Origin of the sequence: Campylobacter gastrosuis (genome assembly GCF_030249845.1) — a bacterium.
GTDB lineage: Bacteria > Campylobacterota > Campylobacteria > Campylobacterales > Campylobacteraceae > Campylobacter_A > Campylobacter_A gastrosuis.
Window position 1 is genome coordinate 57,672 of record NZ_JANURM010000004.1, and the last position, 112,426, is coordinate 170,097.

Consider the following 112,426-nt stretch of genomic DNA (forward strand, 5'->3'; position numbering starts at 1 on the left):
TTTAAAAACGCCAAAAATAGCCACTTTAAAACCTCAATCCTAGCCAAAACTGCCCACAAACCGGGCGGACTTGCTGATTTGCTTAGAATTTTTAAAGATGAAAACATAAACCTAACAAAACTAGAAAGTCGCCCAGTAAAACAGCGTAAATTTGACTTTATGTTTTTTATAGATTTTGACGGACACATTGATGATGAGAGCGTGCAAAACGCCATAAATTTAGCCACAGACCAAGGCATAGAGATTAAGTGGCTTGGCAGTTATCTTGACGGAGATTTATAATGGTTTTTAACGAAGTTTTAAAAAATTTAAAAAATTACGAAGCTGGCAAGCCAATTGAGCTTGTCGTGCGAGAATACGGCATAAAAGATGTCATCAAACTAGCAAGTAACGAAAACCCATTTGGCACAAGCCCACTTGTAAAAAACGCCCTAAAAAACGCTTCAAACAAGGCTCATCTTTATCCAGATGATAGCTATTTTGAGCTAAAAGAGGCGCTATCTGCTAAATTTAGCGTCACGCCAAAAAACCTAATCATCGGCTCTGGGAGCGATCAGATCATTGAGTTTATCGCTCACGTCGTTTTAAACGAAAAAAATGCGATTTTAACGGCTGGCATAACCTTTGCAATGTATGAAATTTACGCCTCTCATCTAGGTGCAAAAACGATAAAAACGCCATCTCAAACGCACGATTTAAACCAAATGCTTGAAATTTACAAGCAAAACAAAGACAAAATCGCAGCCATATTTTTGTGTTTGCCAAACAACCCGCTTGGCGAGTGCTTAGATGTTAGCGATGTTTATGCTTTTATGCGTGAAATTTCGCCAGATACATTGATTGTAATTGACGGCGCTTACAATGATTTTGCAAAATTTAAGGACGCAAAAAAGGCGATAGATCCTAGCGATTTGATTAAAAATTTTAAAAACGCAATATTTTTAGGCACGTTTTCTAAATCTTACGGACTTGGCGGTATGCGCGTTGGATACGGCATTGCCGATGAGTTTATCATAAATGAACTAGCCAAACTTCGCGCTCCGTTTAATATCACCACGCTTAGCCTAAAATCGGCAATTGTGGCGTTGGGCGATGATGATTTTGTTAAAAAAACATTTGAAAATAACTTTGAGCAAATGGGCGTTTATGAGCGTTTTTGCGATGAAATTGGCGTTTCGTTTATACCTAGTTTTACGAATTTTATCACGATAAAATTTGCTAATAGCACACAAATTTGCGACAAACTTTTAAAACAGGGCGTGATTTTACGAAATTTAGCAAGTTATGGGCTAGACGCCGTTCGTATCACGATTGGCACACCAGAACAAAATGAGATAGTTTTAAACAAGTTGCGTGAAATTTTAAAGTAAAAATATGGATTTTAAGGCTCTACTTAATCAAATCAGTCAGCTTTACCAAAAGCTATCGCTAAAACAAAAAATTGTCATAGCTAGCTCAATAGTCGTAGTCGTGGGTTTTTTGGTATTTCTTACGATGTTTAAGTCAAAAAGCGACAGCTACGCTGGTTATAGCGTGCTTTTTGAAAACATTAGCCCAAACGACACAGCGTTAATAATTGACCAGCTAAACAAGGATGGCGTAAGTTATAAACTTGCAAACGAAGGCACGATTTTAGTGCCAAATGCTGATGTTTATAAGGAGCGAATCGCCGTTGCCACGCTTGGAATTCCAAAAGAGAGCAAAATCGGCTTTGAAATTTTTGACAAGCAGGAATTTGGCGCGACTGATGCCGAACAGCGTGTAAAATATCAGCGCGCCTTAGAGGGCGAGCTAGCACGAACGATTGAGAGCCTAGCACCGATTGCCAAGGCTAGCGTGCGTATTGCCCTGCCAAAAGAGAGTGTTTTTACCGAACGCCAAAGTCCGCCTACGGCTTCGGTTGTTGTTGAGCTAAAATCTGGCGGCGCTTTGGGGCAAAAGCAAATTTTTGGCATTAAAAATTTAGTCGCTGCAAGTGTTACAAATTTAAGCCTTGAAAATGTCAAAATCGTAAGCAGTGATGGCATCGCGCTTGGCGAAGAAGGAGAGGGCTTTGATAGCGATCTGATCGCACAACAGATACGATATAAGCGTGAGTTTGAAAACAATTACGAACAAAAAATCATAAATGTCCTAGCCCCGATTGTCGGCGGTGTGGATAAGGTTGTCGCAAAGGTAAATATTGAGTTTGACTTTGATAAAAAGGATAGCCAAAGCGAAGTTTATGACCCAAATAACGTCGTTAGAAGCGAGAGCAATATTGAAGAAAAAAGGCAAGGCAGAAGTGCAAACGACATTCAGGGTGTGCCGGGTGCGGTTAGTAATATTGGCCCAGTTGAAGGGCTTGATGATAACAAACTAACCGAGCAATACAACAAAAGCTCACAGCAAACAAACTACGAAATTTCAAAGAAAATCACAAGCGTAAAGGGGCAGTTTGCCACGATTAATAGGGTTTCAGCAGCTGTTGTGGTTGATGGGGCGTATCAGTTTAAAAAAGATGAGAGCGGCGCTACCACAAAAGAGCTAGAATTCGTGCCTTTAACGGATGCTCAAAAGGCGTCAATTACAAATTTAATCAAGCAAGCAATTGGCTTTAACGCAAATCGTGGCGATGAGGTCACGCTTGATAATTTTGAGTTTAAAGTTACAGATCACACCACGACCACTCAAAAGGTTGATGGCTTTATGCAAGATTATGTAACGCCGTTTATGCCGATATTTAAATACATTTTTGCAGCTATTTTGCTTTACATTTTTTACAAAAAAGTCATCGTTGTATTTATGCAAAAAATGCTTGAAGATGTCAAAGAAGATGAGGAGGATTTAGGCGAACAGCTTGAAGACCTTGAAGTAGATGATGAAGATAGCTTAGAGAAATTTAAAGCGGCTAAGAAAAAGGTTGAGGAGCAGTTAGGACTTACTGGCGAGTTTAACGAGGATGAGCTAAAATACGACGTGCTTTTAGAAAAAATGCGAACCATAATCCAAGAGAGAAACGAGGAGATTGCGATTTTACTGCAAGATATGGTTAAAAACGACAGCGAATTTAATGTCCGCAAGGAGCTTTAATGGCAATAAAATTAACCGAACAGCAAAAGCTAATTTATGATGATCTTTCAATGCCTGAAAAGATTGCGATTTTGCTTATCCAGCTTGGCGAAGAATCAACAAGTTTGCTATTTTCTCATATGGATGTTGATGTCATCACTGATATTTCAGGTTACATAGCCACGGCTAGAAATATTGACAAGCAGGTTGCGGCTGCGATTTTGGAGGAATTTTACGCTCTAATGCAGTCAAATCAATATATGAGAAGTGGCGGTTTAGAGTATGCAAAAGAGATTTTATACCGCACCTTCGGTCCAGAAACGGCACAGAAAATTTTAGATAAATTAGCAAAAAGTATGGAGAACACCAAATCTTTTGGCTATTTAACAAAAATCAAACCACAACAACTTGCCGACTTTATCGTTAAAGAACACCCACAAGCAATCGCCCTAATCCTAGCACATATGGACGCTACTGGGGCTGCTGAAACGCTTAGCTACTTCCCAAATGAGTTACGAAGCGATGTTGTTATAAGAATGGCAAATTTAGGCGATATTAGCCCTTCAATCATCAAGCGTGTTTCAACCGTTTTAGAGGGTAAACTTGAAAGCCTTACTTCGTATAAGGTTGAGGTTGGTGGTCCAAGGGCTGTTGCTGAAATGCTAAATAGGCTCGGTCAAAAGGCATCAAAAGACACAATCTCTTACATTGAACAAGCCGATGAGAAGCTTGCTACTACGATTAAAGAGCTTATGTTTACCTTTGAAGATATCATCAATCTTAACGCCGCTGCTATTCGTGAAATTTTAAAAAATGTGGAGAAAAAAGACCTTATGGTCGCCCTAAAAGGTAGTAACCCAGCTCTAAAAGATAAATTTTTAGCAAATATGTCACAGCGTGCTGCTGATGCGTTTAACGAAGAGATGGGCTATCTTGGTGCTGTTAGGGTTAAGGATGTTGAAGAGGCACAAAGAAAGATTGTTGAAGCCGTTCAAGCCCTAGCAGAACAGGGCGTATTCCAAGTAGGCGAAGCCGATGAGATGATAGAATGAGAAATAGTAGCGTAATTACAAACGAAAGTGTCAGAAAGCACTTTGTTGAAAACTACCGATTTAAGGTTTTAGGCACAGAGATTAGACAAGCAGAGCCTGAAAATGAGCCTTTAAGCGATGATGAGCCGACAAATAAAAGCGAATTTGTAGCCGAGCCACCAGTTTATGCTCAAATGCCAACCCAGCCACCACCGCCACCTCAAAACAGCGGGTTTGACGCTAGTTTTGTTGAGGAGCTTCTTAAAAAAACCGATGAACTTAGCACAAATATCGTAAAACTTCAAATGCAAATAGAAAATCAAGAAGCCGAGTTTAATCGTAGGCTAGAAGCCCAAACTTCACGTGCGTTTGAGGATGGCAAAAGCGAGGGTTTAAACGAAGCAAGTGCAAATTTTGACGCAAAAATTGCCGAGTTAAACGAGCGGTTTAACTCATCTGTGGCTAAAATTTCAGCCAAATTTGACGCCCTTGATGAGTTTGTGGCTAAAAACGAGGATGAGCTTGCTAAAACAGCAATAAATGTCGCAAAACAGGTTATTGAGAGTGAAATTTCGCAGCACTCATCAAAAATCGCCTTTAATCTTGCAAAGACGCTTTTAGGCGAGATTAAGGACGCAAAAGACATCACACTTCGTGTAAATCCAAGCGATAGCGAGTATTTAACTCAAAATTTCAAAGGCAAAAATCACATAAAAATAGAAGCCGATGACGCCATAAGCAAGGGCGGAGTAGTCATTACTAGCGAGGCTGGTAACATTGACGGCACGATTTTATCACGATTTGAGAAGCTAACAAATTTGGTAGGTTAAAATGGACATTAAAAATTACAGCATTGATGAGTTAAAGCTACTTTGCAAGAATATTCGCACGCGAATTTTAGAAGTCGTAAGCAAAAACGGCGGACATCTTAGCTCAAATATTGGGGCAGTTGAGCTAATCGTCGCTATGCACTACGTTTTTGACGTCAGCAAAGACCCATTTATCTTTGATGTCAGCCACCAGTGCTACGCTCACAAACTCTTAACTGACCGCTGGGAGAGTTTTGCTACGCTTAGGCAGTTTGGCGGTATTAGCGGATTTTCAAAGCCAAAAGAAAGCAGTGCTGATTACTTCATAGCAGGGCATAGCTCTACTTCTATATCTCTTGCTGTCGGTGCTGCAAAGGCTATAAATTTAAAGGGCGAAGACCGCTTGCCAGTCGCACTAATTGGCGATGGCTCAATGAGTGCTGGTATGGCGTATGAGGCGTTAAATGAGCTTGGCGACCGCAAATATCCTTGCGTGATTATTTTAAACGACAATGAGATGAGTATAAGTAAGCCAATTGGTGCGTTAAGCAAGTATTTAAGTCATATAATGGCTGGCGAGGCGTATCAGAAATTTAAAAGCGGAGTGGAGAAAATTCTAAGCTATATGCCAGATTCTGCAAACTATATGGCTAGGCGGATGGAGGAGGGCATTAGGCTTATTACGCCCGGAATTTTCTTTGAGGAGCTTGGACTTGAATACATTGGCCCAGTTAATGGGCACGATTTAAGCGACCTAATTGCCACATTTAAGACGGCAAAAACGATGAAAAAGCCAGTAATTATCCACGCTCAAACCCTAAAAGGCAAGGGCTATGAGAAGGCTGAGGGGCATTTTGCTAGTTGGCACGGCGTATCGCCATTTGATTTAGAAAGTGGCGAAGTGATTAAAAAAAGTAGCACCAAAAAATCGCCAACAGCTATTTTTAGCGAGCATCTTTTAAAAATGGCAGGCGAACATAAGGATATCGTTGGCGTAACAGCAGCAATGCCTACTGGCACTGGTATGGACGCACTGATTGAAGCCTATCCAGAGCGTTTTTGGGACGTTGCTATTGCCGAACAGCACGCCGTAACCTCAATGGCAGCAATGGCAAAAGAGGGCTTTAAGCCGTTTGTCGTGATTTATTCAACCTTTCTTCAACGTGCATACGACCAGATTATCCACGATGCTTGTATCTTAAATTTAAATATGACCTTTGCTATGGATAGGGCTGGGATTGTGGGCGAGGACGGCGAAACTCATCAGGGCGTTTTTGATATTAGCTATCTTAATTTAATCCCAAATATTGTGCTTTTTGCCCCAAGGTCTGAAAATTCTCTAAAACTTGCAATGCAGTTTGCCTACGATTACAAGGGCGTGAGTGCATTTAGGTATCCTCGTGGTGCGTTTTTGCTTGATGAGGCGGAGTTTGGTGCTAAAAATTTCACGCTTGGCAGGGGCGAAATTTTAAGCAGCGGTAGCAGTGATGTCGCTTTAATCGGCTATGGCAACGGCGTTGGCAAGGCAAACGAGGTAGGTAAAATTCTGCCATTTAGCACGACTTTGGTTGATTTAGTTTTCATTAAACCGCTTGATGAGGCACTTTTGCTTGATTTAGCCAAAAAGCACAAAAGGTGGTATATCATCAGCGACAGCGTGAAAAAGGGCGGTGTTGGCGAAATTTTGGCTGGATTTTTACAATCCCATAAAATTTTTGATGTCAAAATTGTAAGTTTTGAGTATGATGATAAATTTATCACTCACGGCAGTGCAAATTTGGTTGAGCAAAGTCTTGGAATTTTAGCCGAGCAGATCGCCGATAAGATTACAAACGATAATTTATATTAATTAATAAAGAGCTTTTTAAGCACTATTTTTGTATATTTTGAAAATTTTTTAAAAGGAGTTTGATGCAACACGTTTCGTTGTTAAAACGTTTTGGTCTTAAAGTTACGCCTCAAAGGCTTAGCGTTTTAAAAATTTTAGACAAGCACACGCACCCGACAATTGATGAGCTTTATGACGAGATTAAAAAAGATAGCCCGTCAGTTTCACTTGCCACCGTTTATAAAAATTTAAACACATTAAAAGATGAGGGGCTTGTCATTGAGGTAAATATCGTAAATCAAAAACCACGATATGATATCTATGAATATCCGCATATCCACGTTGTTTGCGAGGGCTGTGGCTGTGTGAGCGACCTATCTTACGATGATGCTGGGCTTAGCGAGTATCAGGAGCGACTTGAAAAGAAGCTGGGTAATATCGTAGAGAGCCTAAACATAGTCGCTAGCGTAAAAACCTGCAAAAATTGTATGTAAATAAGTTAGCTTATTTTGCCATTTAGCACGAATTAAATTTATAATTGTATGTAAAGCCAAACGGCTTTACTCCACGTTTAATCTATCTTTGTAGCTGTTTATGCTGTTTTGCCTGTCTTGCAGGTAGTTGCCAAGTCGCTTTTTATTCTCTTCAAAAAATGTTGCAAAGTCCTCTTCGTTTTGAATTTTATCCTCGCCAAAGCTATCAAGTAAGACATTTGAGGTGCCTACTAAAACTAGGAATTTTCGGTTCTCATAGCTTAAAAGCACGACCTTATTTTGCCTATCAAGGTATCGCTCATAAAGTATATCAACCTTTGCGTTTTGGTTTTTTGTAAGCCAGCTCATTGAGTTTGATTTTTTGCCATTTAGCACGAATTTTTTAAGCACAAAGAGTGCTAAAAGCAGACCAAAAAGCACCAAAAGCACCACAATGTAGCGTGTGTCAATCACGCTCTCATCGCTATTTTGCCTTTGTTGTTCTATTTTTACACTAGCTTGTGGGATATTTGCCAAATCGGCATTTGGTGTGACTCTAATCCTTAAACCAAAGCCGTCAATTGCCTTTGAGGCACTTACGATGATTTGATCGCTTGATTTTAAATTTATAATTAGTGAGCTTTGGGTCGGCTCAATTTCTAACTCCTGCACGATTGGCGAATTTATGGCTTTGTTGATGTTTTGCTCGTAGTTTAGGGAGTTTAGCACGATTGAGGTTCTATCTTTTGTGCGTCTTTGAAAGATATTGCCCTCATAAGGTGCATCAAAACTTAGCATTATATCAACCCTGTCGTTTCGCTCATAGACGTTATAAGTGAGTAAATTTGTAGCAAAAAGTGGTGCGATAAGCATAAAAACGAGTGCGAAAATTCTCATAAAAGCTCTTTTTTGAAGTATTGAATTACTGATTTTGAGTCTAAAATTTCATTGATACGAATCGCCAAATTTCGCTCATAAACCATAACTTCGCCCTTGCCAAAAATTCTGTTATTTATGTATAGCTCCACGCTCTCACCAGCTGGTTTTTCAAGGTCAATGACCGAGCCCGGCTCAAATTTTAAAAGCTCATTTATGCTTATTGTGGTCGTGCCAAGCTCGGCTATAAAATCAACGCTAATGTCCATAAGCTCATCGTAACTCTTAAAAAGTCCGATGTGACCTAGCGTTTCTATCGCTTCTTCTTCGTTCATACCCTTTTAAATCCTATGCTAAATGTGCGGTTTTTCATTTTATAGATTAGTTTTTCATCAAGTTTGACGTTAAAATTTGCCACTTCGCCTAAAAATTCAGGTGTGCCAAGCTTATAATTACTGCCGTCAGTTTCGCTTAAAATAATCTTTGCCTTGCCGACAATTTGATTTGCAATCTCTTTACAAAGGTCGTCTAAATCGGCATCTTGCAAATCTTTTGAGCCAAAAAATGCCCTTGCAAAGTGTTTTAGTGTATCTTTTTTAAAAAATAGATAAAAATGAAACTCCACGCCGTCTTTATAAAGTGGTATGCTTGAACCATAAAAGCCCTTGCCTAGCGTGTTTGCGCTCTCTACTTCAAAGCCTAGCGTCTTGGTGCAAAGAAATTTTACCGCACTATCTACAATAGATTTCATACTCTCCCCTTTGGGTTTCGATTTATTTTTTATTATACTTTTATGTTTATAAATTCACTCTAAATTTAGCCAAAAAGCTCACTTATCTTTTCATTTAGCTCTTTGCCGCTAAAATTTGCTGTTAATTTTACAATCTGTGTGCCTATTATCGCGCCGTTTGCATATGATTTTACGGCTTTAACGTCATCTTTGTTTTTTATACCAAAGCCAACGGCAACTGGCAGGTCGCTTTTTTGCTTTAACTCGCCGACTAACTTAGCCAAACGCTCGTGCCCAGCGGACTTTGAGCCACTTACGCCAATGGCTCCGATAGCATAGATAAAGCCACTGCCACGAGTTAAAATTTCATCAGTCCTGTAAGCTGATGTCACGCTAATTAGTGGCACGAGAGCTAGGTTGTATTTTTTACAAAGCTCAAAAACTTCGCCGTTTTCTTCAAAAGGCAGATCTGGTATGATAAATCCGCTAACACCGCACTCTGCGCTTTTTTTGATGAAATTTTCAGTGCCATAAGCAAAGATAAGGTTAAAATAGACTAAAAATACGATTGGCTTGTGAAATTTACCCTTGCAATCATCTAAAATTTCAAAGATCGTATCGGTATTTACGCCCTTTGCGGCCGTGCTAAAACTAGCCTCGGCAATTAGTTTGCCATCAGCGAGTGGATCAGAGTAGGGAATTCCAAGTTCAAGTAGGTCAAGGCAGCTCTCATCGTAGTTTGCCAAAAACTCTTTTGTATGCTCAACGCTTGGATAACCAGCCACGATATAGCCGATATTTGCCTTTTTGCCGTTAAATGCTTTTGCGATTTTATCCATAAATTTTTCCTTTTTCATAGCTCATAATTGTGTTTATATCCTTATCGCCTCTGCCTGAAATATTTACGATGATTGTCTTTTTTTCGCTTAAATTTGGGCAGAGTTTTTCAAGATAGGCTAGCGCGTGTGAGCTTTCAATGGCTGGGATTATGCCCTCTAAACGGCTTAGAAGTTTTAGGGCGTTTATGCACTCATCATCGGTTATGGCTTCGTATTTTACGCGACCACTCGTGTGTAAATGAGCGTGCTGCGGCCCAACGCCCGGATAGTCAAGCCCAGCTGAAATGCTATGAACCTCATCAATCATACCAAATTTATCCTGCAAAACGATCGTTTTCATTCCGTGGATAATGCCGTCCCTGCCGTTTGTAAGCGTGGCTGCGTGATATGGCGTGTCCGCCCCAAGCCCACCAGCTTCAATGCCTACTAAACGGACGCTAGTGTCAGCTAAAAATTCATTAAAAATTCCAATCGCATTGCTACCACCGCCAACACAAGCGATGATGTAATCGGCTTTGACGCCGTGTTCGTTTAGCTGTGCCTTGGTTTCACGTCCGATCACGTTTTGAAAATCCCTAACGATCATCGGATAAGGGTGCGGACCAACTGCTGAGCCGATGACGTAAAATACGCTCTCAATCTCATTTACCCACGCCTGAATGGCAGCCGTTGTCGCCTCTTTTAGCGTTTTTAAGCCCTCATCTATGCTTACCAAATTTGCGCCAAGAAGCTTCATTCGGTAGGCGTTTAGCTCCTGCCTAGCGATATCAACCGCGCCCATATAAACGTCGCACTCTAAGCCCAAAAGTGCTGCCGCAGTCGCAGTCGCAACGCCGTGCTGACCAGCGCCGGTTTCGGCTAGGATTTTCTTTTTGCCCATTTTTTTTGCCAAAAGTGCTTGTGCTAGGGCGTTGTTTATCTTGTGAGCACCCGTGTGATTTAGGTCTTCACGCTTTAAGTAAATCTCGTGTCCGTAGTGCTTTGAGAGGCGTTTTGCGTGATAAAGTGGGCTTGGGCGACCGACATAATTTTTAAGCAAATCATCAAGCTCGGCTTTAAATTCGCTCGTTTTTGCGATTTTTTCATACGCATTTTCTAACTCATCAAGCGCAAACATCGCAGTTTCAGGCACAAACTGCCCGCCGTAATTTCCGAAGTATGATTTTGGGTTCATTTTTATCCTTTTTGCTTAGCTATTTTATTTGAAATTTTCTTAATTTTTGCACGACTTTGACCACTCTTTTATATTTTCTACTTGTGAATCACTTAGATATTTTTGCAAATGCGTTTTATGTAATAAATATAAAAGCGATAAAACATCCTTTGCAGTTTTTATCTTTTCATCTTGGCTAATGTGTGAGAAAAAATCAAGAGCTTTTGTCCTGTTTTCTGCGTGACTTTCGCCGTGTAGAACCAAACGATACATTAAATTTTCAAAATATTTTTTCTCTTCTGGTTGTAAATTTGATGTAATTAATTCATCTGTTACGATTTTATCTATACCACACTGATAATTAAAAGTCCCAAATGCCTCTAAAACCTTTCTCATAATATTGCCGATACTTATATTACTGGTGTTGTCGGTTGAGTTGTTGGCATAATTATAAATTTCTTGCAAAAGCATTTTGTATTCTGAATATTTTTTATCAAAATCAAACATCTTTTGCTCTTTTAGCTCCTTTTGGCAAAACGGCAAATCCCCAATAATTTTTTGTAAATCAAATGCACTCATTAAATCGTGTGTTAAAACTATCATTTTACTTGTATTGCAACTATTGATGATCTGTTTTATCTGATAGTTTAAAAACGACATAATGCCAACTTTGTTTTCAAAATCAAAACTAGAAATTGGATCATCTATCACTATAAATTTTGGCTTTTTATAAAGCTCACTTTCGCTTTCATTAGAAAAAATTTCAGTAAAAAAGTAGCTAAGTGCAATAGCATTTCGCTCACCAGTAGATACATCTTTTGCTTTTATGCTTTTTTGTTTTGATTTTAAAACATATTGCTCATCTTTTATTTCAAGTTGCAATCTATTTTCATCAAAAAATATATATTTTAGATGTTTGTTAATCTGCTCTTGTGCTATTTTTATCTGTGCTTTTTGTGAGTTTAACTGCTCTTGAAGTTTTTTTATGCACTCTAAGCGTTTGTTGTTGTGAGCATTTTTGCTCTCTAAATCATTTTTATTTCTTAGCTTTTCTTGATAATCTTTAAAGTCTTGCTCTATTTGCAAAAAGGCTAATTGGTTATTTAATATCTCTAATTTGGTTTTTAACTCATTTGACTTTGCTTTTTGCTCTTGAAATTCTTCTCTTTTTTTCTCTAAAATCGCTAATTTTTGATTAATTTCATCTGCAAAATTTTCATCTAAGACTAATGGCACAAATGGTCTTTTAATTTTTTCATCTATTTTTGAATTTAGTTGTTTTTTAAACTCTTCTAGTTTTAACCTTGTGTCACTAAATAGTTTATCGTCTAGTTCATTCGTTTGCTCTGGAATTTGAAAATTATTAAATAAAATTTTTTGATTTTCTAACTCTTGTTTATGATTTTGTATATCTTTGTTAAAGATATTTTCTAAAATAGATAAAATTTCTTGTTTATATTCGTTTGTTAATTTTGAAAAACAATATGGACAAATCTCCCTATTGCTACTCATAATGTTTCGCGTAACCTCTTCATTTTGTATAGCCTGTTTTATTTGTTCTTGCTCCTCATTAAGCGATGTTTGTTTTACTTGATATGACAAAAGCCTTTTAATGTCATTTATATTAATTTGTTCTATTTTATTATCAAAACTTATATCGTTTCTTATTTTTTGATATTCACTTAGTTTGTTATTAAATTCACCTTTTAGTTGCTCTTTGTCTGCTTGTGTGGCGTAATTTTCAAAAATATCTTTTGCAAAATATATTGTTTTATTTTGTAAATTTTTATTTTTGTTTCCTAAAATATCTCTTTCTCTTTCGGCAAATTCGGCTTTTAAAATTTCTATTATTTTATTTTCATATTTTTGTGGGTTATCGGTGTTTTGGATTTCGCTATATATTTTAAGCCTGTTTTCGTATTCGTTTTTTCTATTTGTCTTTAAATCACAGATGTTTTGTAGTTTTTTAAGCTTAGTATCTAGCTCTACGGCATCTCCAATTAACACTATTGTGTCTAATCCATCATCTTTAATTTTGATTTTTTCATCAATATATTTTTCATTAAAGACAAAAATTTGATCTTTTTGATATTGTGTAAGCTCTATTTCTTGGTTGCTATTATCTAAAATTTTGCTTGTTATGAAATTTAGATCATTAGTTTTTAATGCATTAAATGCCTGTGAAATGGTGCTTTTACCACTCCCGTTTTTGCCGTAAATTAAGCAAAATCTATGATGATTTTCTTTAAAAAATTCCAAAATTGTTTCATTTTGAAAACATTTTCCTTGCACGTTTAATTTACAAAAATTTTCAAACATTATAAGCCTTTATAATTTGTAAAATTCTCTCAACTTTCTCTGGGATTTTTTGCAGGTTTTCATCTTCAACTTTGCTGTTTATGTCAATGATTTTTGGGCTAAATTTCAGTGCTTCACTCACGTTTTCTTCGCCAATGCCACCAGCAAGTCCAAAGCTAAAAGGCTTTAAATTTTTAAGCAAATTCCAGTTAAAGCTCTTGCCGTTGCCACCTAAATTTTCGCCCTTGCAGTCATAAAGCGCAAGGTCGGCAAATTTTGTTACATTTGGTAACACTTCGCCAACGCTTAAAGCCTGCCAAATTTCACAACCCAAATCCTTTAAATTTAGATATAAATTCTCACTAATCTGCCCGTGAATTTGTGCTAAATCAAGTCCGCAAAACTCGGCTATCTCCATTATTTCGCAGTCATTTTGGACTTCGCGAACTGGCAGAGCCAGTCCTTGCGACAAGGAGTTACACTCCCTTGACCCACCTAAAGTCCCCACAAGTGGGGTCCCCTTATGGACTTCGCGAACTGGCAGAGCCAGTCCTTGCGACAAGCTATTAAATTCAGGCACTTCATACTCGCCACTCTCATAGCCAAATGTGTAAGAAAGTAACGGCTTTGAGTTGCGATTTTGACTTGAAATGGTGGCTGTGATTTTTGCGTCACAGCTTTGGCTGCCACTGGCAAAAACGCCAACGCATTTTTTGCCATTTTTATGGGCTAAATTTGCGATTTGCCTAGCCGTCATCATATCTACTTGACGCTTACTTTTTGCAAAAATTACACCGATAAAATCAACATTTAAAGCTAAAATTTTAGCCGCCTCATCTGGCGTTTTTATGCCACAAATTTTAAGCTGTGTAGGACTTGAAAAACTCATAAACCTTGCCACTTTCTAACGCCTCTAAAATCAGCTCTTTTGCCTCATTTGGCGTCTTTACAAAATTTGCCGTATAGAGCGCAAACATAGCGTTTAGCACGACTATATCGCGTTTTGCACCTTTTTCTTCGCCACGTAAAATCGCCACCAAATCCCTTGCGTTTTCATCGCTAGTGCCACCCTTTATCTCATCGTGCAGTGCCCTTTTAAAGCCAAACTGCTCTGGGGTTACTGAGTATTCGCTTATCACGCCGTCTTTTAGCTCAACCACGCGAGTTTCATCGCAAATTGAAATTTCATCCATACCATCGTTGCCACGAACGACCAAAGCGTGTTTTCTGCCCAAAATTTTAAGCACCTGCGCATAAAGGTTTAAAACTGGCTTGTGATAAACGCCAACAAGCTGGTATTTTAGCGCTAAATTTGGGTGCAAAAGTGGCCCAAGCACGTTAAAAACCGTGCGAATTCCAAGCCTTTGCCTTACTTCACGAACCTCGCCAACAAGCGGATGAAAAAGCGGAGCGTGAAAAAAGGCTAGGTTTTTCTGTTTTAAAAGCTCACGATTTGCCATTACATCACCACTTAAATTTAGATTTAGACTGCCAAGCACGTCCGAGCTACCGCTCTTGCTTGAAACGGCTTTGTTGCCGTGTTTAGCGACTTTGACGCCAAAACTTGCGACAATAAACGCCACTGCCGTTGAGATATTTATGCTCTTAAAGCCGTCGCCACCGGTGCCACAAACGTCTATCATATCGCTATCATCGCGAAATGTGTTTGAGTAGTAAAGTATGTTTTTAGCAAGTCCTGCAAGGCTTTTTGGATAAAGGCTCTTTTCGCTAATTAGCACAAGCAGGGCGGCAAGTTGTGTAATTTCGTAACTTTTACTGGCGATGATTTTGCAAATTTGCTCAAAATCCCTATCATCAAGCGCCCTGTCTTCTTGAAGCTTTGTTAAATACTCTTTAAAGTCCAAAATTTCAGGCTCTTTTTGATCATTTTTACTCTTTATGTTTAAGAAATTTGCAATGATTTTTTTACCATATTCGCTAAAATAGCTCTCAGGGTGAAACTGAATTCCAAAAATGTTACGATTTTTCACACGTAACGCCATTAAAACGCCGTCACTGCTATAAGCAAGTGGCTCTAAATTTTCTCCTAAATCATCAACATAAAGCGAGTGGTAACGCATAACTTCAAATTCGCTTGGTAGCTCGTTAAATAGGGGGTTTGCGTCTATTATTTTAATGCGTGAGGTCTTGCCGTGAAGTGGCGTATCAAGCTGTTTTATCGCTCCGCCAAAAACAAGTCCAATCGCCTGATGACCTAGGCAAATGCCTAAAATCGGCACGGCGATGTCTGATTTTAAAATTTCAAGGCAAACACCGCTATCTTTTGGGTGCTTTGGTCCCGGGCTAAGCACGATAAAATCGGGGTTTAAACGCTTTATCTCATCAATGCTTATCTCATCGTTTCTAACGCAAACCACCTCATCATCGCTTAGCTCTTCTAGGTATTGCCTGACGTTAAAAACGAAGCTGTCGTAATTGTCTATTAAAAGTATCATTTTTGTCCTTTTTTAATTTAAAATATTATCTTTTTTGATTTTAAATTCAATAAAAGATTTACTATTTTCTTTTTGCGATACAGTGGTTAAATTTTCATCTTTTGGTATATGTGCTTTAAAATAGTATCTATCATCAAATTTTACTTTAACCAAAAGATTGTTTATTGTGGTTTTATTCTCATCGCTTGTTGTTTTGTCTATGCAAGTTGCGTTGTAGTCGTTAAGGCAAACTGGGATTTTTTCTAAAATTTCTTTACTCATAAATTCATTTTTTATAGTGAAGCTGTCTTTGTAGTTGGCGAGTTTTATTATTCTTACAAAGTCGGAACTAAGAACTGGCATCATTGCAAAACCCACAAATACAGAGAACAAAAAAATGTACTTATATTCAAATGTCTTTAAACAGGCAATTGCTTTAATAAAAATCAAAAGAAAAAATGTTAATAGTAAAAATAAAAAGTTGATATCTTGATATCTTTTATAAACAAATAGTATCAATAAAAAATCAAAACACAGACTAAAAAACAAAGTGGGTAGACTTGTGATATCTTTGTATGTTTTATTTTTATAAACACCAAAACCAAAATATATAACAAACAATAAAATGTATATACATATAGCCTGATTAAAATTTTCTAATATAATATTGCAAATCCATTTTAGCTTTTCAAAATCGTAAGCAAATGGCAAAGCACAAATAACTAACATACAAATTTGCATAATCCAAAATATGAAGCTTATAATTTTATTTTCTGTATTATTTTTAAAAATAGCATAGCCATAAGCCATTAAAAAAACAATTGTATATCCAATATATAAAAATGCCAAAATACTAATACCAAAGAGCAGATAAATTATATTACTTAAATCTGTCTGCGGAATTTGACCGATATTAAAAAAATATGGGACACAAAAGCACGCACCAAAAAACACACAAATCCAAAATGATAAAATTATATTTTTTCTTATCCAATTATATGCCTTAAAAACATCAAGTTGTATGGCATTATTTATATGCTCTATATATCTTTTATCAAAATTCGCATACAACTTACCGCTAAAACTCTTGTATATTTCATAGATTATACTTTCGTTTTTTAAAAAGAGCATTTTTAAACTTTTTTGTTCGTCTATACTTTTGCTCTTTATATGCTGTTTTACTAGTTTTTTTTGGTCTTTTAAAACCCTAAGTATCTTTAAGCTTCTTAATACACGATTTTTAAAAATACTTTTTTTTATTGAATATATGCCATTTTCTTTTAAAATATCTAAATCAAATTTTATTTGTAAAATCTGATTTTGCTGTATTTCTAATAGGCGTTTAAAGCTATCTTGTGTTTGATATTTTTCGATAAAATTTTTAGCTTGATTTACATTACCCTCATATTTATCAAGTTTTTCTAAAAAATATTTTATATCATCATTTTCTAAAAAACTTTTTCTTAATTCAATTATTTTTTTATTAATTGAGTAAATATGTTTTCTATGTCTGTAAAAATTTTTAAAATCTTTATTGAGCCCTTTTATCTCTTCATCTATCTGCTCTAAATCATTATGGTCAAAATTCATCCTTTTGCCTTTTTATAAAAAATGGGCATAAAAATTTTACGCCTCCAAAATCGCGCCGTTGCTTGCGTTTGTTACAAGCTTTCGGTATTGGCGTAGCCAACGAGAATTTAGCTCTTTATCAATCGGTTTAAACTCAGCCTTTCGGCGTGAAATTTCATTATCACTCAAAAGCACGTTTATTGAGTAGCTATCCACGTCAATCTCAATGATATCGCCGTCCTTTAAAATCCCTATCATACCGCCCTCGGCTGCTTCTGGGCTTACGTGTCCGATACTTAGCCCCCTTGTTGCACCGCTAAATCTGCCGTCCGTGATTAACGCCACGTCCGCGCCAAGCCCCTTGCCCATTATTAGCGAGGTCGGGCTTAGCATCTCTTGCATACCAGGACCCCCGCGCGGTCCTTCGTAACGGATTACGACCACGTCGCCTTTTGTGACTTTACCGCCTGAAATTCCAGCTATCGCCTCATCTTGGCTATTAAAGCAAACCGCTTTGCCCCTAAATTTGCGCTCTCCGACAATTCCAGCGGTCTTTATCACGCACCCTTGCTCTGCTAAATTCCCAAATAAAATCGCAAGTCCGCCGACCTTTGAGTAGGCGTTTTCTACCTTGTGGATTATGCTCTCATCTTTTATATCACTCGCCCCCACGCGCTCGCCCAAGCTCTCACCACTAATCGTTAGATTAGCTAGCCTTAAAAGCCCATTATCACGGCGTGAAATCTCTTTTATCACGGCATTCATACCGCCAGCTCTGCCGACGTCCTCCATATGTACGTTTGGCAGGCTCGGGCTGATTTTAGCGATGTGAGCGATGTTTTGGCTGATTTTATTTAGGTCGCCAACTTGCAAATTTACCCCAGCTTCACGCGCAATGGCTAACATATGAAGCACGGTGTTACTGCTACCGCCCATCGCCATATCAACGACAAGTGCGTTTTGCACGGCATCAGCGTTTAGGATATTGCGAATTTTAAACCGCTCATCAAGCGCGATCTGGCAAATCCTACGCCCAGCACGGCGCACCAGCTCTTCACGCTCAGGCGTAAGCGCTAAAATCGTGCCGTTACCACTAAGCGCTATGCCCATAGCCTCACAAAGCGTATTCATAGAGTTTGCCGTAAACATACCAGAGCAACTACCGCCACTAGGACAGGCGTTGCACTCTATGTTTTTTAGCTCACTTTCGCTAATTTGTTTGTTTTCAAACTTGCCAACTGCCTCAAACGCCGTGGCTAAATCGATCGGTTCGCCCTTATCTGTGTAACCCTTTTTCATCGGACCTCCACTTACAAAGATTGTCGGCACATTAACACGTAAAGCACCCATTATCATACCAGGCACGATTTTATCGCAGTTTGGCATACAAACGAGCGCGTCAAGCGCGTGTGCGTTCATCACGGTTTCAATGGAATTTGCAATGATCTCGCGACTTGGCAGAGAGTAAAGCATACCGCCGTGCCCCATAGCAATGCCGTCATCAACGCCAATAGCGTTAAACTCAAACGGCACGCAGCCATTTTTGCGGATCTCATCTTTTAAAATTTCAGCGTATTTATTTAAGAAAAAATGCCCGGGGATAATCTCAATAAAACTATTTGCAATGCCGATAAATGGCTTATCAAAGTCAGCGTCGCTTAGTCCAGTCGCCCTTAAAAGCGAGCGGTGCGGAGTGCGTGTGTAGCCCTTTTTTATGATGTCACTTCTCATTTTTATCCTTTTTAAAAATTTCGTGCTATTTTATCTAATCTCATTTTAAATTTAGGCAAAAAGCGTGAATTTTTAATAATTATTTACAAATAATTTAATCTGAATTTTTGTAAAATAGCCAAAAAACACAAAAAGGAGAGATTAATGCTGACAAACCCAGTTTTAATAAGCATTATCGTTATGAGCGTGCTTTGTCTGCTAAGATTTAATATACTCTTAGCGATCCTAGTTTCAGCACTTGTGGCTGGTTTGATGAGTGGCGCAGGTATCGTTGATACGACAAATACGCTAATTAGCGGTATGAAGGGTAATCTTGAAACTTCGCTTAGCTACATTTTGCTTGGTGCATTAGCAGCGGCCATTGCTAATACAAATTTAACTGCGATTTTGATAAACGGCGTTAGTAAAATGCTAAGCGATAAGCGGACGTATTTTGCACTAACTATCGCTGGTATTGCGTGTTTTTCGCAAAATTTAATCCCAGTTCATATCGCATTTATACCGATTTTAATACCGCCACTTTTGCCACTGATGAATAGGCTAAAAATTGACCGCAGAGCCGTTGCTGTCGCACTTACCTTTGGTCTTAAAGCACCTTATGTAAGTCTTAGCGTCGGTTTTGGTCTGATTTTTCACGGAATTTTGCAAAAAGAGATGAAAAATAATGGCATAAATGTTGAAATTTCAGATATTTCAAGCGTAATGTGGATTGGCGGTGTCTCAATGCTAATTGGGCTAATTTTAGCGATTTTTATCTTTTATGCAAAGAGGCGAGAATACGCTCACACCGAGATTGAAAACGATGAGCTAAAACAGGCACAAATGGCAAAAATGCTAACAATGAGTAAAAAAGAGTGGGCAGTTTTAGCTGGTGCTGTGGTCGCTTTTGGGGTGCAAATTTACACTGAAAGTATGCCACTTGGGGCTTTGATTGGGCTTTTGGCGATGATTTTGCTTGGCGGGATTGAGTATAAAAAGATTGATGACATTATGGATAGCGGTTTTGCTATGATGGCATTTATTGCCTTTATTATGCTTGTTGCGGCTGGTTTTGGGGCTGTGCTTCGTGAGAGCGGTGGGATTAATGAGCTTGTTAGCTTTGCTAGTGGCTTAGCTGGTGGTAAGCTTGGAGGCGCGATTTTAATGCTAGTCATCGGACTTTTAATCACAATGGGTATTGGCAGTAGCTTTGGCACGATACCTATAATCGCCGCTATTTACGTGCCTTTATCGCTCTCGCTTGGATTTTCAACACCAGCCATAATCTTACTAATTGGCATAGCAGCCGCACTTGGCGACGCTGGTAGCCCAGCAAGTGATAGCACTCTTGGTCCAACCTCTGGACTAAATGCCGACGGCCAGCACAATCACATTTATGATACCTGCGTGCCGACGTTTTTATTCTTTAATATACCGCTAATTATTGGCGGAGTCATAGGTGCGATGATACTTTAAATTTAGCCCAGTTTGGGCTAAATTTCTATTTTTTATTCTATTTTTACCACTCTTATTTTTGCTTTTTTAAATCTACTTTAAATAAAAAATTAATTTTGCCAATAAAATATTGTTTCAAATATACACATTTTTAAAATTTTAACGTGTAAAATCGTAATATTTATGCAAATTCGTGGCGGAACTTCAAAGGGATATTTTTTAATAGCTCTGACTTGCCAAGCGATGAGAAGATGCGAGATGAGGTGGTTTTAAGCATTGTTGGGCGTGATGAGAGCTAGATTGACGGACTTGGTGGAGCAAATCTGCTAACTTCAAAGGTCGCCATAATCTCTAAATCAAGCAAGGCTGACTGCGATGTGGATTATCTTTTTGCTCAGGTGGTTGTGAGGCAAAATAGGGTTGATACATCGCCAAATTGTGGCAATATTTTAAGTGGGGTTGGCGTTTTTGCCATTAAAAGTGGGCTTGTTAGAGCAGATAGCCCGACTACAAAAGTGCGCGTAAATATGCTAAATACTGGTAAAATTTGCGAGCTAATAATGCAAACGCCAAACGCTAAATTAAGTTTTAGTGGGACTGCTAAAATTGACGGAGTTAGTGGCACGAGCGCACCTATAATTTGCAATTACGAAGACACGATTGGTTCAAGCTGTGGGGCGTTATTTCCAACTGGCAATTTTAAGGATGAGATTAACGGCGTAAGCGTAACTTGCATTGATAATGGTATGCCAGTCGTGCTCGTAAGAGCCGATGAAATTGGTATTAGCGGTTAAAAGTCCAGCAAGAAACCGGACTTGTCGCTATGGCTGGATACACAAGGCGTTTTAATCCATCTCATCAGTTTATCCATAATAAAATTTTAAACGGCGAGCTAAATATCTGGCAAATGGATGTGCAAACTTACTTTTTTAGGCGTTCAAACCTAAACGCACTATGTCAGCCACGAAGCTGGACTGATCATCTTTTATAGCACCACGCTTGTTACTCCGTTAATCTTTTTGCCTATCAAACCCAAAGCGAAATCATTGACTTTAACGCAATTTAAGGTCCAATAAACAAGGATTTAGGCATCGCAATGGATATGAGCATATCGCTAAAAGCAAAGAGCGGTGCGATTTGCACGCTTTCGTTTAATAACAATGGTCCGCTTGGGACATTTTTTAGATATATCTGCGATAACGGCACGTTTATAGCAAGATATGATGATTTAGTTGATGGCTATGATAAACCGATAGATGTTAGCAAGGTCGCTGTTTCAATGAACGGCATTGAGCTTCAAGATAGAGAATTTATATCAGCCATAAAAGAGAAACGAGAGCCAAACGCAAGTGTAGCACAAGCGCTTAGCACAATGGAGATTTTAAACAAGTTAGAGATAATGCTAAATCAAAAGGGCTAAAAAATGAGAGCTTTAAAATTTCTATCTATTTTTATTTTGCTAAATTTCTCTTTTGCGAATGAGAGGCAAACCACGCTTTTATTACACCACTTTATGTCGTCAAAGGCACCAGCTCACACGAAGCTAATTGAGCCTTGGGCTAGGCAGGTTGAGGCGATGTCAAATGGCGAAATTAAGATTGAAATTTTACCAAGTATGAGTTTAGGCGGTAAGCCAAATGAGCTTTACAGGCAGGTAAGAGATCAGGCTGTGGATTTAGTTTGGGTTTTAGCAGCTTTCGCTCCGGGCGTCTTTGCTAGGACTGAAATTTTTGAGCTACCGACTATTTACAGGGGTAATAGCCTTGATACGACTATGGCGATTTATGAGAATTTTGATCTAATCAAAGATGATTACAAAAGGGTAAAACCGCTCTTAATTCACGCCTTTGCAGGTAATGCACTTCATAGCGTAAATAAACGCATTGAAAAAATGAGCGACTTAAAGGGGCTAAAACTCCGCTCGCCATAATCGCACTTAGGCACGTCTGGCACGGTGTGAGATTTTCGTGGTGGATGACTGATATGCTTCACGATTTTGGCTCTGATAAACCAGTTTTTGATAAGAAAATGGAGATTTCAGAGCTTAGCTTTTTTATCAAATCAGACACTGGTAAAAAGGTCATAGCAGAGCAATATGTCGGACTACCTTACGAGGACTTAACCTGAGTTTTAGCTAAATTAAAAGGCAAATTAGCACAAATCTGCCTTTTTGGTTTTAAAAATTTGTGTTGTTTTTTAAGAATTTTTGTGATTTGAAGTAGAACTTCGCTTGAAATTTAAAAAGTGTCGTTTGTTTTTTCTTTAAGGGAGAAGGGGGCTTGAATTGCGTTCTGCTTGCAGCTACGAGCGAAGCGAAGTAGGGTCGCCCCCTTCTCCCTTAACAACCCTTATCCCTGACAACGCTCTATCGTTGCTGTGCTTCGCACAGGTTTTTATTGCCGACAAGTCGGCATCTGCCGATTAAAATCGGTGTTTGCAAGTTTTGATTTTTACTTTTTAATGTTTTTAAGATTTTTTTAACAATATTTTTAGTCATATCGCAATAAAGATTTTTATTGTTTAATACTTCATCTAAAATCAAAGTCTTTCTTGCTTCTATTATTGTTTTTAAAAATGCTTTGTGATTATCTGAAATATAAGGCGTATTGTCAATAATTTCGTTTATTTTAGACAAATCAATTTTTGGCGTGATAGTTTGCAGTGCTTCTAAACAATCCTTATTATTTGTATTTTTTAAAAAATCAAGCATATTTATCTTCACACCGCTAATTTTTATAGCTGAATTTGGAAAAACATATACTCTTTTTTCTATCTCACTTCTATCGTTTAGCATTTTCTTAAAGCCCTCTTCTGATATTTGCGCAAACAGGCAAGAGCCACAATCAAAAATCGGCGAAACTTTGCATTCATTGCTATACGCATTAACCAAAAAGCCCCAGTTTCCATTGTGTCTATCAAAATTTCCAAGCAAGGTATCAGCTATAAACATATTCCAAAAATGTTTTTTTACCTCGTCTGCTTTTATATCAAATTGAGTTTGATTTTCTATGGATTTTAAAATTTCATCTAATTCAGTATCATATCCACCGCTTGAACTATCCATAACGCTATTTTTCAGTGAAGCAAAATCATAAAAATCATACTTTTTGCTTAATAAATCACTTGTAAAATCCTTACAAGCCACCGCTATTTTATTATCAAATTTGCCAAGTAAGGTGTCTTGCGAATTTAAACCCAATGTTTTTAAAATATGACAACTAATATACTCGCTAAAACAGCTATTTATGTAAGAAATTTCATTGTTTTGCTTTGGTTTTGGCGGAAATTTAAGCATATATAGTTCGTTGTTAAATATAATGGCTTTTTTATTGCCATTAGCCCCACCATATGCTTTTGGGTATAGTTTGCAATTTGTAAAATCCAACTCTTTCATCTTATATTCCCAAATATTTATCTCTTAGATAATCAGCCACTTCTTTTGTTATCTCTCTGCCGTGTTGAGATGAATTTATTGAGCCATAAAGCTCCGACCAGTAAATATCAATGTCTTTGTTGTCGTTTTCTTTGCATTTAAGTAAATCTCTTATTCTCTCTTGTAAATCAATAGGGAGTGTCTTTAAATCAACTATTTCGTTCATATTTTTGCAGGTTTATATGAGTTATCTAAATAAATTTTAAAAGCATCATAATGCTAAGTGTAAAAGGTAAGAGTGCGAAAATTTTCTTTACCTTTTGGGCTGGGATTTTATGCGTTATTTTAACTCCAAGTGGCGCAAAAAAGTAGCTTGTAAGTGTGATAAAAAGCACGGCAGATAAATTTACATATCCAAGTGTAAAATTTGATAAATTAGTGTTTGTCCAGCCGTTAAAAATGTAGCCAATCGTGCCAAAAATAGCGATAGGAAAGCCAACTGCTGCTGATGTGCCAATGGCTTTTTTAATATCAATACCCTGAAATGTCAAAAATGGCACCGTTAAAATTCCGCCGCCAATTGAAACGATAGATGAGATTATACCAATGGCTAAGCCAGAGATGATTTGCAGGTATTTTGGTAGAATTTTTTCAGCTTGATTTTCATTTGTTTTTGAAAAAAACATCTTAACTGCTGAGTAAAACATAAAGATTGAAAAAATCACAGCTAGATAAAATGAGTTGATTTTACTAGCTATAAATGAGCCAAAAAATGTCCCGACAGCCACGCCAACGCCGATTTGCCAAAATAAATCCCATTTTACGGCGTTAAATTTTGCGTGAGTTTTAAAGCTAGAAAACGAGGTGATGATAATGCAAGCCATACTTGTCCCAAGTGCGATATGAACGACATTTGCTTCGCTTACGCCATTTGCTAAAAAAAGATACGTAAGGCTAGGCACTAAAACACCGCCGCCACCGATACCAAACATACCAGCGACTAGCCCTACAAAAGCACCCAGGGCAAGAAGCGTAAAAATCATATCAAAACTAATCATTAAAGTCCTTCAAATGAGTAATAGATATTGCCTTTTATTGCTTGTTTTTCATAAGAGTTTAAATTTTGATTTGAGACATTATTTGTATAGCGATAGTTTAGAGCGAGCGATAGTTCTTTATTTATTGACTCAACTAGCGTAAAATCCAAGACATATCTTTTATCTTTTCGGCGTTTTCTAAATTGAATTACATTGTGATCAATGGGGGCTAATTTATATGAAGTGTAGTAGTATTCAAGTCCGGTTAAAAGTGTCGTGTGATTAGTTGGCGTATAGATATTTTCAAGTTTAAAATTCATAAAATTATTATCAACCCCTATCTTTTTTTTACCATCTGCGTTTTCAGTCCCAAAGCCAAATGTGAATGTGTTTTGACCAAAATTTTCACTTGGCATAACTAGACTATTTTGTGCTTCAATGACTTTTGAGTTTTTATAGCGTTCATCTTTTGAAAAAAAGTTCTTTTTTGATAGTTTTAGTTTGGTTTTATAAAGCAAATTTTGACTTAAAACGTATTCAAAACTAGGCGTTAAGGTGTATAAATTTAGATTTGATTTATCATCTTGAATTAGCCTTGTATATGAGGCTGACAAGCCTGTTTTTGACATATCAGAGGTGTAAGATGTGCCAGTTTCAGCAGTGATGATGTCTAAATTTTCAGTGTCGTTTTCGTTAAATTTTTGCGAATACGCAAGGACTTTTGTATCAATTGATAGATTTTCATTTGCCTTGTATGAGTGACTTAGTGCTAAAATATACTCCATAAATTTATCGGTATCTATTTTGTTTGGAATAGACCAAATACCGGGTCTTGAAAATTTCTCAACTCTGGCAGTTTTTGTATTGGTTGCGTTACGCACATTTGTATCGTGTCCTACGCCAATGCCAAATAATCCACTAAAAAAGTTATTTTGCTCTTTTAGACTTAGTGAGCTAATTTTATTTTTAATATTTGCCCTAACGCTTTCTGGTATCTCTATCTCTTGGCTATTTAATACTTCTTGATAAAGCCTATTTGCTTCAAAGTGTCGTTTTGGTTGCTGTGAGTAAATTTTAGCTAGTTCAAGTTTAATTCTAGGATTATTTGGGGTCATTTCTAAAAGGTGTGAATAAATAATCTCTGCATCGTCATAAGCGCCGATTTCATAGGCACTTCTAGCATATATAAAGGCGATTTCGCTATTTACGTTATTATTAAACCCATAATCTCTTAATAACTCATAACTCTTGGCAAAGTCGCCTTTATTATAGTATTTTTTAGCTTCATCTAAAATAGATTCATTAGCTTCAAGTGGGGCTGTATTTAAATTTTTGGTATCAATCTCACTAGATTTTTGTGAATTTGTGTCAATTGGCAGATTTTCGTTTGTTTTATAAGAGTTTTTTAATGATGTAAAATTCTCTATAAATTTATCGGTATCTGTGCTGTTTGGGATGTGCATTTGATTGTTTTTGGTTGCGTTATGCGTATTTGCATTATGTCCCACGCCAAAGCCAAAAAATGCACCAAAAAAGCTATTTTGCTCTTTTGCGTTTAATGAACTAATCACAGCCTTTATCTTTGTCCTAACGATTTCTGGCACATTTTTGTTATTTAACACCTCTTGATAAAGCGTATTTGCCTTAAAGTGCTGTTTTGGTTGCTGTGAGTAAATTCTAGCTAACTCAAGCTTGATTCTAGGGTTTTTTGGGTCTTTTTTTAAAAGCTTTAAATAAACAACCTCTGCCTTGTCATAAATGCCGATTTCAAAAGCACTTCTAGCGTATATAAAGGCAGTTTGTTCATCTGCATTATCTCTATTAAAATCATAGTCTTTTAATAACTCATAGCTCTTAGCAAAATCGCCTTGATCGTAGTGTTTAATGGCTTCATCTAAATTAGCCATTAAACACAATGGGATTGATAGAAAAACTAGCCTTTTTATCACTTGCTAGTCACCTGACCGCCTGTTAAATCGGCTTCAAATTGAACATTTAATTGATTTTGTCCATTTTTATCTCTTATGATTACTTGCTGAGAACCTAAGCCAGATTTGACCTTTGTTATATGAGCTTCTCTGTTGCCCCCTACCCCATCAAAATAGCCTCCGCCTTGGATAACTGGCATACCACCCTTTTTATCCGTGCCTACATCATTAAAATAGAAGTCTGTCCCATTATGTCTGCGTCCTGTAACGCTACCAGCAAAATTTCCGCCATAGCTGTAATTATTGCCCCTATCATCAGTAACTTTGTATTTATAATCACCTGTAAATTGATTTAATCCACCAGCACCACCTCGTCCAAGTAAAAATTTAAAATTTATGTTATTTTCACTAGGCGTAAATTTATAGGTTGTATCGTATAAATGCCTAGGATTTGAAAAGGTACCTGAGAAGTTTAGCTCTATTTTGCTAGGGCTATTCATCATTCGTGTAGTAAGGACTTGCAAATTTGATTCTTCAAATAATTTCATAAAATGTATTGCTTTATTTTTATATGCTATCGCTGCTGCTTCTGCTTGTTTTTTAGCATCTTCTGCTTGCTTTTTAGCCTCTTCTAATTTTTTGGCTTCTTCTTCTGCTTTGCGTTTAGCTTCTTCTTCTGCTGCTTGTTGTTTAGCTAACTCTTCTGCTTGACGTCTTGCTTCTGCTTCGGCTAGCTCTTTTTGCCTTTGAATTTCTTCTGCTTCTTTTCTAGCTTTTTCTTCTTCTGCTTGTTTTTTAGCTAGCTCTTCTGCTTTACGTGCTGCTTCTGCTTCGGCTAGTTCTTTTTGTCTTTGAATCTCTTCTGCTTTGCGTTTAGCTTCTGCTTCTTCTGCTTGTTTTTTGGCTAACTCTTCTGCTTGACGTCTTGCTTCTGCTTCGGCTAGCTCTTTTTGTCTTTGGGCTTCTTCTGCTTCTTTTCTAGCTTTTTCTGTTGCTTCTTGTTCGGCTTTTTTTCTAGCCTCTTCTGCCTTAGCAGCTTCTTCGGCAGCTTTACGTTTAGCTTCTGCTTCCTCTGCTTGTTTTTTAGCTAACTCTTCTGCTTGTCGTTTAGCTTCTGCTTCGGCTAACTCTTTTTGTCTTTGTTTTTCTTCTGCTTCTTTTCTAGCCTTTTCTTCTTCTGCTTTCTTTTTAGCTAACTCTTCTGCTTGTTTTTTAGCTTCTGCTTCGGCTAACTCTTTTTGTTTTTGTTTTTCTTCTGCTTCTTTTCTAGCTTTTTCTTCCTCTGCTTGTTTTTTAGCTAGCTCCTCTTTTTCTTTTTGTGCTTTTTTCTCTGCTTCTTCTGCTTTGCGTTTAGCTTCTTCTTCTTGTTGTGCTTTTTGTTTAGCTTCAGCATCTGCTTTTTTTCTAGCCTCTTCTTGTTCTTGCATTTTCTTTTCAGCTTCATCTTTGTTTTTTTGCGAAATTTCATTTTTTGTAGCCTGTTGTGATTGGGCTATTTGACTATTCTTATTTTCGCTATCCCAGTCGCCCCAGCTTGTTATGCTATCGTTTATCGTTGATGTAACAGATGTTGTTTGGGCTACGCTTGAAGATGTGGCTTGTGTGGTTTTAGCCGTTGTTTGGGTTGTTGCTGTTGATGATGAAGCTGTGTTTGTTTGACTTTCATTTGTGTTTGAAGTCGTTTGATTTTTGTTTTGCGTGTCATCTTGTGTGTTAGTTTCGCTCTTTTGACTATCGTTTGAGTTTGAATTTTTATCAGAAGTAGTCGCTGTAGGTGTTGTTTGAGCGATATTAAAGCTATCTAAAACGCTGTTTAAATTCTCGCTATCAACGGCTACTACCTTGCCTAGTGGCTTACCAGCTTGTGTTGCAACAAAGTTGCCTTTTGCTACATCTTTCATATCACCAAGCGGACTTTGGACAAAAATCATACCTTGTGTGCAGATTACCTTGCTTTGGTCTGCGTAAATTTCGGTGCCACGGATACCGATTGTTGCGTTTTTGGTTTTGATTTTAAATCTGTTTGGATTTACTTTGCCGATTTGCCCCGTAATAGCGTGAAAAGCACCCTCGGTTACGCTTAGTTCTGTTCTAGCCGCCTTTGGGTTTGTGTCTGAAAAGTAATAATCTTTTATGTTTAATGTAGATTGTTTGCCTATCGTTACGATAGTTTTATCCACAAAATCAATTCTTACTTTTGAGTTTTGCTTGGTTTGAATGATGTCGTTTTTTTCAACCTTAGTCCCCAAACTCACATTTAAAATTTTATCCGCTCTTTTTATAGTCGCTTCGCCTTCAAGCAGTGAAACACTTCCCACGCTTGCAAATAGGGCGTTTGCTATAAAAAGCAGAATCAAACCGATACGTTTCATAACTCACTCCTTAGTATCAGAAAATTTGGCTTATTATAGCACAAAAAAACTGAAAAATTTTTATCATTTAACAAATTTCAAATAAAAATTTTATGAAATTTAATCCAAAAGAGTGTAAAATCACGCAAAATTTTAAGGATAAAAATGGAATTAGTGCAATATTTTGGTGCTGATAGATTGATAACTTTTATGCTACTTTTTGCCAGAATTAGCGGACTTATGGTCTTTTTTCCATTCTTTTCGCACGCACAAATTCCACTTAGCGTTAAAACTTCGCTTACATTTATATTGACGATTTTGCTCTATCCGATGGCACACGCACACACTCACGCCATTAATTTTTTAGTGCTTGAAATTTTAAGCGAGGCTATGCTTGGGCTTTGTGCTGGGTTGTTACTTAGCATTGTTTTTGGGACTTTACAGCTTGCTGGCGAGCAGATTTCAATGGTAATGGGCTTTTCAATGGCGACCGTGCTTGACCCGCAAACTGGCACAAACTCGCCAATTATTGCTAATTTTTTAAGCCTTTTAGCCCTGCTTACATTTATTATTTTTGATGGACATCATCTGCTTATTTATTTTTACGCAAACTCCCTAAATTCCGTGCCTCTTGGCGATTTTTATCCACGTGTTGGGGTGCTTACATACACGCTTAAAATTTTTACGAATTTATTTGTTTTTGGCTTTGTTTTAGCCTTCCCAATCATCGCACTATCGCTACTTTCTGACGTGATTTTTGGTATGCTTATGAAAACAATGCCACAATTTAACCTTCTTGTCGTTGGCTATCCGATAAAAATCACAATCGGATTTGTCGTTTTAATCGCAATTTTGGCTGGAATTTTAAAAATTTTTACCACTTTGATTTTAAATATCATAAATGACCTGCCAGCTCTGTTTTTTTAAAAATTAAGTTAATAAAAATGAAAAATATCATAAAATAGGCGACTACGTTTTTAAGGAGTGGTTATGAAGGTCGTTTTGGTAAATAAAAATCCAGCCGTTTCTCGTTTGATTACGCTAAGTCTTGAAAAAATCGGAGCAGATTACGCTCAAATTAGCGAAATTTCGGAGCTTGAAGGTAGGGCTGACTTTTTGATAATTGATAGCGATATAGAGCTTAATGATACCGATTTAAACGCATTAGCGAGTAAAATTTTATACCTTTTGCCACGTGGTGCTAATAAACCTGAATTTACCGATATTGTGCTTGAAAAGCCCTTTTTGCCGACTGATTTTATAAAAATTTTTGAGCAAAACAAGGTAGAAAAAGAGAGTCTAAACGATGAAACGCCTAGCGATTTTAGCGTGAATGGGGCGAATTTTCAGACTGAAATTTCAGATGATGATATTAGTTTTGAGTTGCCAGATTTTGATGATGAGCTACTTGATAAAGATGATGAGAATTTAGCGGATTTAGATATTAAGTTGCCTGATTTTACCGCTTTAAGCGATGATGAAGTGGTAGAAGAAAATAAAAATTTAGATGATGAAATTTTAGAAGTTGATGATAAATTAAACGAAACTGATGAAATAAAATTAGATGACGAGCTTAATATTGATGAGCCAAATGAGCTAGATAAAACAAGCCAAGAAGTAGCTAGTGATATAGGCACGGACGAGATAAAAGCCGATGAAATGGAGCTTAACGAGCTTGATTTAGGAGAGCTTAATTTAGATGATTTAGCCACTAATGAGCCAAATTTAAACGAGCCAAAGGCATCTGATACGATAGAAAATATCAAAAATATCCTAGATGATATTGACACCGATGAGCAGGACGCTGTGGCTGATGATGGCGTTTTAGACGATATTTCAAAAGATATCGTTAGCGATTTAGATGATGAAGTTTTAGATGAAAATTTAGATGAAGGCACCATTAATGAGCTAGGCGATGAGCTGGTTTTAGATGAAAATGTGGCAGAAAATTTAGATGAAGTTAGCGATGATTTAATAAGCTTAGATGAGAGCGAAAATGTTGATGAAATTTTAGATGAAGTTAGTCAAGATTTAGGCGAGAGCGAAGCCCTAAATGAGAGCGAAATCATAAGCGAGAATGAAATTTTAAGTGAAAATGAAATTTTAAACGAAGATGAAATTTTAAACGAGAGCGAAACAACAGCCAATAGCGAAAGCTCGGGCGATATCACAGAGATTGATCAAATTGATGAAATTTCAATGCTAAAAGCCTTTAACGAGCCCTGTGATGAGATAGCAGATGAGCCAAAAGATGAGCCACAAAGCAAGGCACAAAGTGAGCCAAAAGCCGATGATTTTAAAGATGAAATCACAAAAACAATTACCAAAAAAATCACAAATTCACTAAATGAAAGCTCGTTAAAAGAGATTTTAAAGGATATGAACATAAAAATTAGCATAAGTTTTGAGGATAGGTAGTTGAAGGGGCAAATTTTAATCATCTCAGGCCCTAGCGGTAGCGGTAAAAGCACACTTTTAAATAGACTTTTAAAGGATGAGCCAAATTTATACTTCTCTATTTCAAGCACGACAAGGGCGATTAGAGAGGGCGAAAAAGACGGCGTGAATTATCATTTTGTAAGCCAAGATGAATTTCAAAAAGGTATAGAAAATGGCGACTTTTTGGAGTGGGCTTACGTGCATAAAAATTATTATGGCACGAATTTAAAGCCAGTTTTAAAGGCGCTTGATGAGGGCAAAATCGCCGTTTTTGACATTGATGTGCAGGGTTTTAACCTAGCAAAAGAGAAATTTAAAAACTACATAACTTCGGTTTTTATCACGACAAAAAACCAAGATGAGCTAAAAAAACGCCTTCAAAAGCGAAACACCGATAGCGATGAGATTATTCAAAACCGCCTATTTAACGCTGTTGGCGAAATGGAGCATATCTTAGAATATGATTATTTTTTAATAAACGATGATTTAGAAAAAAGCTATAAAGGGCTGCTCTCAATTGTGCGTTCTATGCGTTTAAAAAGCACAAATATACCGCTTAGACAGACGATTGATGAGTGGATTGATTGTAAATAAATTTTATTAAGGAGAAACAATGGGTAGTATGAGTATGGGACACTGGCTAATCGTTTTAGCCGTGATTATTTTGCTTTTTGGTGCGAAAAAAATTCCAGAATTAGCAAAAGGTGTTGGCAAGGGTATAAAGTCGTTTAAAGCCGAAATGGAGGACGATAAGCCACTTGAAAAAGTAGAGAAAAAAGATGAAGATGTAGCTGAGATTAAGAGCCAAGAAGCTACAAAAAACGTTTAGGTTTTTGCGTTGAAAGAGCTAGTTAAGAGTGAAATTTTTAAGGTTTTAGGGCGTGATTTTGTCCTTGAAAAGCCAAAGGATATAAGCTTAGCACACTACGCTACGCCACTTGCGTTTTCGCTCGCAAAAGAGCTTAAAAAGTCGCCAGTAGCCATAGCAAATGAACTTGCCTTAAAATTTCAAGACAGCAAAATTTTTAGCGTAAGTGCGGTAAATGGCTATTTAAATTTTAGGCTAAACGGCGAGTTTTTAAACAAAATCTCAACCGACGCCCTAAAAAATGGCACGGATTTTGCCAAAGGCGAGATAAAAAATGAGAAAATTTTCATTGAGTATATCAGTGCAAATCCGACCGGCCCGCTACATATCGGACACGTAAGGGGTGCTGTTTATGGCAATATCTTAGACATTGTAGGCAGATATTTAGGCTATGAAATAGCGACTGAATACTACATAAATGACGCTGGTAATCAAATTGACCTGCTTGGCACTTCAATTAGTCTAGCTGCAAAAGAGCTACTTTTTGGCGAAAGTGTGGAGTATCCAGAGAGCTATTACAGGGGCGAATATTTGGTGCAAATCGCAAAGGACGCCCTAGCAAAATTTGGCAAAGAGATATTTTACGATGAGAGCAGAAATTTAGAACTTGCTGAGTTTGGCAAAGATGAAGTGATAAAGATAATCAAAAAAGACCTAAACGATGTCGGCATAAATATACAGAGCTGGGCTAGTGAAAAATCCCTTTACAGCGGACTTGAAGCGACAATTAATAAGCTTAAAATTTCAGGGCAAATGTATGAAAAAGACGGAGCGACCTATATCGCTTCAAGCAAACTTGGCGATGATAATGACAGGGTTGTTATAAGAGATGACGCTAGACCCACGTATTTAGCTGGCGATATCATCTATCACAACGCAAAATTTGAGAAAAATTACGATAAATACATTAACATTTGGGGTGCTGATCATCACGGATATATCGCACGTTTAAAGGCTGCCATTCATTTTTTAGGCTACGATGAGAGCCGTCTTGAAGTGATTTTAATGCAAATGGTAAGCCTTTTAAAAGATGGTAAGCCGTTTAAAATGAGCAAACGTGCTGGCACCTATGTTTTAATGAGTGAGATTGCCGAAGAGATCGGAGCTGAGGCACTTAGATTTATGTTTATTAGCAAGTCAAACACAAGTCCGTTAGAATTTGATTTAAATTCTGTTAAAGCAAATGACAATACAAATCCGATTTTTTATATAAATTATGCTCACGCACGTGTAAATCAAATTTTTGCCAAGGCAAACAAAAGCGTAAATGATGTCATAAATGCCGATTTAAACGTGCTTGATGATAGTGCTAAAAACCTGCTGTATCAGGCAATTACGCTAAATGAGGTGCTTGAAGATGCATTTAGCTCACGTGGGCTTTATAAAATCGCTGACTTTTTAAAGGCGTTAAGTGCGAATTTTCATAAATTCTATAACGAAAATCGTATCATCGGCTCAGAAAACGAGGACGCACTTTTAAAGCTTTTTGGCGTGGTCGCACTAAGCATAAGAACGGCGTTAAAACTAATGGGTATAGTCGCAAAAGAGCGTATGTTAAAGGATGAATAATGCCTTTAAAATCGGCAATGCAAAGCTTTTTAGACGACCCAAGCCCCAAAAATGAAAGTAAGCTAATAAATCTGCTTTTAAAGGCTGATTTTTTAGCTCCAATTTTAATGCTCTCGCCACTTGCAAAGCCTGATGGCAACGCATTTTACGAAGAAGAGGGCTCAAATATAAAATTTGTAATCTTAGAAAACGAAAATGATGAGGGCTTTTATCCAGCATTTACTAGCAAAAACGAGCTTTTAAAGTGGCGAAATGACACCGAACAAGAGGTGCTAAATTTACGCCTAAAAGACTACGCTAATATGCTATTTAGCGAGCAAAATCGCTACAAAGGTGTCGTTATAGACGCCTTTTCTCACTCACTCGTGCTTGATATTGAATTTTTAAAAGCGATTTTTAAAGAGTAAAATAAAATCCGTTTTTGCCGATATATTTGCAAAGTATTAAATAAAGGTTTAATATGCAGATAAATTTAAGCACGAATTTTTTAAATAATATAAATGAAAGCTTAAAAATTAACGGCACAAAAACAGCCGATGATAGCACCAAAGAGCTACAAATCGCACGAGAAAATGCCTAAATTTCATAAAAGACAATATATATCAGACCTTAAATACGCAGTTTAGCAAATACCAGAAAGATAAATATTTAAAATTTAATAGTGGCGAAATCACCTACGATGATTTTTTACGTGAAGTTGAGTTTAATATGTCAGCTGTGATGAGCATGGACACAAAATATCTAAATCTCACGCCAAAGGCTTATGATGATTATTTGGAGCTTTCTAGGGGCGATTTTAAGGTCGTGCTTGATCTTTTTGATGATAATGACCCTCATAATTTTGGCGAAATTTCAACCAATGCAATGCTTATAAATCTTGATAGCAATGGCGACGCTTTGCTTGATAAAAATGATAAATACTTTTTTAACCTAAAAGCAAAAGGCTACGACAAGGATGGCAATCTTAAAATTTTCAGGCTCAGTGAGCTTGTGAGCGGGATTGACCTGCTAGGTTTTATTAAAAAGCCAAGCGAGATGGAAAATCACAGCCTAAATTTAATGAAGGCCTACAACGCTCACCCAGCGATAAAAGAGCATAGAATTGACATTGACGGCACGGATAATAGAATTAGCTACTACAACAACAACCCCTACACGATTTTTAAGCCAGAGTATCGTTATGAGCGTATGAGTAATGAGATGCTTGATGAGCTTTTTGGTAATTTAAGCGACAAGGACGGCTGGGTTAAGCTTGATAATTTGGTTTTTAACGACAAAAGTCCGTATAAAAATTTCGCCTACGCAAAGCAGAATTTAAACGGAGAGTTAATGCTTGATGAATTTAACACTCGCTCAAAATTTCAGGATAGCAACCTATCTTACACAAAGGAGATGAAAGATAAATTTTTGGAATTTTACGATAGATATTATGCCACGCTTGATAGTTTTGAGCAAGAAAAGAGCAAAATTTTAAACGCACTAAAACAGCACGGAGATAGCCAATTATCAGGCAAGATAGAGCAGTTAAAGAGTGCTAGTTTGGCTAGTTTAGAGCGTGAATTTGAGCAGATGAGTGGCGTGGATTTTAGCCAAAGGACACTTCAAAAATTTAAAAAAATGTTTAGCAAAAATGCAAAAAACACAGCAGAACTCTTGCAAGACACCGATAGCGTGGTGGCGATGAAACGCGAGAAAAACGGCTCTATCACGCTAAAATTTGATAGTGGCAGGGTGCTTAATGTAAATGAGCTTTATTACGACACTGGCGAGGTTAGAGGCGAGGGCAAACGCCTAAAACTAAACCTAATCCGCCACGATTTAAAGGAGCAAACCATAAACGAGTTGGTAAAAATTTCAGATAATCTAGCCATAAAAAATGAAGCAAATGGCGAAATTTTGGAGCTTTCAAAGCTTGGCATTGAGTTTATAAGAAGCTTAAAAAATAGCTTTTACATCCAGCTAGAAAATGGCAAATCGTTTGTTGCAAAAGAGCTGTATAATGTAAGCTACATTAATAGTTTGTTTAAAGATGATTTAATAAAATTAGAGGATAAAATTTATAAAAAGGTTAATGAAAGGGTTTAAAAACCCTTAAAAACAAAAATGTGGAGCAGAAATTACCCAGCCTACACCACGCTGGTCAAAGCCTTTTAAGTCAAAAATAATTCTGCCACCAAGATAAAAATCATCTATTTCTATAATACTAACTTCGCCTATGCCCCAAAAAATCACAAAATAACGCTTTAAGCTATCAAAATTTAGACTGCGAATTTTTGTATTTAGCTCGTGACCATTATAAACAAAGCCATTTACTTTATATTTGCTAGACCAGCCACTTTGCGTTCTATACGCCACACAGGCTGTTTGTTGCTCATATGCAAAGAGCGTTAGCTAAAAAAGAAAATTTATACGAGTATGTCTTGTTTAAATTTTTATTTACATTATATAAATGCTAGTTAATATAATTTTAAACAGCAATTAAATTTTATATTCAATAGAAAATAGCAGATAAACATTATAATTTTATCTGCAAAATTGCTTACCAGTTAGGTTTTTTGGTTCCTTGTTTGCCAGTATATGGGTTATAATTCCCTTTGGTGGAGTAGTTATTTATTGTTGTGCTATCCCTTGATGATTTGTAGTGAGGTTGAACATACGTTCCATCTTTTTTAAAATATCCATTGACATACGTATCTGCAAAAGCACAATTTAACCCAAATAGGGCAACTAATGTAAGTATTTTTTTCATTTTATCTCCTTTTTCTCCATAGGGATAATCTCTATGGCTGATTGTAAATGCATTTTATACAAAAATAAACTTATATAAAATGGGGATAATTATGTTAAATTTGCCATCAATTACAACCGATGAAGAAAACGAAAAATTCTTAGATTTAGTCGCAAACAACGTAAAAAGAATAAGAATACAAAGAAATTTAAGCCAACTTTAAACAGCACTTAGTATAGGTCAAGCTTCAAGCGGATTTTATGCAAATATGGAAAATAACGCTCACGGCAAGCACTTTAATCTAATCCATCTCTTTAAACTCTCAAAACTTTTTGAGTGCGATATCTGTGAATTTTTTAAAATTCAGCCTTAAAAATCAAAAAATAAAGAAAATTTAGCTATAATCCGCCCCCAAAGCACAGCAGGTAATCGCTTTTTTAAAGAGGAAAGTCCGAGCTGCCATAAGACAGAGTTCCATCTAACAGATGGCTAGGGCGACCTAAGGGAAAGTGTAACAGAAAGCAAACTACCGAAAAATCGGCAAAGGTGAAACGGCGGGGTAAGAGCCCACCAACGAGCTTGGCAACAAGTGCGTTTATAAACCCAACTCGCAGCAAGAAGGGGTGGTTTTTAGTCTTATATTAAAACCCTTCGCTAAATTTTGTATGCAAATGCAAAATAAGATAAATGATTACCAAAAACAGAACTCGGCTTAGGGCTGTGCTTTGTGAAATTTTTGTTAGCTTATTAATAAATTTTAAAATTTTATGACTAAAATCAAAAAAATTTTAATATTTTTTTGATACAATGCAAACCAAAAATAAATTATTCAGAAAGGAAAGCAATGTCTGTAAAGCAAGAAAGACGCGATTTTATTGGGATTGCGTTTGGTGCGGTAGCTGCTGTTGGCGGTGCATTTTCGCTTGTGGCGATGAAAAAGACTTGGGATCCGCTCCCTAGCGTCAGAGCAGCAGGTTTTACCAGTGTTGATCTTACTCCGATGAAAGAGGGCGAGATTAGGCAGGTTGAGTGGCGTAAAAAGCCGATTTTTATCTTTAAAAAAGAGGCTAACGCTAAGCCAAATGAGGCTCGTGATGTCGTGGTCGGGAGTGATAGATATATCGTTGTTATCGGACTTTGCACGCATCTTGGCTGTATCCCTGAGTGGAAAAGTAGCAAAAACGCCTTTGTTTGTGCCTGTCACGGAGGCGAGTTTAACGCTGACGGCGAAAATATCTTTGGACCGCCACCACGCCCACTTGATATCCCACCATTTAAGATAGAAGGCACGACTTTGGTGCTTGGCGAGACTGGCCCTGAATACAACAAATTAGTAGGCAAGGCGTAAGGAGATAAAATGGCACAAATTCACAAATCAAACGGCGTCCTAGACTGGCTTGACCAGCGTTTGGCTGTAAATAAGCTAATGAAAGTCCTAGTTAGCGAGTATTGGATACCAAAAAACATAAATTTTCTATGGGCTATGGGCGTTATTTTAACGACACTTTTTGCGGTGCTTTTTGTAAGCGGACTTCTACTTTTAATGTATTATAAACCAGATGTAAATTTAGCCTTTGATAGCGTAAATCAAACGATAATGCAAGAGGTTGAATACGGCTGGTTGTGGCGTCATATGCACGCAGTTGCAGCCTCTGTCATCTTTTTGATAATGTATATTCACCTTCTTACTGGACTATATTATGGCTCTTACAAAAAGGGCAGGGAGATGATTTGGGTTAGCGGTATGCTACTTTTTATCTGTTTTTCAGCCGAGGCATTTAGCGGATATATGCTACCTTGGGGGCAGATGAGCTACTGGGCTGCCACTGTTATCACTCAGCTTTTTGGTGCTGTGCCGGTTATTGGCGAGGCGTTGGTTGAGTGGATTAGGGGCGATTATGCTGTTGGTGATGCGACGCTGACACGCTTTTTTATGCTTCACGTGTGCTTAATGCCAATTGTGATAATAGCAGTTTTAGTTATTCACTTTTATTCACTTAGAATTCCTCACGTAAATAACCTAGACAGCGAGGAGATTGACTTTGATATTGAGGCAAATGAGTATCTAAATGGCGATAAGAAAAAGGCAAAAGTAATACCATTTTGGCCGGGATTTTTGGCAAAAGACTTTATGTATGTCGCATTTTTTATGATATTTTTTATGTATCTAGTTTGCTTTCACTTCAATTTTGCAATGGACCCGATTAACTTTGAGCCAGCAAATGCGCTAAAAACTCCACCACATATCTATCCAGAGTGGTATTTCTTGTGGCAATATGAAATTTTACGCGGATTTTTCTTTGATATGTTTGGCATTACAGCTGCAAATTTAGGCTTGCTTGCGTTTGCGTTTGCGGGCGTTGCTTTTATGATTATCCCGCTACTTGACACGAGCGATGTTGTCGCACCAGCACACAAAAGACCGCTATATTTTATATGGTTTTGGGTGCTTGTGATTGATTTAATTGCACTTTCAATTCTAGGCAAAATTCCAACCGCTGGCAGAGAGTGGCTAGGATTTGGTAGCTCGGTGCTATTTTTATTCTTATTTATCGTAGCACTGCCGATTATTAGCATAATTGAAAAGAGAAGGGGATAATTATGAAAGAGTTAAAAATTTTTGCCATAGTTGTCTTTTTATCTGGCGTTTTATACTGGGGCATTGAGCCTTATGCTCATCACGAGCTTCATCCGCAAACAGCCCTTGCAAATTACGATTTTACCGCTGAGGATATAGATTTAGCGAGTAAAAATTTAGAGATAGCAAAGGCAAAGGGCGATGATAAAGTAGCACAAAAATCGCTTGATGAATACAAGGCGTTTTGGGACGAGGTAAAAACGATAGATTTAAGCAAGGGCGACGCACAAAAGGGTGCTGAATTTGCCGCTACTTGTGCTGGTTGTCATAGCATTGAGAGTGCTGGAATTCCAGCTAGTATGGACGCACAAACCGCTAGTGCTAGTTTTGGCGTAGTCCCGCCTGATTTAAGCACGGCTGGGGCGATTTATGATGATAAATTTTTAGTTGCCTTGATTAAAAATCCAGTAATGGCACTAAAATTAAGCCATAAATTTGGCGATGAAAAGCCATTCCCGATGACACCATATTTTGGCGAAAACAGCGATATTGCCGACATTGTAGCCTACTTAAAGTCAGTTTCACAAGACTACATTAAGGCAAATAAGGGCATTAGCGACGAGAGATTATTTTCAGACGCTTGCCAACGCTGCCACGACATTAAATATGATAAAAAATACACTCACTCAAACAGAGTTGAGTTGGCAAAATATATGGGCTCAAATCCGCCAGATCTCTCAATGATGATCCGTGCTAAAAATTCAGATAATTACCTAAATAAGCTCATAAACGACCCACAAAAGGTGCTTTCTGGCACTTCAATGCCACGTGTTGGGCTTAAAGAGGACTCAGAAAAGCAGATCGTATCTTACCTAGAAAAGGTCGGCGATAGTAAGAAAGATGAGCGTGAGCAAATCGGAATTTACACGATGATTTACTTCTTTATTCTTGGAATTTTTGCTACACTTTGGAAACAAAAGGTGTGGAGAGAGCTTCATTAATCTAAATCTGCGGAATTTTCTCCGCAGATTGACTTTTAATTTATTTTTTATTTGAAGTTTAAGTCTACTTGTATTAAAATTATCACTAAATTATCACAAAAGGAGAATTTATGGGTATTTTTGGCAACGATTTAAATCCAAATCTAAAAAATCAGCTTGAAAGCTTAAAGGGCGAAAACGATAGATTAAATGGCGAAAATGCCGATTTAAAGAGCAACAACGCTAGGCTTAGTGCCGAGATTGAGGCGTTAAAGACCGAGATTAGAAAGAAAGAAGATATTTTAAATTTAATGCTTAATGGCGCCTTGTTTGGGCTTGATGAAACAAGGGAGATGATAGGCGAAAATTTAAAAATTTGCAACGAAATCGCCACAAAAAGCTCGGACTCTGCACAAAAAGTCAGGGATTTTAACGAAACCAGCAAGGCGATGACTGATTTTATTGACACGATAGCACAGACCTCACGAAAGTCGCACGAGAACGTAAATATGCTTCACAAAAGCGTTGATGAGATTACAAATATCGTAAATTTAATCAAAGACATTTCAGACCAGACAAACCTACTTGCACTAAATGCTGCCATTGAAGCGGCTCGTGCTGGCGAGCACGGCAGGGGCTTTGCAGTTGTCGCTGACGAGGTTAGAAAGCTAGCTGAGCGGACTCAAAAGGCGACAAGCGAGGTTGAGATGAATATAAACCTGCTTAAACAAAATGCAAATGACGCCCTTTCAATGAACGATGAAATTGAGGCACTTTCAAGCAATCAGCTAGGATACGTGGCAAAATTTAAAGATGATTTTGGCGAAATTTCAAATATTACGCAAATAATTGAAAAGGACTCAAAAAACATCATCAGCAATATCTTTGTCGGACTTGCAAAGCTTGACCACGTGGCATTTAAGCAAAATGGATACAGCAGATTTTTCAATCACAACAGCGAAAAAATGGGCGATCATCACGGATGTCGGCTTGGCAAGTGGTATGTGGCTGACGGCAAGGCGATTTTTGGCAACACATCAGCCTATCCAAAAATTCTAAGCCCACACGAAGCGGTGCATAGAAATATCAACGAAGGCATCGCAAATGGGCAAAATTTAGACGTCGCAACTGCTAACTTTAAAAAGGCAGAAGAGGCCTCAAAAGAGTTATTTGCCATACTAAATGATATGTTAAAGCAAAGGCAAGATGGCTAAAAATTTCAAAAAGTGCTTTAAAATTCCCACTTTTTTGGCTAAAATGCCATTTTAAAAAAGGATAAATTTTGAAGCACTTTAAAGAGATTAGCGTGGCTCACTCGCCAGACGCTGATGATATTTTTATGTATATGGCAGTGAAATTTGGCTGGGTTGGCTCTGAGTGGCTTAGGTTTTCAAACACCGCACTTGACATTCAGACCCTAAATGATGAGGCATTAAAAGGCACTTATGACGCCACGGCGATTAGTTTTGGGCTTTATCCGCTTATAAAAGATGACTACGCACTTTTACGCACGGCTGTGAGTTTTGGCAATGGCTATGGTCCAAAATTAGTCAAAAAAAAAGGTAAAAGCTTAAAGAAAAATTTTAAAGTTGCACTTTCAGGTAAGCACACCACAAACGCACTACTTTTTCGCATAGCATATCCAGAAGCACGCATAGTTTATAAGAATTTTTTAGAGATTGAAAACGCTGTTTTAACCGATGAGGTTGATGCTGGTGTGCTGATACACGAGAGCATTTTGGACTTTTCAGACCAGCTTTGTGTTGAGCGTGAGATTTGGGATATTTGGTGTGATTTGGCTGGGGATATGCCTTTACCGCTTGGTGGTATGGCGTTACGTAGAAGTTTGCCACTGACTGACGCTATTGAAACAGAGCGAGTTTTAACCGAAGCTGTCAGGGTTGCCACCGCTCACAAGCCATTTTTATCATATATGCTAATGGAGCGAAACTTAATTAGAGTTGATAAAGAAAAATTAAAAACTTATTTAAGTTTATACGCAAACGAAAGCTCAGTTACGATGAACGAAACAGCAATAAATTCGCTAAATAAACTTTACGAGCTTGGCTACAAGCATAAATTTTATCCCGAGCCTTTGGATATAAATGACTTTTTTATACCCACCGAGTATAATAAAATAAGGTTTAGCTAATGCAAAGCACACTCGTTGCTCTTGGCGTTGAAACCTTTAAAGTCGCCCTTTATTTAAGCTTGCCGATGTTATTAAGTGGGCTAATTGCCGGACTTTTAATCTCAATTTTTCAAGCTACGACACAGATAAATGAAACCACTTTAAGTTTCGTGCCAAAAATCATCTTAGTTGTCGTTGTTATCATCGTTTTAATGCCTTGGATGGTTACGATGATGAGCGAATTTACAATTAAAATGATAGAGATGATACCTGAATTTATAAAATGAAAAAATTAATTGATTTTTCTAAGTTTAGCTCTGTTAAAATCGGCGGAGTTTGTGAAGTTTTTGTGATAGAAAATGAAAGTGAAATTCCGCAAAACTGCGTTATTATCGGCGGTGCAAACAATATCTTACTCTCTCCAAATCCACCAAAACTAGCAATGCTTGGGAGTAAATTTGACTACATAAACTTAAACGGCGAAATTTTAGAGATTGGAGCAAAAACAAAGAGCGGTAAAATTTACAATTTTGCAAAATCAAACGATATTGCAAACTATGAATTTTTAAAAAATATCCCCGGCACACTTGGCGGATTAATTAAGATGAATGCCGGTCTTTTAGGACTTAGCATAAGTGATAATCTACTTGAAATTTTAACCCCAAACGGCTGGTTAGGGCGTGAAAATTTTGCGTTTAGTTATAGGTATAGTGGGATAGAGTGTGCGATTTTAGCCGCTAGGTTTAAAATTTCAAATGGATTTAGCCTAAGTGCTTCAAATGAGTTTGAAAACAAGCGAAAAAATCAGCCAAGTGGGGCTAGTTTTGGTAGCTGTTTTACAAACCCAAAAGGCGATTTTGCAGGGCGTTTGATAGAGACTGTGGGGCTTAAAGGGCATATTATTGGCGGCGCAAAATTTAGCGAAAAACACGCAAATTTTTTAATAAATTTTAATAACGCAACCTTTAATGATGCAATTAATTTAATAAATTTAGCAAAACTTCGTGTTTTTGAAAATTTTGGCATAAATTTACAAACCGAAGTCGTGATACTTTAAGGATAAAAATGGAGAAATTATTTGGAGAATTTTTAACAACGCTTATCATTTTTGGCGTGGTCGTGCTACTTGCGATTTATAAATCAAAAAGTCACGAAAAAGTAGCAAAGATAAATGAGCGTGATTTTAAGAAAAATTTAGAAAATTTTGCTCTGTTTTTTGATGAAAAGGGTGAGAGTTTTGATGAAATTTGCAAAAATTTAGCCAAAAGTGGCAAGATAAAAATCATTGATAAAAATATGAGTGTTAGCGATTTTGTCGGTGTTTTAGGCAGAGAAAATTTTAGCGATGAGATAGGTGGCACAAACAAGATAGACCAGAAAATTTTAAGCCAGTGTGTAAGGGCTTTAAAAAAACCGCTCGCACTCGGACTTTATCCCCAAAATAACGGCGTTTATTACGCATTTTTGCTTGATGAAGATGAGCTTTTTAGGCTGATTGATTTGGCATCAAAGGTTGGCGAAAATATCATTTTTTGCGATTAAAAGTCGTAAAATCGCCTGAAATTTAGGAATTTCACGTTTAATCTTTCACAAGCTATTAAGCGTCCCTGTAAAACGCCTTTGACAAACTAAGACAAGGCTAGAAATTTTTGCAACTACCATAAAATAGGCGATATTTTTAAATTTCAAATAAAGCCCTGCTGTAAATTTTGTTATTTAAAAATAAAATTTCAAAAATCAGCGAGTGTTTGTAGTCTATCAGAGGCAAGAAGCGATTGTTTAAAGCAAAGCCAAACTAAAAATTCTGCTATAAAAATAAAAAGCAATTTCTCATAAAAAATAAAAAACGTTGATTAAATTTATAATTCATTAAAAATCAAAGCGAGCCACCTTGCTTTAAGCCATAAACGTAAAGCAATTTAGCCCGCTTTGTTAGTAAATTTAGTCGTTATACGCCTCTTCGCCGTGAAGTGCCACGTCAAGTCCGTCTATCTCGGCATTTTCGCTCACTCTTAGGCTGGTAAATATTGATATTGCTTTAAAAATCACAAAACTAAGAACCGCTGAGAGTGCGATACAAACGCCTATGCCAAGAAGTTGCTCACCAAAAAGATGAAAATCCCCACTCACAAAAAGCCCTTCATAGGCGATGTCAGCATTTACGCTTTTGCTCGCAAAAAGCCCAGTCGCCACGCCACCCCAGACGCCACCAATGCCGTGAAGGCTAAACGCATCAAGGGAGTCATCAAGCTTTAAGCCGTATTTTATGTAGCTAAGCCCCACGTAGCAAATCAGCGCCGAAGCCCCACCGATAAAGATACTAGCGCCAAGGCTTACAAATCCACAGCCCGGAGTAATGCCAACTAGCCCAGCCACAAGTCCGCTAAGTCCGCCAAGCATTGTTGGTTTTTTATGCAAAATCCACTCGGTTAAAATCCAAACGATAAAGCCACTTGAAGCCGAAATTATCGTTACGATAAAGGCATTTACCGCAATATCATTTATCGCACCAGCCGAGCCAGCATTAAACCCAAGCCAACCGATAAATAGCAAAATTCCGCCTAAAAATGTGTATGGGATTGAGTGTGCTTGCAGTCCTTTTGGAATTTCTTTTCTAGGGCCAACAAGCAAAACACCCACAAGTCCAGCCACACCAGAGCTAATATGAACCACGCCACCACCTGCAAAATCAAGTCCGCCACGCACTAGCAAAAAGCCCTCTTCGCTCCAAATCATATGTGCTAAAACCGAATAGACAAGAGCACTCCAAAACACAAGAAAAATCACCAAAACGCCAAGTTTTACACGCCCAACAAGCGAGCCAGTAATAATCGCCCCAGCTATTAGAGCAAATGCCATTTGAAACACGACAAATAGGGCGTTTGGCACACCAGATGAGTTGTAACCACTCACATTTTTAAGCATAAAATTTGACATATCGCCAACAAAACCGCCACCAACATCAGCCCCAAAAGCTATGCTAAACCCAACAAAAAGCCACACAAAGGTAATCACGCCAAATACAATAAAGCAGTTCATAATCGTATTTATCGTATTTACGCGCTTTACCATACCAGAGTAAAACATAGCAAGGGCTGGTGTCATCAATAATACCAGCAACGAACACAGCATTATAAAGCCAGTGTTTATAGCATTCATCATCTCTCCTTTGAAAAAGTTTTGTGGCATTATAAATCATTTGCTATAAATTTTTTATTAATTAAGAAAACTTTTATAATTTTTTAAAGACTATTTTAAAAATTAACAAAATTTTGAGAAATTTTTGAGAAAAAATAGCTTTTATTAAAGCATTTTTAGGTAAAATCAGGCGAAATTTATGTTAAGGAATTTTATGGCAAAAGAAAAAGAAAAAGAGAGCGTTGAGATTAAAAACGATGCCGATAAAAAAAAGGCGTTAGAACTTGCTTTAAAGCAGATTGACAAAGCCATTAGCAAGGGTGCTGTGATGAGGCTTGGCGATAAGCAGGTTGAGCAGATTGACAGCATACCAACTGGCTCAATCGGACTTGACTTAGCACTTGGCATTGGCGGTGTGCCAAAGGGTCGTATCATTGAAATTTACGGACCTGAAAGCTCTGGTAAAACCACGCTTACACTTCACATAATCGCCGAGTGTCAAAAGGCTGGTGGCAATTGTGCCTTCATTGACGCCGAGCACGCACTTGATCCGATTTATGCGAAAAATTTAGGCGTAGATACGGATAATCTTTACATTTCACAGCCAGATTTTGGCGAGCAAGCACTTAGCATTGTTGAAATTTTAGCAAGAAGTGGTGCTATGGATTTAATCATCGTTGATAGCGTTGCTGCCCTTACGCCAAAGAGCGAGATTGATGGCAGTATGGGCGACCAGCACGTTGGACTTCAAGCAAGGCTAATGAGCCAAGCACTTAGAAAATTAGCTGGTGTCGTGCATAAAATGGGCTCAACCGTGATTTTTATCAACCAAATTCGTATGAAAATCGGACAAATGGGCTATGGCTCGCCTGAAACCACAACTGGCGGTAATGCACTGAAATTTTACGCCTCCGTTAGACTTGATGTTAGAAAGGTAGCCACGCTAAAACAAAACGAAGAGCCAATCGGCAACAGAACAAAGGTCAAAGTCGTTAAAAACAAGGTTTCGCCTCCGTTTAAAACGGCAGAATTTGACATAATGTATGGCGAGGGCATTAGCAAAGAGGGCGAGATTATTGATTATGGTGTCAAACTTGAAGTCATTGATAAAAGCGGTGCTTGGTTTAGCTACAAAGCAAACAAACTAGGTCAGGGCAGAGAAAACGCAAAGGCGTTTTTAAAAGAAAACACGCAAATTGCAGATGAGATTATAGCCACGCTTAAAGGCTCAATGGATATGGCTGGGCTTTTAAGTAGCGGTAAAGATGATGACGATGAAGATGAAAAATCAGAAAAAACAGGAGATGATGAATGATATACATTGAGGACGTAAGAGCAGTAGAAGTGCTTGATAGCAGGGGTAATCCAACAATAAAAGCATACGTAACGCTAAGTGATGGCACAAACGCAGAAGCTATCGTGCCAAGTGGGGCAAGCACTGGTAAAAGAGAAGCCTTAGAGCTAAGAGACGGCGGTGCTAGATACGGCGGCAAGGGCGTTTTAAACGCGGTTAGCAATGTAAATGAAAAGATTTCAGAAGCCATAATCGGACTTGATGCGTTTAACCAAAAAGCCGTTGATGATGAGATGTTAGCGCTTGACGGCACTGATAACTACTCAAATTTAGGCGCAAATGCAGTCTTAGGCGTATCTATGGCAGTTGCCAGAGCAGCCGCAAAAAGCCTAAATATCCCGCTATATCGCTATCTTGGCGGTGCAAACGCAAGCGTATTGCCGGTGCCTATGTTTAATATCATAAACGGCGGCGCTCACGCAAATAACAGCGTGGATTTTCAGGAATTTATGATAATGCCGTTTGGGTTTGAGAGTTTTAGCGACGCCTTACGCGCAGCGACTGAAATTTATCACAAGCTAAAAGCCATTTTAAACAAACTTGGACATAGCACGGCTGTTGGCGATGAGGGCGGATTTGCTCCAAATTTAAAAGACAATGAAGAGCCAATCATCTTAATAATGCAAGCAATCAAAGAGGCTGGATATGAGGCTGGAAAACAGATAAAACTAGCCCTAGACGTGGCTTCAAGTGAGCTTTATAAAGACGGCAAATACGTAGTTCAGGGCAAACCATTAAGCAGTGATGAGCTAATTGATTACTACGCTATGCTTTGTGAAAAATATCCGATTTTTTCAATTGAAGATGGTTTAAGCGAAGATGACTGGGCGGGCTGGGAGAAGCTAACACAAAGACTTGGCGGTAAAATTCAGCTTGTTGGCGATGATTTGTTTGTAACAAATGAGAAAATTTTACGTGAGGGCATACAAAAGGGCGTTGCAAACGCTATTTTAATCAAGCCAAATCAAATCGGCTCAGTAAGCCAAACAATGCAAACCGTTCGCCTAGCCCAAAGAAACGGCTATCGTTGCGTGATGAGCCATAGAAGTGGCGAGAGTGAGGATAGCTTTATAGCAGACTTTGCGGTCGCGCTAAACACTGGCGAGATAAAAACTGGCGCAACTAGCAGAAGTGAGCGAAACGCAAAATACAACCGCCTTTTAGAGATTGAGTTAGAGAGCGACGAGTTTTTAGGAAGCAACATTTGAGTGAAATTTTAAAGGAGTATGATAAAAGCCAAAAGGCAAAAAAATCATACTCTTTTATGCAAATTCTACGCTATGTAGGCATTGTTGCTTGTGTGGTTGGCTTTGGAATTTACGTTGGTAATATGATGTTTGGCAAACGTTCGCTTGACGTTATGCTTAGTTTGCAGAGCAAAAAAGAGCGTTTAAGCGAAGATGTTGAGTATCTAAAAAAGCAAAATGCAATGCTTTTAAAAGAGTATTTTGAGCTAAAAGAGCTTGAACCTGAAAATAATAAAAAGTGAGTGTTATGAGAATTTTTTACCTTTTTGTGGCTGTTTTTGTAAGCTGTTTTGCCAGAGAAAATCCATTCGTGCCAAGTGGCGACATAAACGGCGAGATAATTACTACAAACATTAAAGAAGAATACGAGGTGTTTAACAAACAGAGCATAAAATTCCCAAGCGATGCGAGTTTGCTTTTAAATATCAAGATAAAATACAGAGCAAACGACGGCACGATAAAAGAAAAAAGCATTGATATAAATAAAACCATAAATCACAACGATGAATACGCACTTTTAAAGCTAAACGAGCCAAAGCCAGTAGTGAGTAAAAAGCTTGATGTTTCGGTGACTATGCCTGATGTTAGCGTGGTTAAGGTTGTTAAAAAAAGCGATGAAAACGCCACTCTGCCAAAGCCATCAGACGCACCAATTCTAACCCAAAAAAGCGAGCAAAACAACACCGAAGTGGTCGTTAAACACGTCAAAACGCCGATAAATGAGCAGGTAAAAACTGCAAAAAAGGGCGATTTAAACATAAAACTACCGCTAAAAAGCGTGAAATTTATGGATTTTATCAGGTTTGACGCCGATAAAAACCGCCTAAATATCATCACAAAAGATAAAATCATCAGGCATTTTAAACACGAAAAGGACAAAATTGTCGTTGATTTTAAGGGCAAACCGATGTTTAAAACAAAGGATATTGAGCTAAATACTGGCGAGTTTAGCAAGGTTACTCTTGGTTGGCACAAGAGCTTTTATAGGGTCGTTATAAAGCTTAAAAAACCGCAAAAATACGAGCTTAACGCACTTAAAGATGAGAGCGGATACGAAATTAATCTAAAATAATGTCAAAATCAAAGACCCAAATTTCACGCCAGATTTTATTGTTAAAGATATGCTTGAAATTTTGGGCTATTTTGGCGATGAAATTCTAAACAAGCATATCGTTGATAATAGCTGTGGCGATGGTGCTTTTTTATCTGAGATTGTGCGTAGATATTTATTAGCCTGTAAAAATCACGATAAAAATGTGATAAAAACCGAGCTTGAAACCTTTATTCACGGCATTGAGATTGATAATACTCAGCTTGAAAAATGCGTTAAAAATTTAGACAAAATCAAGCAGTTTGAGTTTTCTAAGAGCGGTATGACTGATATTTTATCGCATTTTACGAGCTTGGTTTAAAAATGCAAATTTAATTAGCGAAGATGAGATAACAAAAGATAGCGAGATTTACGAGTATTTGCTAGAAAACAATGGGCGACTTTTAATGCACTAAATAGCGATGAATTCTTAGGCTACGTAAAATTTTTAAAACGATATAAAAACGGCGGATATTACACGTTTTCATCAAAAGATGTTAAAAAATTTTTAGACTATAAATTAGGAGATTTTAATGACAAATAGCGAGTTTTTATCAGTAATAAAGCAATCTTTTGCGAAATTTTTAAAGGTTAAAACATCACGTAGCACCGCAAAATTAAAAGACCTACACGGCGAGATTGCAAGGGATTTACAAGTTAGATTGGGCAGCGATTTTGTCATAAAGTCGCAAGGTTTTAACGATGATAAAGAGGGCAAGATAAACGGCAGATATTATGATAAAAATGTGGATATTTTAATTAAAAAAGACGGCGTTTGCATTGGCGGTGTTGGCGTGAAATTTGTAATGCAAAACTACTTGCAAAATAGCAATAACTATTTTGAAAATATGCTAGCAGAAACAGCAAATATACGCACAGCAGACGCGAAAGTCCCAAAAATCCGCTAAAAACAAAAGATGAGTATATGGATTTTTACACTAAAATTTTAGATGATAAGGACTTAATTAGCTACGCTAAAATACAAGATGAGTTTAGTAATGCCGTGATTTTAAACGACTATGAAAATTTCACAACCCGCCTTTGTGCCTTGATAAATGGTCATTTAAAGTGATTTTTTTATCCGTTTAGTCGCCCAAATGACTACGCTGCCAGCTAGTAAAATTGCGATTAAAAATTCAAAATACCCGCTAATTTCGCTTGGTATTTCATCGCTTGAAGCACCACTTAAATTTTCATCAAAAACAAAGATAAACCCAAAAACATAATTTAACAAAAACCAAACAAAAACGCCCAAAACCGCCAAAAAAGCCAAAATTTTACCACTTTTACCCATTAATTTTTGCCAAAAGCTCTTGCACTGCTTCAAACTCAAAATTCTCATTTGAGCCCTGTTTTAAAAACTCATACATAAATTCCTTCTTAGCGATTGCCATATCAAGCTCCCTGTCGTTGCCACGCTGATAAGCACCAATCCTTAAAAGCACCTCGTTCTCTTTTAAGAGCGAATATAACCGCTTAAACGTGATCGCATTTTGCTTATGCTCCTTGCTAACCACGTCGCCCATTACACGAGAGGCTGAATTTTGAATGTTTATAGGCGGATAAATGCCAAAATCCGTTAGCTCCCTGCTTAAAACGATGTGTCCATCAAGGATAGAACGGCTCTGATCGGCTATCGGATCGCTCATATCATCGCCCTCAACAAGCACCGTAAAAAACGCCGTAATTGAGCCCTTGCCCTCTTCTTTACCAGCTCTCTCCATAAGCTGTGGCAAAAGCATAAGTGAGCTTGGCGGATAGCCCTTTGAGGTAGGTGGCTCGCCAAGTGCTAAGCCTATCTCACGCTGTGCCATAGCAAAACGAGTAACGCTGTCCATTATAAAAAGCACATCAAGCCCTTGCTCTTTAAAATATTCAGCCACGCTCATCGCACAAAAAGCGCCGTATTTTCGCATTAAAGCACTATCATCAGAGGTCGCTACGACTATCACAGCACCGCTTAAATCCCCGCCTAAATTTTTCTCTATAAACTCAGGCACCTCCCTGCCACGCTCGCCAATTAGAGCGACGACTTTTATCGGTGCTTTTGTGTTTTTTACTATCATACTCATAAGCGTTGATTTACCCACGCCAGAACCAGCAAAAATCCCCAGCTTTTGCCCCTTGCCACAGGTTAAAAGCCCGTCAATTGCCTTTATGCCCACGCTAAACGGCTCATCTATTAGCCCACGCTTCATAGCGTCAATTGGTGCTTTCATAATCGGCATAAAATCAGTGGTAAAAATTTCGCCCTTGCCGTCAATTGGTCGCATAAATGGATCAACCACGCGCCCAAGCAGAGCCTTGCCAACAGGGATATTCATACCTTGGTCGCTCTCATAGACAAAATCGCCAATCTTAAACCCCTCAACAAAGCCAAAAGGACTTACAAATGCCCCATTTGACGTGATTTGCGTCACCATACCAAGTCCGTTTTTGCTCTTATCTTTGCTTGAAATTTTAACCACATCGCCGATACTTGGGCGAAGTCCAGAGATTTCAATGGTCGTTGGCGTAATTTTTGTAATCACACCAAAGACATTTGAGAGTGAAATTTTATCGCTTTGTAGCTTTAAATTTAGGCGTTCTAAGCTCAAAAACGCATCTCCTTTGGCGAATTTATAAGAGCAAAAAATTCCTTTCTTGTTTCGGCATTTTTTATAAAAGCCCCACGAAGTGCCGATGTAGTCGTGGTTGAGTTTATCTTTTGCACGCCTCTCATCTCAACACACATATGCCTAGCCTCAACCACCACGCCAACGCCCTTTGGCTCTATCACCTCAGCTAACGCCTGAGCGATTTGCTCTGTCATCTGCTCTTGAATTTGCAATCTTCTTGCAAAAATATCAACCATACGTGGAATTTTGCTAAGTCCAACGACCTTGCCATTTGGTATATAAGCCACGTGCACACGCCCAATTATAGGCAAAAGATGATGCTCACAAAGGCTGTAAAACTCAATATCTCTAACCAAAACCATCTCGTTATTTGAGCTTTTAAAAAGTGCGTCCCCAAGCACCTCTTTTGGGTCTTGATGATAGCCACTTGTTAGAAATTGATACGCTTTAAAAACTCGCTGTGGTGTTTTTAAAAGCCCCTCTCTGTTTGGGTCTTCGCCGATAATTGTAAGCATATTTTTTACAGAATTTTCAAAACTTTCTTGCATAAAATCTCCATTTTTTAAAGCCCTAATTGTATTAAAAAACGGCTTAATAAATTTAATAATAAGGAAAAATTTGCTATATTTTGCCCTAAAATTTTTTTAAAAGGGAAAAAATGGCAATTACTACAAAGGCTATTGATAGCGTAAATTGCGAAATTGACGCAAAAATAGAGAATTCACAAATTAAGGCTAACGTTGAAAAATTAGCCAAAAAAGCGGCAAAAACAATGAAAGTTGATGGTTTTAGACAAGGGCACGTCCCAGTTTCTGTCGTTTTAAAAAGATATGAAAAAGAGCTTACAAGCGACGCTGAGCAGGACGCATTAAGAGAAATTTTAAACGAAGCACTAAAAGAGCAAAAAAGATCAAACAACGACCTAATTGGCGAACCGCTGGTTAATAAATTTGAGCGAAGCGATAGCGGTATTGATGTGAATATGATAGTTTCATTTAAGCCAAGCGTTGATGTTAGTGGATACGAGGCTTTAATCCCTGAATTTTCAACACCAAAAGTGCTTAAAAAAGACATTGATGAGAAGAAAAATGAAATTTTAAAAATGGTAGCTCCGCTTGAAAAAGTTGAGAAAAAACGTGCTTTAAAGAGCGGAGATTTTGCGAAATTTGACTTTGAGGGCTTTGTTGATGGTGTGGCATTTGATGGCGGTAAGGCTGAAAATTACCTGCTTGAAATCGGCTCAGGTCAGTTTATACCGGGCTTTGAAGATGGTATGATTGGATTAAAGCCGGGCGAAGAAAAGGACGTTGAAGTAACCTTCCCAGCCGAGTATGGTGCGCCAAATTTAGCTGGCAAACCAGCCGTATTTAAGGTAAAACTACACGAAATTCAGGAGAGAAAAATCCCTGAAACACTTGATGAAAAAACCCTAAAAGCGATCCTAGCAAACGAAGAAAACCCAACCGAAGAGCTTCTTGATGAGCGTATAAAAGAGCAGATTAGAAGCGAAAAAATGTTTAATTTAATAAACGAGGATTTAAAGCCAAAATTCGCCGAAGCCGTTGTTGAGAAGTTTAAATTTGACGTGCCAAAAAATATCGTTGAGCAAGAGATGGATATGCAGTTTAGAAACGCTTGGGCTGGATTTAGCAAAGAAGAGATTGAAAAGATTAAAGATGACAAGGACGCTATCGTTAAAAAACGAGAGGAATTTAGAAAAGATGCCGAAAATAGCGTTCGTTTAACATTCATCATTGATGAGCTAGCTCGTGTTAGAGGCGTAAAAGTAGCAGACCAAGAGGTCGTTCAGGCTGTCTATTTTGAAGCTTACAGGACTGGTAGAGATCCAAAATCTCACCTTGAAATGTATAAAAATCAAGGTATGCTACCAGCCATTAAAATGTCAATGATTGAAGAGAAATTATTTAACGAAATGTTTAATAAAGATGAGAAAAAAACAGCCAAAAAAGAGAAGGCTGAGTAATGAGCTATTACGTCCCAGTCGTAGTTGAGAGAACTAGCAAAGGCGAGAGAAGCTATGATATTTACTCACGCCTTTTAAAGGACAGGATTGTTATGCTTAGTGGCGAGATTGAAGATGGTATGGCATCATCAATTGTCGCCCAACTTCTATTTTTAGAAGCAGAAGACCCAGAAAAGGATATCTATCTTTACATAAATAGCCCAGGTGGCGTGATAACAAGCGGTTTTAGCATTTATGACACGATGAATTACATTAAACCAGATGTTTGCACCATTTGTATGGGACAAGCCGCCTCAATGGGTGCGTTTTTGCTTAGTTCTGGGGCAAAGGGCAAACGCTATGCACTTACAAATTCACGCATTATGATTCATCAGCCACTTGGCGGTGCTAGGGGACAGGCTGCTGATATTGAGATTCAAGCACGTGAAATTTTACGTTTAAAAGAGAGTTTAAACAACATTCTAGCCAAAAACACCGGACAAAAAATCGCAAAAATCATAAAAGACACCGACAGGGATAATTTTATGAGTGCATTAGAGGCCAAAGAATACGGGCTAATTGATAATGTTTTAGAAAAGAGCTTTAAATAGGGGCGAAATTTGTTAAAAATAGACAATGCACCAAAGTATCATCAAACTAGGCAGGGAGTGGCAAAGCAAGAAGAAAAGGACATTTATCAGTTTTCAGAGAGTGTCTTAAAAGAGCTAAGTCAAGATAACATCCCCTCAATCCCTAGCAATTACTCAATATATTTTGAGAAGTTGCTTGATGAGAGAACGAGCGAATTTAAAGAGAAGCTCGGCAGTGCATTGACCTTTTATGAAGAGGGCGGTCAGAAGATGACCGAGAGCAGTATTTTTATAGAAAAAGAGATAAAACAGGGCTTTGTGCAGATTAAATCAATGCTACAAGCAGTCGCCTTAATCTATAAAAATTTAGGCTTAATGAAAGGCATTACCAAAAAGCACATTGCCACACTTCACAGCAACACCGATCTTTTAGCAGTTCAAAATGTCCTAAGCGTCTTTAATGATGATTTAATCAAACTCGTCTCTTTAATGGACAAGCACGTTGAGGTAATCCGTGCAAACTACGAAGAGATCGGCAAGATGTTTAAAGCCATTGAAGAGCAGACCGTTTATGATGCAAATTACGAGGTTTATAACAAGAAATTTTTAATTAACGCAATGGAGATTGAGGTTACTAGCTCAAAACGCTACGGCTACCACACTTCGTTTGTAATCACAAAGGTTGATGAGAAAATTTTATTTACCACAAATAACCTAAAAGAGCGAAACGACCTGCTAAAAAGCGTGGCTCAAATTTTGCTAAAAACTTCAAGGCGTAGCGATATAGTCGCGCATTATGGCGACGGATTTTTTATCATCGTGATGAAACACACCGACTTAGACGGAGCAAAACTAGCTTGTGCTAGGCTAAATAAGCTATTTAGTGGCATTAAACACAATGTCGGCGGTGCTGAGATTGTTGTTAATTTAAATATGGTCGCCGGAGAGCTTACAAAAGAGGGTAGTAGTATGGAGGAGGTCTTATCAAAGGCACTTGATACAATCGCCTCAACCGACGCAAAAGAGCCGATATTTTTGGAGTAAAAATTGATTTTAGAGATACTTACATACCCAAATAAAAGACTATTTGAGCGTTCAGAAGAGGTTAGTGTTTTTGATGAGAATTTACACAAACTGCTTGATGATATGTATGATACGATGATAGCCAAAGAGGGCATAGGACTAGCTGCCATTCAGGTTGGCGTTAAGAGTAGAATTTTTATCATAAATCTCTTTAATGAAGAGAAAAAATGCCAAGATAAAGCCGATTTGATTGAGATTATAAACCCAGAATTTTTAGAAAAAAACGGCGAGAGCATCTATCAAGAGGGGTGCTTATCTGTGCCGGGATTTTATGAAGAGGTAAAACGAGCAGATAGCGTAAAAATCCGCTATCAAGACCGCTTTGGCAATACCAAAATTTTAGAAACAAACGGACTTTTAGCCATAGCACTTCAACACGAAAACGACCACCTAGACGGACACCTTTTTATTGAGCGTATCGGCTTTAACAAACGCAAAATTTTTGATAAAGAGTATAAAAAAGGCAAGAAGCAAGACAGACCTAAACACAGGCAAGTCGCCAAAAAAGAGCGATGAAGTCGCTACTTTGTGCCTCATACACAGATGGCGTTAGGGTCGTTCAGGTTGAGTCGGTTTTTACTAGGGGGCTACCTGGATTTAGCATTGTCGGACTTGCAAACACAAGCATAAAAGAGTCCGCCGAGCGCGTAAAAGCCGCACTCTCATCGCTAAATTTCTCCTTTGCCGCACAAAAAATCACGATAAATTTATCTCCGTCAGATTTGCCAAAAAACGGCTCACATTTTGATTTAGCAATAGCACTTTTAATCGCACTTCAAAAGTCGCAAAATTTAGAAAAAGTCTTTGTTTTTGGCGAGCTTGGACTTGACGGCAGTGTAAAAAGCACGGCAAATTTATTCTCAATCTTGCTATTTTTAAGCCAAAATGTAAGGGACGCAAAAATCATTGTCCCAAAAGAGATATCCTTTAAGGCAAGTGCTATACCAAATTTTGAAATTTATGGCGTTAGCACGCTTGCTGATGCGATTAGATTCTTTGAAGATAGCGAATTTGCAAGCAGTTTAAGGGAGCAAAAGAGCGATGAAATTTTAAAAGATGTGGTTGAGATTTGCGGTAAAAAATACCTGCCAAATAGAAATTTCGCCCTTGATTTTAAAGATGTTTTAGGTCAAGAAAGAGCCAAAAGAGGCTGTTTAATCTCGGCTGTTGGTATGCACAATATTATTTTTGAAGGTAGCCCCGGATGTGGCAAAAGTATGTGTGCTAAACGGCTAGTTCATATCCTGCCGCCTCAAAGCCTAGATGAGGTCTTAAATGCAGCCGCATATCGGTCGCTAAATATGCAAGATAGCGATTTTAACGCACTTAGACCCTTTCGCTCGCCTCATCACACCAGCACAAAAAGCTCCATTTTTGGTGGTGGCTCAAATGTAGCAAAAATTGGCGAGATAGCCCTTGCAAACGGCGGAGTGCTGTTTTTTGATGAATTTGTGCATTTTTCAAAGCAGATTATTGAGAGCCTTCGTGAGCCACTTGAAGATCACAAAATCCACATTGCACGTGTAAATTCCAAAGTCACTTATGATACGAAATTTATCCTAGCAGCCGCGCTTAACCCCTGTCCGTGCGGTAATTTGCTCTCAAAAAACCTAAGCTGTCGTTGCACTCCAAACGAGATAAAGCAATATAAATCGCGCCTTTCTGAGCCTATCCTTGACCGCATTGATTTATACGTGCAAATGGATGAAATTAGCCCAAGTGACAAGCCAAGCCTAAGCTCAAAACAGATGAGCGAGCTCGTGCTAAATGCCTTTAAATTTCAAAAAGAACGCTCACAAGATGAGCTAAATGCAAATTTAAGCGACAGCGAGGTGGCTAAATTTTGCGTTACTTATGATGACGCAAAAGCCACGCTAGATACGGCAGTATCAAGGTTTAGCCTATCTCAAAGGTCAATTAAAAAGACGCTAAAAGTGGCTAGAAGCATTGCGGATTTGGAGCAAAATGAGAAAATTTCAAAGCAAAATATCTTAGAAGCGCTTAGTTTTAGAACAAGGGAGATTTTGTGAAAAAGCTATTTTTAACCACCCAAAATTTAGATGAAAAAGCGGTAAAAAATTTAGGGCTAACCCACGAGCTTTTAATGGAAAACGCCGCTACAAATTTAGCAAATTTCGTGCGTAAAAAGCACAAAAAGGGTGCAAAAATTTTAGGCGTTTGTGGCAGTGGTAACAACGGCGCTGATGTGATAGCAGCCATTAGAATGTTAAAGGGCGATTATAAAGCAAGGCTGTTTTTAACGGCGGATAGTTTAAAACCACTTGCCAATTACCAGCTTAAAATCGCAAAAAATTTAGGCGTAAAAATCACTAAGAAAATCTCAAAAGCCGATTGCGTGATTGACGGCATTTTTGGCTCAGGGCTAAATAGAAAAATAGAACCAAAATATCAAAAAATCATCAAAAAGCTAAATCGCCTAAACGCCCACAAAATCGCTTGTGACGTGCCTAGTGGATTAAGCCAAAACGGCGAAATTTTAGGTGCTTGCTTTAAGGCTGATGATACGATTTGTATGGGCGGATTAAAGCTTGGGTGCTTTTCAGATGTGGCAAAGGACTTTGTTGGGCGAGTTAGAGTGGCAAATCTTGGCGTGAGTGCGAAAAAATTTCAGGGTAAAACAGGTAGCTTTTTGCTTACAAAAAGTGATTTAAAACTGCCATTTCGTAACAAAAACTGCGTAAATAAGGGCGATTTTGGACACGCTTTTATCATTGGTGGCGCGATGAGTGGAGCCGGGCATATTGCTGCCATTTCGGCTTTAAAAATGGGTGCTGGGCTAGTTAGCATAATTGGCAAAAGCCATAAAAATGAGATTATGAGCAGCGATAAGATTAGCCCTAAAATGAACGCTGGTGCCGTTGGTATGGGGCTTAGCGATGATGATATTGCTGGGCTTAGTTTTGAAATTTTAAGCCAAAAACGCCTTGTCATTGACGCTTCGCTTTGTAAAAATGAGCTTGTGGCTAAGCTTTTGGGGCTTAAAAATAGCATTATTACACCTCATCCAAGTGAGTTTTGCGCGCTTTTAAAAACGGCAAAAATCGCTGATATTAGCGTATCCGAGCTTCAAAAAAATCGCTTTTTTTACGCTAGGCAGTGGAGTTTGAAATTTAAGGGCGTTTTGGTGCTAAAAGGCGCAAACACGATAATTGCCAAAAAGGGTAAAATTTACATTATGCCCTTTGGTTCGCCCTGCCTTGCAAAGGGTGGCAGTGGGGACGTGCTTTCTGGGCTTTGCGTGTCGCTTTTAGCGCAGGGCTATAAGCCATTAAAAGCGGCGATTACAGCTACCCTAGCTCACGCACTAGCCGTTAAAAAGCACAAAAATAGTTACGCAATAACGCCAAAAGATATCATAAAAGGGGTAGAATGTTTAGCAAAAAGATAGCAGTTTTATTTAGTGGGAGTGGCTCAAATTTAGAGGCGATTTTATCAAAAATTCACGGCAAAATTTTTAACGGCGTAAAGCTTGAAGTAGCTGTTACGATTTGTAACAAATCAGGTGTTTATGGCATAGAAAGAGCCAAAAAATACGGACTTGAAACGATTATTATTGAAAATAAAAATTTCGCTACAAGAGAGGAATTTGACACGGCTTTGGTTAATAAGATTAAAAAACACGGCGTTGATTTGGTAGTTTTGGCTGGATTTATGCGGATTTTAACACCAGTTTTTACCTCACAAATTCGTGCCATAAACCTTCACCCCTCGCTTTTGCCACTATTTAAAGGCGCTCACGCCATAAAAGAGAGCTTTGAGAGCGATATGAAGGTCGGCGGAGTTTCGGTTCACTGGGTGAGCGAGGAGCTTGACGGCGGTAAAATCATCGCCCAAAGGGCCTTTGAGCGTGAGAAAGATATGAGTTTAGAAGCGTGGGAGGCTAAAATTCACGCCATAGAGCACGAAATTTTACCTGAAACGATAGTTGAAATTTTAACGAATAATTGATGAAAAAAAGCGTAATAGCAATTAGAACAAACCGCTGGGGTACCGATGAGGAGCGTATTTACACTCATCTTTTAAAGGTGTTTAATAAAGATGAAATTTTTGCCGTTATTGATGAGTTAAAGGGCGTTGTAAAAACGCCAAAATATATCCAAAAAATCAGCCTAAATGGCGAATTTTTAGCTCAAAACAACCTGCTTGACTACAAGCACCCAAGAAGCGTTGCTTGGCTTTGTGGCGACTATTTTTATTACGCTTTAAGCAAAAATGTCAATGCCGATTTTTATTATTTAATTGAGCCAGATGTCTTTATAAATTTTGACGATTTAAAGGGCTTTTTTGATACTCTAAATCAAAGAGATGATGACGCTCTTTTAGCAAACATCCACGAAACAAGAACAAATTCTGAGTGGTATGAGCCGATGAGATTGCTCTCGCCAAAGCCCTATGGTTGCCTATTTTCTTTTACTGGTCTTAGCCACAAGGCTATTGAGATTTGCCTAGATGAGCGTCAAAAAATCAGTGAAATTTACATATCTAAACAGGCATTTAGCCCAGAAAAAAATCCGCTTGGGCTTATTTTTGTAAATGATGAAACCTTAGTTACCACCACGCTTTATAAATTTGGCTTAAAGGTTGGTAATTTAAAGGAGATTTTTAGGGGTGCTTTTGACTATTATGGATTTAGGCAGTGGGTTTGTATGCCACTTACGTCGGAGCTACCAAAAGAGCAGGTAATGCACCCAGTTAGGAATTTAGACCGACTTGCTAATAGATTAATGGATAGCTTTAAAAAGATGCTAAATAGCGATGAAGCCCTAAAAAACAGCATAATAGATGAGCAAAGTGCCACGCATTTTGCCTCCATTTTTGCAGCCAAAGCGACCAGTGAGATTAGGGATAGAGTGATAAAATTCGCTCAAATTCGCACGACCTTATCTGGCTTGAAGTCGCTTATTATGCCACTTTTAAACGAAAGCGGGATTAACTACACCCTTTGGTTTTACGAACAAGAAATTTTAGTGCTTGATATAAAGCATAATAACAGCGTTTTAACGATAGATTTTGAGCTAAAAAATGGGCTTTTTAGGGGCATTGCCTTTGTAAGAGAGGGCGAGGGCAGGGCGTGGCTTGATAGCTTTAAAAGCAAACTATAAAGATGCAAGGCAAAACGGACATAAGTTGGAGCTTTTTAGGACAAATGGCGATTTTGGCTCAAAAATCGTTGAGGCTGTTGGCATAAATTTACGTTATTTTGTTTAAAAATTTTAAAAATATTTATCATTTAAAGCTAAAATTGGCAAAAATTTTAAAGGATAAAAAATGAGAAAATTTACACTTACAAAGCCAAACAGCAAACTTGCAATTTATGGCTTTAATCCCGGCGAGAGCGGACTTTTTGCCGTTAGCTCAACGATAATTGAAGGGCAAAATGAGATTATGCTAGTTGATGCCCAGTTTCAAAAAAGCGACGCAGAATTTTTGATAGAATATATCAAAAATACCGGCAAAAAGCTAAAATATATCTACATTAGCCACTTTGACCCGGACTTTTACTTTGGACTTGGCGAGATTGCTAGTGTGTTTGCTGACGCTAAAATCGTAGCTCGCCCTAGCACGATTAGCGGTATTAAGCGAAATTTGATTGGCAAAATGGAGTATTGGTTGCCGATTTTAAAGGAGCGAAACAACGCACCTAGATTTTTTATGCTCCCAGAGCCATTTTTAGATGAATTTTTTAAGATTGATGATGAAAAAATTTTGATAAAGGGCATTAAAAGAAACGAAGCAAAAACCTATCTTTTTTATCAAGAACAGGGCGTTTTATTCGGCGGTGCGTGGGTTTTTGGTGGCATTCATCTTTGGACTGCAAGCACCCCAACAAAACAGAGCAGGGCTGAGTGGATAGAAATTCTAAACGATATGATAGAGTTAAAGCCAAGCGTGGTCTTGCCAGCGCACTTTTTAGGGGAGCTAGATAGCGGTGTTTTGGAGTTTAATAAAGAGTATTTAAACACGCTTGAAAAGCAAATTTCGTTATCAAAAACAAGTGCCGAGCTAGAAGCAAAAATGCGTGAAATTTACCCAAATTTAAAGGGCGATAGCTATTTAGAGATCGGCTCAAAGGTCGTTACTGGCGAGATTGAGTGGCTTTGATGAAGCTAATTTTGGCATCAAATGAGTTTTTGGGCGACTATATTTTAAACGCCGAGCTTTGCAAGGTCGCAAATATCTCATCAAATGCCTATCTCTTTTGGCGTGGCGTGATTTCGGCTAGGACGCAAAATTCACGCACGATTTTTTTACACAAAAAGAGTCTGCCAAAAAAATATGAGCCATTTTTACCGCAATTAACGCCACTAGATGGACTTGTTTTAAGTAGCTCATTTTGCCTATTTACCGGGCTTTCAAGCTCTCATCTTACTCGCTCAAATGGCTCAAAATTTTATGATTTAGTTAAAATCACCGAAATTTGCGGTGTGAAATTTGTAAATTTAAAGAAATTTTATGATGATTTGGGTTTGAAATATGACCTGCAAATTTACATTGAAAAGTGCAAATTTTTCTCGCCAACGCCCTTTGAGAAGCGTATCAGGCTGACTGATACGCTATGTTTGGGCTATTATTAGTTTATAAATTTAACGATATCGCCAAGGTTTCTGCGGTATTTTGGTGGCTGTTCGTTTAGGCGGTAGCCAAATGGCACCATTAGCGAGAGCCTTTGTTTTTTGGTGTCAATGCCTAAAATTTCTTCAACCGCCTCACGCTCAAATCCAGCTATCGCACAGCTATCAATGCCCTTAAATGCGGCTGCGTTCATCATATTTAGGGCTAAAAACATACATTGAGAATTTGCCTATTCAAAGACTAATTTATCATCGTCGTTAAAGCTTTGTTTTAAGAAATTTTTATAAAAAGCGACCCTTTTTGCCTTCTCTTCTTCGTTTTTATCAGGGCGTCTAGTAATCATCGCTTCAATGTAAGGAGCGTCGGTTTTTAAGTCCGCAACTTTTGCTAAAATCACGACTAAATGCGAACAAGTCGTCATTTGTGGCTGATTCCAGCTTTTTTCGCGGATTTTTTGTCTAAGTGCCTCGTTTTGCACGACTAAAATATCCCATTGTTCAAGCCCCATTGAGCTAGGGCTTAGTCTGCCCGCCTCTAAAATGTAGTTAAAATCGTCATCGCTTATCTTTTTTGACTCATCAAAAATTTTGCAAGCGTGGCGAAAATTTAAGATCTCTAAATAATCTTTCATCGTTTATCCTTTCAAAGTTTTTTTGCAATTTCGCTGAAATTTAAAATTTTTCTAGCCGATAAAATCTCTTTTTTATTAATATCGGCTATCATCATCTCTTCGCTGTCATTTAGCCTTTGAGTGATCTCGCCAAATGGCGTTATTACCATACTATCGCCGTAAAATTCCCAAACTTCATCGCTGTTTTTTCGTTTGTAATTACCGATACGATTTGCCCTTAAAATGTAAAAATTATTAATAAAAGCTCTCATTTTTAAAAGCTCTGCCCAACGCTCTTTGCTACCAAAAGTGCAAGCACTTGGCACGAGCAGGGCGTCAATGCCTTTTTTTTGCATAAAGCTAAAACTAGCGTCAAAATGCGTTTCAAAGCCAAACATAACGCCAAATTTTAGCCCTTCGTGCTTAAATGTGAGAAAATTTAACTCGCCCATTTTGTTTGCAAAGAATTTTCTCTCAGACCAGTGAGGGTAGGAGATTAGGATTTGTTGTTCGTAAAATTTACCGCCGCTGCTTGAAATTTTGGCGATGACCTTTAAAATTTCATTGCCACGCACCAAAATTAGGGGCGAAATTATGGTTAAATCATATTTTTTTGCTAGGTTTAAAAGCGAGTTTTTTTTCTCATCGCTCTGCTTTTTTATCATACTTTTTGGCATTATTTCAAGCTCTTTAAAGAAGCTATTTAGCACGTATTCACCAAGCAAGACAAGATTTGCACCGCTATTTTTGCAGGTTTTTAGGTAGTAATCAAGCCTAGCCTCGCTTAATGAGAGCGTGGGGAGCTGTAAAATCGCAACCTTACTCATCTACGCTCACAACTTCTAGCTTAGCTTTTTCTAAAATTTCTCTTGCCTCTTCAATTAAAACCTGCCCCTGTTTGTGAAGTGCTATGCTTTGTGCTAGGGTCAGCTCATCTTTGTTTAGATTTGCTAAAATCTCTTCTGCTTTTTTTATCTTTTCTTCAAAATTTTCACTCATTTTTACCCTCCAAAATTTCTCGGACATAATTTTCAAATTTATCAACTTCAACCAAAAATGCGTCGTGTCCGTAGTCGCTATCAATTAAAATATACTCGCATTTTGCCTTGCCGATTTGCTTTAAATTCTTGCCAATCTCGCTCATACAGCTTGGCGGGAAGAGGATATCGCCACTAAATGCGATTAGCGTGATATCTGAAACTATGGGCGTTAGTGCATCTTTTAGGCTATCATAATGGCGTGTGCAGTCAAAGATATTCATCATTTTTGTGATGTAAAGATAGCTTAATGGGTCAAAGCGTTTTGGGAAATTATAGCCATTATACTCCATATAAGTATCCACGCTAAATCTGCCAAAAAGCTCGTAAAGTCCGTCTGTGGCGACATAATTTCTGCCAAATTTTGCGTCCATTGAATCTGGGCTTAAAAAGCTAATATGCCCAGCCATTCGCCCATAGGCTAAGCCCTTTAAGCCGTTTTGGCGGATAAAATTTGCGTCATATTCGCCGTTTTTAAACTCTGGGTCGTTTATAATCGCTTCGGTTGCGATTTTATTAAACGCTATCGCCCAAGGCTTGGTCTGATAGGTGCTTGCCATTATTATGGTGTGCGTGGCAAATTTTGGGAATTCAATCGCAAAACATAGCGCTTGCATACCGCCTAAACTACCGCCAATAACGGCGTGAGCGTGATAAATACCAAGCTTAGCAAACAGCCTAATTTGGGCTTTTACCACGTCGCTAATCGTTAGAACTGGGAATTTTAGCCTGTATTCACGCTTTGTGTCTGGATTTATGCTTAAAGGCGAGGTTGAGCCGTGTGGCGAGCCAAGAATACTAACGCAAATGACAAAAAATTTATCCGTATCCACCGCTTTAGCGCTACCGATAAGTGCGTCCCACCAACCTTTTTTATCATCGTTTTGATACTGCCCAGCGGCGTGGTGTGAGCCAGTTAGGGCGTGGCAGATGACGATGACGTTTGATTTATCAGCGTTTAAAACGCCGTAAGTTTCATAGACTAGCTCGTAGCTACTTAAAATTCGCCCACTCTCTAAGTAGAGTGGCTCATCAAATTTAGCACGGCTAGTCTTTAAATTTAGCATTAATTGACTTTATAATTTGGTGCTTCGTGCGTGATAACTACGTCGTGAACGTGGCTCTCTTTAAGTCCAGCACTTGTAATCTCAACAAACTCGGCTCTTTCTTGAAGTGTGGCGATATCTTTTGCACCAACATAGCCCATAGCCGAGCGAAGTCCGCCTAAGAGCTGATGAATGACGTCCTTCATACTGCCTTTAAACGGCACACGCCCCTCAATGCCCTCAGGCACTAGCTTTTCACTTGCTGTGCCCTCTTGAAAGTATCTGTCGCTGCTACCACGGCTCATCGCTCCGATTGAGCCCATACCGCGGTAGGCTTTGTATTGTCTGCCTTGATGAGTGATGACCTCGCCCGGAGTTTCTTCACAACCAGCTAACAAACTACCAGCCATAACGCAACTAGCCCCTGCTGCTAGGGCTTTTGCGATATCGCCAGAGTATTTAAGTCCGCCATCAGCCGTAACTGGTATGCCGTATTTTGCGGCCTCACTAGCACAATCATCAATGGCTGAAATTTGAGGCACGCCAACACCAGCAACAATGCGAGTGGTGCAGATTGAGCCGGGTCCAATGCCTACCTTGATGCCGTCAGCACCGGCCTTAGCTAAGTCTTTAACGGCAGCTGGATTTGCGATATTGCCAACGACAACATCAACGCCTTTAAATTTCGCCTTTATCTCTTTAAGCGTGTCAATAATGCCCTTTGAGTGGCCGTGTGCTGAGTCCATTACAATCACATCAACCCCAGCATCAACTAACGCCTCCACCCTATCAAGCTGACCCACGCCAACGGCGGCTGCGACCCTAAGTCTGCCATAGCTGTCTTTGTTTGCGTTTGGATACTCTTTGCGTTTTTTAAGGTCTTTTATCGTGATAAGTCCGTCAAGTCTGCCGTTTTCATCAACGATAGGAAGCTTTTCAACCCTGTTTTGGCTAAAAATTTTCTCCGCATCATCAAGCGTGCAACCCTTTGGAGCCGTAATCAGCGGTGCTTTTGTCATACGCTCTTTAACCTTTATCGTGCGGTCAGTTTCAAATCTAAGATCGCGATTTGTTAAAATTCCTATTAATTTATGCGTATCATCAACAACTGGCACACCAGAGATATGAAGCTCTGACATTAGGTTTAACGCCTCGCCAATCGTGGCGTCTGGCTTTATAAAAATCGGATCAATTATAACGCCACTTTCGCTTTTTTTCACACGCTTTACCTCTTTTGCCTGAGAGGCTATGTCCATATTTTTATGAATCACGCCAATACCGCCAAGACGCGCCATCATAATCGCCGCTCTATGCTCTGTAACCGTATCCATAGCGGCTGAAACGATAGGGACGTTTAGCGTGACATTTTTGCTAAATTTGCTCTTTATATCAACCTGTTTTGGCAAAATTTCAGAGTATTGTGGCACTAAAAGGACATCTTCAAATGTCAAAGCACGTTTAATTATCTTCATCTTTATCCTTTCACTATGTTTTCTAGGCTCTTTGCGCCGTCTATTAGGGTCTGCTCGTCGTATGCTTTGGCTATGAGCTGGGCTGAAATGCTTAGGTTGTTGTTCGCTTTTGCAACTGGCACCGATATGGCTGGTAGTCCGGCTAAATTTACGCTTATTGTGTAAATATCGCTTAGATAGGCAGTCAGTGGGTCTTTAAGTGCGCCAAATTTCACACAAGCCGTTGGCGAAACTGGCATAAAAATAAGGTCAGCTTCACTTAAAATCGCCTCGTATTGTGCCTTTATGTGAGCCCTTGCCTTTTGTGCCTTTATGTAGTAAGCGTCGTAATATCCGCTACTTAAAACAAATGTGCCAAGCAAAATTCTCCTTTTTACCTCTTCGCCAAAGCCCTCGCTCCTTGAATTTACATAAAGCTCTTTTAAATTTTTAGCCTCAGCGCGTCTGCCGTATCTAACGCCGTCATATCTGCTTAAATTCGCACTCGCTTCGGCTGTTGCGATGATGTAGTAGGTCGCAACGTCATATTTTGAGTCCTCTAAATTTCTAAAAATTACGTTGTGTCCGTGAGATTTTAGCTTCTCAATTGTGCTTAAAAGTGCGGTTTTTACCTCGTCATCGGCGTTTTTAACGTAGTTTTCAATTACGCAAATTGTTAGCTTTTTTTGTGCGTCTATCTTATCGCTAATGCTTGCAAACTCAACATTTGCACTCGTGCTGTCTTTATTATCATATCCAGCGATTGCGTCGTATAAAATGGCAGCGTCCTCAACGTTTTGTGCTATGGGGCCGATTTGATCAAGGCTTGATGAGTATGCAGCAAGTCCATATCTGCTAACCCTGCCGTAAGTTGGCTTAAAGCCCACGCAACCGCAAAATGCGGCTGGTTGGCGGATACTGCCACCCGTGTCGCTACCAAGTGCGGCAATTGCTAAGCCACTTGCGACTGCTGCTGCTGAGCCACCGCTTGATCCACCCGGCACAAATTCGTGATTTAGCGGATTTAGCGTTTTACCATAAAAACTGCTCTCTGTTGTGCTACCCATTGCAAATTCGTCCATATTTGTGCGACCAAATGGGGCAAGGTTGTGTTTTAGCAAATTTTCAATGGCAGTGGCGTTGTATGGGGCGACGTAGCCTTGAAGAATGTTTGAAGCGCACGTTACTGCCCAGCCATTTACTTGGATATTATCTTTTATGGCAATTGGCACGCCCTCGCCAAATTTGGCTAGTGGCAAACCTGCTAACTGCTCAACATAAGCGCCTATTTTGCTCTCTTTTTGTATGCGATTTTCAAGCTCGGTGCGTAAATTTTTAATCTCCTCGCTTGAAAGTTTTAATGCCTCTTTTAAACTTATCACTTCTTATCCTTAAATTTATTAACTAATAAAATTCCAACAGCCGTGAAAGCTAAAATCACGACTATCGTGCCGATTATCACGCTAAATGGGGCTGGCTGGTTAAGACTAGCAAACACCGCTTAAAACCTTTGCACATCTATCACACGGCTCATTTTCACTCACGCTTACAAATTTCCAGCATCTTGGGCATTTGTGAGCTGTTGAGAGAACAATCTTAAATTTCACGCTATCAATCTCAAACTCTGCTAACGCCTTAGATTCATCAATTTTATTAACCCTGCTTACCATATAAAAGTCGCTTATATCGGTGCTATCAAGGGCTAAAATTTCAGCGGAGCTGGTTTGTAAATCAAGCTCCAATGTTGATTTTATCACCTTATCTTTTTTAAGCACGTCAATTAACTCAAAAAATTTAGCACGGCTTAATAAAATCAGCTCATCATCAACGCTAAAATCAAAATTTAACGGCTCATAAACTAGGTCAAAGGCGTCTTTGAAATTTTGCTTGATGATTTTTGGAGCGTAGTCCATAACCTCATCAATTGTGTATGTTAAAGTAGGTGCTAAAAGCGGTAAGAGCGAACGTGTTATTAACGCCATAGCCGATTGTGCCGAGCGTCTTTGTTTGCCGTTTTTGCTGTCGCAGTAAAGGCGGTCTTTGCAAATATCAAGGTAAATTCCGCTTAAATCGGCTGATAGAAAATTTAAAAGCACGTTAAAGCCCTTTGAAAAATCATAGCTTCTAAATGCTCTCTCTGCCTCATCAAACGCGCGTTTAGCACGGCTTAAAATCCACTTATCAAGCAGGTTAAAATCTGTTGTAATCTCGTCTAAATCATTGACATTTGCTAGTAAAAATCTTATCGTGTTTCTTATTTTTCTGTATTGTTCGCTGACTTGTTTTAGGATATTATCGCCAATTTTTAGGTCGCCAGAGTAGTCGCTAAGTCCGACCCAAAGGCGTAAAATTTCAACGCCGTGCTCCTTTGCCACGTCTTGTGGAGCGATGACGTTGCCCTTGCTTTTGCTCATCTTCTCGCCCTTGCTATCAACGGTAAATCCGTGCGTTAAAACCGCCTTGTAAGGGGCTTTTTCATTAACTGCTGTGCTTACAAGAAGTGAGCTTTGAAACCAGCCCCTATGCTGGTCTGAACCCTCTAAATACATACTGGCTGGATACGCGCCGCTATCGTAGTTTTGGCTTTGTAAGACCGCTTGCCACGTTGAGCCACTATCAAACCAAACGTCAAGTATATCCATAACTTTTTCTAAATTTTCTGGCTTATATTTTGAAGCTGGATTTAAAAGCTCGCTAATCTCTAAATCCCACCACGCATCAGCACCTTTAACGTCAAAAATTTTTGCCACGTAGTCTAAAACATCGGCATCAAAAATTGGCTCTTTTGTCGCTTTGTCCCTAAAAAAGGCGATTGGCACACCCCAGTCACGTTGGCGTGAGATACACCAGTCTGGGCGATTTTGTATCATTGAGCCTATTCTTTTTACGCCACTTGCTGGGTAAAATTTCACATTTTCAAGCTCGTTTAACGCAACCTCTCTAAGCGTTTTAGAGCCTAGTTTTGCCTCATCCATCGTGATAAACCACTGCTTTGTGGCTCTGTAAATTACTGGCTTGTGAGTTCGCCAACAATGAGGATATGAGTGTGTAAATTTTGAGGCGTGAAGCAGATTTTTACCTAAAATTTCTAAAATTTTATCATTTGCTTTAAAGATATGAAGCCCCACAAACTCATCAACCACGTCCGCTCTAAACAGCCCTTTGGCTTTTAGCGTTTCATCATAAAGTCCGCCGTCATCAACAGGCATTAAAACTTCGCTAATGCCGTTTTTTAGACACACATAGTAGTCATCTTCGCCGTGACCTGGTGCGGTATGAACTAGCCCAGTCCCGCCGTCGGTGGTAACGTGCTCGCCTAGTAAAAACTGCGATTTTCTGCCGTTTAGCGGATTTATGGCGTGAAGTTTTTCTATTTCTTGGGCTTTAAATTCTTGTTTAATCTCGCCGTTTGTTAGCCCAAGTTTTACTAAATTTTCAAGCAAAGCCTTTGCAAAGATTAAATTTTCAGCCGTTAGGACGTAAATTTCATCTGGATTTAGGCTGATTGCCTGATTTGCTGGCAAAGTCCAAGGCGTGGTCGTCCAGATAACTGCATTTGCCTCTTTTACGTTAAGTTTATTTAGTGCGTCTGTATCAAGGTTAAAGGCGACGTAAATTGAGTGGTCTTCTTTATCCTCATACTCAACCTCGGCTTCTGCCAGTGCTGAGCGCGCTGCCCAGCTCCAATAAACTGGCTTACTTCGTTCAATCAAAAGCCCCTTTTTAGCTATCTCACATAAGGCTCTGTAAATGTCGGCTTCAAACTCAAATTTCATCGTTAAATACGGATTTTCAAAGTCGCCAATCACGCCAAGTGATTTAAACTCATCGCCTTGAATTTTTATAAATTCACGTGCGTGAGCCCTACAATGCTCTCTAATCTCGCTCTTACTTAGGCTCTTTTTTTTCTCGCCAAGCTTTACTTCAACCTGCTGTTCTATCGGCAGTCCGTGGCAGTCCCAGCCCGGCACGTAGCGGATATTTTCGCCAAAAAAGTAGTGTGTTTTTGTAATGATGTCTTTTAAAATTTTATTTAAGGCGTGTCCGATATGTAGGCGTCCGTTTGCATAAGGCGGGCCGTCGTGGATAGCAAAAAATTTCTCGGCATTTTTGCGATTTTGTTTCATTTTTTCATAAATTTTACGCTCGTTGTGCCACGAATTTATGCGTTCTGGCTCGTTTTGGGGCAGGTTTGCACGCATTGGAAATTCAGTAGCAGGGAGCAAAAGAGTATCTTTGTAGTCCATAATTTTACCTTGTAAATAAATTTGCAGATTGTATCTTAAAGTGTGTTATATAGGGCTTAAAATTTTAAAAAAGTGGTATAATTTGGCAAAAACAGGGGGTAAGATGAGGCATAGAATTTTAATTGTCGGCGATGAGCTTAAAATGAATAAGCCTATGTTAAACTACATTTATGAGAGTTATGAGAGCCATTTTGGCGAGCTTGGCGATATTAGTTTTGTTACTAAAAGTAACACAGAATTTCTTTTTGTGGTTGAGAATTTAATAGAAGGCTATGACTCGCTTTGCATTTTTGCAGATGATGAAAACTACGGCATAATGGCTAGAAATTTAGCCACGCTAAGCGGAGATGTGCTTGAAATAAACGACAATCAAACTCTGGTCGCAAAGAACGCAATTAGCGTAAATCAGGGCAGTTTTTTAATAAAACTAAACGAAACATTTATAAATTTAATCACGGCAAACTCAGGGCAAAAACTGCCAGAAATTTTGGTAAAAAACGATGATGAGGTGAGTGAATTTTTTATCTTTGATACGGACACAAAGAGCGTGAAAATTTTGCTAAAACCACTGGCAAATCCCTATAAAGTGGGCGTTAGCATTAGCGAAATTTTACCAAATTTATCAGCCATAAAGGTCGTTGCTTGGCAGTTTGGCAGCGTTAGCGGATTTAAAAAAAGCGTGAAAAATCTATTTTCAAATAAGATGATTGATGATAAAAATCTCATAAAATTTATAGCTGATAAAATGATACAAAATGGCGTGAAAATCACGTTTGCTGAGTCCTGCTCGGCTGGACTTTGTGCGGCTAGCATAGCAAAATTTAGCGGTATTTCTGAGATTTTTGACGGCTCACTTGTAACTTATGCAAACGCAATAAAACACGAGTGGCTGGGCGTTAGCGATAAAATTTTAAGCGAGTTTGGAGCGGTTAGCAAGGAGTGCGTGGAGGCGATGACGCAGGGTGCTTTAAGGTCATCGTATGCTGATTTTGCCATTGCCGTTAGCGGGATAGCTGGTCCAAATGGTGGCAGTGATGAAAAGCCAGTTGGGCTGGTTTATGTTTCAATTTTACACAAAAGTGGCGAGAGTTTAACGCAAAAATTAATGTTAAACGGCGATAGAAATTATATCAGAGAGCAGAGCGTTCTTTCGGCGTTTTTGCTTATTTTAAAGCTAAAACCAGAGCTATTTTTTAGCTAAATTTGCTACAAATCGTAGCAAATTTAGTCTTTATAAGGCGTAGTGATATAGCCTTGTTCTACTAGCTTTTTAATACCGCCTTCAAATATCGTAATATCAAGCCCCGGAGCATCCAAAAGCTCGGCTACAAATTTACTTCTACGTCCGCCACGACAGATTAGAGCAAACGGCTTTGAAGTGTCAATTTGAGCACTAATATCACCCCAAAGTTTATCTTTATCCTTGCTAAAATCAACAAGTTTTGCACCCTTAATAATGCCCATTTCACGCCTTTCAACAGGCACTCTAATATCTACGATTTGATCAAATTTCTCAATATTTGCAGGTGTTGCTGGCAAAATTTTTATATCGCCAAACGCCAAAAATAGGCACGATGATAAAAGCAGAATTTTTCTCACGGCTAATCCTTATAAGGTGTAGTTTCGTAACCAAGATTGATTAAATGGCTCATACCACCATCTAAATTTGTTATATCTAACCCATCGCCGTCAATCATACGTGCGGCAAAATCGCTTCTACGACCACTTCGGCAGATGATTGCTATTGGTTTTTTTAAATCCACATTGGCTTTGATTTCGTTTAAAAATCTCTCTTTATCTTGTGTTAGTGAGATTGTCTTTGCACCCTTGATAATGCCAGTTTCTCGCCACTCCTCAGGCGTTCTGACATCTATAATCTGCTCAAATTTTGCGACATTTTCAGGCGTTGCTTCAAGGACGTTAATTTGTGCAAAAATTGATGAAAAACAGGCAAATGGTAGTAAAAATCGCTTCATACTCTCTCCTTAAAATTTTTATTTTAGTGAAAATCTAGCATAAAAAACTTAATAAATTAATAACTTAGATTTTTGATAAAATAGCGATAAAAATTTCAAAGGCATTTTATGAAAAAACGTTGCGAGTGGTGCGAAAAGGACGAGCTTTACAGGGCGTATCACGATGATGAGTGGGGCGAAATTGTGCGTGATGAGCGTGTTTTGTTTGAATTTTTAGTGCTTGAAACTATGCAAGCCGGGCTTAGTTGGCACACGATTTTAAAAAAGCGTGAGGCGATGAGAGTGGCTTTTGATGATTTTGACTATCATAAAATCGCACTTTATGATGATAAAAAGGTTGAAATTTTAATGCAAAATGACAAAATTTTAAAAAACCGCCTAAAACTAAAATCGCTTAGCCAAAATGCAGTTTCGTTTATGAAAATTCAAAGCGAGTTTGGCTCATTTTACGCATATATTTGGGGTTTTATAAATAATAAACAAATAGTTTTAAAACCGCAAAATTTAAGCCAAATAAACGCCACAAGCCCTTTAAGCGATGAAATTTCAAAGGATATGAAAAAGCGTGGATTTAAATTTGTCGGTAGCACCACGATTTACTCGTTTTTACAAGCAGTTGGCGTGATAAGCGAGCATTTGGCTTATTGTTTTAAATTTAAAGGTTAAGCAAATTTTGGTTAAAATCGGCTAAAAATTTTAAAGGCGTGAATTGAAAAAGGTGCATTTTATCGGTATCGGCGGCATTGGCATTAGTGCGATTGCTAGGTTTTTAAACGAAAAGGGTCATAAAATCAGTGGCAGCGACATAAAAGAGAGCAAAATCACAAAAGAGCTTGAAAATGAGGGCATTGAGGTCATCACGCCACACTCAAAAGAGGCGATAAAAGATCAGGATTTTGTGGTCTATTCAGCAGCGATCAAAGATGATAACATTGAGCTAATCACCGCAAAAGAGCGTGGCATAAAGTGTCTTTCACGAAAAGAAGCCCTGCCTTACGTGCTTGATGATAAAAAGGTCTTTGCAGTCGCTGGCGCACACGGCAAAAGCACGACTACGGCGATGTTAGCCGCACTTATTGAAGGCTCGGCGATTATCGGTGCTATCTCAAAGCAGTTTGGCTCAAATATGCGTTATGAAACGAGCCAAAATGTCGTTTTTGAAGCCGATGAGAGCGATTCAAGCTTTCTTAACTCAAACCCATATCTAGCAATCGTAACAAACGCAGAGCCAGAACATATGGAGCATTACGATTATGATTTGGCTAAATTTCACGCTGCTTATCGTGGCTTTTTAGAGCGCGCAAAGGTGCGAGTTATCAATGCCGATGATGAGTTTTTAGCCACGCTTAAAATTGACGCAATTAGGCTAAATCCAAGCACGGATATTACGGATTTAAGTATGGTTGTTCGTGATTATCAGCCATTTACTAGCTTTAACCTTAAAAATTTAGGTAAATTTGAGGTCTTTGGTATGGGCGAGCATATCGCAATTGACGCTAGTTTGGCAATCCTAGCAGCACTTGATGAGCTGCCACTTAAAACAATAAAGCAAAATTTACTAAATTTTCAGGGCATAAAAAAGCGTTTTGATATTTTATACGCAAGTAAAAATTACGTTTTAATTGATGATTACGCTCATCATCCAACCGAGATAAAAGCCACGCTAAACTCGGTCTTTGAATACGCAAAACTGCTTGGCATTACGCGTGTTGTAGCCATTTTTCAGCCACACAGATACACAAGACTTAGTGCGAATTTAAAGGGATTTAGTGAGTGTTTTAAGGGCGTTAGTGAGCTTGTGATTATGCCAGTTTATGCTGCTGGTGAAAGCCCGGTTGAGATTGATATGAAGGAGAATTTCAAGGCTTACGACCCGATTTTTACCGATAAAATTTCAAGGGTTGATGAAGCCATTGAGTTTGATGATGAGTTTGGCGTTAAGCACCGCCTTGATGATGGCATTGTCATTGGCTTTGGGGCTGGGGACATTAGCGTTTTATTAAGGGGCAATAAATGAGCGAAATTTTAGAGCTTGGCGATGAAAATCTTGATGAAAAAAGCGATGATGATGAGCTTAGAGCGTTAATTTATGAGCGTTTGGGCTTGGAGTTTGGCTCACTTAAAAGCGAAAGTGGCAACGACTGGGTTAGGGCAAAAGCCGAAGTTGAGGCTGAAATTTCGGCTAAATTAAACACAAAATTAAACGAAGAGATACCAAAAGATGAAAAAAGCGAGAATGAAATTTTAGAAAAAATCAGAAACGAAATTTTAGATGACATACAAAAAGATGAGCTTATAAAAAGTGCTAAAAAAGACGTCCTAATCGCCCTAGCAAGGCACCAGAGCCTAAATGACATTCAGATTGAAAATATGCTTTTAAACGCCCCATATTTGTGCGTTAAAGAGCTATCAAAAAAGCCAAATCTCACGCCACAAACCATAAATTTACTCTTTAAAAAAACGGCAAAACAGCCACGACTTTATGATGAGATAATCAGGGCGTTAAAGGAGATAAAATGATAAGATACCTGCTCGTTTTTGCTGCATTGGGGCTTCTTTTTTGGGCGATTTGGTCGCTAAAAAATGAGTTTTTAAGCAAAAAATTAAAGGGCGTTTTAAGCCTATTTTTACTGCTATTTTTGGCGTTTGCCTACTTTTATCAGAGCAGTTTTGATGATAAAAGCGAGAAAAATATGCAAATTTTAAACGCATTTAAGCAGGGCAAAGTGATAAAATGTGGCGATTTTAACGTTACAAACGACAGATTTAACTACGAATTTGGCACGGCGTGTTTTGTTGCAAAGCGAAACATTAGCGAGTTAAACGGCGTGATAATTGAAATTTCAAAGTGCAAATATGATTGATGAGATATTTTTAAAGCTTGATTTAGGCGAGTATTTAGAGCGTTTAAACGCATTTTTAGCACGCCAAAAACCGATATTTTTACAAGGCGACAGAAACATTCATTTTAAAAATATCATAGAGCTTTCACGCCACGAATTTAACGCCCCGCCAAGCGTTTTAAACCTTGATGATGCACTAATTAGGCTCTCAAAACAGGCAGTTTTAGGTATTAATGAGATTGGCGAGTTTGCCAAAATTTTGCACTATTTTAGCTACTTAAAGACGCTAAATTTTGATGACAAGCTTGGCGAGTGGCTTTTAAAGATTGAAATTTTACCAGCGATGAACGAGATTGGGGCTTCGTTTGATAAAAACGCCCAGTTAAAAGATAGCATTGATGAGCGATTTGTGCAGATTAAAAGCTCACTTGAAATGAAAAAAAAGCAGATTGACGCCGAGATTAGGCGACTAATCTACACAAAAAGCATAACGCCATATTTGGTTGATACGCAGGTGCATTTTGTAAATGAAAGTGAAACGCTCCTAGTCCGCGGTGGCTTTAATCACGCCCTTAAAGGCGTCGTGGCAGCTAGAAGCAGTGGCGGATATTTTTATGTCCTGCCAAGTGCGATTGAACGGCTAAAAAAGGAGCAGAGCGAGCTACTTGATAGGCGTGAAGAAGTTACATATGAGTATGCAAAAAAGTTTAGTGCCATTATGTCAAGGTCGCTGCCGTTTTTGAAATTTATAAACAACGCATTTGATATTTTTGACAGCTATCAGGCACGTGTAAATTTAGCCAAATCGTGCGATTTTGATTTTGTTTTACCAGATAATTCAAGCGACATTAGACTTAAAAATTTCGCCCACCCAGCACTTAAAAACCCAAAAAGCATAAGCGTTGATTTTACAAAATCTGTGCTTTTAATCACCGGTGTAAATGCTGGTGGCAAGTCAATGCTTTTAAAATCAATCATCACAGCCTCACTTCTAGCAAAGTATCTTTTGCCGATGAAAATTGACGCAAACGCCAGTAAAATCGGCGTTTTTAAGGATTATGAAACAATCATTGAAGACCCACAAAATGTCAAAAACGACATCTCAACCTTTGCCGGTAGAATGCTAAGTTTTTCAAAGCTTTTTGGCAAAAAGTCCCTAATTATCGGCATTGATGAGATAGAGCTTGGCACCGATTTTGAAGAGGCAGCCAGTCTTTATAGCGTGCTAATTTCAAAGCTAATTGAGCAAAATATCAAGATGATAATCACAACTCATCACAAACGCCTAGCTATGCTTTTATCAAAAAATAGCGAGGTTGAGCTGGTGGCTGCGCTTTATGATGAGGCGGTAAGACGCCCAAAATTTGAGTTTTTAAAAGGCACGATAGGCAAATCTTACGCTTTTGAAACGGCTGAGCGTTACGGCATACCTTTAAATTTAGTAGCAGAGGCGAAAAAAGAGTATGGTTTAGATAAACAAAACCTAAATGAAATCATCTCAAAAACGCTAAATTTAGAAGCAGAATTAAAAATAAAATTAGATGAAAATTTTAAGAAAGAGCAAAAACTTGATAGCTTGATTGAAAATTTAAAGAGCCAAAAAGAAAAAGATGAAACACGTGTAAATGAGCTAATCTCACGCCTTGAAAGGGAGTATTTTCACGCTATAAACGAGGCAAAAAATGCTGTAAAACTAAGCGACACAAAAGAGAAGCAAAGAGCGATAAATAGGGCAAATGAAGCCAAAACAAATATCGCAAAACCAGAGATTAAAAAGGTAGAAATTTTAAATATCGGCGATAGCGTTCGGTATGAAAAAATCAAAGGCGTTGTGTTATCAATTTCAAAAAATGAGGCGATGATTCAAAGCGATGGGATTAAGCTTAGAGTGCCTTTAAATTTATTAAAGAAAAACGGCAACCCAGTCCAAGCTGAAACTAAACCAAAGGTAAATATAAAGGTGCAAAAACCAAAATCGGCAAATGTTGTGCTTGATTTGCACGGACTTAGGGCTGATGAGGCGATTGATAGGCTTGATAAATTCATCTCAGATAGCCTAGTTATGGGCTTTGAAGAGGTTAGTGTTTATCACGGCATAGGCACTGGTAAGCTTGCTTTTGCAGTTAAAAATTTCTTAAAATCACACCCAAGTGTGAGAGAATTTTTTGACGCTCCGCCAAATCAAGGTGGATTTGGTGCAAAAATCGTGCGGTTTTAGCCAAAATTTTAAAAACAAATGATACAATTTAGCGATAATTTTAGGGGTTTTATATGATTACTGATAAGTTAAAAAGTAAAAAAACTAATGCGATTTTCATAGCAAGTATTGTCACGATTTTTATTTTTATCACATTAAATTCACTCGTTTTTTACTACAAATACATAAACGCAACGACATTTAGCGTCAAAGACTATGACCAAAGAATAGATATGAGACTTCATATTGTAATGGATGAACTTGTTAAATCAGGTTACGATATAGATGTGTTTAAAGAAAAAACAGCACAAATAAATATAATAAATTCTTTGTATCTATTTAAAAAAGACGCTAAAAACGAGCTTGATTTAATCTACACAAACGACAGACAGCAAAGTTTAGGCAAGGATAGCATTTTTTCACGATATGGCTGTTCTGGGCTTAGAAATCACAGCTTTGTTAGCAAGTATTACGATAGAGAAATTTTGCCTGAAAACAAGGTTAAAGTATGCCTATTTTACGGCGTTGGCGACTATGTTATAGGTATTAGGCAGTTTTTGCCACACACGATAACAAATATAAAAGACCCTGAATTTAAAGAGTGGTTTATAAAAAATATGGTGCCGACCTTTTTTCTCTCATCTATCGGCTGTGCGCTTTTTATTGTGTTTGTGATTTGGGGGCTAAATAGATATTTTGATTTAAGGGCTGAATATATCAAAAACAAGGTCAGCTTAAAGCGAAATTTACGCTATGTCAAAAATCAGCTTTATGTTGATCCGATGACAAAACTAGCCAATAAATCCAAGCTTATGGACTATCTTAGCGAGATTAAAGACCCAAAGGTTATTATCATTGACATTGATGATTTTGGCAGAATGAATGATTATTACGGCAAAGAGGTGTGTGATAATATCCTAATTTGTATGGCAAATTTAATCAAAGAATTTGCAAACGAAGTGAGTATGAAAGCCTTTTGTATCGGTGCTGACCAGTTTGTTTTGGCTGAAAATGAAGAGATGGATATGTCAAGATATGAAGAGATAGCCGAGGCGATTACTGGCAGGTTTAAGGGGCGAGTAATTGAGGTAAAAGACCCAAAAACCGAAAAAATGCTTGAAATTGAGGTGCATACGACTATCGGCTTTGCGCTTGAAACAGAAGATACTCTAATGAAAGCCACCACAGCCCTAAAAATGGCAAAACAAAACAAAAAAGACTACGCCGCCTACTTTAAAAATTTAACCCAAAAAGGCGAATACGCCGAGCAAATTGAGCGTTCAAATATGATAAGACAAGCTATGGTTAGCAAAAATATCGTGCCGTTTTATCAGCCGATTTTTAACGCAAATGGCGAAATTTTAAAATACGAAAGCCTAGTTAGGATTGTCAGCAGCGACGAGATATTTTCGCCACATATCTTTCTTGACACCTCAAAACGCATAAAACGCTACGCCGAGCTACAAAAAATGGTAATTTCACAAAACATTAATCGCTTAGAAGAGAATGAAAAGCTCATTTTATCTATAAATTTAAGCGGTAGAGATATGCTTGACGGCGATGTTAGCTCGTGGCTTTTAGAGCTTTTAAATAAGCACAGAGTTGCCGACAGGATCGTCTTTGAGCTGGTTGAAGATGAGAATTTAGACAGCGTTGAAAGGGTTGAGAATTTTATCGCAAAGGTTAAAAATATGGGTGCAAAAATCGCCATTGATGACTTTGGCTCAGGCTACTCAAACTTTGCCTATATTTTAAAAATGCGACCAGATTACATTAAAATTGATGGTTCGCTCATCAAAAATATTGATATAAATCACGATTCATATATGATTACTCGTGCGATTGTATCTTTTGCTAGGGATTTAGGGATTAAAACGATTGCGGAATTTGTGCATTCAAAGGATATTTTTGATATTTGCAAAGAGCTTGGCGTTGATGAATTTCAGGGCTTTTATCTTGGCGTGCCAACAGGTAATATCCAATGAATGCCGTTTCGCTTTTAACCAAACTTCTAAAATTTCGCTCAATTACGCCAGATGACGGCGGTGCTTTTGATTTTATTTGCGAATTTATGGATGATTTTAGCGCGACTAGGGTTGATGAAAACGGCGTAAAAAATCTAATTTTAACCAAAAAATTTAGCGAGAATGGCGTTCATTTAGCCTTTGGCGGACACATTGATGTCGTGCCACCGGGCGAGGGCTGGGAGAGTGAGCCATTTAGTCCGCTCTTAAAAGACGGCTACATTTATGCACGTGGTGCTCAGGATATGAAAAGTGGCGTGGCTGCCTTTTTGTGTGCTTGTAAAAACATTAAAAATTTTAACGGCAAAATCTCAATCATCTTAACAAGTGATGAAGAGGGCGATGCTATTTTTGGCACAAAAACGGCTCTAAAATTTATGCAAAAAAACGGCGATTTGCCAGATTTTGCAGTCGTTGCCGAGCCTACAAGCGACGCCGTTTTTGGCGACACGATAAAGGTCGGCAGACGCGGGTCAATTAATGGCGTTTTAACGATAAAAGGCGTTCAAGGGCACGTTGCCTATCCGCAAAAATGCGTAAATCCAGCTCATCAATTAGCACAAATTTTGCCAAAATTTGCAAGTTTTTCGCTTGATAATGGCAGTGAATTTTTTGATAAAAGTCAAATCATCATCACCGATATTCGTGGTGGGATTGAGGTTTGTAACGTAACTCCAAGCGAAGTTAGGATTATGTTTAATGTAAGAAACTCAAATTTAACAAGCATTGATGATTTAGACGCTTACATTAGAAATTTATGCAAAGGGCTTGAAATTAGCCTAAATTTAAAGCAAAGCTCAAAGCCGTTTTTGACAAATAAAAACAGCCTTGTGGTTAAAAATTTAGCAAAAAGCGTGAGCGAGGTGCTAAATATCAGCCCAGAGCTAAACACAAAAGGTGGCACGAGCGACGCTAGATATTTTGCTGAATTTGGCGTAGAAGTGGCTGAATTTGGTGTAATAAACGACCGCATTCACGCAGTCAATGAGAGGGTAAAAGAGCAAGAGGTCAGCGACCTTTGTGCGATTTTTGAGAAATTTTTGGCAAAATTTTAAATAAAGTTATAATATAATTTGTTAAAATTGCCATTTTGTGAAAATTTTATAAAGGTTTTGTTAGTAAAATGTTTAAAAAATCAAGTAGTCTTTATTCTAGCGTAGCCAGTCGCTTTTTAGTATCTTATGCTGTCGTGCTTCTTACGACGCTTATGTTTTTGTTTTATGTTACATTTTCAAAGACTGATGAGATGAAATACGACCTTCGCTCATTTAATCTTGAAATCCAAAATTCCATAAATTACAGCTTTTCAGAGATAGCAAATAGGGTTGAATTTTACGCAAAATTAATTGAAGCACAGCAGGATTCAGAAGCACTAAAAATCATCAGCGATGAAGATATTTCAATGTTTTTTAAGGCACTTTATGTCGTAAATCCAAGTCTAAAAGTCGTCTATAAAAGGCAGTTTGAGGGTGCAAATGAGATAGATTTTGACCTGCCGTGGCTTGATGAGTTAAGGCAGAGTAGATATATCATCTCTGATTTTATCTTTAAAAATAAGCAGTTAAGCACATTTTTTGTCGCTTATGATATTGGCAACGGCTTTAAACTCGTAGCCGAAGTGGATAAAAACTATATCGCTACAAATATCAAAAGCTTTTTAAGCGAAAAAAACAGAGTAGCTTACGTGGTGGATTACAACGGCAACTATCTCTTTGGCGATAGAGATAATAGCGGATACAACGTAGAAACTTACAGCGATACAAACGTAATTGACGAGATGTTTATTAGAAATAAGGACGTGGATTTTGATATATTAAACACAAAGGCTACTTTGTCTGAATATATGGAGAAATACAATGTCTTTGTCGTAACCGAAGCGACAAAAAGCGGTGCGGTTTTGGCTAGATTTCTTGTATTGCTTTTTGGTTTTTTAGCTATCGTTTTTTACACACTTTGGAGCAAGGCAAACTTAAAATTTGCACTGGATAAATTTATAAATCCAATTGAAGCTACAATCTCATTTTTAAAAGACAAGAGCAAAAGACCAAACGGCGAGCAGTATTTAAGTGAGCTAAACACGATAAATAGCCAAATTTCAATACTTTATGGCGAAATTGATAGTGCGAAATTTACCCTTGATGAGTATAAAACTCGCTTTGGTTATATCTTTGAAAAAAGTCCGCTTGTGATCTTGGTTTATGACGCTTACAGCGGTGCTATCGTTGATGCAAGCCATAGAGCATTAGAATTTTATGGCTACACTTACAAAGAGATTTTAAGCACAAATATGAGCGAAATTTCAGCCGTTGGCTTTAATGAAATGGTCTTTGACAGGCGAAAGGTCATTGAAGATAAGAGCAAAAATTTTAGCATTATCACAAAGCATAACCTAAAAAACGGCAGCGAAGTTGAAGTAAGCGTAAAAGCCGATATTTTAACGCTAAAAGATAGCAAATATATCTTTATGATTGTTGATGATGTCAGTTATGATATGAGAAAACAAGAGAGTAGCGAGAGCATACAACAGCTCGTTTCAAAATTTAAAAACATAATAATGGTCGCCAGTAAAGAAGCACCATTTATCATCAAATACGCCACTCAAAACATTGAAAATACATTTAACATTAGCTATGACAAGCTCTTAGTTGAAGGCTTTGATTTAAAAGAGATAATCGCACAAAGCGATAAGCTAAATTTCACAAACGAGATAGAACTTCACAAAAAGGTCTTTACAAACGTTACAAACACCACAGATAGCATAAATTTCATCGTAAAACTCATCACAAAGACAAAGCAAGTCGTCCCATTTAAAGCCGAGATTAAGTATTTACGCGATGAAAACGGCGATTTTAGCGGTATTGTCTATATGTTTAGCGACTATCAAGAGCATTACACAATGCAAGAGCGATACGAAAGCGAACTAAAATTTCACAAAAATATCATCTGGGCTACAAGTGCAGCAAGTCTTGAATACAACGCAAAAACCGACTCAATTAAGACAAATGCCACATTTGCTGGAATTTTAGGCTACACAAATTTAAGCGATTTAAACATTGATAAAGATATGATGAGAGCCATTTTGGTTGATGAATTTACCGATTTTGCAGGCTTTTTCTCAAAAATTGAAGCAGATAAGGGCGTTTATTCTGGCGATGTGAGATTTTACACGCTTGATAAAAATATAATCTGGCTTCACATTCACGCAAGGGTCATTGAAGTTGATGATAACTCAAAACCAACAATAATTAGCGGTATTGCCGAAAACGTAACCGATAAAAAGGTCGCATTTTTGTATCAGGATTTAGCAGCAAGGCTGTTTTCATACTCAAAAGAGGGCATTATCGTTTTTGACACTCAGTGGAATATAATTGACGCAAACAACGAGCTATCAAGAAGTAGTGGCTACTCACGAGATGAGCTTTTAAACTCAAATATCTCGCTTTTAAAATCAAAGCTAAACGACAACGAGGAGTTTGCAAAAGCCCTTGAAGCTGCCGATAAATTTGGCAGGTGGCACGGCAAATTGTGGTTTAGACACAAAAACGGCGAGGACTATTTAGAGAGTGCAAATTTAACCTCGCTAAATGATTCAAACGGCGTTACGATTTGTTACGTTGCCGTTATGTCAGATGTTTCAGAAAGTAACAGCACACAGGATTATTTAGAGCATATCGCCTATCACGACCCACTTACAAAACTGCCAAACCGCTTCTTATTCTCGCAAAAGCTTGAAGAGGTCATCAGGGCTAAAAAAGACGGCAAAGAGGTCGCCATTGCATATCTTGATATGGATGGATTTAAGGGGATAAACGACACTTACGGACACAAGGCTGGGGATAAATTTTTAGTTGAAATTTCATCTCACATTGACACGCTTTTTGATGAGAGAGATATGTTTGCGCGTATCGGTGGCGATGAGTTTGTCGCCATTATTTTATACGAAAAGGCTGGTGAGGTCTATGAGATAGTAGAAAATATGCTAAGTATCGCATCTGGCGAGGTCTTTTACGATGATAATGTGCGTTTAAGCATAAGTGCTAGTATTGGCGTGAGTATGAGAAGCGTTGATAACCTAGTAAGCCCTGAAAACCTGCTAGAACAAGCCGACTGGGCAATGTATCAGGCAAAATTAGCAGGTAAAAATCGCTACTACATTTTTGATAACACAAAAGATAGAAATTTCAAAAGTCAATACGAAGATAACAATAAAATTCTAACCGCCCTTGAAAATAACGAATTTTTCTTAGAGTATCAGCCAGAAATTAACATAAAAACAAACACCGTAACAAGCTACGAGGCACTTTTGCGTTGGAGAAAAGATGGCAAAACAATCTATCCAAACGACTTTTTCCCACTCATTAAACGCCAAAATGTCATTGATGATTTGGCATTTTTCTCAATTAAACAGGCGTTAAACGATCAAAAAGAGTGGGCAAAAAACGGCAATTACGTAAAAGTAGGCGTAAATTTAAGCATAGAACAGCTCTGCAAAGATAGCTTTTTTGACAGATTTAAGGCACTAATCGCACAAGATGATACGCTTGATTCAAAGTCGCTTCAAATTGAGATTATTGACGCAAACTCAACGCCAGATTTAGAATACGCAAGTAAATTTTTACAAAAATACAAACGCTTTGGCGTGCAATTTATCCTTGATGATTTCGCCTCTCGTTCGAGCAGTTTTGACGCTCTTGAACTCCTGCCAATTGACAAGATTAAGATTGATAAAAATATCTGTTCTTATATGTTTTTTAATCAAAAAGCTTTCATCACCGTTAGAATGCTTAAAAATTTATCCGACATTTTTAGCAAGTCAGCAACTATTAAAAATTTAAAAGATATAAGCACTCTTAGGGTTTTAATCGGACTTGGATTTTACACATTTCAGGGCAATTTCTTTGAAAAGCCAATGTCGGCTGAAAGGGTCGCTGGATATGAATTTAAGGGCATTGAAGGGCTGGATTTAGATTTAGTGATTGATAATGAGCGTTTTGATATTTTAAAAGACTGCATTATGCTTAAAGAATTTGCCCAAAATATCATCACTCACATAATCAACAAGGACTTTAATAGCGATGAGGAGAGCTTTGATGGGCTTAGACGTGAAATGCTAACTCACCTGCAAACCCAGCCAAATCATCACAAAGAGATAGCTGAAAATTTAATTGAGAGCCTAACTAGCGATGATAAGACAAAGGCACTGCAACTTGCACGCCTTGCAAACATTATGTGTATGAAAATTTTAGATTTTAGCAACAAAGAAAAAGAGGCAGAGTGAAAAACGAAAATTTAAACGTATATGAGCACGAAATTCCAGTCGGTAGCAGACTATATTTTGGCAAAAGTGCCACGTTAAAACGCCAAATAGAACAAAGGGCGAGCGAAATTTTAATAAACAACGGATTTAGCGAGATTTTAACTCCGTTTTTTTCGTATCATCAGCATTTAAGCGTTTCGCCCACTGAGCTTTTAAGATTTAGCGACCACTCAAATCACGAGATAAGCCTAAGGGCTGATAGCACGATTGATGTGGTTAGGATTGTTAGGGCTAGACTTAAAGACGCGCTTAATAAAAAGTGGTTTTACATTCAGCCAGTTTTTCGCTACCCAAGCACTGAAATTTATCAAATCGGTGGCGAAATTATCGGCGAGATTGATTTAGCAAATAGCGTAAATATGGTAAAATCGCTACTTGATGAGTTTAATTTTGACGCCACTTTACAGCTTAGTAACATAAAAATTCCAAAAACGATAGCAAAAATTTTAGGCGTTGATATTGAGATTTTTGAGAAAATCCAGCTTGAAAAAATTCTATCTTTAAACATAAACTGGCTTTCAAAACTCGCACTTTTAAGCACAAAAGATGAGCTTGATGAGGCAATAAATTTAGCCCCAGATGAGCTAAAAAATCCGCTAAATGAGTTAAAAATTTTAGCAAACAGCACAGAGCATAAAAATTTACGCCTAGTGCCACTTTATTACTCAAAAATGAGATATTACGATAGCCTATTTTTTAGGTTTTTAAATCAAAATTCAATCTTAGCAGGTGGCGGTAATTACGAAATCAATGGCGAAATTAGCAGTGGTTTTGCAATTTACACAGACGCTTTAATAGAAAATCAAAACACAAGGAGAGAGATATGAGAAAGGCTGATATAGTCGTAGGTGTCCAGTGGGGCGATGAGGGCAAGGGTAAGATAGTTGATATGTTAGCGGCAAATTACGATATGGTGTGTCGCTCTCAGGGCGGACACAACGCTGGACACACAATTTGGGTTGATGGCACAAGATATGCACTTCACCTTCTGCCAAGCGGAGTTTTGCATAAAAATATTATAAATATTATCGGCAACGGCGTCGTGGTAAATCCAGAGGTTTTAATCGCTGAAATGGCACAATTTGACGATATAAAAGGCAGACTTTTTATAAGCGACAAGGCACACTTAAATTTAAGCTATCACAGCCTAGTTGATCAAGCCAAAGAGCGTTTAAAAGGCGCAAATGCAATCGGCACGACAGGTAAAGGCATCGGACCAGCTTATGCTGATAAAGTCAGCCGTAGCGGACACAGAGTTGGCGAGCTTTTAGAGCCAGAAAGGCTTTGTGAAGCGATTTTAAACGACTTTGAAACAAACAAAGCCGTTTATGACGCACTAGGCATTCAAAAGCCAGATAGCAGTGAGCTTTTAGCCGATTTAAAACGCTATAAAGATGTTTTAACGCCATTTATTGCAAACACGACAATGATGGTTTGGCAAGCCATTGATGAGGGCAAAAAGGTGCTTTTAGAAGGCGCACAAGGCACACTGCTTGATATTGACCACGGCACATATCCATACGTAACAAGCTCAAACACCATAAGTGCTGGTGCTTGCACGGGACTAGGGCTAAATCCAAAAGAGATAGGCGATGTTATTGGCGTTATTAAGGCGTATTCAACGCGAGTTGGCTTTGGACCATTCCCGACAGAAGATAATTGTGCTGATGGCGACAGGCTTTGTGAAGTTGGCAAGGAATTTGGCACCACAACTGGCAGAAAAAGGCGTTGTGGCTGGTTTGACGCCGTTAGCGTCCGCTACGCATCACGCCTTGATGCGGTGGATAAATACGCACTTATGAAGCTTGATGTGCTTGATGGCTTTGAGCGAGTTAAAATTTGCAAAGCCTACCAATACAAGGGCGAAATCATTGACTACGTCCCGACCGATTTACAAAACGCAACGCCGATTTATGAAGAGCTTGCTGGTTGGGATAAAACGGCTGGAATTTCACGCTACGATGACCTACCAACCAACGCAAAACGCTACATTGAACGCATTGAAGAGCTTACTGGCGTTAAGGTCGGTCTAATCTCAACAAGTCCAGAGCGAAGCGACACGATAATAAGATGAAAAGCAAATTTAGCCAAGTAGTTAATGTAAAAAAACAAGCCCTTGATAGAGCCGAAGCCAAAGTCGCACAGGCTCGTTTAAATGTGGCTAACTACGAAGCTAAACTAAATCAGGCAAGGGCAAATTTAGATAGTTTTGCCCTGCCAAAACAGGGTAATATCAGCGAGTTAAATCAAAATTTAGAGCTTTTAAAGATAATGAGAAGTGAGGTTTTAAGCCTAAATGAACGGCTTGAAATCGCCAAAAAAGAGCTACTTCACTTCACTCATCAATACAAAAATGCAAATCTTGATTATGAGAAGATGAAATTTTTAAAAGATGAGGAGATAAAGCAAAAATTAAAAGAGATAAAACGCAAAGAAGAGCTTTTGCTTGATGAGTTTGCCACGATAAAATTTGCCCAAAATATGAGAAATTTATGAGAAAAATCGCACTTTTTTTGACACTCTTTATCACTTTACACGGCTATGAAATCCCAGTTGATTGCACGCAAATTTTTGAAGCTAGAAAGGCTGAGATAATAAAAGAGATTGACGTCATTGATGAAGAGCGTCAAGCACTTGAAGCATTTCGTGCTAGCACAAAGGCACTTTATGATGAAAATTTTGCTAGGCTAAATAAAAAAGAGAGCGACATAAACGCCACTTTAAGGCAGGTTGAGAAAAAGCGAAAAGAGATTGATGAGCAAATTATTGCAAATCAGAAAATTTTAGATGAGCTAAGGGCGATGACAACCGATAAAGTAAGTGCAAGTTACGCCAAGATGAAAGACCAAGCCGCCGCTGATATTTTAAGCGATATGAGCGTGGCAAAGGCAGCGGCGATTATGTATGCCTTAGAGCCAAAGAAAATTTCAGCCATAATGGCAAAAATGCAACCAGCAAAGGCATCAGAAATCACTCAAATGCTTACCAAAGGCCCGCCGTTTAAAGATGAGATTAAAGATGAGAGCTTTTCTGCTCCAAGTGGCAACGTGCTAAATTTAGATAATTAACACAATAAAAGTATGCTATAATCTATCACGTTTTTAATAAGGATAAAAAATGCAAACAATCACAATCACAACAAGCAACCCAAACCCGCAAATAGCACAAGCCATAAGTGCTTTTATGCAAATAATAGACCCAACACACGAAATAGAGTATAAAAATATCAACAAAACCACAAGCAAAAAAGATATAGACAATTTAAAAGAGCTGGTTACAAAGGTAGAGAGTGGCGATTTAAAATGTATCAGTGAAGATGAATTTAAGCAACAAATGAGAAAGTTATTAATTAAGTTAGGTGCAAATGAAAATCATCTACTCTGAAAGATTTCAAGAAGAAATAGGTGAAATTTTTAATTTTATAGCAAAAGACAGCATAGAAAGAGCTATAATTTTTTACAATGAGCTTATAATAAAAACACAAAAAATAAAAGATATGCCATATAGTTTTCGCAAAAATTTAGACATAAACAACAAAAACGTCCGCGATTTGATATTTAAAGGATATGTAATCCCATATCACATAAACAACGAAACTAGCACAATTACAATACTTTTTATCTACAAAGAAAATCAGCCAAAAATAGATTTTAAAGAGTGATTAATAACTTTAATGTGTTTTATTTTTAATTTATTAAATTTTTAACGCATTTTTTACCTTTATTTGGTTAAAATACATTAAAAAATACAAAGGTAAATTATGCGGATAAAACTCCCACACACACCATACATAGCTCATAAAATCGCTATTGATATGCTAAATTCAGGCTTTGTAAAGCTACTTGGTGGCATTGAGCCAGTTACAAAGATAGCAGATGAAATTTTAACAACAGATGTTAAACAAGAAAGAGCATTAGAAGAGCGTGTAAATGAGCTTATGCAGAGCAATGAAGATGAAATGGAGCTTATGCAAGTTGATAGAAAAAATATGTTCTGGCTTATTAAAAAGAAGCTTTCGGCTGAATTTGGCGTGATTTTGACCTACGAGGACAGATTTAGCAATGTCGCTCATAAAATTTTAAACAAGCTCTTAGATGAGAATTTAATTGAGTTTAACGTATCTGAAAACCGCATTAAAAACGTTATTTACGGCTCAATTGATAGCTACTTAAAAACCTACGAAAAGATTGAAGATGAGGTGCTTGATAAGATTGAAAACTACAAGCGAAAGCTAATACCGGGCACCGAAGAATACAACCTAGTTTTTGAAAAACTATATCAAGATGAGCTTAAAAAAAGAGGTATGCTTTAATGGACGCTTACATTTATATTCAAAACGGCACTTTTTTAAAGGCAAAGGCGTTTGGAGCTAGTGGTGAGTGTGCTGGCGAACTTGTTTTTAACACCTCAATGACTGGCTATCAAGAGATCGCCACTGATCCTAGCTATGCTGGGCAGTTTGTCGTTTTTACGATGCCTGAGATTGGCATTGTCGGCACAAACGATGATGATAATGAAAGCACAAAAATTCACGCAAGTGGCATTTTAATGCGAAATTACAACGAATTTGTATCAAATTTCAGGTCAAAACAGACGCTTGATGAGCTGTTTAAATCGCAGGGCAAATTTGGCGTTTATGGCATTGATACGAGATTTTTAACCAAAATGCTAAGAGATGAGGGCGCTTTAATGGCGTTTATCTCAACGACTGATAGCGACCCAAAGAGCCTAAAACAAAAGCTAGAAAACGCCGGGACGATAGCACAGACAAACTACGTAAAAATCGTAAGCACAACCACGCCCTACACGCACGAAAACGCCGCTTGGAGCGTGAGCGAAAAACGCTATAAAAATTTACAAACTAGCGGTAAAAAGGTCGCTGTGATTGATTATGGCGTGAAGCGAAATATCCTAAACGAGCTTTGTGAAGTCGGACTTGAAGTAAGTGTTTATCCGCACGATATTAAGGCTGAAATTTTAATTGAGCAGTTTAGAAATGGCGAGATTAATGGCGTATTTTTATCAAATGGACCTGGAGAGCCAAAAAATTTAGTAAGCGAGATTAATGAAATTAAAAAGCTAATTGACGCCAAAGTGCCTATTTTTGGTATTTGCTTAGGTCATCAACTGCTTTCAAACGCCTTTGGTTATCCGACTTACAAGCTAAAATTTGGACAGCACGGTGCAAATCACCCAGTGCTAAATTTACAAACAAAATCGGTTGAGATAACCACGCAAAATCACAACTACAACGTGCCTGAAAGCATAGCAGAAGTAGCGGTTATAACGCATAGAAATTTGTTTGATAACACAATTGAGGGCGTAAAATACAAGGATTATCCAGTATTTTCAGTCCAGCACCACCCAGAAGCAAGTGGCGGACCAAACGAGAGCAAGTATATTTTTAGGCAGTTTATAGATATGCTTTGATGCAAGAATTTACGCTTTTTGTTACATTTTGGGTTGGATTTTTAGGTAGTTTTAGCCACTGCATTTTTATGTGTGGCGGATTTGTAAGTTTGCAAAATTTATCAAACGGCAAGCCAAATGCGTCCTTGCTTATCTATCAGCTTTCACGCATTTTTGCCTACATTTTGCTTGGTGCATTTAGCGGTGCTTTTGGTAGTATTTTTATCGCTTCGCCAAAGGCTAGGGCGACGCTATTTTTTGTCGTTGGACTGGTTTTAGTCTTTATCGGCGTTGCTCTATTTTTTCGTGGGACGCTTTTAAAATTTATAGAAAATGAGCGACTTTCACGAGCAATAACGGCAAAAATTTTTAGCCTAAAAGGCAAAAATAGACTTGTAAATTTTGCCATTTTTGGCTTTTTAAATGGGCTTTTGCCCTGCGGTTTGGTCTATTATTTTTTAGCCCAAGCCATTTTAGCAGCACAGCCACTAAAAGGTGCGTTAGTTATGGCAGTTTTTGGCGTTTCTACGCTGTTTAGTATGCTGTTTTTGAGCTATTTTTTGAGAATTTTGGGGGAGAGATTAAGAGATTTTATGTTTAAAATTTCTATTTTTATAGTCATTTTAAACGGAATTTATCTTGCATTTTTGGGGTTTATGGCAAATGGATGATATTAAGGCTAGGTTTAAGCAGTATCAACACGCAATTGAAGAGAGCAACATTGTTTCAAAGACCGATATAAACGGCATTATTACATTTGTAAATGACGAGTTTTGCAAAATTTGTGGCTACACAAAAGATGAGCTAATCGGCAAAAATCACAACATTGTCCGCCACCCAGATGTCCCTGCTTCAAATTTTAAGGTGCTTTGGGGGACGATTTTAGCCAAGCGTGTCTATAAAGGCATCGCAAAAAATCTCACAAAAGACGGCAAAACCGTTTATCTAAACACAACAATTTCGCCGATTTTAAACTCAAAGGGCGAGATTGAGGAATTTGTAGCGATTCGCTACGATATTACAAATTTAATCAACCTAAACGAACAGCTTTTAAAACAAGAAGAGAGCCTAAAAAGGCTAAACGAAAGCCTTGAAATCAGGGTAAAAGATAAGACAAAACAGCTTAGAGAGCTAAATGAGAATTTGCAAGACATTATCAATAGCGAGATAGCTAAAAACGAAGAAAAGACAAAAATTTTGCTCGTGCAAAGTCGCCTTGCTTCAATGGGCGAAATGATAGCCAATATCGCTCATCAGTGGCGTCAGCCCCTAAATGAGCTTGGCATTGCGTTGTTTAAGATTAAAAAGGACAGGGAGCATTTTGATGAAACTTACAACCACTGCAAGGACATCATCAAAAATATGTCAAACACCATTGAGGATTTTAGGAGCTTCTTTTTAAGCCAAAAAGACCCAGAGCTTTTTTGCATATCATCAGCGATTTCAGCCTCACTTTTAATGGTGCAAGGCACACTTGAAAAGCACGATATAAAGGTAAATGTAAAGATTGAGTTTGATAGCGAAATTTTTGGCTACAAGTCGCAACTTACGCAGGTTATTATAAATTTGCTTAATAACTCAAAGGACGCATTTATTGAGCGTGATATAAAAAATCGCTTGGTTGAGATTAAAATTTTTAAAAATGAAAGCCACGCAGTTATCGTTATTTGTGATAATGCTGGTGGAATTTCAGATGAGATTGTAAATAAAATTTTTGAGCCATATTTTACTACCAAGCACTCATCGCAAGGCACTGGCATAGGGCTTTATATGTCAAAATTGATAATTGATAGATTAAAAGGACAAATAAACGTGAAAAATGAAAATAACGGGGTTTGTTTTAAGATAAAACTACCACTAAAAGGAGGGGACAATGAGCAAGGTGCTTAAAAATTTAACGATTCTAATCGTTGAGGATGAGAGCGAAACTAGAAAGCTTATGCAAGACGTGCTAAGCGATGAATTTTCAAATATCATCACCGCACAAAATGGCGATGAGGGGCTTAAAAAATTCAAAAAATATAATCCAGATATGGTCATTAGCGACATTGCAATGCCGATTATGGACGGACTTGAAATGACAGAGCAGATAAAGAAAATTTCAAGCGACACGCCAATCATCGCACTTTCAGCACACAGCGAGAAGGAGAAGCTTTTAAGAGCCATTGATGTTGGCGTGGATAAATACGTGTTAAAACCGATTGATATGGAGGAATTTTTAGCCACGATTGAGCTTGTTGCTACGCAAAAAATTCAAAGCACAAATGATATACAGCTTTCAGATGGATATAGTTTTAACAAAACTAAGCGAGTTTTAGTAAAAGATGGCGTAGAAATTTCGCTGACAAAAAAGGAGTTAGCCTTTGTTTCGTTGCTTATTAAGCGACTTGGCACAATCGTGCTTCACGATGAGATAAAAAATGTAGTTTGGATAGGCGAGAGCGTGAGCGAGGCGGCGATTAGGACGTTTGTAAAACGCATACGAGATAAGGTTGGGGCAAATTTTATAAAAAATGCACCAGGGCTTGGGTATAAAATTGAGGCAAATTCTTAGAAATGACAAAAAAATTACAAATAAGTAATATAAAAGTATAAATTTTAAGTTTATTTATATTTTTTTTATTCTAAAATAACGAAACTTATATTATTAGTTAATATAAATTTAATAAGGAGGACTTTGATGCAACCTGGTCAGAACCTAAGTTATGATTACAGCGTAGCCAAGCTTTTTATGTTTTCTACGCTAATCTTTGGCATAGTCGGTATGCTTCTTGGCGTTGTTATAGCGTTTCAAATGGCATATCCAGACTTAAACTACATAGCGGGCGAATACTCTACATTCGGACGTCTTAGACCGCTTCACACAAATGGCATCATCTTTGGCTTTATGCTATCTGGCATATTCTCAACTTGGTATTACATAGGACAGCGCGTCCTTAAAGTATCAATGAGCGAGTCGCCATTTTTGATGTTTATCGGTAAGCTTCACTTTTGGCTTTATATTATACTCATCGCACTTGCGGTGGTTTCGCTATTTGCTGGTGTTAGCACATCAAAAGAATACTCAGAGCTTGAATGGCCACTTGACCTACTTGTAGTCGTGGTTTGGGTGCTTTGGGGCATTAGCATTTTTGGGCTTATTGGAATTCGCCGTGAGAAGACACTTTACATCTCTGTTTGGTATTTTATAGCGACATTTCTTGGCGTTGCTATGCTTTACCTATTTAATAATATGGAGGTGCCAACTCGCCTAATCTCTGGACACGGCTCGTGGTTACACTCGGTTTCAATGTATGCTGGTACAAATGACGCCCTAGTTCAGTGGTGGTTTGGACACAACGCTGTTGCTTTCATTTTCACCGTTGCTATCATCGCTCAAATTTACTACTTCTTACCAAAAGAGAGCGGTCAGCCAGTGTTCTCGTATAAGCTTTCGCTATTTTCGTTTTGGGGTCTTATGTTTATCTACCTTTGGGCTGGCGGTCACCACCTTATTTACACGACTGCACCAGACTGGATGCAAACAATGGGTTCAATATTTTCAGTTGTCCTTATCCTGCCGTCTTGGGGTTCAGCGATAAATATCCTTTTAACAATGAAAGGCGAGTGGGTTCAATTACGTGAAAATCCTCTAATTAAATTTATGATTCTAGCTTCAACATTCTATATGTTCTCAACGCTTGAAGGTCCGATTTTATCAATTAAATCTGTAAATGCACTAGCACACTACACAGATTGGATACCAGGACACGTTCATGACGGAGCGTTAGGCTGGATTGGATTTATGATTATGGCAGCACTTTATCATATGACACCACGTATGTTTAAGCGTGAGCTATACTCAAAATCTCTAATGGAGATTCAATTCTGGATGCAAACAACAGGTATCGTTTTATACTTCTCATCAATGTGGATAGCTGGTATCACACAAGGTATGATGTGGAGAGCTACTGATGAATACGGCACGTTGCTATACTCATTTATTGATACCGTTTCAGTTTTAATCCCTTATTATTGGATAAGAGCGATAGGTGGTTTATTATACCTACTTGGCTTCTTTATCTTTGTTTATAATATTTTAAAATCATTAAACGCTCCTGCCCTAACAGCAGAGCCAAAAAATGCAACACCAATGGGCGGACGCTCAAACGTGGAGGTGGCAAATGTTTAGTTGGTTAGAAAAAAATCCATTCTTTTTTGCTGTGGCTGTATTTGTTTTAATAGCCTATGCTGGTATCGTTGAAATTTTACCAGACTTTGCAAATCGTGCAAGACCAGTTGAAGGCACAAAGCCTTATAGCGTTTTGGAGTTAGCTGGACGCCACGTGTATATCAAAGAGAGCTGTAACGCCTGCCACTCGCAGATGATACGACCATTTAAGAGCGAAACAGATAGATATGGTATGTATTCATTAAGTGGCGAGTATGCTTATGATAGACCGCACCTTTGGGGCTCAAAAAGAACTGGTCCTGATTTGTGGCGCGTTGGTAATTACAGAACAAGCGATTGGCACGAAAATCATATGAAAGACCCGACATCAGTTGTGCCAGGCTCAATTATGCCAGCTTATAACCATATGTTTAGCAAAAATGCCGACATAGAGACAGCTTACGCTGAGGCAGTTACCGTTAAGCAGGTATTTAATGTCCCTTATGATGCAGAGGGTATGCCAAAACTTGGTAGCTTTGAAGATGCTAAAAAGCAGGTAAATGTTGAGGCTCAGGCTATTATTGATCAGATGAAAGATGAGAGCGTAAAACAAGCCTTTAAAAAGGGCGAAATTCGCGAAATTGTAGCTCTTATAGCCTATCTAAATAGCCTAAAATAGGAATTTATAATGGATGCACAGACTATTAGAGAGCTTCAAGCTTATGGATTTTTTACGCTAGTTGTCGTTATGGTCTTTGTTTTATATGGATATTTTTATCATCTTTATAAATCAGAAAGAACTGGCAGACGAAACTATGAAAAGTATGCAAATTTAGCTCTTGATGACGATATAAACGGCGTTGTTTTAGAGCAAAACAAAAAGGGGCTTTAATATGCAATGGTTTAATATAGAAGATAATGTAAATTTACTATCTTTAATCGGTGCTTTTGCGATTGTTATCCTTACAATCGGCATAGTCGGTAGATATGTAAGCAAGATGAAAGAGGCAAAGGATGCTGATGTGCCACTAAGCGATGATAGCTGGGATGGCATTAAAGAGTATAAAAACAACCTACCACTTGGCTGGGCTGTTAGCTTCGTGCTTGTTTTGGTGTGGGCGATATGGTATTTCTTAGCTGGTTATCCGCTAAATTCATATTCGCAAATTGGCGAGTATAACGATGAAGTAAAAGCCTATAACGCAAAATTTGCAAAAGATCACGCAAATTTAGACAAAAAAGGCTTAGCCGATATGGGTAGCGGTATATTTTTGGTTCAATGTTCAGCCTGCCACGGCGTAAATGGCGATGGCATTAACGGCAAGGCTGCTAACCTAAAAGTTTGGGGTAGCGAAGAGGCTATCTTTGATGTGATTATGAATGGCTCAAAAGGTATGGGCTATCCGGGTGGCGAAATGCCAGCTGGTCTTGGTGGCGACGCTAGCTCAGCCAAAGCCATAGCAGCTTATGTTGCAAAAGAAATTTCAGGCATCAAAACGACTAAAAATGCTGGTCTTGTTGAGCAAGGCAAAGAGCTTTATGCTGCTTCTTGCACCGCTTGTCACGGCGAGGATAGCAAGGGTATGGACGGCACATTCCCAGACCTTACAAAATATGGCAAGGCTGACTTTGTCGTTGAGGTGCTAAATCGTGGCAAAGAGGGCAACATCGGCGTTATGCCTAAATTTGATACTATGCTAAATGAAATTCAGCAAAAGGCTGTCGGCGAGTATATACTTTCGCTTTCAAGGGGTAAATAATGAATACAAATAGATCAGTTTTTGCACTAAATGGCGTTACAGGTATGCTTATAGCCACCGTGCTTTTATTAAGCATTTTAGGGGTTTTAACCTATCTTGGCATAATGGCACAGCAAGATGTGGCAACCAAGCCTTACACGATAGAAAACGCAAAATCTATCCAGCAAAAAAGCGTAGATAACGCAAAACACATAAAAATAAAGGAGTAAAAATGTCAGCTATTTTAGAAAAAGTCATCATTTTACTAATCGCTGTTGCTGGCATCATCTGTGCTTGGTCGGTGCTTACTCCAAATCACCTATTTGTCGGATGATAAGGCTAAATTTAAAGGGCATATTTTTTGCCCTTTTACTCTCTTTAAACGCACTTTTTGGCACAAATTTTGTCATTAATGATGATGAAATTTTAAGCCAAAAGGTCGTTTCTAGGCTTAATCTTATCGGCGATGAGCTTTATAAAAAAAGTGGAATTTTTGTAGGCGTTGGCGTTTATGAAACGCTTGGTAAAACGAGCCTAAACGATAAATTTAAGAGCCTAAATTTAAAACCACCATTTGCATTTTTAATGCTTATAAAAAACGAAAAAAAGGTTGAAATTTTTGCCGATAGCGATACTTTGACGCTTTTTGATAAAGAGGCAGTTTTAAGTCCATTTCCAGAAAGTGGCACGATTTTGCCGATTTTAGCCTCAAAAAATGGCAAAGATATCTACAACGCCGCTATCTTAAACGGCTATGCCGATATTACCGAACGCATCGCAAAATCAGAGCAAATCACGCTAGAAAACGCCATTGGCAACGCAAACAAAGACACCCTAAACATTTTTAGAATTTTAATTTATGGCTCAATGGCATTAGTCATCGCCCTTATGATTTATAAAAGAAAGGCAAAAAATGGCTAACTCAAAAAAGACATTTTGGCCCTACGGCATAGTTTTAAGCATTATCGCTTGTGTTATCGCTTGTGTGGCGACTATTATTATTTCGCTTGATTATCCAGTTTATATGGATGATAGATATATGCAAAAGTATCAAAGCGTAGATCACAACATAAACGAAATCAAATCATCACAGCGTGAATTTGAGCGAAAATTTAGCGTCAAACTACTGCAAAACGAGCTAAAACTAAACGAGCCAAACAGCATAAAAATCGCCGTAACAAATTTAGAAAATGGGCTAGATAAGCCAAAATTTACAATGTTTTTAACACGCCCAGATAGCAGTAAATACGACATTGACTTAAACGCAAGCTACGAAAACGACATCTTAAAAACGCAAAATTTCACGCCAAATCTAGTCGGCAGGTGGCAACTCGTGCTAAAACTACAAGATAAAAACTCAACAGGATTTTACAAATTTGAGCTATTTAGTGGAGAATAAACTTTTTGTCTTTACAACACAAAGGCGTATCAGGGAGTTTTTAGGCAGCTTTTCAAACACGCTTTTGCCAAAAACAATGAGTGTTGGCGAGTTTTTTAGCCGTTGTGTTGTTGTTAAAGATATGCTCACTCCAAGCGATGCACAGCTTCTTATCTTTATGCAAGAGGCGTGTAAAAGGGTTAAACAAACCCAAACAAAACTATCAATACCGAGCGAATTTTTCGCTTTTTTAAAAAATAACGACTATCTTTTTTCATTTTTTAAGGAGTTAGCGACCCAAAAAAAGAGCATTAGTGAGCTAAAATTTAGCGACATTTATGCAAATTATGAAGAACATTTAGAAATTTTAGAGCTACTTTTAGAAACATACAAAGAAATTTTAAGCCAAAATGGCTATTTTGACGAGATAACAAAATGCGAAAATTACGAGATAAATGAGAATTTTATAAAAAATTATGATGAGATTGAGATTGAAATTTTTGGCGTTTTAAGCGAATTTGAGTGGGAGATTTTATCTAAAATTTCATTAATCACACACCTAAAAATCAGCTTTGCAACCTCAAAATTAAACAAAAAATTAACTGATAAAATCGCAACTTTAACGGATAAAGAAAAGTTATTAGACTATCATAAATACCGCCTTGATTTTAGCGATTTTAGCCTTGAAAATTTAGGGCAAATACCGCAAAATAGGCTGGTTTTAACCAGAGCATTTAGCCTTGCTAGCCTACAAGCCGCCTATGTTTTTGAAAAAATCTCAACCTTCATAAAAGAGGGCATAGACCCTAAAAAAATCGCCGTAATCTTACCAGATGAGAGTTTTGCAAAAATTTTAAGGCTTCACGATGAGGGCAAAATGCTAAGCTTTGCAATGGGCAAACCGCTTAATGATACGCTGTTTTTTAGGGCTTTTAAGACGATTTTGACCTGCTTAAAAGAGGATTTGCAAATTGATTTTTTAGGCGATGATAAGCAAAATTTACAAAAAGAGCAGAGCTTTTTTAAGCTCATAAATTTTAAAGAAGAGCTATTTAACCGCTTTAAATTTTTATACGACAGCACGGCAGATTTTGATGAGTTTTGTGCTGTTTTAAACGAACTTTGTGCGAGTTTTAAACATAGCCAAGTAGAGATGATTTTAAACGAAGAGCTGTTTTTTATGCGTCAAATTTTAAGCAAAAAGGAGCTGAAATTTAGCGAGGCGTGTGAGATTTTACTTATGCGTTTAGATGAGCGAAGCATTGATGATGTTGGTGGTGGTTTGGTGCGAGTTTTAGGGCTTTTAGAGAGCAGGGGACTTAGTTTTGACGGCGTTATTATCGTTGATTTTAACGATGATTTAGTGCCAAAACGTGTCGTAAATGAGATGTTTTTAAGCTCAAATGTCAGAGCAAAGGCTGGGCTAATTAGCTATTTAGAACGTGAAAATTTGCAACGCTCATATTATGAGAATTTGATAAATAATGCCAAAAAAGTCGCCATTAGCTATGTCCTAAACGAGGGCAAAATTCCATCAAGATTTCTAACCCAGTTTAAACAAATCCCAGATACTTCATACACAGATGATGAGTATTTAGCCATTTTTAGCGGTAAAAATAGGGCGAAATTTACACCAGAAACGGACTTTTTACCGCACGACTTTTTTAAAGAAGCGTTATCATTTTCTAGGCTTAAAACATTCTTATCCTGCCCACGAAAATACTATTATAGATATGTTTTAGGGCTAAACGAACCGCCACTTTTTGGCAAAAAATCAAACGCAACCTACGGCAACGCCATTCACAACGCACTTTTTAACTACTATCAAACGCATAAAATTTTCAAATTAGATGATTTTTTACCATTTTTAAGCGAGTTAAATCCGCTTGAATTTGAGATTGCAAGGCAAAAATTTCGCCGTTTTGAACAAAACGAAAACGCCCATATTTCGCTTGGTTGGCAGCCTTTTGAGTTTGAAGTGGCAAAAGAGGCTGTGGTTGATGATGTCAAAATTAAAGGCGTGATTGACCGCATTGATAGGCGTAATGATGAGTTTTTCGTGATTGATTACAAGACCGGGACGTCAAACGACCCACTTCAACTAGAATTTTACAAATACCTAGCAAATGCGAGCGAAGCAAAATTTTACGACCTAAAAAAGGATATGAATTTTTTTGAAGATAAGCCCGCAAAGAAGGGACTTTTAGAGATTTTTAGCGAGATTAAACAATATTTTAAATCACCAAGTTACGAGCAGAAATTTTCAGCCTGTCCATTTTGCCCATTTTTTGCCATTTGCAGGGGCGAAATTCGTGGAGATGATAGATGATAGAGCCATTTTTAGCCCTAAAAGCCAGTGCTGGTAGTGGCAAGACCTTTGCGTTAAGTGTGCGTTTTATTGCCCTGATTTTGCAAAAAGAGAGCGTCAAATCCATAACCGCGCTCACATTTACAAAAAAAGCCGCCTCTGAGATGAGTGAGCGGATTGTAAATACTTTTTTAAATTTAGAGCAAAAAGATGCCGAATTAGCCGAGCTTTGCGAGATTTTATCGCTTAGTAAAGATGAAGTTTTAGTCCGTAGAGATGAGGTTAAAGATGAGTTTTTAAATCAAAATTTAAAAATTATGACCTTTGATGCCTTTTTTGGCAAAATTTTGCGAAGTTTTAGCCTAAATTTAGGCGTTAGTCCAGACTTTAAAACCAGCGAAATTGAAAGCGAAATTTTTAAGAGCGAGTTTATAAAAGAGATTAGTAAAAACACCGCTGATTTAAGGGCGTTAGCGAGTTTTATCATCTCTTATTTAAACGGCACAGATGAGTTTTTTAAATCCCTTACTTCGTTTTATGAAAATTTAGGCGAGGGCGGTGAGATTAAGGTTTTAAACGCCCCAAGTGATGATGAAATTTTAGCCCTTTGTGCTGATTTTAGGCAGATTATTACTGACCTTAATGGCTCAAAAGACGCACAAAATGCCTTTAAAATAAAAGAACCACTAGATTTGTTAGATAAGGGTTTTATTGGCAGAGAGAGCTTAAATTACAAGACTTTTGCCAAAATTTACCAGCCATATTTTGATGAAAAATTTGAGCTTATTAAACTAAAATTAAAGGATTACATAAACGAGCTTGAAAGGTATAAAATCAACGAGCTTTACAGGTTTTTACACACCTTTAAAAGCGTGAAATTTAGCCTAAATAAACGCCTTGATAGTTTTAGTTTTTTTGATATTACTAGCCTTACATTTAGGCTTTTAACGAGCATTGATAAAGATATGCTCTATTTTAGGCTTGATGGCAAAATCAAACACCTTTTAATTGATGAATTTCAAGACACAAACGTAATCCAATACGAAATCATAAATCCGCTCATTGCCGAAATTGTCGCTGGATACGGACAAAACGGGCTTGGTAGCTTCTTTTATGTTGGCGATATTAAGCAGAGCATTTATAGATTTAGGGGCGGTAAAAAAGAGCTTTTTGACAAGGTCGCTAGCGATTTTAAGCAGATAAAGACTAAAAATTTAGGCACAAATTACCGCTCCGCACGGATTTTGGTTGATTATGTAAATGAAATTTTTAAAGATAAAATCAGCGACTTTAAGCCACAAATTTCAAACAGCAAAAACGAAGGATTTTTAAGAGTTACTTCAAGCGACGAGCCATTAAATGAGATTTTAGAACAGACAAAATGGCTACTTAATAACGGCGTAAAGGCTAGTGATATCACCATACTTTGCTGGAAAAACAGCGATATAAACGACATTTGCGACGCCCTAAAAGCACAAAACATAGACGCTAGCGATGAGGGTGCTATGCTGCTTAAAAACTCGCCAAGCGTTTTTTCGCTCATAAATTACGCAAAATTTTGCCTTTTTGGGAGCGAAATTTTCGCTAAAAATTTTCAAACCTATATCGGTTTTAGCCCTAAAAAAGTGAGCCTAAATTTATCAAAAACAGCCAGCGAGTGCCTGAAATTTCTAGCTAAAACTGCACAAATTTCATTAAATGAGCCAGATGTTTTAAAGCTTTTTGAAATTTCAAGCGGATTTGCTAATTTAGTTGAGTTTTTATTTGAGTTTGAAAATTCAGATGAAAAGTCCGCAAACAACGCAGTTTTGGGCGTTAGAGTGATGACTACTCACAAGTCAAAGGGGCTTGAATTTGAGCACGTAATCTTATGCGATAAATTCTCAAAAGATATGTCAGACACGAGCCAAATTAAGATTGAATACAGCGTTAAAAACGGCTATGAGGTGCGTTTAAAATTAGCAAACAGAGAAATTTTAGATGATGATTATAAAAATTTCATTGAGTTTTCAAAAGAGCTTGATAGGCAAGAGGAGATAAATAAGCTTTATGTTGCGATGACAAGGGCAAAAGAGAGCCTAATCATCATAAAAAAAGATGGCAAACTTGATGGCAACCACCCGACCTATTTTTCGCCATACTCATCTGGCGTTAAAAATATATGCTATCTTGATTTAAAGTCGGGTGAGCGTGGCGTTTTAACCCCAAAAGTGGCTGAAATTTTAGAGCCAAAGACAAAGCTTAAAAAGATAGAGCTAGTAAGTGTGCCAAAAGATAGCACAAATGGCGATTTAAGCGATGATTTAGGCGATTTTAAGGCGATTTATTTTGGCAGTGCTTTGCACTTTTTGCTTGAAATTAGTGAGTTTAGCGAGACTGGAATTTTAGCCCAAAAGGACGCTTTGTTTAATAAATTCTCAAAATTTTTAAGTCAAGATGAGCTTACAGATGTGTTAAATCGTGCAGTAAATTTAGTTAAAAACGATGAATTTATCAAAATCACAAAGGACGCCAAGCTTAAAAAAGAACAGCCGTTAAATTATGATTTATCAAATAAGCAGATTGACCTTTTGGCGTTTAAAGATAGCGAAATTTTCATTATTGATTACAAAAGCTCCGATAAATTCGCACAAAATCACATTTTGCAAGTTAGCGAATACGTCCAAATTATTAGCAAAATTTATCCAAATTTTAGCGTTAAAGGCGTAATTTTTTACATTTTAGCGGATAAAATTGAGGCAAAATTTGTTTAAAAGACACTTAAATTAAGTTGCTTGTAAGCTAATTTTTACTAAAATCCCCTTTTTAAATTTATTTGGCAAAGGTAAGAAAATGACAAAAATAACAAAGCCAAACGAAGTAAAACGCGATTGGATCGTTGTTGATGCAGCGGGCAAGCGTTTTGGTAGAATTTTAACAGAGGTTGCAACTCTACTTCGTGGCAAACACAAACCAAGCTACACTCCAAACGTTGATTGTGGCGACTATGTTATCATCATAAACGCTTCAAAAGCTGAATTTACAGGTGCAAACAAAGCAGAGCAAAAGCTTTACCACCGCCACTCTGGCTATTTTGGTAGCACAAAGAGCGAGAAATTCGGCGATCTTTTGGTAAATAACCCAGTTAAGCTTTATAAATTAGCAGTTCGTGGTATGCTACCAAAGACAAAACTTGGCAAAGAGATGATTAAAAAACTAAAAGTGTATGCAGGTAGCGAACATCCGCACACAGCTCAAATCGCAAAAGAAGGAAAATAATAATGGCAACAGTTTATGCAACAGGTAAGAGAAAAACGGCAGTTGCTAAGGTTTGGATAAAAGCCGGTAGCGGAAAAATTTTAGTTAATGGTATGGATTTAAACACTTGGCTAGGCGGACACGAGGCGATTAAATTAAAGGTAGTCCAGCCACTTCTTGCAACAAAGCAAGAGAGCCTAATTGACGTCAAAGCGACCACACTTGGCGGTGGTTATTCAGCACAGGCTGAGGCGTTAAGGCACGGCATTTCAAGAGCCTTAGCGGCAATGGACGCTGATTTTAGAGCTATGCTAAAACCAAAAGGCTTATTAACTCGCGACTCTCGTGTTGTTGAGCGTAAGAAATTTGGTAAGAGAAAAGCTAGACGTAGCCCACAATTCTCTAAACGTTAATCGTTTATCTCTATGGCAGGGCTTTTGCCTTGCCTTAAAATTCTTTTTTAACATATTATTTAACAAACTTTTAAAGAGTTTCATTGTAGTATCCTATATTTTTTAAAAAGGCTACTAAATGAAAGAATTCGGTTTTTACAACCACTTTGACCAACCAGTTATTCTAAACGAGCAGATTGAAATTTCAAACGACAAAAACGCCCAGTTTTTAATCTCAAACTCCAAAGAGCTAAACGCACAAATAGTCGCAAACGAGATAAATTTCTACCTAAAAAACAGCGATGATGATGTGCTAAATAAGGCAAAAAACACGCTTTTATTATACGAAGCTAGGGCTATGGCGTTTGATTTAGCCACCGATGTTGATTATGAAAAAAAGGTCGGCAAAAACGTCCTTTTAGTAAGCAACGGCGGACGCGAAGAGCTTAAAAATTTACTAACTCAAAACGACTTTAAAGTCATTAGCTTAACGCATTTTGAGATAAAATTTATTTACGGCGCAGTTGGCGAATTAAGCGCGATTGTGCTAAGAGATGATGATGAGTTTGAGATAGATTGCGACTTTTTGCTGGTAGAAAATGCGCGTGATTATATGTTAAGACAGAGCGGTTGTGTTGAAATTTCAGGCAAAAGCGACGATGAAATTCTAGCCTTTTTAAACGCCAAAACGCCAAATTACGACTACAAAAGCTACATAAATTACGACAGCAGTATCTGCCAGTATCACGAGCGAAGGCACGAAATTTGCGCTAAATGTGCCGAGATTTGCCCAAGCGTTGCGATTTTAAAAGATGATGCGACAAAAAATCTGGTCTTTTCGCACGTTGATTGTGTAAATTGTGGCGAGTGCGTGGCAGTTTGCCCAAGCGGCGCGATTGATTACTCGCTAATTACCCGCACAGCTTTTGTGCAGATTGCAAAGCTATATTTTGGCAAAACACCGCTAATTTTACCAAACGAGCCACTTGAAAATTTAAACGTCAAACTCCCACAAAATGTCCTTGTTTTTGGTGCATTTAGCGATAAATTTCTAAGCGAAACTCACCTTTTAACACTACTTAACGAGAGCGGTTCTGCGCTGATTATCTACTCGCAAACTCGCCCAAGGGCATTAAGCGATGCCGCTGATATTTTAAATCAAATTTATGAGCTAAAATTCGGGCAAAAAGCGGTATATTTAGTAAAAAACGAAGCGGAGCTAAAAGAGGCGTTAAAGCTAGCAAAACCGATTGAAAACAGCCATTTTAGCGTGAGCGAATACGCGCTTACAAAGCGTGAAATTTTTGCAAAACGACTTAGCAATCTTGTCGGCAATGATGATTTAGGCGTGGTTTATACAGACGGACTTATCAAATACGGCAAGGTTTTGATAAATAAAGATACCTGCACGCTTTGTTTAAGCTGTGTTGGCGCTTGTAATGTAAATGCCCTAATTGCCGATAAAAACGACAACTCAATCAAATTTAATCCAAGCATTTGCACCGCTTGTGGATACTGCGAGCTTAGCTGTGCCGAAAAGGACACAATCAGCCTAAAAAGCGGAATTTTAGAGCTAAAACCGCAAACATTTAGCTACTATGAGCTAGCCAAAGATGAGCTGTTTAAGTGCGTTGAGTGTGGCAAGGAGTTTGCGACTAAAAAGGCAGTTGAGAAAATCGCAACCCTAATGCAGCCAAAATTTGCAAACTCACCAGAGAAAATCCGCACACTTTACTGCTGTGCCGAGTGTAAGGCAAAGGTGATGATAAAGGCACAAATTAACGCAAATGGGGGCAAAATTTATGAATAAAGACTTGCTTAGGGCTAGGGGTTATTATTACGAATTTTTTGCGATGCCGTTTTTCTTTTTATGAGAGTGATGAAAAGTTTAAAAAATGGCACGAACAGCTTGCATTTTATCGCAAAATCCGCTAAATAATGAGAGTTTAGAGGCGCTTAACGCACTTAAAAATTTTGATTTTAACCGGTTTAAAACCGAGCAAAATAGCGTCTTGTTTGATTTAAGCTACATAAATGTCCCGCTTAATGTTAGCTTTTATGAAGAGGGCAGAGATGACGGCACTGCTAGGCTAAGGGTTATTGAAATTTTAAAGCAAAGTCCGTATAGAAGGGACTTTGAGCGTTGTAAGGACAGCGAGGACTTCGTAGGTTTTGTATTTTTACTAATGGCTACATTTTTAAAAGATGAGATTAGCACTGCTAATACGCTATCAACCGAGCTTTTTAAAAGCGTGATAAACGGCTTTGTTGATGAGTTTTTATCTATGTTAAAACGCATAAAAAGGCAGAATTTTTTAAAAATTTTGCCATTATTTTTGAGCATTTTATCGGACCCCAACGCCTAGTTTTAGCCATAAACGCACCAAAAAAAGAGCCAAATAAGCAAAGCGTGGCAGAAATTTCTCTTGCAAAAGAGCCATATCAAACCAAAATGCCAACCTCAAAATCAAAGATAAATTGGGATGAATTTACCGCTTTATAAGGCGAAAAATAAACTCACTCCCACTTTGCGTGATTTGGTAGTTTTTAGCCATTTTTAGGGTGTTTTTAAAGCCAAAAAACTCGGTTGCATAAAGCATTTTTTTCTCAAAACAGAAAATTTTATTGCTTTGATTTTCGCACATTTTTTTGCTTCGTAGCTTATCCACGCAGTGGCACCCACTGCACCCATCAAATGGGATAAAAAAGCACGAAAAGTATAAAAAATACGATTTTAAAACGCCCATATCTTTAATCGGCAAAATCGCCATAATACGCCTTGAAATCAGCTCATCTGTGATAAACTCAGTCCTGTTCTCATTTAGAGCTAAAATTAGCTCGTCTTTTGTTGAAATTTTTTGCATTTTTGCCCCCATTTTTGTTTTTATGCCTTGATTATATTAAAATTTCACGCCAAAATGTGAGTTTTTAAGAAATTTAAATAAAAAATCTGATAGAATAAAGCATTTTTTACTAAAAGGATTAAGTGTGAAAATTTTAGTCGTAGATGACAGCTCAACAATGAGAAGAATCATAAAAAACACGCTACAAAGGCTAGGACATCAAGATATTTTAGAGGCTGAGCACGGCGTTGAGGCGTGGTCTTTACTAACTCAACACGCCGATGTAAATGTGCTTATAACTGACTGGAATATGCCTGAAATGAACGGCTTGGAGCTTGTAAAAAAGGTGCGCGCTGAGGCAAAATATGTTGATATGCCAATCATAATGGTAACAACAGAGGGTGGTAAGGCCGAGGTTATTACTGCGCTTAAAGCCGGGGTAAATAACTACATTGTAAAACCATTTACACCGCAAGTTTTAAAAGAGAAACTTGAAGACGTTCTTGGTTAATGAAAGATAAATTTTACGAGTTAAGCGTCAAAAGCTCTAATTTATATGATGAAATTTTAGAGCTTATCTTTTCGTTTGGCTTTACCTGCGTTGAAGAGCGTGAGAGTGAGATTATACTTCGTGATGAGAGCGATTTAAGCGAAGTTGAGTGGGGTATTAACGAATACGCAAGGCGTTTTTGCCAAGTGATGAATCTGCCAAATACCACAAAAACCACGCTAAGCATAAAAGAGAACAAAGACTGGATAGATGAGTATAAACGGGCAGTTAAGCCTATTTTATTGGATAAAATTTACATTCGTCCAAGCTGGGAACCCCCAAAAGCTGGGGTTATAGACATTATCATTGACCCTGCTTTGGCGTTTGGGTCTGGTCATCACGAAAGCACAAGTTCGTGCCTTTTATTTTTGCAAAAATATGCAAAAAGCGGTCAAAGTGCCGTTGATGTCGGCTGTGGTAGCGGAATTTTAAGCATAGCCTTGGCAAAAATGGGCTGTGTTGTTGATGCTTGCGACACCGATGAGCAGGCGACTTTGAGTGCCGTTTCAAACGCCAAACTAAACGGCGTTAGCTTTAATGAAATTTGGACTGGCTCAATCTTAAATGTAAGCAAAAAATATGATATTGTCGTGGCAAACATCATAGCAGACGTCATCTTTATGCTACAAAACGACCTTAAAAAAATTCTAAATAATGGCGGATATTTGGTGCTTTCAGGCATTTTGCAAAAGTATTCAGAACGCATTAAAGAGAATTTTAAGGATTTAACGCTTGTTGAGCAAAAAGAGCTTAACGAGTGGGTTAGCTTTGTGTTTAAAAAATAATTTAATGAGGATATAATGAATAAAAAAGAGAACAACAACGGCGATAACAACGGCTTTTTTAATAAAAATCCGATATTGATATTTGCCATTTTTTCTATTGTTATTGTGCTTTTGTTTAGAAGTTTTGGCAGCTCTGACGGGATAGGTCAAAATTTAACAAACAACGGCGCTACAAAGACAATCGCCTACTCTGACTTTAAAGAGATGATAAAACAAAAGCGAATTACGCAGGTTTATATCTCTGATGCGACGATAAAGGCTAGTGGGAGCGACGGGAATTTATACGTTACAAAGCGAGTTAGCGACCCTACGCTCGTGCCGACACTTGAAAGTAATAATATAGTTTATAGTGCTTACAGCGATACGAATTTTTTAAGCGATTTGTTATTTTCGTGGGTGTTGCCAGTATTTATTTTCTTTGGAATTTGGATGTTTTTAGCAAGTCGTATGCAAAGAAGTATGGGTAGCGGAATTTTAGGCATTGGCAGTGCAAAAAAGCTTATAAATTCTGAAAAACCAAAGGTAACTTTTAACGATGTTGCTGGTGTTGAAGAGGCAAAAGAGGAGGTAGTTGAGATTGTTGATTACCTTAAAAACCCCGATAAATACCTGCGTTTGGGCGCTAAAATCCCAAAGGGAATTTTGCTAGTTGGGCCTCCGGGCACTGGTAAGACCCTGCTTGCTCGTGCTGTGGCTGGTGAGGCTGATGTGCCGTTTTTTTCAATGTCAGCGTCAAGCTTTATTGAGATGTTTGTCGGCGTTGGTGCTAGCCGTGTTAGGGATTTGTTTGAGAGTGCAAAAAAAGAGAGCCCGGCGATTGTCTTTATTGATGAGATTGATGCCATTGGCAAGAGCCGAAATTCAGGGCCAATGGGTGGTAACGATGAGCGTGAGCAGACGCTAAATCAGCTTTTATCTGAAATGGACGGCTTTGACGCTGATAAGTCGCCAGTGATTGTAATTGCCGCTACAAACCGCCCTGAAATTTTAGATGCCGCGCTTTTAAGACCGGGGCGTTTTGATAGGCAGGTTTTGGTTGATAAGCCAGATTTTAAGGGCAGGATTGAGATTTTAAAGGTGCATATGAAGGATGTTAAAATCTCTGATAACGTTGATTTAGAGGAGATTGGTCGCCTTACTACTGGTTTAGCTGGTGCTGATTTGCAAAACATTATCAACGAAGCCGCACTTTTAGCTGGTAGAAATTCTAAAAAAGTCGTTGAACAAGCCGACCTTATTGAGGCGGTTGAGCGTTCTATTGCCGGACTTGAAAAGAAATCAAGGCGTGTAAATAAAAAAGAAAAACGTATCGTTACATATCACGAGAGCGGACACGCCCTTTTAGCCGAGGTAACAAAGGGTGCTAAAAAGGTTAGTAAGGTTTCAGTCGTTCCTCGTGGTTTAGCCGCACTTGGCTACACGCTAAATACGCCAGAAGAGAATAAATTTATGATGCAAAAGCACGAGCTTTTAGCCGAGGTTGATGTGCTTTTGGCTGGTCGTGCAGCAGAAGAGGTCTTTATAAAAGAGATCTCAACCGGTGCTAGCAACGACCTAGAAAGAGCGACTGATATCATAAAAGCTATGGTTAGTATGTATGGTATGAGCGATGTTGCTGGACTTATGGTGCTTGAAAAACAGCGAAATAACTTTCTTGGCGGTCAAACGATTAAGGATTACAGCGACAATATGGCTCAAAAGGTTGATGAGTTTGTTAAAAATATGCTTTCAGAGCGTTACAACGCCGTGCTTGACACGTTAAAAACGTATAGCGGGGCGATTGAGGATATGGTCGTGGCACTTTATGAAGAAGAGACCATTGAGGGTGCTAGGGTGCGTGAGATTATTAGGGCTTACGAGGAGCGAAGCGGTTTAGAGAGCCGTTTAAGCGATGAGAGCGATGATGAGAAAAAGGGCGTTAAAGAGGCGTAAATGATAGCAAAACAGGGGCAAAAATGGGTGATTTTATCAGCTTTTTTGGTGCTTTTATCAATTTTGTTTGAAATTTTTATCCCATTTTTTCTCTTTGTTTTTATCTTTTTAGTTATATTTTTTAGAAATTTACAGCCTAAAAAAATCGCCGATAAAAATGCGATTTTATCGCCAATAGGTGGGCGTGTTAGTGAAATTTGTATTTGTGAGTTTGAGGGGCAAAAGGCGTTAAAAATCGCCATAAAAAAGTCATTTTTTAGTAGCGGAGTTTTAAGGGCATTTTGCGATACTGAAATTTTGAAATTTAAAAAACTACACGGACTTTTTTTGTGTAATTTCATAAAATCATCTGAATTTTTAAACTCACGTGCCATTTACTATTTTAAGGACAATGCCATAGCGATGAGAGTGATTTATGGCGTATTTTCAAGGCGGATTAGCCTAAATGCCCCAAAAAGTGTAAAGGTACTTGATGAGCTTGGATTTTTAGGCAGCGGGGTTGTTATTTTGTATCTGCCATTAAATAGCAAAATTTTTCTATCCGTTGGTGAGAGAGTTAGAAATTCTGCTTTGCTAGGTTATTTTTAGGGGGTTAAGATGATTGAGTCGCCAAAACCACAGCTTATGTATATTTTGCCAAATTTATTCACAGCAGCTAGTGCATTTTTAGGCGTTGTAAGCATTATTGCAGCTATTAACGGACAATACTACAAAGCAATTATTTACATTTTTTTATCGCTCGTGCTTGACGGACTTGACGGCAGGGTGGCTAGACTTACAAAGACCACGAGCAAGTTTGGCGTGGAGTTTGACAGCCTTGCTGATTTAGTCGCTTTTGGCGTGGCACCAGCGATTTTGTTCTATTTAGTCATCGGTGCTAGTTTTGGTAAATTTGGTGCATTAATGAGCGCTATGTTTGTTGTTTTTGGAGCTATTCGCCTAGCTAGATTTAATGTTACCACCGGCACTTACGAGCCAAATATCTTTATCGGATTGCCAATACCAACGGCTGCTGTTGTGAGCGTAGTTTGGCTTGGATTTTACTTAGATTATGAATTTTTGCGTGGATTTGAGTGGCTTTTTATGCTATCTCAGGGCGGACTTGCCGTTTTAATGGTAAGCAATATCCGCTATCCAAGCTTTAAAAAAATCAACCTAAAACAGACTCACGTTTTAAGAATTCTAGTCGCTCTTGTCGTTGCATTTTCAATGCTTTATCTCTATCCGATTGAGAGTGCTACTTTGATTATGAGCTCATATGTTGCTTATGGGCTTATTCGTGCAGTCATTATGTTTGCTAAAAATTTTAAAAATAAAAAGGATAAAAATGAGTGATAAAATTATTATTTTTGATACGACTTTAAGGGACGGAGAGCAAAGCCCCGGTGCTTCAATGAATACATCTGAAAAGCTTCAAATCGCACTTCAATTAGAACGCCTTGGCGTTGATGTTATGGAGGCTGGTTTTGCAGCCGCTAGTAACGGCGACTTTGACGCTGTAAATCAGATAGCAAAACAGGCATCAAACATCGTAGTTTGCTCGCTTGCGCGTGCGACCCAGCGTGATATAAAGGCAGCTGGCGAGGCTTTAAGCCCAGCAAAGCATAAGCGAATTCACACCTTTATTGCCACAAGCCCAATTCATATGGAGTATAAGCTAAAAATGTCACCAGACGAGGTCGTAAAACGTGCCGTTGAGGCGGTAGAATACGCCAAGACCTTTTGTGATGATGTTGAGTTTAGCTGTGAAGATGCGGGTAGAAGCGATATAAATTTCTTAAAAGAGATTTGCGAAGCCGTGATACAAGCTGGGGCAAAGACCATAAATCTGCCTGATACCGTTGGATATCGTATGCCAACAGAGCTAGGGGCAATGATTGCCCAAATGGTAAAATTCATAAACGGCAGAGCGGTCGTTTCTGTGCATAATCACAACGATTTAGGTTTAGCCGTGGCTAACTCACTCTCAGCTGTTTTGGCTGGTGCAAGGCAGGTTGAATGCACGATTAATGGTATCGGAGAGCGTGCTGGCAACGCTGCCCTTGAAGAGGTCGTAATGGCGATAAAGACCAGAAAAGACATTTTTGGCGGACTTCACACCGATATTATCACAAAAGAAATTTACCCGACCTCACGCCTAATTGCAAGCATTACTGGCATTGAGCCACAACCAAACAAGGCGATTGTTGGCAAAAACGCATTCTCGCACGAGAGTGGCATTCATCAAGACGGCGTTTTAAAACACAAAGAAACCTACGAAATCATCAGTGCCCAAAGTATCGGACTTGAAACAAACTCCCTAGTTTTAGGCAAACACAGCGGTCGCCACGCATTTAAGGATAAGTTAATCTCGCTTGGCTTTGACCTTGATAGCGATGCGTTAAATACGGCGTTTGAGAAGTTTAAGGATTTAGCCGATAAGAAAAAAGAAATTTTTGATGATGATATTAGGGCGTTGGTATCTGATGAGATTATTAAAATTCCACAAGCCTACGAGCTAGTCGCTCTTTTGCAAAGTAGCGGTGGTAGTTTAGCCAGTGCTTCAATGAGCATAAAGCACGAAGGCGAGATTATTAGCGACTCTGCACTTGGCAACGGCACGGCTGATGCGATTTTTAAGGTCATTGACCGCATTAGTGGGATTAGTGGTGTGCTTAAAGACTACAAGGTCAGTGCCGTTTCTCAGGGCAAGGACGCGCTGGCTAAGGTTGATGTTAAGGTTGAGTTTGAGGGCAAAAATGCCGTTATGGGACACGGACTTGACATTGACACGATGAGTGCTAGCGCTAAGGCGTATCTTGGCGCTTTAAATAGCTATGTAAAGATGAAACACCTTTAAATTCTAGGCGTTTTTACGCCTAGTTTTCTTAATTTCTAAAATTTTTCACAAATTCTCTCTAAACCCCTAAACGTTTTTTTTTTGCCGATTTGGGTTTTAACAAGCAAAAAGCTTGAAATAAAACTTAAAAGGATACACAATGAGTTTTCGCATTAACACGAACGTAAATGCCCTAAACACCCACGCAAACGCAGTTGGCA

At 38.1% G+C, this 112,426-nt stretch carries 113 protein-coding genes, 1 other RNA gene and 5 pseudogenes (1 of these 119 running past the window's edge); 87 read left to right on the forward strand and 32 right to left on the reverse strand.

From position 1 onward, the window contains the following. From pheA to NYG85_RS05095, 7 genes are all read left to right on the forward strand, one after another. Positions 1-282, forward strand: partial view of a prephenate dehydratase gene (gene pheA, locus NYG85_RS05065; protein ID WP_284937406.1) — the end only. Its footprint begins 795 nt before the window's first position; the window shows 282 of its 1,077 coding nt (coding positions 796-1,077); its start codon lies beyond the left edge, outside the window; the stop codon is at positions 280-282. Further along, positions 282-1,370, forward strand: a complete 1,089-nt coding sequence (hisC, locus tag NYG85_RS05070) for a histidinol-phosphate transaminase (protein WP_284937407.1) — start codon at positions 282-284, stop codon at positions 1,368-1,370. Before pheA ends, hisC begins: the two co-directional genes overlap by 1 nt. A gap of 4 nt (positions 1,371-1,374) precedes the next feature. Further along, positions 1,375-3,072, forward strand: a complete 1,698-nt coding sequence (fliF, locus tag NYG85_RS05075; RefSeq protein WP_284937408.1) for a flagellar basal-body MS-ring/collar protein FliF — start codon at positions 1,375-1,377, stop codon at positions 3,070-3,072. Beyond that, positions 3,072-4,103, forward strand: coding sequence for a flagellar motor switch protein FliG (gene fliG / locus NYG85_RS05080; RefSeq protein WP_284937409.1), 1,032 nt, complete (start codon positions 3,072-3,074; stop codon positions 4,101-4,103). The genes fliF and fliG overlap by 1 nt, the downstream gene beginning before the upstream one ends. After that, positions 4,100-4,912: a flagellar assembly protein FliH gene (fliH, locus tag NYG85_RS05085; RefSeq protein ID WP_284937410.1), complete on the forward strand. Its 813-nt coding sequence runs from the start codon at positions 4,100-4,102 to the stop codon at positions 4,910-4,912. The genes fliG and fliH overlap by 4 nt, the downstream gene beginning before the upstream one ends. A 1-nt stretch (position 4,913) precedes the next feature. Next, on the forward strand, positions 4,914-6,740 hold the full coding sequence (dxs, locus tag NYG85_RS05090) for a 1-deoxy-D-xylulose-5-phosphate synthase (RefSeq protein WP_284937411.1): 1,827 nt from the start codon (positions 4,914-4,916) through the stop codon (positions 6,738-6,740). 62 nt (positions 6,741-6,802) lie between these two features. After that, the gene (locus NYG85_RS05095; protein WP_284937412.1) at positions 6,803-7,213 is read left to right on the forward strand and encodes a Fur family transcriptional regulator; all 411 of its coding nucleotides are present in this window, start codon (positions 6,803-6,805) and stop codon (positions 7,211-7,213) included. A 66-nt stretch (positions 7,214-7,279) separates the two neighbouring features. Here NYG85_RS05095 and NYG85_RS05100 read toward each other — a convergent pair whose 3' ends face one another. The 11 genes and pseudogenes from NYG85_RS05100 to ilvD form a co-directional block, all read right to left on the reverse strand. Further along, positions 7,280-8,089: an excinuclease ABC subunit A gene (locus tag NYG85_RS05100; RefSeq protein WP_284937413.1), complete on the reverse strand. Its 810-nt coding sequence runs from the start codon at positions 8,087-8,089 to the stop codon at positions 7,280-7,282. Further along, positions 8,086-8,403, reverse strand: coding sequence for a flagellar motor switch protein FliN (gene fliN / locus NYG85_RS05105; RefSeq protein ID WP_284937414.1), 318 nt, complete (start codon positions 8,401-8,403; stop codon positions 8,086-8,088). Before fliN ends, NYG85_RS05100 begins: the two co-directional genes overlap by 4 nt. After that, a complete protein-coding gene (locus tag NYG85_RS05110; protein WP_284937415.1) occupies positions 8,400-8,819 on the reverse strand; it encodes a chemotaxis protein CheX in 420 nt (139 codons plus the stop codon). Before NYG85_RS05110 ends, fliN begins: the two co-directional genes overlap by 4 nt. Positions 8,820-8,884: 65 nt before the next feature. Further along, a complete protein-coding gene (gene trpA / locus NYG85_RS05115; RefSeq protein ID WP_284937416.1) occupies positions 8,885-9,637 on the reverse strand; it encodes a tryptophan synthase subunit alpha in 753 nt (250 codons plus the stop codon). After that, positions 9,630-10,811: a tryptophan synthase subunit beta gene (gene trpB / locus NYG85_RS05120; RefSeq protein ID WP_284937417.1), complete on the reverse strand. Its 1,182-nt coding sequence runs from the start codon at positions 10,809-10,811 to the stop codon at positions 9,630-9,632. Before trpB ends, trpA begins: the two co-directional genes overlap by 8 nt. Positions 10,812-10,850: 39 nt before the next feature. Then, a complete protein-coding gene (locus NYG85_RS05125; RefSeq protein WP_284937418.1) occupies positions 10,851-13,109 on the reverse strand; it encodes an AAA family ATPase in 2,259 nt (752 codons plus the stop codon). Beyond that, positions 13,102-13,668 carry a phosphoribosylanthranilate isomerase gene (locus NYG85_RS05130; protein ID WP_284937517.1) on the reverse strand — a complete coding sequence of 189 codons (567 nt, stop codon included), beginning with the start codon at positions 13,666-13,668 and terminating at the stop codon, positions 13,102-13,104. The genes NYG85_RS05125 and NYG85_RS05130 overlap by 8 nt, the downstream gene beginning before the upstream one ends. 108 nt (positions 13,669-13,776) lie before the next feature. Continuing rightward, positions 13,777-13,977: pseudogene (locus NYG85_RS05135) on the reverse strand (hypothetical protein); the annotation flags it as partial. Beyond that, complete coding sequence (trpD, locus tag NYG85_RS05140) at positions 13,949-15,544, reverse strand: anthranilate phosphoribosyltransferase (RefSeq protein ID WP_284937419.1); 1,596 nt, start codon at positions 15,542-15,544, stop codon at positions 13,949-13,951. The gene trpD and the pseudogene NYG85_RS05135, both read right to left, overlap by 29 nt. A gap of 12 nt (positions 15,545-15,556) precedes the next feature. Further along, positions 15,557-17,113, reverse strand: a complete 1,557-nt coding sequence (locus tag NYG85_RS05145) for a hypothetical protein (protein ID WP_284937420.1) — start codon at positions 17,111-17,113, stop codon at positions 15,557-15,559. Between the two features lie 36 nt (positions 17,114-17,149). Next, positions 17,150-18,823 carry a dihydroxy-acid dehydratase gene (gene ilvD / locus NYG85_RS05150; protein ID WP_284937421.1) on the reverse strand — a complete coding sequence of 558 codons (1,674 nt, stop codon included), beginning with the start codon at positions 18,821-18,823 and terminating at the stop codon, positions 17,150-17,152. A 144-nt stretch (positions 18,824-18,967) separates the two neighbouring features. Here ilvD and NYG85_RS05155 point away from each other — a divergent pair, with 144 nt between their 5' ends. The 5 genes and pseudogenes from NYG85_RS05155 to NYG85_RS05175 all read left to right on the forward strand — a co-directional run bounded on the left by NYG85_RS05155 (position 18,968) and on the right by NYG85_RS05175 (position 22,384). Beyond that, positions 18,968-20,278, forward strand: coding sequence for a Na+/H+ antiporter NhaC family protein (locus NYG85_RS05155; RefSeq protein ID WP_284937422.1), 1,311 nt, complete (start codon positions 18,968-18,970; stop codon positions 20,276-20,278). 278 nt (positions 20,279-20,556) lie between these two features. Next, the gene (locus NYG85_RS05160) at positions 20,557-21,051 is read left to right on the forward strand and encodes a PrpF domain-containing protein (protein WP_284937518.1); all 495 of its coding nucleotides are present in this window, start codon (positions 20,557-20,559) and stop codon (positions 21,049-21,051) included. Between the two features lie 29 nt (positions 21,052-21,080). Next, positions 21,081-21,677, forward strand: a pseudogene (locus NYG85_RS05165) (hypothetical protein). 3 nt (positions 21,678-21,680) lie between these two features. Continuing rightward, positions 21,681-22,187: a type 2 periplasmic-binding domain-containing protein gene (locus tag NYG85_RS05170; protein ID WP_284937423.1), complete on the forward strand. Its 507-nt coding sequence runs from the start codon at positions 21,681-21,683 to the stop codon at positions 22,185-22,187. Between the two features lie 26 nt (positions 22,188-22,213). Beyond that, complete coding sequence (locus NYG85_RS05175; protein ID WP_284937424.1) at positions 22,214-22,384, forward strand: hypothetical protein; 171 nt, start codon at positions 22,214-22,216, stop codon at positions 22,382-22,384. Positions 22,385-22,622: 238 nt separating this feature from the next. On the opposite strand, the gene NYG85_RS05180 is transcribed toward NYG85_RS05175, so the two are convergent. The 5 genes from NYG85_RS05180 to NYG85_RS05200 are packed head-to-tail and all read right to left on the reverse strand — an operon-like array spanning position 22,623 to position 28,967. Then, on the reverse strand, positions 22,623-23,651 hold the full coding sequence (locus NYG85_RS05180) for a HipA domain-containing protein (RefSeq protein ID WP_284937425.1): 1,029 nt from the start codon (positions 23,649-23,651) through the stop codon (positions 22,623-22,625). Between the two features lies 1 nt (position 23,652). Beyond that, the gene (locus tag NYG85_RS05185; RefSeq protein ID WP_284937426.1) at positions 23,653-23,856 is read right to left on the reverse strand and encodes a hypothetical protein; all 204 of its coding nucleotides are present in this window, start codon (positions 23,854-23,856) and stop codon (positions 23,653-23,655) included. Between the two features lie 25 nt (positions 23,857-23,881). Further along, positions 23,882-24,688: a sulfite exporter TauE/SafE family protein gene (locus NYG85_RS05190; RefSeq protein ID WP_284937427.1), complete on the reverse strand. Its 807-nt coding sequence runs from the start codon at positions 24,686-24,688 to the stop codon at positions 23,882-23,884. Beyond that, positions 24,688-26,616, reverse strand: a complete 1,929-nt coding sequence (locus tag NYG85_RS05195) for a tetratricopeptide repeat protein (protein WP_284937428.1) — start codon at positions 26,614-26,616, stop codon at positions 24,688-24,690. The genes NYG85_RS05190 and NYG85_RS05195 overlap by 1 nt, the downstream gene beginning before the upstream one ends. Continuing rightward, on the reverse strand, positions 26,613-28,967 hold the full coding sequence (locus NYG85_RS05200) for a FecR family protein (protein ID WP_284937429.1): 2,355 nt from the start codon (positions 28,965-28,967) through the stop codon (positions 26,613-26,615). The genes NYG85_RS05195 and NYG85_RS05200 overlap by 4 nt, the downstream gene beginning before the upstream one ends. A 144-nt stretch (positions 28,968-29,111) precedes the next feature. Here NYG85_RS05200 and fliR point away from each other — a divergent pair, with 144 nt between their 5' ends. The 7 genes from fliR to NYG85_RS05235 all read left to right on the forward strand — a co-directional run bounded on the left by fliR (position 29,112) and on the right by NYG85_RS05235 (position 35,907). Then, positions 29,112-29,873, forward strand: coding sequence for a flagellar biosynthetic protein FliR (fliR, locus tag NYG85_RS05205; RefSeq protein ID WP_284937430.1), 762 nt, complete (start codon positions 29,112-29,114; stop codon positions 29,871-29,873). 63 nt (positions 29,874-29,936) lie between these two features. Continuing rightward, entirely contained in the window at positions 29,937-31,364 is a 1,428-nt protein-coding gene (locus NYG85_RS05210; RefSeq protein WP_284937431.1) for a hypothetical protein, read from the forward strand. Next, positions 31,365-31,979 carry a guanylate kinase gene (gmk, locus tag NYG85_RS05215; protein WP_284937432.1) on the forward strand — a complete coding sequence of 205 codons (615 nt, stop codon included), beginning with the start codon at positions 31,365-31,367 and terminating at the stop codon, positions 31,977-31,979. 19 nt (positions 31,980-31,998) lie between these two features. Then, positions 31,999-32,214 carry a twin-arginine translocase TatA/TatE family subunit gene (gene tatA, locus NYG85_RS05220; RefSeq protein ID WP_284937433.1) on the forward strand — a complete coding sequence of 72 codons (216 nt, stop codon included), beginning with the start codon at positions 31,999-32,001 and terminating at the stop codon, positions 32,212-32,214. Between the two features lie 9 nt (positions 32,215-32,223). Next, positions 32,224-33,822 (forward strand): arginine--tRNA ligase, encoded by a 1,599-nt coding sequence (argS, locus tag NYG85_RS05225; protein WP_284937434.1) that lies wholly within the window; start codon positions 32,224-32,226, stop codon positions 33,820-33,822. Then, a complete protein-coding gene (locus NYG85_RS05230) occupies positions 33,822-34,229 on the forward strand; it encodes an SseB family protein (RefSeq protein WP_284937435.1) in 408 nt (135 codons plus the stop codon). The genes argS and NYG85_RS05230 overlap by 1 nt, the downstream gene beginning before the upstream one ends. 319 nt (positions 34,230-34,548) lie before the next feature. Continuing rightward, positions 34,549-35,907: a hypothetical protein gene (locus NYG85_RS05235; RefSeq protein ID WP_284937436.1), complete on the forward strand. Its 1,359-nt coding sequence runs from the start codon at positions 34,549-34,551 to the stop codon at positions 35,905-35,907. Positions 35,908-35,913: 6 nt separating this feature from the next. Here NYG85_RS05235 and NYG85_RS05240 read toward each other — a convergent pair whose 3' ends face one another. After that, the gene (locus tag NYG85_RS05240; protein ID WP_284937437.1) at positions 35,914-36,177 is read right to left on the reverse strand and encodes a hypothetical protein; all 264 of its coding nucleotides are present in this window, start codon (positions 36,175-36,177) and stop codon (positions 35,914-35,916) included. Positions 36,178-36,361: 184 nt separating this feature from the next. Continuing rightward, positions 36,362-36,571 carry a hypothetical protein gene (locus tag NYG85_RS05245; RefSeq protein WP_284937438.1) on the reverse strand — a complete coding sequence of 70 codons (210 nt, stop codon included), beginning with the start codon at positions 36,569-36,571 and terminating at the stop codon, positions 36,362-36,364. A gap of 91 nt (positions 36,572-36,662) precedes the next feature. Here NYG85_RS05245 and NYG85_RS05250 point away from each other — a divergent pair. From NYG85_RS05250 to NYG85_RS05295, 11 genes and pseudogenes are all read left to right on the forward strand, one after another. After that, positions 36,663-36,923: pseudogene (locus NYG85_RS05250) on the forward strand (XRE family transcriptional regulator). 40 nt (positions 36,924-36,963) lie between these two features. Beyond that, positions 36,964-37,281: RNase P RNA component class A (rnpB, locus tag NYG85_RS05255), an RNA gene on the forward strand. A 113-nt stretch (positions 37,282-37,394) separates the two neighbouring features. Then, the gene (gene petA / locus NYG85_RS05260) at positions 37,395-37,898 is read left to right on the forward strand and encodes a ubiquinol-cytochrome c reductase iron-sulfur subunit (protein WP_284937439.1); all 504 of its coding nucleotides are present in this window, start codon (positions 37,395-37,397) and stop codon (positions 37,896-37,898) included. A 9-nt stretch (positions 37,899-37,907) separates the two neighbouring features. Then, complete coding sequence (locus tag NYG85_RS05265) at positions 37,908-39,149, forward strand: cytochrome b (RefSeq protein ID WP_284937440.1); 1,242 nt, start codon at positions 37,908-37,910, stop codon at positions 39,147-39,149. Between the two features lie 2 nt (positions 39,150-39,151). Then, on the forward strand, positions 39,152-40,129 hold the full coding sequence (locus NYG85_RS05270; protein ID WP_284937441.1) for a c-type cytochrome: 978 nt from the start codon (positions 39,152-39,154) through the stop codon (positions 40,127-40,129). Between the two features lie 506 nt (positions 40,130-40,635). Continuing rightward, positions 40,636-40,920, forward strand: a pseudogene (locus NYG85_RS12150) (methyl-accepting chemotaxis protein); the annotation flags it as partial. A gap of 99 nt (positions 40,921-41,019) precedes the next feature. Continuing rightward, entirely contained in the window at positions 41,020-41,322 is a 303-nt protein-coding gene (locus tag NYG85_RS12155) for a CZB domain-containing protein (protein ID WP_432264846.1), read from the forward strand. Between the two features lie 68 nt (positions 41,323-41,390). Next, a complete protein-coding gene (locus NYG85_RS05280; RefSeq protein WP_284937443.1) occupies positions 41,391-42,260 on the forward strand; it encodes a menaquinone biosynthesis family protein in 870 nt (289 codons plus the stop codon). Continuing rightward, positions 42,260-42,526, forward strand: coding sequence for a flagellar biosynthesis protein FliQ (fliQ, locus tag NYG85_RS05285; protein WP_284937444.1), 267 nt, complete (start codon positions 42,260-42,262; stop codon positions 42,524-42,526). Before NYG85_RS05280 ends, fliQ begins: the two co-directional genes overlap by 1 nt. Further along, positions 42,523-43,296 carry a UDP-N-acetylmuramate dehydrogenase gene (locus tag NYG85_RS05290; protein WP_284937445.1) on the forward strand — a complete coding sequence of 258 codons (774 nt, stop codon included), beginning with the start codon at positions 42,523-42,525 and terminating at the stop codon, positions 43,294-43,296. The genes fliQ and NYG85_RS05290 overlap by 4 nt, the downstream gene beginning before the upstream one ends. 8 nt (positions 43,297-43,304) lie before the next feature. Next, on the forward strand, positions 43,305-43,781 hold the full coding sequence (locus NYG85_RS05295; protein WP_284937446.1) for a hypothetical protein: 477 nt from the start codon (positions 43,305-43,307) through the stop codon (positions 43,779-43,781). 399 nt (positions 43,782-44,180) lie between these two features. On the opposite strand, the gene NYG85_RS05300 is transcribed toward NYG85_RS05295, so the two are convergent. Beyond that, a complete protein-coding gene (locus tag NYG85_RS05300) occupies positions 44,181-45,398 on the reverse strand; it encodes an ammonium transporter (RefSeq protein ID WP_284937447.1) in 1,218 nt (405 codons plus the stop codon). Between the two features lie 193 nt (positions 45,399-45,591). Between NYG85_RS05300 and recA the strand changes: the two genes are divergently transcribed. The 7 genes from recA to NYG85_RS05335 all read left to right on the forward strand — a co-directional run bounded on the left by recA (position 45,592) and on the right by NYG85_RS05335 (position 50,140). Continuing rightward, the gene (recA, locus tag NYG85_RS05305) at positions 45,592-46,692 is read left to right on the forward strand and encodes a recombinase RecA (RefSeq protein ID WP_284937448.1); all 1,101 of its coding nucleotides are present in this window, start codon (positions 45,592-45,594) and stop codon (positions 46,690-46,692) included. Further along, the gene (eno, locus tag NYG85_RS05310) at positions 46,689-47,939 is read left to right on the forward strand and encodes a phosphopyruvate hydratase (protein ID WP_284937449.1); all 1,251 of its coding nucleotides are present in this window, start codon (positions 46,689-46,691) and stop codon (positions 47,937-47,939) included. Before recA ends, eno begins: the two co-directional genes overlap by 4 nt. Beyond that, positions 47,936-48,220, forward strand: coding sequence for a septum formation initiator (locus tag NYG85_RS05315; RefSeq protein ID WP_284937450.1), 285 nt, complete (start codon positions 47,936-47,938; stop codon positions 48,218-48,220). Before eno ends, NYG85_RS05315 begins: the two co-directional genes overlap by 4 nt. Positions 48,221-48,225: 5 nt before the next feature. Continuing rightward, positions 48,226-49,050 (forward strand): AMIN domain-containing protein, encoded by an 825-nt coding sequence (locus tag NYG85_RS05320; RefSeq protein WP_284937451.1) that lies wholly within the window; start codon positions 48,226-48,228, stop codon positions 49,048-49,050. Positions 49,051-49,099: 49 nt separating this feature from the next. Beyond that, entirely contained in the window at positions 49,100-49,390 is a 291-nt protein-coding gene (locus NYG85_RS05325) for a hypothetical protein (protein WP_284937452.1), read from the forward strand. 211 nt (positions 49,391-49,601) lie between these two features. Beyond that, positions 49,602-49,976, forward strand: coding sequence for a hypothetical protein (locus NYG85_RS05330; RefSeq protein ID WP_284937453.1), 375 nt, complete (start codon positions 49,602-49,604; stop codon positions 49,974-49,976). A gap of 17 nt (positions 49,977-49,993) precedes the next feature. Next, positions 49,994-50,140, forward strand: a complete 147-nt coding sequence (locus NYG85_RS05335; RefSeq protein ID WP_284937454.1) for a hypothetical protein — start codon at positions 49,994-49,996, stop codon at positions 50,138-50,140. On the opposite strand, the gene NYG85_RS05340 is transcribed toward NYG85_RS05335, so the two are convergent. From NYG85_RS05340 to folE, 3 genes are read right to left on the reverse strand one after another with little or no spacing between them, the layout of a single operon-like run. Next, on the reverse strand, positions 50,132-50,410 hold the full coding sequence (locus NYG85_RS05340; protein ID WP_284937455.1) for a hypothetical protein: 279 nt from the start codon (positions 50,408-50,410) through the stop codon (positions 50,132-50,134). The genes NYG85_RS05335 and NYG85_RS05340 overlap by 9 nt on opposite strands. Beyond that, a complete protein-coding gene (gene fliI, locus NYG85_RS05345; RefSeq protein ID WP_284937456.1) occupies positions 50,355-51,665 on the reverse strand; it encodes a flagellar protein export ATPase FliI in 1,311 nt (436 codons plus the stop codon). Before fliI ends, NYG85_RS05340 begins: the two co-directional genes overlap by 56 nt. Further along, complete coding sequence (gene folE, locus NYG85_RS05350) at positions 51,662-52,234, reverse strand: GTP cyclohydrolase I FolE (protein WP_284937457.1); 573 nt, start codon at positions 52,232-52,234, stop codon at positions 51,662-51,664. Before folE ends, fliI begins: the two co-directional genes overlap by 4 nt. Positions 52,235-52,344: 110 nt before the next feature. On the opposite strand from folE, the gene tig reads away from it, so the two are divergent. Genes tig through cheQ form a run of 11 tightly spaced genes read left to right on the forward strand, consistent with a single transcriptional unit; the run spans position 52,345 to position 61,918 of the window. Continuing rightward, positions 52,345-53,670, forward strand: coding sequence for a trigger factor (gene tig / locus NYG85_RS05355; protein ID WP_284937458.1), 1,326 nt, complete (start codon positions 52,345-52,347; stop codon positions 53,668-53,670). After that, the gene (gene clpP, locus NYG85_RS05360) at positions 53,670-54,260 is read left to right on the forward strand and encodes an ATP-dependent Clp endopeptidase proteolytic subunit ClpP (protein ID WP_284937459.1); all 591 of its coding nucleotides are present in this window, start codon (positions 53,670-53,672) and stop codon (positions 54,258-54,260) included. Before tig ends, clpP begins: the two co-directional genes overlap by 1 nt. A 9-nt stretch (positions 54,261-54,269) precedes the next feature. Beyond that, positions 54,270-55,283, forward strand: coding sequence for a GGDEF domain-containing protein (locus NYG85_RS05365; protein ID WP_284937460.1), 1,014 nt, complete (start codon positions 54,270-54,272; stop codon positions 55,281-55,283). Positions 55,284-55,286: 3 nt separating this feature from the next. Beyond that, positions 55,287-55,838: a peptide deformylase gene (gene def, locus NYG85_RS05370; protein ID WP_284937461.1), complete on the forward strand. Its 552-nt coding sequence runs from the start codon at positions 55,287-55,289 to the stop codon at positions 55,836-55,838. After that, complete coding sequence (locus NYG85_RS05375) at positions 55,835-57,352, forward strand: YifB family Mg chelatase-like AAA ATPase (protein ID WP_284937462.1); 1,518 nt, start codon at positions 55,835-55,837, stop codon at positions 57,350-57,352. The genes def and NYG85_RS05375 overlap by 4 nt, the downstream gene beginning before the upstream one ends. Beyond that, on the forward strand, positions 57,349-58,731 hold the full coding sequence (locus tag NYG85_RS05380; RefSeq protein WP_284937463.1) for an NAD(P)H-hydrate dehydratase: 1,383 nt from the start codon (positions 57,349-57,351) through the stop codon (positions 58,729-58,731). The genes NYG85_RS05375 and NYG85_RS05380 overlap by 4 nt, the downstream gene beginning before the upstream one ends. Beyond that, complete coding sequence (purN, locus tag NYG85_RS05385; RefSeq protein WP_284937464.1) at positions 58,713-59,291, forward strand: phosphoribosylglycinamide formyltransferase; 579 nt, start codon at positions 58,713-58,715, stop codon at positions 59,289-59,291. The genes NYG85_RS05380 and purN overlap by 19 nt, the downstream gene beginning before the upstream one ends. Continuing rightward, entirely contained in the window at positions 59,291-60,445 is a 1,155-nt protein-coding gene (locus tag NYG85_RS05390) for a hypothetical protein (protein ID WP_284937465.1), read from the forward strand. Before purN ends, NYG85_RS05390 begins: the two co-directional genes overlap by 1 nt. After that, complete coding sequence (locus tag NYG85_RS05395) at positions 60,420-60,551, forward strand: hypothetical protein (RefSeq protein ID WP_284937466.1); 132 nt, start codon at positions 60,420-60,422, stop codon at positions 60,549-60,551. The genes NYG85_RS05390 and NYG85_RS05395 overlap by 26 nt, the downstream gene beginning before the upstream one ends. 60 nt (positions 60,552-60,611) lie before the next feature. Then, complete coding sequence (locus NYG85_RS05400; protein ID WP_284937467.1) at positions 60,612-61,445, forward strand: MBL fold metallo-hydrolase; 834 nt, start codon at positions 60,612-60,614, stop codon at positions 61,443-61,445. After that, on the forward strand, positions 61,442-61,918 hold the full coding sequence (gene cheQ, locus NYG85_RS05405) for a cheVAW transcriptional regulator CheQ (protein WP_284937468.1): 477 nt from the start codon (positions 61,442-61,444) through the stop codon (positions 61,916-61,918). The genes NYG85_RS05400 and cheQ overlap by 4 nt, the downstream gene beginning before the upstream one ends. Here the strand turns inward: cheQ and NYG85_RS05410 are convergent. The 7 genes and pseudogenes from NYG85_RS05410 to ileS form a co-directional block, all read right to left on the reverse strand. Beyond that, positions 61,915-62,547 (reverse strand): annotated as a pseudogene (locus tag NYG85_RS05410) (NAD(P)H-dependent oxidoreductase). The gene cheQ and the pseudogene NYG85_RS05410 sit on opposite strands and share 4 nt — an antisense overlap. Positions 62,548-62,558: 11 nt before the next feature. After that, complete coding sequence (locus tag NYG85_RS05415; RefSeq protein ID WP_284937469.1) at positions 62,559-63,353, reverse strand: carbon-nitrogen hydrolase family protein; 795 nt, start codon at positions 63,351-63,353, stop codon at positions 62,559-62,561. Beyond that, a complete protein-coding gene (xseB, locus tag NYG85_RS05420) occupies positions 63,346-63,525 on the reverse strand; it encodes an exodeoxyribonuclease VII small subunit (RefSeq protein ID WP_284937470.1) in 180 nt (59 codons plus the stop codon). The genes NYG85_RS05415 and xseB overlap by 8 nt, the downstream gene beginning before the upstream one ends. Continuing rightward, positions 63,518-64,630 (reverse strand): homoserine O-acetyltransferase MetX, encoded by a 1,113-nt coding sequence (metX, locus tag NYG85_RS05425; protein ID WP_284937471.1) that lies wholly within the window; start codon positions 64,628-64,630, stop codon positions 63,518-63,520. Before metX ends, xseB begins: the two co-directional genes overlap by 8 nt. Next, complete coding sequence (gene guaB / locus NYG85_RS05430) at positions 64,630-66,081, reverse strand: IMP dehydrogenase (protein ID WP_284937472.1); 1,452 nt, start codon at positions 66,079-66,081, stop codon at positions 64,630-64,632. Before guaB ends, metX begins: the two co-directional genes overlap by 1 nt. Before the next feature lie 2 nt (positions 66,082-66,083). Next, positions 66,084-67,442: an Asp-tRNA(Asn)/Glu-tRNA(Gln) amidotransferase subunit GatA gene (gene gatA, locus NYG85_RS05435; RefSeq protein ID WP_284937473.1), complete on the reverse strand. Its 1,359-nt coding sequence runs from the start codon at positions 67,440-67,442 to the stop codon at positions 66,084-66,086. Between the two features lie 105 nt (positions 67,443-67,547). Then, positions 67,548-70,307: an isoleucine--tRNA ligase gene (gene ileS / locus NYG85_RS05440; protein ID WP_284937474.1), complete on the reverse strand. Its 2,760-nt coding sequence runs from the start codon at positions 70,305-70,307 to the stop codon at positions 67,548-67,550. Between the two features lie 103 nt (positions 70,308-70,410). On the opposite strand from ileS, the gene NYG85_RS05445 reads away from it, so the two are divergent. Next, positions 70,411-71,508, forward strand: coding sequence for a CinA family protein (locus NYG85_RS05445; protein WP_284937475.1), 1,098 nt, complete (start codon positions 70,411-70,413; stop codon positions 71,506-71,508). 23 nt (positions 71,509-71,531) lie between these two features. Here NYG85_RS05445 and NYG85_RS05450 read toward each other — a convergent pair whose 3' ends face one another. Together NYG85_RS05450 and NYG85_RS05455 are read right to left on the reverse strand one after the other, a co-directional pair. Then, positions 71,532-71,906, reverse strand: coding sequence for a rhodanese-like domain-containing protein (locus NYG85_RS05450; protein ID WP_284937476.1), 375 nt, complete (start codon positions 71,904-71,906; stop codon positions 71,532-71,534). A 2-nt stretch (positions 71,907-71,908) separates the two neighbouring features. Next, positions 71,909-72,283 carry a rhodanese-like domain-containing protein gene (locus NYG85_RS05455; protein WP_284937477.1) on the reverse strand — a complete coding sequence of 125 codons (375 nt, stop codon included), beginning with the start codon at positions 72,281-72,283 and terminating at the stop codon, positions 71,909-71,911. Positions 72,284-72,391: 108 nt separating this feature from the next. Between NYG85_RS05455 and NYG85_RS05460 the strand changes: the two genes are divergently transcribed. The 32 genes from NYG85_RS05460 to NYG85_RS05620 all read left to right on the forward strand — a co-directional run bounded on the left by NYG85_RS05460 (position 72,392) and on the right by NYG85_RS05620 (position 105,643). Next, the gene (locus NYG85_RS05460; protein WP_284937478.1) at positions 72,392-72,949 is read left to right on the forward strand and encodes a DNA-3-methyladenine glycosylase I; all 558 of its coding nucleotides are present in this window, start codon (positions 72,392-72,394) and stop codon (positions 72,947-72,949) included. 43 nt (positions 72,950-72,992) lie between these two features. Further along, entirely contained in the window at positions 72,993-74,300 is a 1,308-nt protein-coding gene (gene murC / locus NYG85_RS05465; protein ID WP_284937479.1) for a UDP-N-acetylmuramate--L-alanine ligase, read from the forward strand. After that, positions 74,297-74,803: a hypothetical protein gene (locus tag NYG85_RS05470; protein ID WP_284937480.1), complete on the forward strand. Its 507-nt coding sequence runs from the start codon at positions 74,297-74,299 to the stop codon at positions 74,801-74,803. Before murC ends, NYG85_RS05470 begins: the two co-directional genes overlap by 4 nt. Further along, a complete protein-coding gene (locus tag NYG85_RS05475; protein ID WP_284937481.1) occupies positions 74,800-75,147 on the forward strand; it encodes a hypothetical protein in 348 nt (115 codons plus the stop codon). Before NYG85_RS05470 ends, NYG85_RS05475 begins: the two co-directional genes overlap by 4 nt. Then, positions 75,140-77,344 (forward strand): endonuclease MutS2, encoded by a 2,205-nt coding sequence (locus NYG85_RS05480; RefSeq protein WP_284937519.1) that lies wholly within the window; start codon positions 75,140-75,142, stop codon positions 77,342-77,344. The genes NYG85_RS05475 and NYG85_RS05480 overlap by 8 nt, the downstream gene beginning before the upstream one ends. Positions 77,345-77,397: 53 nt before the next feature. Beyond that, positions 77,398-79,308: an EAL domain-containing protein gene (locus NYG85_RS05485; RefSeq protein WP_284937482.1), complete on the forward strand. Its 1,911-nt coding sequence runs from the start codon at positions 77,398-77,400 to the stop codon at positions 79,306-79,308. Next, complete coding sequence (gene dapE / locus NYG85_RS05490) at positions 79,305-80,402, forward strand: succinyl-diaminopimelate desuccinylase (protein WP_284937483.1); 1,098 nt, start codon at positions 79,305-79,307, stop codon at positions 80,400-80,402. Before NYG85_RS05485 ends, dapE begins: the two co-directional genes overlap by 4 nt. A gap of 68 nt (positions 80,403-80,470) precedes the next feature. Next, positions 80,471-84,625, forward strand: a complete 4,155-nt coding sequence (locus tag NYG85_RS05495; protein ID WP_284937484.1) for an EAL domain-containing protein — start codon at positions 80,471-80,473, stop codon at positions 84,623-84,625. After that, positions 84,622-85,491 carry an ATP phosphoribosyltransferase regulatory subunit gene (locus NYG85_RS05500; protein ID WP_284937485.1) on the forward strand — a complete coding sequence of 290 codons (870 nt, stop codon included), beginning with the start codon at positions 84,622-84,624 and terminating at the stop codon, positions 85,489-85,491. The genes NYG85_RS05495 and NYG85_RS05500 overlap by 4 nt, the downstream gene beginning before the upstream one ends. Then, positions 85,488-86,738, forward strand: a complete 1,251-nt coding sequence (locus NYG85_RS05505; protein ID WP_284937486.1) for an adenylosuccinate synthase — start codon at positions 85,488-85,490, stop codon at positions 86,736-86,738. The genes NYG85_RS05500 and NYG85_RS05505 overlap by 4 nt, the downstream gene beginning before the upstream one ends. After that, positions 86,735-87,160 carry a flagellar export protein FliJ gene (locus tag NYG85_RS05510; RefSeq protein ID WP_284937487.1) on the forward strand — a complete coding sequence of 142 codons (426 nt, stop codon included), beginning with the start codon at positions 86,735-86,737 and terminating at the stop codon, positions 87,158-87,160. Before NYG85_RS05505 ends, NYG85_RS05510 begins: the two co-directional genes overlap by 4 nt. After that, the gene (locus tag NYG85_RS05515; protein WP_284937488.1) at positions 87,157-87,732 is read left to right on the forward strand and encodes a MotE family protein; all 576 of its coding nucleotides are present in this window, start codon (positions 87,157-87,159) and stop codon (positions 87,730-87,732) included. The genes NYG85_RS05510 and NYG85_RS05515 overlap by 4 nt, the downstream gene beginning before the upstream one ends. A 49-nt stretch (positions 87,733-87,781) precedes the next feature. Beyond that, the gene (locus NYG85_RS05520) at positions 87,782-88,048 is read left to right on the forward strand and encodes a hypothetical protein (RefSeq protein ID WP_284937489.1); all 267 of its coding nucleotides are present in this window, start codon (positions 87,782-87,784) and stop codon (positions 88,046-88,048) included. Continuing rightward, positions 88,029-88,325, forward strand: coding sequence for a type II toxin-antitoxin system RelE/ParE family toxin (locus NYG85_RS05525; RefSeq protein ID WP_284937490.1), 297 nt, complete (start codon positions 88,029-88,031; stop codon positions 88,323-88,325). The genes NYG85_RS05520 and NYG85_RS05525 overlap by 20 nt, the downstream gene beginning before the upstream one ends. 99 nt (positions 88,326-88,424) lie before the next feature. Continuing rightward, on the forward strand, positions 88,425-88,976 hold the full coding sequence (locus NYG85_RS05530) for a DUF507 family protein (protein ID WP_284937491.1): 552 nt from the start codon (positions 88,425-88,427) through the stop codon (positions 88,974-88,976). Continuing rightward, positions 88,976-90,094 (forward strand): glutamine-hydrolyzing carbamoyl-phosphate synthase small subunit, encoded by a 1,119-nt coding sequence (carA, locus tag NYG85_RS05535; RefSeq protein WP_284937492.1) that lies wholly within the window; start codon positions 88,976-88,978, stop codon positions 90,092-90,094. Before NYG85_RS05530 ends, carA begins: the two co-directional genes overlap by 1 nt. Continuing rightward, entirely contained in the window at positions 90,094-90,744 is a 651-nt protein-coding gene (locus NYG85_RS05540) for a sulfite exporter TauE/SafE family protein (protein WP_284937493.1), read from the forward strand. The genes carA and NYG85_RS05540 overlap by 1 nt, the downstream gene beginning before the upstream one ends. After that, on the forward strand, positions 90,737-91,963 hold the full coding sequence (locus NYG85_RS05545; RefSeq protein WP_284937494.1) for a PAS domain-containing sensor histidine kinase: 1,227 nt from the start codon (positions 90,737-90,739) through the stop codon (positions 91,961-91,963). Before NYG85_RS05540 ends, NYG85_RS05545 begins: the two co-directional genes overlap by 8 nt. Then, positions 91,947-92,627 carry a response regulator transcription factor gene (locus NYG85_RS05550; protein ID WP_284937495.1) on the forward strand — a complete coding sequence of 227 codons (681 nt, stop codon included), beginning with the start codon at positions 91,947-91,949 and terminating at the stop codon, positions 92,625-92,627. The genes NYG85_RS05545 and NYG85_RS05550 overlap by 17 nt, the downstream gene beginning before the upstream one ends. A 126-nt stretch (positions 92,628-92,753) precedes the next feature. Beyond that, on the forward strand, positions 92,754-94,244 hold the full coding sequence (gene ccoN / locus NYG85_RS05555) for a cytochrome-c oxidase, cbb3-type subunit I (protein WP_284937496.1): 1,491 nt from the start codon (positions 92,754-92,756) through the stop codon (positions 94,242-94,244). Next, entirely contained in the window at positions 94,237-94,902 is a 666-nt protein-coding gene (gene ccoO, locus NYG85_RS05560; RefSeq protein WP_284937497.1) for a cytochrome-c oxidase, cbb3-type subunit II, read from the forward strand. Before ccoN ends, ccoO begins: the two co-directional genes overlap by 8 nt. 9 nt (positions 94,903-94,911) lie before the next feature. Then, positions 94,912-95,115, forward strand: coding sequence for a cytochrome c oxidase, cbb3-type, CcoQ subunit (locus tag NYG85_RS05565; RefSeq protein ID WP_284937498.1), 204 nt, complete (start codon positions 94,912-94,914; stop codon positions 95,113-95,115). Between the two features lies 1 nt (position 95,116). Next, positions 95,117-95,983 carry a c-type cytochrome gene (locus NYG85_RS05570; protein WP_284937499.1) on the forward strand — a complete coding sequence of 289 codons (867 nt, stop codon included), beginning with the start codon at positions 95,117-95,119 and terminating at the stop codon, positions 95,981-95,983. Next, entirely contained in the window at positions 95,980-96,192 is a 213-nt protein-coding gene (locus tag NYG85_RS05575) for a DUF4006 family protein (RefSeq protein ID WP_284937520.1), read from the forward strand. The genes NYG85_RS05570 and NYG85_RS05575 overlap by 4 nt, the downstream gene beginning before the upstream one ends. A 100-nt stretch (positions 96,193-96,292) precedes the next feature. After that, positions 96,293-96,883, forward strand: coding sequence for a hypothetical protein (locus NYG85_RS05585; RefSeq protein WP_284937501.1), 591 nt, complete (start codon positions 96,293-96,295; stop codon positions 96,881-96,883). Next, positions 96,876-97,361 (forward strand): FixH family protein, encoded by a 486-nt coding sequence (locus tag NYG85_RS05590; RefSeq protein ID WP_284937502.1) that lies wholly within the window; start codon positions 96,876-96,878, stop codon positions 97,359-97,361. Before NYG85_RS05585 ends, NYG85_RS05590 begins: the two co-directional genes overlap by 8 nt. Then, entirely contained in the window at positions 97,339-99,669 is a 2,331-nt protein-coding gene (locus NYG85_RS05595) for a PD-(D/E)XK nuclease family protein (RefSeq protein ID WP_284937503.1), read from the forward strand. The genes NYG85_RS05590 and NYG85_RS05595 overlap by 23 nt, the downstream gene beginning before the upstream one ends. Next, on the forward strand, positions 99,666-102,401 hold the full coding sequence (locus NYG85_RS05600; RefSeq protein WP_284937504.1) for a RecB-like helicase: 2,736 nt from the start codon (positions 99,666-99,668) through the stop codon (positions 102,399-102,401). Before NYG85_RS05595 ends, NYG85_RS05600 begins: the two co-directional genes overlap by 4 nt. Before the next feature lie 79 nt (positions 102,402-102,480). Beyond that, positions 102,481-102,906: a 50S ribosomal protein L13 gene (rplM, locus tag NYG85_RS05605; protein WP_284937505.1), complete on the forward strand. Its 426-nt coding sequence runs from the start codon at positions 102,481-102,483 to the stop codon at positions 102,904-102,906. 2 nt (positions 102,907-102,908) lie between these two features. Further along, positions 102,909-103,298 carry a 30S ribosomal protein S9 gene (rpsI, locus tag NYG85_RS05610; protein WP_284937506.1) on the forward strand — a complete coding sequence of 130 codons (390 nt, stop codon included), beginning with the start codon at positions 102,909-102,911 and terminating at the stop codon, positions 103,296-103,298. 118 nt (positions 103,299-103,416) lie between these two features. After that, positions 103,417-105,087: a 4Fe-4S binding protein gene (locus NYG85_RS05615; protein WP_284937507.1), complete on the forward strand. Its 1,671-nt coding sequence runs from the start codon at positions 103,417-103,419 to the stop codon at positions 105,085-105,087. Between the two features lie 85 nt (positions 105,088-105,172). Beyond that, positions 105,173-105,643, forward strand: coding sequence for a hypothetical protein (locus tag NYG85_RS05620; RefSeq protein ID WP_284937508.1), 471 nt, complete (start codon positions 105,173-105,175; stop codon positions 105,641-105,643). A 123-nt stretch (positions 105,644-105,766) separates the two neighbouring features. Here the strand turns inward: NYG85_RS05620 and NYG85_RS05625 are convergent, their stop codons facing one another. Then, a complete protein-coding gene (locus NYG85_RS05625) occupies positions 105,767-106,141 on the reverse strand; it encodes a hypothetical protein (protein ID WP_284937509.1) in 375 nt (124 codons plus the stop codon). A gap of 124 nt (positions 106,142-106,265) precedes the next feature. Between NYG85_RS05625 and NYG85_RS05630 the strand changes: the two genes are divergently transcribed. Genes NYG85_RS05630 through NYG85_RS05655 form a run of 6 tightly spaced genes read left to right on the forward strand, consistent with a single transcriptional unit; the run spans position 106,266 to position 112,226 of the window. Continuing rightward, a complete protein-coding gene (locus NYG85_RS05630) occupies positions 106,266-106,631 on the forward strand; it encodes a chemotaxis response regulator CheY (RefSeq protein ID WP_284937510.1) in 366 nt (121 codons plus the stop codon). Then, entirely contained in the window at positions 106,631-107,455 is an 825-nt protein-coding gene (locus NYG85_RS05635) for a 50S ribosomal protein L11 methyltransferase (RefSeq protein WP_284937511.1), read from the forward strand. Before NYG85_RS05630 ends, NYG85_RS05635 begins: the two co-directional genes overlap by 1 nt. 15 nt (positions 107,456-107,470) lie before the next feature. Next, a complete protein-coding gene (ftsH, locus tag NYG85_RS05640) occupies positions 107,471-109,387 on the forward strand; it encodes an ATP-dependent zinc metalloprotease FtsH (protein WP_284937512.1) in 1,917 nt (638 codons plus the stop codon). Beyond that, positions 109,388-109,975, forward strand: a complete 588-nt coding sequence (locus NYG85_RS05645; protein ID WP_284937513.1) for a phosphatidylserine decarboxylase — start codon at positions 109,388-109,390, stop codon at positions 109,973-109,975. A gap of 9 nt (positions 109,976-109,984) precedes the next feature. Further along, on the forward strand, positions 109,985-110,722 hold the full coding sequence (pssA, locus tag NYG85_RS05650) for a CDP-diacylglycerol--serine O-phosphatidyltransferase (protein WP_284937514.1): 738 nt from the start codon (positions 109,985-109,987) through the stop codon (positions 110,720-110,722). Next, complete coding sequence (locus tag NYG85_RS05655) at positions 110,715-112,226, forward strand: 2-isopropylmalate synthase (protein ID WP_284937515.1); 1,512 nt, start codon at positions 110,715-110,717, stop codon at positions 112,224-112,226. Before pssA ends, NYG85_RS05655 begins: the two co-directional genes overlap by 8 nt. Positions 112,227-112,426 lie beyond the last annotated feature (200 nt).

Excerpts from the sequence above, each read along its gene's own strand:
- hisC (WP_284937407.1), top strand. The coding sequence starts at position 282 with ATGGTTTTTAACGAAGTTTTAAAAAATTTAAAAAATTACGAAGCTGGC.
- fliF (WP_284937408.1), top strand. The coding sequence starts at position 1,375 with ATGGATTTTAAGGCTCTACTTAATCAAATCAGTCAGCTTTACCAAAAG.
- fliG (WP_284937409.1), top strand. The coding sequence starts at position 3,072 with ATGGCAATAAAATTAACCGAACAGCAAAAGCTAATTTATGATGATCTT.
- fliH (WP_284937410.1), top strand. The coding sequence starts at position 4,100 with ATGAGAAATAGTAGCGTAATTACAAACGAAAGTGTCAGAAAGCACTTT.
- dxs (WP_284937411.1), top strand. The coding sequence starts at position 4,914 with ATGGACATTAAAAATTACAGCATTGATGAGTTAAAGCTACTTTGCAAG.
- NYG85_RS05095 (WP_284937412.1), top strand. The coding sequence starts at position 6,803 with ATGCAACACGTTTCGTTGTTAAAACGTTTTGGTCTTAAAGTTACGCCT.
- NYG85_RS05100 (WP_284937413.1), bottom strand. The coding sequence starts at position 8,089 with ATGAGAATTTTCGCACTCGTTTTTATGCTTATCGCACCACTTTTTGCT.
- fliN (WP_284937414.1), bottom strand. The coding sequence starts at position 8,403 with ATGAACGAAGAAGAAGCGATAGAAACGCTAGGTCACATCGGACTTTTT.
- NYG85_RS05110 (WP_284937415.1), bottom strand. The coding sequence starts at position 8,819 with ATGAAATCTATTGTAGATAGTGCGGTAAAATTTCTTTGCACCAAGACG.
- trpA (WP_284937416.1), bottom strand. The coding sequence starts at position 9,637 with ATGGATAAAATCGCAAAAGCATTTAACGGCAAAAAGGCAAATATCGGC.
- trpB (WP_284937417.1), bottom strand. The coding sequence starts at position 10,811 with ATGAACCCAAAATCATACTTCGGAAATTACGGCGGGCAGTTTGTGCCT.
- NYG85_RS05125 (WP_284937418.1), bottom strand. The coding sequence starts at position 13,109 with ATGTTTGAAAATTTTTGTAAATTAAACGTGCAAGGAAAATGTTTTCAA.
- trpD (WP_284937419.1), bottom strand. The coding sequence starts at position 15,544 with ATGATACTTTTAATAGACAATTACGACAGCTTCGTTTTTAACGTCAGG.
- NYG85_RS05145 (WP_284937420.1), bottom strand. The coding sequence starts at position 17,113 with ATGAATTTTGACCATAATGATTTAGAGCAGATAGATGAAGAGATAAAA.
- ilvD (WP_284937421.1), bottom strand. The coding sequence starts at position 18,823 with ATGAGAAGTGACATCATAAAAAAGGGCTACACACGCACTCCGCACCGC.
- NYG85_RS05155 (WP_284937422.1), top strand. The coding sequence starts at position 18,968 with ATGCTGACAAACCCAGTTTTAATAAGCATTATCGTTATGAGCGTGCTT.
- NYG85_RS05170 (WP_284937423.1), top strand. The coding sequence starts at position 21,681 with ATGAGAGCTTTAAAATTTCTATCTATTTTTATTTTGCTAAATTTCTCT.
- NYG85_RS05180 (WP_284937425.1), bottom strand. The coding sequence starts at position 23,651 with ATGAAAGAGTTGGATTTTACAAATTGCAAACTATACCCAAAAGCATAT.
- NYG85_RS05185 (WP_284937426.1), bottom strand. The coding sequence starts at position 23,856 with ATGAACGAAATAGTTGATTTAAAGACACTCCCTATTGATTTACAAGAG.
- NYG85_RS05190 (WP_284937427.1), bottom strand. The coding sequence starts at position 24,688 with ATGATTAGTTTTGATATGATTTTTACGCTTCTTGCCCTGGGTGCTTTT.
- NYG85_RS05200 (WP_284937429.1), bottom strand. The coding sequence starts at position 28,967 with ATGAAACGTATCGGTTTGATTCTGCTTTTTATAGCAAACGCCCTATTT.
- fliR (WP_284937430.1), top strand. The coding sequence starts at position 29,112 with ATGGAATTAGTGCAATATTTTGGTGCTGATAGATTGATAACTTTTATG.
- NYG85_RS05210 (WP_284937431.1), top strand. The coding sequence starts at position 29,937 with ATGAAGGTCGTTTTGGTAAATAAAAATCCAGCCGTTTCTCGTTTGATT.
- tatA (WP_284937433.1), top strand. The coding sequence starts at position 31,999 with ATGGGTAGTATGAGTATGGGACACTGGCTAATCGTTTTAGCCGTGATT.
- NYG85_RS05230 (WP_284937435.1), top strand. The coding sequence starts at position 33,822 with ATGCCTTTAAAATCGGCAATGCAAAGCTTTTTAGACGACCCAAGCCCC.
- NYG85_RS05235 (WP_284937436.1), top strand. The coding sequence starts at position 34,549 with ATGGACACAAAATATCTAAATCTCACGCCAAAGGCTTATGATGATTAT.
- NYG85_RS05245 (WP_284937438.1), bottom strand. The coding sequence starts at position 36,571 with ATGAAAAAAATACTTACATTAGTTGCCCTATTTGGGTTAAATTGTGCT.
- petA (WP_284937439.1), top strand. The coding sequence starts at position 37,395 with ATGTCTGTAAAGCAAGAAAGACGCGATTTTATTGGGATTGCGTTTGGT.
- NYG85_RS05265 (WP_284937440.1), top strand. The coding sequence starts at position 37,908 with ATGGCACAAATTCACAAATCAAACGGCGTCCTAGACTGGCTTGACCAG.
- NYG85_RS05270 (WP_284937441.1), top strand. The coding sequence starts at position 39,152 with ATGAAAGAGTTAAAAATTTTTGCCATAGTTGTCTTTTTATCTGGCGTT.
- fliQ (WP_284937444.1), top strand. The coding sequence starts at position 42,260 with ATGCAAAGCACACTCGTTGCTCTTGGCGTTGAAACCTTTAAAGTCGCC.
- NYG85_RS05290 (WP_284937445.1), top strand. The coding sequence starts at position 42,523 with ATGAAAAAATTAATTGATTTTTCTAAGTTTAGCTCTGTTAAAATCGGC.
- NYG85_RS05295 (WP_284937446.1), top strand. The coding sequence starts at position 43,305 with ATGGAGAAATTATTTGGAGAATTTTTAACAACGCTTATCATTTTTGGC.
- NYG85_RS05300 (WP_284937447.1), bottom strand. The coding sequence starts at position 45,398 with ATGAATGCTATAAACACTGGCTTTATAATGCTGTGTTCGTTGCTGGTA.
- recA (WP_284937448.1), top strand. The coding sequence starts at position 45,592 with ATGGCAAAAGAAAAAGAAAAAGAGAGCGTTGAGATTAAAAACGATGCC.
- eno (WP_284937449.1), top strand. The coding sequence starts at position 46,689 with ATGATATACATTGAGGACGTAAGAGCAGTAGAAGTGCTTGATAGCAGG.
- NYG85_RS05320 (WP_284937451.1), top strand. The coding sequence starts at position 48,226 with ATGAGAATTTTTTACCTTTTTGTGGCTGTTTTTGTAAGCTGTTTTGCC.
- NYG85_RS05325 (WP_284937452.1), top strand. The coding sequence starts at position 49,100 with ATGCTTGAAATTTTGGGCTATTTTGGCGATGAAATTCTAAACAAGCAT.
- NYG85_RS05330 (WP_284937453.1), top strand. The coding sequence starts at position 49,602 with ATGACAAATAGCGAGTTTTTATCAGTAATAAAGCAATCTTTTGCGAAA.
- NYG85_RS05335 (WP_284937454.1), top strand. The coding sequence starts at position 49,994 with ATGGATTTTTACACTAAAATTTTAGATGATAAGGACTTAATTAGCTAC.
- NYG85_RS05340 (WP_284937455.1), bottom strand. The coding sequence starts at position 50,410 with ATGAGAATTTTGAGTTTGAAGCAGTGCAAGAGCTTTTGGCAAAAATTA.
- folE (WP_284937457.1), bottom strand. The coding sequence starts at position 52,234 with ATGCAAGAAAGTTTTGAAAATTCTGTAAAAAATATGCTTACAATTATC.
- tig (WP_284937458.1), top strand. The coding sequence starts at position 52,345 with ATGGCAATTACTACAAAGGCTATTGATAGCGTAAATTGCGAAATTGAC.
- clpP (WP_284937459.1), top strand. The coding sequence starts at position 53,670 with ATGAGCTATTACGTCCCAGTCGTAGTTGAGAGAACTAGCAAAGGCGAG.
- NYG85_RS05375 (WP_284937462.1), top strand. The coding sequence starts at position 55,835 with ATGAAGTCGCTACTTTGTGCCTCATACACAGATGGCGTTAGGGTCGTT.
- purN (WP_284937464.1), top strand. The coding sequence starts at position 58,713 with ATGTTTAGCAAAAAGATAGCAGTTTTATTTAGTGGGAGTGGCTCAAAT.
- NYG85_RS05390 (WP_284937465.1), top strand. The coding sequence starts at position 59,291 with ATGAAAAAAAGCGTAATAGCAATTAGAACAAACCGCTGGGGTACCGAT.
- NYG85_RS05400 (WP_284937467.1), top strand. The coding sequence starts at position 60,612 with ATGAGAAAATTTACACTTACAAAGCCAAACAGCAAACTTGCAATTTAT.
- NYG85_RS05415 (WP_284937469.1), bottom strand. The coding sequence starts at position 63,353 with ATGAGTAAGGTTGCGATTTTACAGCTCCCCACGCTCTCATTAAGCGAG.
- xseB (WP_284937470.1), bottom strand. The coding sequence starts at position 63,525 with ATGAGTGAAAATTTTGAAGAAAAGATAAAAAAAGCAGAAGAGATTTTA.
- metX (WP_284937471.1), bottom strand. The coding sequence starts at position 64,630 with ATGCTAAATTTAAAGACTAGCCGTGCTAAATTTGATGAGCCACTCTAC.
- guaB (WP_284937472.1), bottom strand. The coding sequence starts at position 66,081 with ATGAAGATAATTAAACGTGCTTTGACATTTGAAGATGTCCTTTTAGTG.
- ileS (WP_284937474.1), bottom strand. The coding sequence starts at position 70,307 with ATGGACTACAAAGATACTCTTTTGCTCCCTGCTACTGAATTTCCAATG.
- NYG85_RS05445 (WP_284937475.1), top strand. The coding sequence starts at position 70,411 with ATGAGGCATAGAATTTTAATTGTCGGCGATGAGCTTAAAATGAATAAG.
- NYG85_RS05455 (WP_284937477.1), bottom strand. The coding sequence starts at position 72,283 with ATGAAGCGATTTTTACTACCATTTGCCTGTTTTTCATCAATTTTTGCA.
- NYG85_RS05460 (WP_284937478.1), top strand. The coding sequence starts at position 72,392 with ATGAAAAAACGTTGCGAGTGGTGCGAAAAGGACGAGCTTTACAGGGCG.
- NYG85_RS05470 (WP_284937480.1), top strand. The coding sequence starts at position 74,297 with ATGAGCGAAATTTTAGAGCTTGGCGATGAAAATCTTGATGAAAAAAGC.
- NYG85_RS05475 (WP_284937481.1), top strand. The coding sequence starts at position 74,800 with ATGATAAGATACCTGCTCGTTTTTGCTGCATTGGGGCTTCTTTTTTGG.
- NYG85_RS05480 (WP_284937519.1), top strand. The coding sequence starts at position 75,140 with ATGATTGATGAGATATTTTTAAAGCTTGATTTAGGCGAGTATTTAGAG.
- NYG85_RS05485 (WP_284937482.1), top strand. The coding sequence starts at position 77,398 with ATGATTACTGATAAGTTAAAAAGTAAAAAAACTAATGCGATTTTCATA.
- dapE (WP_284937483.1), top strand. The coding sequence starts at position 79,305 with ATGAATGCCGTTTCGCTTTTAACCAAACTTCTAAAATTTCGCTCAATT.
- NYG85_RS05495 (WP_284937484.1), top strand. The coding sequence starts at position 80,471 with ATGTTTAAAAAATCAAGTAGTCTTTATTCTAGCGTAGCCAGTCGCTTT.
- NYG85_RS05505 (WP_284937486.1), top strand. The coding sequence starts at position 85,488 with ATGAGAAAGGCTGATATAGTCGTAGGTGTCCAGTGGGGCGATGAGGGC.
- NYG85_RS05510 (WP_284937487.1), top strand. The coding sequence starts at position 86,735 with ATGAAAAGCAAATTTAGCCAAGTAGTTAATGTAAAAAAACAAGCCCTT.
- NYG85_RS05515 (WP_284937488.1), top strand. The coding sequence starts at position 87,157 with ATGAGAAAAATCGCACTTTTTTTGACACTCTTTATCACTTTACACGGC.
- NYG85_RS05520 (WP_284937489.1), top strand. The coding sequence starts at position 87,782 with ATGCAAACAATCACAATCACAACAAGCAACCCAAACCCGCAAATAGCA.
- NYG85_RS05525 (WP_284937490.1), top strand. The coding sequence starts at position 88,029 with ATGAAAATCATCTACTCTGAAAGATTTCAAGAAGAAATAGGTGAAATT.
- NYG85_RS05530 (WP_284937491.1), top strand. The coding sequence starts at position 88,425 with ATGCGGATAAAACTCCCACACACACCATACATAGCTCATAAAATCGCT.
- carA (WP_284937492.1), top strand. The coding sequence starts at position 88,976 with ATGGACGCTTACATTTATATTCAAAACGGCACTTTTTTAAAGGCAAAG.
- NYG85_RS05540 (WP_284937493.1), top strand. The coding sequence starts at position 90,094 with ATGCAAGAATTTACGCTTTTTGTTACATTTTGGGTTGGATTTTTAGGT.
- NYG85_RS05545 (WP_284937494.1), top strand. The coding sequence starts at position 90,737 with ATGGATGATATTAAGGCTAGGTTTAAGCAGTATCAACACGCAATTGAA.
- NYG85_RS05550 (WP_284937495.1), top strand. The coding sequence starts at position 91,947 with ATGAGCAAGGTGCTTAAAAATTTAACGATTCTAATCGTTGAGGATGAG.
- ccoN (WP_284937496.1), top strand. The coding sequence starts at position 92,754 with ATGCAACCTGGTCAGAACCTAAGTTATGATTACAGCGTAGCCAAGCTT.
- ccoO (WP_284937497.1), top strand. The coding sequence starts at position 94,237 with ATGTTTAGTTGGTTAGAAAAAAATCCATTCTTTTTTGCTGTGGCTGTA.
- NYG85_RS05565 (WP_284937498.1), top strand. The coding sequence starts at position 94,912 with ATGGATGCACAGACTATTAGAGAGCTTCAAGCTTATGGATTTTTTACG.
- NYG85_RS05570 (WP_284937499.1), top strand. The coding sequence starts at position 95,117 with ATGCAATGGTTTAATATAGAAGATAATGTAAATTTACTATCTTTAATC.
- NYG85_RS05585 (WP_284937501.1), top strand. The coding sequence starts at position 96,293 with ATGATAAGGCTAAATTTAAAGGGCATATTTTTTGCCCTTTTACTCTCT.
- NYG85_RS05590 (WP_284937502.1), top strand. The coding sequence starts at position 96,876 with ATGGCTAACTCAAAAAAGACATTTTGGCCCTACGGCATAGTTTTAAGC.
- NYG85_RS05600 (WP_284937504.1), top strand. The coding sequence starts at position 99,666 with ATGATAGAGCCATTTTTAGCCCTAAAAGCCAGTGCTGGTAGTGGCAAG.
- rplM (WP_284937505.1), top strand. The coding sequence starts at position 102,481 with ATGACAAAAATAACAAAGCCAAACGAAGTAAAACGCGATTGGATCGTT.
- rpsI (WP_284937506.1), top strand. The coding sequence starts at position 102,909 with ATGGCAACAGTTTATGCAACAGGTAAGAGAAAAACGGCAGTTGCTAAG.
- NYG85_RS05615 (WP_284937507.1), top strand. The coding sequence starts at position 103,417 with ATGAAAGAATTCGGTTTTTACAACCACTTTGACCAACCAGTTATTCTA.
- NYG85_RS05620 (WP_284937508.1), top strand. The coding sequence starts at position 105,173 with ATGGCACGAACAGCTTGCATTTTATCGCAAAATCCGCTAAATAATGAG.
- NYG85_RS05625 (WP_284937509.1), bottom strand. The coding sequence starts at position 106,141 with ATGCAAAAAATTTCAACAAAAGACGAGCTAATTTTAGCTCTAAATGAG.
- NYG85_RS05635 (WP_284937511.1), top strand. The coding sequence starts at position 106,631 with ATGAAAGATAAATTTTACGAGTTAAGCGTCAAAAGCTCTAATTTATAT.
- ftsH (WP_284937512.1), top strand. The coding sequence starts at position 107,471 with ATGAATAAAAAAGAGAACAACAACGGCGATAACAACGGCTTTTTTAAT.
- NYG85_RS05645 (WP_284937513.1), top strand. The coding sequence starts at position 109,388 with ATGATAGCAAAACAGGGGCAAAAATGGGTGATTTTATCAGCTTTTTTG.
- pssA (WP_284937514.1), top strand. The coding sequence starts at position 109,985 with ATGATTGAGTCGCCAAAACCACAGCTTATGTATATTTTGCCAAATTTA.
- NYG85_RS05655 (WP_284937515.1), top strand. The coding sequence starts at position 110,715 with ATGAGTGATAAAATTATTATTTTTGATACGACTTTAAGGGACGGAGAG.